General features: G+C 73.3%; 101 protein-coding genes and 1 pseudogene. 63 read left to right on the top strand and 39 right to left on the bottom strand.

Annotated features, from left to right (window positions below):
• Window positions 1-111: 111 nt before the first annotated feature.
• From E6R62_RS03865 to E6R62_RS03855, 3 genes are all read right to left on the bottom strand, one after another.
• Complete coding sequence (locus E6R62_RS03865) at window positions 112-936, bottom strand: MOSC domain-containing protein (protein ID WP_136211347.1); 825 nt, start codon at window positions 934-936, stop codon at window positions 112-114.
• 57 nt (window positions 937-993) lie between these two features.
• Window positions 994-1,527 carry a DUF6643 family protein gene (locus E6R62_RS03860; RefSeq protein WP_136211345.1) on the bottom strand — a complete coding sequence of 178 codons (534 nt, stop codon included), beginning with the start codon at window positions 1,525-1,527 and terminating at the stop codon, window positions 994-996.
• A gap of 266 nt (window positions 1,528-1,793) precedes the next feature.
• Window positions 1,794-2,966 (bottom strand): glycosyltransferase, encoded by a 1,173-nt coding sequence (locus E6R62_RS03855; RefSeq protein ID WP_136211343.1) that lies wholly within the window; start codon window positions 2,964-2,966, stop codon window positions 1,794-1,796.
• Between the two features lie 304 nt (window positions 2,967-3,270).
• Between E6R62_RS03855 and E6R62_RS03850 the strand changes: the two genes are divergently transcribed.
• The 6 genes from E6R62_RS03850 (at window position 3,271) to E6R62_RS03825 (ending at window position 9,467) form a co-directional block, all read left to right on the top strand.
• Window positions 3,271-4,062 (top strand): glutamate racemase, encoded by a 792-nt coding sequence (locus tag E6R62_RS03850; RefSeq protein ID WP_168713953.1) that lies wholly within the window; start codon window positions 3,271-3,273, stop codon window positions 4,060-4,062.
• Between the two features lie 448 nt (window positions 4,063-4,510).
• Window positions 4,511-6,136: an ABC-F family ATP-binding cassette domain-containing protein gene (locus E6R62_RS03845; RefSeq protein WP_240801469.1), complete on the top strand. Its 1,626-nt coding sequence runs from the start codon at window positions 4,511-4,513 to the stop codon at window positions 6,134-6,136.
• 252 nt (window positions 6,137-6,388) lie between these two features.
• Window positions 6,389-6,766 carry an NAD(P)/FAD-dependent oxidoreductase gene (locus E6R62_RS03840; RefSeq protein WP_206308639.1) on the top strand — a complete coding sequence of 126 codons (378 nt, stop codon included), beginning with the start codon at window positions 6,389-6,391 and terminating at the stop codon, window positions 6,764-6,766.
• 13 nt (window positions 6,767-6,779) lie between these two features.
• Window positions 6,780-7,295, top strand: coding sequence for a hypothetical protein (locus E6R62_RS03835; RefSeq protein ID WP_136211339.1), 516 nt, complete (start codon window positions 6,780-6,782; stop codon window positions 7,293-7,295).
• 47 nt (window positions 7,296-7,342) lie between these two features.
• Complete coding sequence (gene lnt / locus E6R62_RS03830; RefSeq protein ID WP_136211337.1) at window positions 7,343-8,944, top strand: apolipoprotein N-acyltransferase; 1,602 nt, start codon at window positions 7,343-7,345, stop codon at window positions 8,942-8,944.
• A 37-nt stretch (window positions 8,945-8,981) separates the two neighbouring features.
• Window positions 8,982-9,467 carry an NUDIX domain-containing protein gene (locus E6R62_RS03825; protein ID WP_136211335.1) on the top strand — a complete coding sequence of 162 codons (486 nt, stop codon included), beginning with the start codon at window positions 8,982-8,984 and terminating at the stop codon, window positions 9,465-9,467.
• Between the two features lie 58 nt (window positions 9,468-9,525).
• On the opposite strand, the gene E6R62_RS03820 is transcribed toward E6R62_RS03825, so the two are convergent.
• Window positions 9,526-10,293, bottom strand: a complete 768-nt coding sequence (locus E6R62_RS03820; RefSeq protein WP_136211333.1) for a serine protease — start codon at window positions 10,291-10,293, stop codon at window positions 9,526-9,528.
• 263 nt (window positions 10,294-10,556) lie between these two features.
• On the opposite strand from E6R62_RS03820, the gene E6R62_RS03815 reads away from it, so the two are divergent.
• Window positions 10,557-11,846 carry an ATP-binding protein gene (locus E6R62_RS03815; protein ID WP_136211331.1) on the top strand — a complete coding sequence of 430 codons (1,290 nt, stop codon included), beginning with the start codon at window positions 10,557-10,559 and terminating at the stop codon, window positions 11,844-11,846.
• 131 nt (window positions 11,847-11,977) lie between these two features.
• Here the strand turns inward: E6R62_RS03815 and E6R62_RS03810 are convergent, their stop codons facing one another.
• The 5 genes from E6R62_RS03810 to E6R62_RS03790 form a co-directional block, all read right to left on the bottom strand.
• On the bottom strand, window positions 11,978-12,700 hold the full coding sequence (locus E6R62_RS03810; RefSeq protein ID WP_136211329.1) for a hypothetical protein: 723 nt from the start codon (window positions 12,698-12,700) through the stop codon (window positions 11,978-11,980).
• Window positions 12,697-14,322, bottom strand: coding sequence for a serine/threonine-protein kinase (locus E6R62_RS03805; protein ID WP_136211327.1), 1,626 nt, complete (start codon window positions 14,320-14,322; stop codon window positions 12,697-12,699). The genes E6R62_RS03810 and E6R62_RS03805 overlap by 4 nt, the downstream gene beginning before the upstream one ends.
• Window positions 14,323-14,467: 145 nt before the next feature.
• The gene (locus tag E6R62_RS03800) at window positions 14,468-15,724 is read right to left on the bottom strand and encodes a Tm-1-like ATP-binding domain-containing protein (protein ID WP_136211326.1); all 1,257 of its coding nucleotides are present in this window, start codon (window positions 15,722-15,724) and stop codon (window positions 14,468-14,470) included.
• 55 nt (window positions 15,725-15,779) lie between these two features.
• A complete protein-coding gene (locus E6R62_RS03795; protein ID WP_136211324.1) occupies window positions 15,780-16,253 on the bottom strand; it encodes an NUDIX domain-containing protein in 474 nt (157 codons plus the stop codon).
• A 30-nt stretch (window positions 16,254-16,283) separates the two neighbouring features.
• Complete coding sequence (locus E6R62_RS03790) at window positions 16,284-17,291, bottom strand: cation diffusion facilitator family transporter (RefSeq protein ID WP_136211323.1); 1,008 nt, start codon at window positions 17,289-17,291, stop codon at window positions 16,284-16,286.
• 152 nt (window positions 17,292-17,443) lie between these two features.
• Here E6R62_RS03790 and E6R62_RS03785 point away from each other — a divergent pair, with 152 nt between their 5' ends.
• The 3 genes from E6R62_RS03785 to E6R62_RS03775 are packed head-to-tail and all read left to right on the top strand — an operon-like array spanning window position 17,444 to window position 21,527.
• Window positions 17,444-19,792, top strand: coding sequence for an FHA domain-containing protein (locus E6R62_RS03785; RefSeq protein ID WP_136211321.1), 2,349 nt, complete (start codon window positions 17,444-17,446; stop codon window positions 19,790-19,792).
• Window positions 19,793-19,797: 5 nt separating this feature from the next.
• Window positions 19,798-20,511: a hypothetical protein gene (locus E6R62_RS03780; RefSeq protein ID WP_136211319.1), complete on the top strand. Its 714-nt coding sequence runs from the start codon at window positions 19,798-19,800 to the stop codon at window positions 20,509-20,511.
• Window positions 20,511-21,527, top strand: coding sequence for a serine/threonine-protein kinase (locus E6R62_RS03775; RefSeq protein ID WP_136211317.1), 1,017 nt, complete (start codon window positions 20,511-20,513; stop codon window positions 21,525-21,527). Before E6R62_RS03780 ends, E6R62_RS03775 begins: the two co-directional genes overlap by 1 nt.
• A gap of 54 nt (window positions 21,528-21,581) precedes the next feature.
• Here E6R62_RS03775 and E6R62_RS03770 read toward each other — a convergent pair whose 3' ends face one another.
• A complete protein-coding gene (locus E6R62_RS03770; protein WP_136211315.1) occupies window positions 21,582-21,950 on the bottom strand; it encodes a hypothetical protein in 369 nt (122 codons plus the stop codon).
• Between the two features lie 105 nt (window positions 21,951-22,055).
• Window positions 22,056-23,342 (bottom strand): streptophobe family protein, encoded by a 1,287-nt coding sequence (locus tag E6R62_RS39345; protein ID WP_168713952.1) that lies wholly within the window; start codon window positions 23,340-23,342, stop codon window positions 22,056-22,058.
• A gap of 157 nt (window positions 23,343-23,499) precedes the next feature.
• Here E6R62_RS39345 and E6R62_RS03760 point away from each other — a divergent pair, with 157 nt between their 5' ends.
• From E6R62_RS03760 to E6R62_RS03750, 3 genes are all read left to right on the top strand, one after another.
• Complete coding sequence (locus E6R62_RS03760) at window positions 23,500-24,963, top strand: DUF6777 domain-containing protein (protein ID WP_206308638.1); 1,464 nt, start codon at window positions 23,500-23,502, stop codon at window positions 24,961-24,963.
• A 19-nt stretch (window positions 24,964-24,982) separates the two neighbouring features.
• Window positions 24,983-27,061, top strand: coding sequence for a SpoIIE family protein phosphatase (locus E6R62_RS03755; RefSeq protein WP_136211313.1), 2,079 nt, complete (start codon window positions 24,983-24,985; stop codon window positions 27,059-27,061).
• Between the two features lie 90 nt (window positions 27,062-27,151).
• Window positions 27,152-29,788, top strand: coding sequence for a phosphodiester glycosidase family protein (locus tag E6R62_RS03750; protein ID WP_136211311.1), 2,637 nt, complete (start codon window positions 27,152-27,154; stop codon window positions 29,786-29,788).
• Window positions 29,789-29,795: 7 nt separating this feature from the next.
• Here the strand turns inward: E6R62_RS03750 and E6R62_RS03745 are convergent, their stop codons facing one another.
• The 3 genes from E6R62_RS03745 to E6R62_RS03735 all read right to left on the bottom strand — a co-directional run bounded on the left by E6R62_RS03745 (window position 29,796) and on the right by E6R62_RS03735 (window position 33,208).
• The gene (locus E6R62_RS03745; protein ID WP_136211309.1) at window positions 29,796-31,721 is read right to left on the bottom strand and encodes an ABC transporter permease; all 1,926 of its coding nucleotides are present in this window, start codon (window positions 31,719-31,721) and stop codon (window positions 29,796-29,798) included.
• Window positions 31,722-31,858: 137 nt separating this feature from the next.
• Complete coding sequence (modA, locus tag E6R62_RS03740; RefSeq protein ID WP_136211307.1) at window positions 31,859-32,674, bottom strand: molybdate ABC transporter substrate-binding protein; 816 nt, start codon at window positions 32,672-32,674, stop codon at window positions 31,859-31,861.
• 138 nt (window positions 32,675-32,812) lie between these two features.
• Entirely contained in the window at window positions 32,813-33,208 is a 396-nt protein-coding gene (locus E6R62_RS03735; protein ID WP_136211305.1) for a molybdopterin-binding protein, read from the bottom strand.
• 133 nt (window positions 33,209-33,341) lie between these two features.
• Between E6R62_RS03735 and E6R62_RS03730 the strand changes: the two genes are divergently transcribed.
• A complete protein-coding gene (locus tag E6R62_RS03730; RefSeq protein ID WP_136211304.1) occupies window positions 33,342-33,719 on the top strand; it encodes an RNA-binding S4 domain-containing protein in 378 nt (125 codons plus the stop codon).
• A gap of 330 nt (window positions 33,720-34,049) precedes the next feature.
• Here the strand turns inward: E6R62_RS03730 and E6R62_RS03725 are convergent, their stop codons facing one another.
• From E6R62_RS03725 to dhaK, 3 genes are all read right to left on the bottom strand, one after another.
• Entirely contained in the window at window positions 34,050-34,460 is a 411-nt protein-coding gene (locus E6R62_RS03725) for a PTS-dependent dihydroxyacetone kinase phosphotransferase subunit DhaM (RefSeq protein ID WP_136211302.1), read from the bottom strand.
• On the bottom strand, window positions 34,457-35,068 hold the full coding sequence (gene dhaL, locus E6R62_RS03720) for a dihydroxyacetone kinase subunit DhaL (protein WP_136211300.1): 612 nt from the start codon (window positions 35,066-35,068) through the stop codon (window positions 34,457-34,459). The genes E6R62_RS03725 and dhaL overlap by 4 nt, the downstream gene beginning before the upstream one ends.
• Window positions 35,069-35,206: 138 nt before the next feature.
• Window positions 35,207-36,205 carry a dihydroxyacetone kinase subunit DhaK gene (dhaK, locus tag E6R62_RS03715; RefSeq protein WP_136211667.1) on the bottom strand — a complete coding sequence of 333 codons (999 nt, stop codon included), beginning with the start codon at window positions 36,203-36,205 and terminating at the stop codon, window positions 35,207-35,209.
• A gap of 349 nt (window positions 36,206-36,554) precedes the next feature.
• Between dhaK and E6R62_RS03710 the strand changes: the two genes are divergently transcribed.
• Window positions 36,555-37,202: a fasciclin domain-containing protein gene (locus tag E6R62_RS03710; RefSeq protein WP_136211298.1), complete on the top strand. Its 648-nt coding sequence runs from the start codon at window positions 36,555-36,557 to the stop codon at window positions 37,200-37,202.
• A 32-nt stretch (window positions 37,203-37,234) separates the two neighbouring features.
• On the opposite strand, the gene E6R62_RS03705 is transcribed toward E6R62_RS03710, so the two are convergent.
• A complete protein-coding gene (locus E6R62_RS03705; RefSeq protein ID WP_136211296.1) occupies window positions 37,235-37,699 on the bottom strand; it encodes a MarR family winged helix-turn-helix transcriptional regulator in 465 nt (154 codons plus the stop codon).
• Between the two features lie 111 nt (window positions 37,700-37,810).
• Between E6R62_RS03705 and E6R62_RS03700 the strand changes: the two genes are divergently transcribed.
• Both E6R62_RS03700 and E6R62_RS03695 read left to right on the top strand, forming a co-directional pair.
• Window positions 37,811-38,386, top strand: a complete 576-nt coding sequence (locus tag E6R62_RS03700) for a DoxX family protein (protein ID WP_136211294.1) — start codon at window positions 37,811-37,813, stop codon at window positions 38,384-38,386.
• 91 nt (window positions 38,387-38,477) lie between these two features.
• A complete protein-coding gene (locus E6R62_RS03695) occupies window positions 38,478-40,271 on the top strand; it encodes a glycoside hydrolase family 15 protein (protein ID WP_136211292.1) in 1,794 nt (597 codons plus the stop codon).
• A 104-nt stretch (window positions 40,272-40,375) separates the two neighbouring features.
• On the opposite strand, the gene E6R62_RS03690 is transcribed toward E6R62_RS03695, so the two are convergent.
• Both E6R62_RS03690 and E6R62_RS03685 read right to left on the bottom strand, forming a co-directional pair.
• The gene (locus E6R62_RS03690) at window positions 40,376-41,800 is read right to left on the bottom strand and encodes an APC family permease (RefSeq protein WP_136211290.1); all 1,425 of its coding nucleotides are present in this window, start codon (window positions 41,798-41,800) and stop codon (window positions 40,376-40,378) included.
• Between the two features lie 234 nt (window positions 41,801-42,034).
• The gene (locus E6R62_RS03685; RefSeq protein WP_240801467.1) at window positions 42,035-44,152 is read right to left on the bottom strand and encodes a SpoIIE family protein phosphatase; all 2,118 of its coding nucleotides are present in this window, start codon (window positions 44,150-44,152) and stop codon (window positions 42,035-42,037) included.
• Window positions 44,153-44,368: 216 nt separating this feature from the next.
• Here E6R62_RS03685 and E6R62_RS03680 point away from each other — a divergent pair, with 216 nt between their 5' ends.
• Entirely contained in the window at window positions 44,369-45,076 is a 708-nt protein-coding gene (locus E6R62_RS03680) for a bifunctional 2-polyprenyl-6-hydroxyphenol methylase/3-demethylubiquinol 3-O-methyltransferase UbiG (protein WP_136211288.1), read from the top strand.
• An 80-nt stretch (window positions 45,077-45,156) separates the two neighbouring features.
• Here the strand turns inward: E6R62_RS03680 and E6R62_RS03675 are convergent, their stop codons facing one another.
• Complete coding sequence (locus E6R62_RS03675) at window positions 45,157-46,065, bottom strand: alpha/beta hydrolase fold domain-containing protein (protein ID WP_136211286.1); 909 nt, start codon at window positions 46,063-46,065, stop codon at window positions 45,157-45,159.
• Between the two features lie 218 nt (window positions 46,066-46,283).
• Between E6R62_RS03675 and tdh the strand changes: the two genes are divergently transcribed.
• The 3 genes from tdh to E6R62_RS03655 all read left to right on the top strand — a co-directional run bounded on the left by tdh (window position 46,284) and on the right by E6R62_RS03655 (window position 49,746).
• Window positions 46,284-47,312, top strand: coding sequence for an L-threonine 3-dehydrogenase (gene tdh, locus E6R62_RS03670; protein WP_136211284.1), 1,029 nt, complete (start codon window positions 46,284-46,286; stop codon window positions 47,310-47,312).
• A 192-nt stretch (window positions 47,313-47,504) separates the two neighbouring features.
• Window positions 47,505-48,707 (top strand): glycine C-acetyltransferase, encoded by a 1,203-nt coding sequence (locus E6R62_RS03660; protein ID WP_136211282.1) that lies wholly within the window; start codon window positions 47,505-47,507, stop codon window positions 48,705-48,707.
• 124 nt (window positions 48,708-48,831) lie between these two features.
• A complete protein-coding gene (locus E6R62_RS03655; RefSeq protein WP_136211280.1) occupies window positions 48,832-49,746 on the top strand; it encodes a LysR family transcriptional regulator in 915 nt (304 codons plus the stop codon).
• 30 nt (window positions 49,747-49,776) lie between these two features.
• Here E6R62_RS03655 and E6R62_RS03650 read toward each other — a convergent pair whose 3' ends face one another.
• Window positions 49,777-50,556 carry a DeoR/GlpR family DNA-binding transcription regulator gene (locus tag E6R62_RS03650; RefSeq protein WP_136211278.1) on the bottom strand — a complete coding sequence of 260 codons (780 nt, stop codon included), beginning with the start codon at window positions 50,554-50,556 and terminating at the stop codon, window positions 49,777-49,779.
• A 153-nt stretch (window positions 50,557-50,709) separates the two neighbouring features.
• Between E6R62_RS03650 and E6R62_RS03645 the strand changes: the two genes are divergently transcribed.
• The 3 genes from E6R62_RS03645 (at window position 50,710) to E6R62_RS03635 (ending at window position 53,795) form a co-directional block, all read left to right on the top strand.
• Window positions 50,710-51,612, top strand: a complete 903-nt coding sequence (locus E6R62_RS03645) for an SIS domain-containing protein (protein WP_136211276.1) — start codon at window positions 50,710-50,712, stop codon at window positions 51,610-51,612.
• Window positions 51,609-52,445 carry a class II fructose-bisphosphate aldolase gene (locus E6R62_RS03640; RefSeq protein WP_136211274.1) on the top strand — a complete coding sequence of 279 codons (837 nt, stop codon included), beginning with the start codon at window positions 51,609-51,611 and terminating at the stop codon, window positions 52,443-52,445. The genes E6R62_RS03645 and E6R62_RS03640 overlap by 4 nt, the downstream gene beginning before the upstream one ends.
• Window positions 52,446-52,604: 159 nt before the next feature.
• On the top strand, window positions 52,605-53,795 hold the full coding sequence (locus E6R62_RS03635) for an acyl-CoA dehydrogenase family protein (protein ID WP_136211272.1): 1,191 nt from the start codon (window positions 52,605-52,607) through the stop codon (window positions 53,793-53,795).
• 56 nt (window positions 53,796-53,851) lie between these two features.
• Here E6R62_RS03635 and E6R62_RS03630 read toward each other — a convergent pair whose 3' ends face one another.
• The gene (locus tag E6R62_RS03630) at window positions 53,852-54,916 is read right to left on the bottom strand and encodes a DUF1152 domain-containing protein (protein ID WP_136211270.1); all 1,065 of its coding nucleotides are present in this window, start codon (window positions 54,914-54,916) and stop codon (window positions 53,852-53,854) included.
• A complete protein-coding gene (locus tag E6R62_RS03625) occupies window positions 54,913-56,352 on the bottom strand; it encodes a coproporphyrinogen-III oxidase family protein (protein WP_136211268.1) in 1,440 nt (479 codons plus the stop codon). Before E6R62_RS03625 ends, E6R62_RS03630 begins: the two co-directional genes overlap by 4 nt.
• A gap of 216 nt (window positions 56,353-56,568) precedes the next feature.
• On the opposite strand from E6R62_RS03625, the gene E6R62_RS03620 reads away from it, so the two are divergent.
• Genes E6R62_RS03620 through E6R62_RS03605 form a run of 4 tightly spaced genes read left to right on the top strand, consistent with a single transcriptional unit; the run spans window position 56,569 to window position 61,331 of the window.
• The gene (locus E6R62_RS03620) at window positions 56,569-57,822 is read left to right on the top strand and encodes an ATP-grasp domain-containing protein (protein ID WP_136211266.1); all 1,254 of its coding nucleotides are present in this window, start codon (window positions 56,569-56,571) and stop codon (window positions 57,820-57,822) included.
• Window positions 57,823-57,835: 13 nt separating this feature from the next.
• Complete coding sequence (locus tag E6R62_RS03615; RefSeq protein ID WP_136211264.1) at window positions 57,836-59,077, top strand: ATP-grasp domain-containing protein; 1,242 nt, start codon at window positions 57,836-57,838, stop codon at window positions 59,075-59,077.
• Complete coding sequence (locus E6R62_RS03610; protein WP_136211262.1) at window positions 59,074-60,327, top strand: MFS transporter; 1,254 nt, start codon at window positions 59,074-59,076, stop codon at window positions 60,325-60,327. Before E6R62_RS03615 ends, E6R62_RS03610 begins: the two co-directional genes overlap by 4 nt.
• Window positions 60,324-61,331, top strand: coding sequence for a peptidogalycan biosysnthesis protein (locus E6R62_RS03605; RefSeq protein WP_136211260.1), 1,008 nt, complete (start codon window positions 60,324-60,326; stop codon window positions 61,329-61,331). Before E6R62_RS03610 ends, E6R62_RS03605 begins: the two co-directional genes overlap by 4 nt.
• A 40-nt stretch (window positions 61,332-61,371) precedes the next feature.
• Here the strand turns inward: E6R62_RS03605 and E6R62_RS03600 are convergent, their stop codons facing one another.
• Complete coding sequence (locus tag E6R62_RS03600; RefSeq protein WP_136211258.1) at window positions 61,372-61,686, bottom strand: helix-turn-helix transcriptional regulator; 315 nt, start codon at window positions 61,684-61,686, stop codon at window positions 61,372-61,374.
• A 106-nt stretch (window positions 61,687-61,792) separates the two neighbouring features.
• Between E6R62_RS03600 and E6R62_RS03595 the strand changes: the two genes are divergently transcribed.
• From E6R62_RS03595 to E6R62_RS03575, 5 genes are all read left to right on the top strand, one after another.
• Window positions 61,793-62,212, top strand: coding sequence for an arsenate reductase ArsC (locus E6R62_RS03595; protein WP_136211256.1), 420 nt, complete (start codon window positions 61,793-61,795; stop codon window positions 62,210-62,212).
• A 168-nt stretch (window positions 62,213-62,380) separates the two neighbouring features.
• The gene (locus E6R62_RS03590) at window positions 62,381-63,214 is read left to right on the top strand and encodes a class II glutamine amidotransferase (protein WP_136211254.1); all 834 of its coding nucleotides are present in this window, start codon (window positions 62,381-62,383) and stop codon (window positions 63,212-63,214) included.
• Between the two features lie 498 nt (window positions 63,215-63,712).
• Window positions 63,713-63,895 (top strand): hypothetical protein, encoded by a 183-nt coding sequence (locus E6R62_RS40615; RefSeq protein WP_240801455.1) that lies wholly within the window; start codon window positions 63,713-63,715, stop codon window positions 63,893-63,895.
• Between the two features lie 347 nt (window positions 63,896-64,242).
• Window positions 64,243-66,306 carry a serine/threonine-protein kinase gene (locus E6R62_RS03580; RefSeq protein WP_136211252.1) on the top strand — a complete coding sequence of 688 codons (2,064 nt, stop codon included), beginning with the start codon at window positions 64,243-64,245 and terminating at the stop codon, window positions 66,304-66,306.
• Entirely contained in the window at window positions 66,303-67,880 is a 1,578-nt protein-coding gene (locus tag E6R62_RS03575) for an NAD(P)/FAD-dependent oxidoreductase (protein ID WP_136211250.1), read from the top strand. Before E6R62_RS03580 ends, E6R62_RS03575 begins: the two co-directional genes overlap by 4 nt.
• Before the next feature lie 4 nt (window positions 67,881-67,884).
• Here E6R62_RS03575 and E6R62_RS03570 read toward each other — a convergent pair whose 3' ends face one another.
• Complete coding sequence (locus tag E6R62_RS03570) at window positions 67,885-68,337, bottom strand: nitroreductase family deazaflavin-dependent oxidoreductase (protein WP_136211248.1); 453 nt, start codon at window positions 68,335-68,337, stop codon at window positions 67,885-67,887.
• Between the two features lie 105 nt (window positions 68,338-68,442).
• On the bottom strand, window positions 68,443-70,323 hold the full coding sequence (locus tag E6R62_RS03565; RefSeq protein ID WP_136211246.1) for a serine hydrolase domain-containing protein: 1,881 nt from the start codon (window positions 70,321-70,323) through the stop codon (window positions 68,443-68,445).
• A 146-nt stretch (window positions 70,324-70,469) separates the two neighbouring features.
• Here E6R62_RS03565 and E6R62_RS03560 point away from each other — a divergent pair, with 146 nt between their 5' ends.
• The 3 genes from E6R62_RS03560 to E6R62_RS03550 are packed head-to-tail and all read left to right on the top strand — an operon-like array spanning window position 70,470 to window position 74,301.
• The gene (locus E6R62_RS03560) at window positions 70,470-71,588 is read left to right on the top strand and encodes a nitronate monooxygenase (protein ID WP_136211244.1); all 1,119 of its coding nucleotides are present in this window, start codon (window positions 70,470-70,472) and stop codon (window positions 71,586-71,588) included.
• 5 nt (window positions 71,589-71,593) lie between these two features.
• Complete coding sequence (locus tag E6R62_RS03555; RefSeq protein WP_136211243.1) at window positions 71,594-73,141, top strand: acyl-CoA synthetase; 1,548 nt, start codon at window positions 71,594-71,596, stop codon at window positions 73,139-73,141.
• Window positions 73,142-73,176: 35 nt separating this feature from the next.
• On the top strand, window positions 73,177-74,301 hold the full coding sequence (locus E6R62_RS03550; protein WP_136211241.1) for a calcium:proton antiporter: 1,125 nt from the start codon (window positions 73,177-73,179) through the stop codon (window positions 74,299-74,301).
• 75 nt (window positions 74,302-74,376) lie between these two features.
• On the opposite strand, the gene E6R62_RS03545 is transcribed toward E6R62_RS03550, so the two are convergent.
• The 3 genes from E6R62_RS03545 to paaK form a co-directional block, all read right to left on the bottom strand.
• Window positions 74,377-75,243, bottom strand: a complete 867-nt coding sequence (locus E6R62_RS03545; protein WP_136211240.1) for an oxidoreductase — start codon at window positions 75,241-75,243, stop codon at window positions 74,377-74,379.
• Between the two features lie 66 nt (window positions 75,244-75,309).
• Window positions 75,310-76,086, bottom strand: a complete 777-nt coding sequence (locus E6R62_RS03540) for a YhjD/YihY/BrkB family envelope integrity protein (protein WP_136211663.1) — start codon at window positions 76,084-76,086, stop codon at window positions 75,310-75,312.
• A gap of 276 nt (window positions 76,087-76,362) precedes the next feature.
• Window positions 76,363-77,715: a phenylacetate--CoA ligase PaaK gene (paaK, locus tag E6R62_RS03535; RefSeq protein ID WP_240801454.1), complete on the bottom strand. Its 1,353-nt coding sequence runs from the start codon at window positions 77,713-77,715 to the stop codon at window positions 76,363-76,365.
• A gap of 171 nt (window positions 77,716-77,886) precedes the next feature.
• On the opposite strand from paaK, the gene E6R62_RS03530 reads away from it, so the two are divergent.
• A complete protein-coding gene (locus tag E6R62_RS03530) occupies window positions 77,887-78,534 on the top strand; it encodes a DUF2278 family protein (protein WP_136211239.1) in 648 nt (215 codons plus the stop codon).
• A 21-nt stretch (window positions 78,535-78,555) separates the two neighbouring features.
• On the opposite strand, the gene E6R62_RS03525 is transcribed toward E6R62_RS03530, so the two are convergent.
• Entirely contained in the window at window positions 78,556-80,187 is a 1,632-nt protein-coding gene (locus tag E6R62_RS03525) for an acyl-CoA synthetase (protein WP_136211238.1), read from the bottom strand.
• A 186-nt stretch (window positions 80,188-80,373) separates the two neighbouring features.
• On the opposite strand from E6R62_RS03525, the gene E6R62_RS03520 reads away from it, so the two are divergent.
• The 7 genes from E6R62_RS03520 (at window position 80,374) to E6R62_RS03490 (ending at window position 86,834) form a co-directional block, all read left to right on the top strand.
• Window positions 80,374-81,174 (top strand): crotonase/enoyl-CoA hydratase family protein, encoded by an 801-nt coding sequence (locus E6R62_RS03520; RefSeq protein ID WP_136211237.1) that lies wholly within the window; start codon window positions 80,374-80,376, stop codon window positions 81,172-81,174.
• Window positions 81,175-81,288: 114 nt separating this feature from the next.
• A complete protein-coding gene (locus E6R62_RS03515) occupies window positions 81,289-82,308 on the top strand; it encodes a Zn-ribbon domain-containing OB-fold protein (RefSeq protein ID WP_136211236.1) in 1,020 nt (339 codons plus the stop codon).
• Window positions 82,308-83,378: a thiolase domain-containing protein gene (locus E6R62_RS03510; RefSeq protein WP_136211235.1), complete on the top strand. Its 1,071-nt coding sequence runs from the start codon at window positions 82,308-82,310 to the stop codon at window positions 83,376-83,378. Before E6R62_RS03515 ends, E6R62_RS03510 begins: the two co-directional genes overlap by 1 nt.
• Entirely contained in the window at window positions 83,375-84,556 is a 1,182-nt protein-coding gene (locus E6R62_RS03505) for a thiolase domain-containing protein (protein ID WP_136211234.1), read from the top strand. Before E6R62_RS03510 ends, E6R62_RS03505 begins: the two co-directional genes overlap by 4 nt.
• 122 nt (window positions 84,557-84,678) lie before the next feature.
• On the top strand, window positions 84,679-84,918 hold the full coding sequence (locus tag E6R62_RS03500) for a DUF397 domain-containing protein (RefSeq protein WP_168713950.1): 240 nt from the start codon (window positions 84,679-84,681) through the stop codon (window positions 84,916-84,918).
• A gap of 199 nt (window positions 84,919-85,117) precedes the next feature.
• Window positions 85,118-85,495, top strand: a complete 378-nt coding sequence (locus tag E6R62_RS03495; RefSeq protein ID WP_136211233.1) for a hypothetical protein — start codon at window positions 85,118-85,120, stop codon at window positions 85,493-85,495.
• An 838-nt stretch (window positions 85,496-86,333) separates the two neighbouring features.
• On the top strand, window positions 86,334-86,834 hold the full coding sequence (locus E6R62_RS03490; protein ID WP_136211232.1) for a hypothetical protein: 501 nt from the start codon (window positions 86,334-86,336) through the stop codon (window positions 86,832-86,834).
• Between the two features lie 27 nt (window positions 86,835-86,861).
• Here the strand turns inward: E6R62_RS03490 and kstD are convergent, their stop codons facing one another.
• Window positions 86,862-88,658, bottom strand: coding sequence for a 3-oxosteroid 1-dehydrogenase (gene kstD / locus E6R62_RS03485; protein WP_136211231.1), 1,797 nt, complete (start codon window positions 88,656-88,658; stop codon window positions 86,862-86,864).
• A gap of 175 nt (window positions 88,659-88,833) precedes the next feature.
• Complete coding sequence (locus E6R62_RS03480) at window positions 88,834-89,958, bottom strand: aminoglycoside phosphotransferase family protein (RefSeq protein ID WP_136211230.1); 1,125 nt, start codon at window positions 89,956-89,958, stop codon at window positions 88,834-88,836.
• A gap of 231 nt (window positions 89,959-90,189) precedes the next feature.
• Here E6R62_RS03480 and E6R62_RS03475 point away from each other — a divergent pair, with 231 nt between their 5' ends.
• Window positions 90,190-91,674: a hypothetical protein gene (locus E6R62_RS03475; RefSeq protein ID WP_136211229.1), complete on the top strand. Its 1,485-nt coding sequence runs from the start codon at window positions 90,190-90,192 to the stop codon at window positions 91,672-91,674.
• A gap of 194 nt (window positions 91,675-91,868) precedes the next feature.
• Here E6R62_RS03475 and E6R62_RS03470 read toward each other — a convergent pair whose 3' ends face one another.
• Both E6R62_RS03470 and E6R62_RS03465 read right to left on the bottom strand, forming a co-directional pair.
• Window positions 91,869-93,296: a PP2C family protein-serine/threonine phosphatase gene (locus E6R62_RS03470; RefSeq protein ID WP_136211227.1), complete on the bottom strand. Its 1,428-nt coding sequence runs from the start codon at window positions 93,294-93,296 to the stop codon at window positions 91,869-91,871.
• 184 nt (window positions 93,297-93,480) lie between these two features.
• Window positions 93,481-93,729, bottom strand: a complete 249-nt coding sequence (locus E6R62_RS03465; protein WP_136211225.1) for an SCO4226 family nickel-binding protein — start codon at window positions 93,727-93,729, stop codon at window positions 93,481-93,483.
• 528 nt (window positions 93,730-94,257) lie between these two features.
• On the opposite strand from E6R62_RS03465, the gene E6R62_RS03460 reads away from it, so the two are divergent.
• Together E6R62_RS03460 and E6R62_RS03455 are read left to right on the top strand one after the other, a co-directional pair.
• Complete coding sequence (locus E6R62_RS03460; protein WP_136211223.1) at window positions 94,258-95,796, top strand: helix-turn-helix domain-containing protein; 1,539 nt, start codon at window positions 94,258-94,260, stop codon at window positions 95,794-95,796.
• Window positions 95,797-97,767, top strand: a complete 1,971-nt coding sequence (locus E6R62_RS03455; protein WP_136211221.1) for an APC family permease — start codon at window positions 95,797-95,799, stop codon at window positions 97,765-97,767.
• A gap of 1 nt (window position 97,768) precedes the next feature.
• On the opposite strand, the gene E6R62_RS03450 is transcribed toward E6R62_RS03455, so the two are convergent.
• Window positions 97,769-98,941: a CdaR family transcriptional regulator gene (locus E6R62_RS03450; protein WP_168713949.1), complete on the bottom strand. Its 1,173-nt coding sequence runs from the start codon at window positions 98,939-98,941 to the stop codon at window positions 97,769-97,771.
• A gap of 255 nt (window positions 98,942-99,196) precedes the next feature.
• Here E6R62_RS03450 and E6R62_RS03445 point away from each other — a divergent pair, with 255 nt between their 5' ends.
• Entirely contained in the window at window positions 99,197-99,370 is a 174-nt protein-coding gene (locus E6R62_RS03445) for a CsbD family protein (protein ID WP_136211217.1), read from the top strand.
• Window positions 99,371-99,473: 103 nt separating this feature from the next.
• Here the strand turns inward: E6R62_RS03445 and E6R62_RS03440 are convergent, their stop codons facing one another.
• Window positions 99,474-100,613 carry an SRPBCC family protein gene (locus E6R62_RS03440; RefSeq protein ID WP_136211215.1) on the bottom strand — a complete coding sequence of 380 codons (1,140 nt, stop codon included), beginning with the start codon at window positions 100,611-100,613 and terminating at the stop codon, window positions 99,474-99,476.
• Between the two features lie 3 nt (window positions 100,614-100,616).
• The gene (locus E6R62_RS39340) at window positions 100,617-101,576 is read right to left on the bottom strand and encodes a histone protein (protein WP_168713948.1); all 960 of its coding nucleotides are present in this window, start codon (window positions 101,574-101,576) and stop codon (window positions 100,617-100,619) included.
• A 211-nt stretch (window positions 101,577-101,787) separates the two neighbouring features.
• Between E6R62_RS39340 and E6R62_RS03430 the strand changes: the two genes are divergently transcribed.
• The 15 genes and pseudogenes from E6R62_RS03430 to E6R62_RS03360 all read left to right on the top strand — a co-directional run bounded on the left by E6R62_RS03430 (window position 101,788) and on the right by E6R62_RS03360 (window position 112,925).
• Complete coding sequence (locus E6R62_RS03430; RefSeq protein WP_136211213.1) at window positions 101,788-102,168, top strand: gas vesicle protein; 381 nt, start codon at window positions 101,788-101,790, stop codon at window positions 102,166-102,168.
• Window positions 102,169-102,196: 28 nt separating this feature from the next.
• Complete coding sequence (gvpJ, locus tag E6R62_RS03425) at window positions 102,197-102,655, top strand: gas vesicle protein GvpJ (RefSeq protein WP_136211211.1); 459 nt, start codon at window positions 102,197-102,199, stop codon at window positions 102,653-102,655.
• Window positions 102,656-102,658: 3 nt separating this feature from the next.
• Window positions 102,659-103,378 (top strand): GvpL/GvpF family gas vesicle protein, encoded by a 720-nt coding sequence (locus tag E6R62_RS03420; protein ID WP_136211209.1) that lies wholly within the window; start codon window positions 102,659-102,661, stop codon window positions 103,376-103,378.
• Window positions 103,379-103,438: 60 nt separating this feature from the next.
• Complete coding sequence (locus tag E6R62_RS03415; RefSeq protein WP_136211207.1) at window positions 103,439-103,684, top strand: gas vesicle protein GvpG; 246 nt, start codon at window positions 103,439-103,441, stop codon at window positions 103,682-103,684.
• Window positions 103,685-103,705: 21 nt separating this feature from the next.
• Entirely contained in the window at window positions 103,706-104,125 is a 420-nt protein-coding gene (locus E6R62_RS03410; protein WP_240801453.1) for a gas vesicle protein, read from the top strand.
• On the top strand, window positions 104,125-105,045 hold the full coding sequence (locus tag E6R62_RS03405; RefSeq protein ID WP_136211205.1) for a GvpL/GvpF family gas vesicle protein: 921 nt from the start codon (window positions 104,125-104,127) through the stop codon (window positions 105,043-105,045). The genes E6R62_RS03410 and E6R62_RS03405 overlap by 1 nt, the downstream gene beginning before the upstream one ends.
• The gene (locus E6R62_RS03400; protein ID WP_136211203.1) at window positions 105,042-105,266 is read left to right on the top strand and encodes a gas vesicle protein; all 225 of its coding nucleotides are present in this window, start codon (window positions 105,042-105,044) and stop codon (window positions 105,264-105,266) included. Before E6R62_RS03405 ends, E6R62_RS03400 begins: the two co-directional genes overlap by 4 nt.
• The gene (locus E6R62_RS03395; RefSeq protein ID WP_136211201.1) at window positions 105,259-105,675 is read left to right on the top strand and encodes a gas vesicle protein K; all 417 of its coding nucleotides are present in this window, start codon (window positions 105,259-105,261) and stop codon (window positions 105,673-105,675) included. Before E6R62_RS03400 ends, E6R62_RS03395 begins: the two co-directional genes overlap by 8 nt.
• 150 nt (window positions 105,676-105,825) lie before the next feature.
• Window positions 105,826-106,020, top strand: a pseudogene (locus E6R62_RS03390) (helix-turn-helix domain-containing protein); the annotation flags it as partial.
• Window positions 106,021-106,356: 336 nt separating this feature from the next.
• Window positions 106,357-106,776, top strand: coding sequence for a hypothetical protein (locus E6R62_RS03385; RefSeq protein WP_136211197.1), 420 nt, complete (start codon window positions 106,357-106,359; stop codon window positions 106,774-106,776).
• Window positions 106,773-107,570: a transcriptional regulator gene (locus E6R62_RS03380; protein ID WP_136211195.1), complete on the top strand. Its 798-nt coding sequence runs from the start codon at window positions 106,773-106,775 to the stop codon at window positions 107,568-107,570. Before E6R62_RS03385 ends, E6R62_RS03380 begins: the two co-directional genes overlap by 4 nt.
• A 71-nt stretch (window positions 107,571-107,641) precedes the next feature.
• A complete protein-coding gene (locus tag E6R62_RS03375; RefSeq protein WP_240801452.1) occupies window positions 107,642-108,091 on the top strand; it encodes a roadblock/LC7 domain-containing protein in 450 nt (149 codons plus the stop codon).
• 88 nt (window positions 108,092-108,179) lie between these two features.
• The gene (locus tag E6R62_RS03370; RefSeq protein ID WP_136211193.1) at window positions 108,180-108,554 is read left to right on the top strand and encodes a hypothetical protein; all 375 of its coding nucleotides are present in this window, start codon (window positions 108,180-108,182) and stop codon (window positions 108,552-108,554) included.
• A 175-nt stretch (window positions 108,555-108,729) separates the two neighbouring features.
• Window positions 108,730-112,290 (top strand): bifunctional glycosyltransferase family 2 protein/CDP-glycerol:glycerophosphate glycerophosphotransferase, encoded by a 3,561-nt coding sequence (locus E6R62_RS03365; protein ID WP_136211191.1) that lies wholly within the window; start codon window positions 108,730-108,732, stop codon window positions 112,288-112,290.
• 137 nt (window positions 112,291-112,427) lie between these two features.
• Window positions 112,428-112,925 carry a VOC family protein gene (locus tag E6R62_RS03360; protein ID WP_136211189.1) on the top strand — a complete coding sequence of 166 codons (498 nt, stop codon included), beginning with the start codon at window positions 112,428-112,430 and terminating at the stop codon, window positions 112,923-112,925.
• 63 nt (window positions 112,926-112,988) lie between these two features.
• Here E6R62_RS03360 and E6R62_RS03355 read toward each other — a convergent pair whose 3' ends face one another.
• A complete protein-coding gene (locus E6R62_RS03355; RefSeq protein ID WP_136211187.1) occupies window positions 112,989-113,714 on the bottom strand; it encodes a Sir2 family NAD-dependent protein deacetylase in 726 nt (241 codons plus the stop codon).
• Between the last annotated feature and the right edge of the window lie 105 nt (window positions 113,715-113,819).

The following is a 113,819-nucleotide window of genomic DNA, read 5'->3' as shown; positions in this document are numbered from 1 at the left end:
AACACGTTTCCCCCGTGCCCCGCCCGCGTCCGCCGCCCACACGTCTCGAATGATCCAACGGTGCTGCCGTGCCCGCTGGTTCCGGCGGGCGGCCGGAGCCCCTCGAAGGTGTTATTCCAGGACGCGGACCTCGTCGCCGACGCGCACCGTCCCCAGCCGCACCGGCACCAGCTGCCGCCCGAAGGCCAGGGATTTCCCGATCCGCCGGTGCTTGGCCAGCGTCTTCAACGGCTCCTTGCCGCGTTCCGCGGTCACCTGGTCGGTGGTCGTGACGATGCACCGCCCGCACTCCCGAACCCCGCGGAAAACGGCGTCGCCCACGGCGATGCGCCGCCAGCCGTCCTCCGCCCACGCCTCGGCGCCGGCCACGACCAGACTGGGGCGGAACCGGTTCATCGGCAGCGGCCCCTCCTCCGGGTGATCGCCCTCGGCGATCAACGCGTTCAGGGCGTCCAGCGAGGCGAGGGTGGTGACCAGCAGCGGATACGCGTCCGCGAGGCTCACCGTTTCGCCGGGCAAGGCGTAGTCGGGGTCCACGGGCCGGCGCACGGCGGGGTCGTCCAGGTGCACGAGGCGGGCGGGGAGGCCGAGGTAGGCCGAAAACCAGTCGGCCGCGGCCTTCGCCGCGACCACCGTCTCGATCTTCTTGCCGAACAGGACGACCGGCTCCAGCGGACCCGGCTCCGGCACCTCGACGACCAGGTCGCCCATGCCCGGTGCCGACAGCGCCACCCCGCCGCCCTCCAACGGGCGGGCGCACGCCAACGTCAGTCGAGCCTGTTGGCGCTGTGTGATGATCGCGCCCTCGACGTCTATCACTGCCCAACGGCGGTCACCCGCGAGCCCCCAGGGCTCCACGGCCACCGCGTCGGGAGCGGTTCCCGTCAGCGACTTGACGGGACGGACGTGGAGCGACTGGACGTACGAATTCGACATGACTGCATTTTGCCAGTCGCCGCCCCCGCGGACCCCGGCGCCTTTGAACCGGCCGGCCTAGTAGCCGCGCCCCTGGTACGCGCGGCCGTACGGGTCCTCGTAGGAGGGGACCTGCGCGGGCGCCTGCATCGGGCGCGGGGCGGCCGGGCGCATGGCCTCGTACCCGGTACCGGCCGCGACGGGGCGCGGCTGCTGGGGCTGCGGCGCGTACCCCGCGCGGGCGCCGACGGGCTGCTGCTGCGGCACGAACGGCGCGGGGGCGTTCTGCAGCGGCACGGGCATCTGGGGCTGCTGCATCTGCATCTGCATCTGCGGTGCGGGCTGCTGCTGGTACGGGAACCCGTACGCCGGGGCGCTCTGCTGCTGCGGCATCGAGGGCCCGGACGGGAGGGCGGGCAGGGCGGACGGGAGGGCCGGCAGGTACCCACCGCTCGAGTAACCGGAACCGGGGGTGTCGTAGGCGGCCGGAACGCGGATCGGGGCGATCTGCGGAGTGCCGCGTTCGGCGACGAGGGAGTCGTAGATGGGGGTGTCCGGGAAGGAGGGCGCGGAGTAGTAACCGCCGCCATAAGTGGAGCGGGGGGAGGTCATGGGACCTAAGTTAAGCCCACGACTTCACGGGGTCCATAGCGAGGTGTCGTCAACACCGCCCTGACCTGCATATTCGCAGGTCAGGGCCACAGGTTTCACTTCACGTCCACCTGCACGATTCGCGACTTCCACCCCACCTTGTTCCTACTCGTACTCACCGGTTGGGTGTTGCACCCACTTGGCCTTGACGTGGCGTCACCATCCGGAACCCACGACGTGACCTCGTATGACGCCCATTCAGCCGCACCGCGGGCCGCCCGCGCGGGTCAGGCGTCGCTCGGTCGCGCGTACGTCCGGCCCTTCCAGGCGGCCCCGCGGCCGCGGTAGTGCAGGACGGCCGAGTCGACGGTCATCAGGAGGTAGAGCAGGGCCGTGAACGGGAGCAGCGGCGCGAAGGCGGCGGGCCGGCGGTAGTAGCGCAGCATCGGCAGGTAGGTCCCGGCCATCAGGAGCCAGGCCGCGCCGCCCGCCCAGGCGACGGCCGGGGCGTCCAGGGTGAGCCCGGCGAGTAGGGCGACCGGCGGCACCAGGTAGACGAGCACCAGCCCGACCACCGTCCCCGTCAGCAGCAGTGGACGGTGGCGCAGTTGGGCGTACGCGCTCCGCGAGACCATCCGCCACAAGTCGCCCAGCGCCGGGTACGGGCGCACACTGTCCACCCGCTCCGCCAGCCCGAGCCAGATCCGGCCGCCGGAGCGCCGCACCGCGCGGGCGAGGGCGACGTCGTCGATCACGGCCTGCCGGATGGAGTCGGGCACTCCCGCGCGGACGGCGGTCTCCGTCCGCAGGAGCACGCAACCGCCGGCGGCCGCCGCGGTCCGCGCGGCGGGGCGGTTGATCCACCGGAAGGGGTACAACTGCGCGAAGAAGTAGACGAAGGCGGGCACGACGAGCCGCTCCCAGGACGTGGCCACCCGCAGCCGCGCCATCTGGGACACCAGGTCGAGGTCGGCGGAGGTCGCGGCGGCGACGAGCTCGCGGAGGCTGTCCGGCTCGTGCGCGATGTCCGCGTCGGTGAGCAGGAGGTACTCGGGTTCGGTCGGGTGGGCGGCGCGCGCGTGCGCGATCCCGTGGCGCAGCGCCCAGAGCTTGCCGGTCCAACCGGCGTCCGGGGCGCCGGGGGAGACGACGCTGAGAGGCAGCCCCGGCAGTTCCCCGGCCAGGCGTCGGGCGAGGGCGGCCGTGCCGTCCGTACTGCCGTCGTCCACCAGGATCACCTCGGCGGCGCCGGGGTAGTCCTGGGCGAGGAGGGACGGCAGGCTGCGCGGCAGGACCTCCGCCTCGTCCCTGGCCGGGACGACGATGGTGACGGACGGCCACCGGGCGGGGGCGGTACGCGGGGGGAGGCGGACGTCGGTGCGCCAGAACATGCCCCGGGCGAAAGTGAGCCAGAGCCAGGCGGCGAGGGATGCGTAGGCGGCGGTGAGGAGGAGGCCCATGGCCGCAGTGTGCCCAACCGGGTGGGGCCTGTCGCGCATCCGGACGCCGTGGCGTCCTCCGGCGTCCCGCGGGTGTGGGTGCGGCCCGGTGAGGATGCGGGCGAAGCAGGCGCGGACGTGGCCGGTCCGGGCCGGCGGGTTGGCGGGCGTGGTCGGTCCGGGCCGGCGGGTTGGCGGGCGTGGTCGGTCCGGGCCGGTCGGGTCGCGGCGGGCGTGGTCGGTGAGGGGGCGGACAGGGGTGGCGCGGGGCCCCTCGGGGGCCGTGGTCGCGGGGTCGGGGCACGGGGTCGATTAAGGTGACCGGGTGAAGATCGCCCTCATGGACTCCGGAATCGGCCTCCTCGCGGCGGCCGCCGCGATGCGACGGCTGCGGCCCGACGCCGATCTGCTGCTGTCCTGCGACCCCGACGGGATGCCCTGGGGGCCGCGTACGCCCGCCGACCTCACCGGGCGGGCCCTCGGCGTCGCCCGGGCCGCCGCCGAGTACGCCCCGGACGCACTGGTCGTCGCCTGCAACACCGCCTCCGTCCACAGCCTGCCCGCCCTGCGTGCCGCGCTGGAACCCGCCGTCCCCGTCATCGGGACCGTCCCCGCGATCAAGCCCGCCGCGGCCAAAGGCGGCCGGGTCGCGATCTGGGCCACGCCGGCCACCACCGGGAGCCCGTACCAGCGCGGGCTGATCGCCCGGTTCGCCGCCGGGGTGCAGGTCACCGAGGTGCCCTGCCCCGGCCTCGCCGACGCGGTCGAGCGCGGGAACGAGGAGGACGTCGTACGGGCCGTCGCCGCGGCGGCCGCGCTGACCCCGGCCGACGTCACCGACGTGGTGCTCGGCTGTACGCACTACGAACTGGTCGAGGCGCCGATCCGGGCCGCCGTCGCCGAACGGACCGGCGGCACGGAGTTCGTCTTCCACGGCTCCGCGGAGGCCGTCGCCGTGCAGGCGCTGCGTCGCATCGGCGCCGGCCCCGAGCCGGACCTGCCGCGCACCGGCGGGCTGACCGTTCTGCTCGGCGGTCGCCCCGGACCCCTCCCGGCCGCCGCGCTCGGCTATGCCGAGGGCCGTCTGCTCGCGGAAGGCGCGCCGCTCGCGCACTGACCCGCACGCCGCGCTCCGGTACGGCCCGCCGTGCCGGGGACGGTTCCCTGCCCCGCAGGAGTCCGCGGGGGACGGGCGAACGCTCGCGGGCCAGGGGTGGCGAGCCGCGTTTTTCAGCCACGTACCGCATCACGGCGACGGGGATACCGCCGGGTGCCCGTCCGGGGGTGGGGGCACGCCGCCGTCCGCGACCCGACGGCAGCCGTGTCACGTATCGAGAGCGGGTGGCGCGGCGCCGGGCCGTTCCGCCGCCCAGCCCTCCCCCCCGGCACATATCCGATGGCTGCCGCGGCGGCCCGGAGGTAGAGTCGTGGCATTGCGCGAGACGAAACGTCTCGTCTCAATAGCCGCCGCTCCTGCCCGGGAGGGACCGCCGGCTCGTCCAGTTCGCCGTACGAAGGAGTCGCCCTTGCGCGCACGTGCCCCACACGCCGCCACTCAGCTCGTCCTGTCCGAGGTCACCAAGGCCTACGGGACCCACGTCGTACTCGACCGGGTCAGCTTCACGGTCCGACCCGGTGAGCGGGTCGGCATCGTCGGTGACAACGGCTCCGGGAAGTCGACCCTGCTCCGGCTGCTCGCGGGCCGCGAGCAGCCGGAGCACGGACAGGTCACCGTCACCGCGCCCGGCGGGGTCGGCCATCTCGCCCAGACCCTCGACTTACCCCCGACCGCCCGCGTCCGGGACGCGATCGACCTCGCGCTCGCCGACCTGCGCTCGCTGGAGCGCCGTATCCGCTCGGCCGAGGCGCGGCTGCCCCAGGCCGGTCCCGACGAGCTCGCCGCCTATGCGGACCTCCTCGCCGCCTACGAGGCCCGGGGCGGCCCGGACGCCGAACGGCGCGTGGCGACCACCTTGCGCCGGCTCGGCGAGCGCGCCGCCCTCGACCCGGAGCGGCGACTGGGCACCCTCTCCGGCGGGCAGCGCTCACGCCTGGCACTCGCCGCGACCCTGGCAGCCGAACCGGAACTGCTGCTGCTCGACGAACCGACCAACGACCTCGACGACGAGGCGATCGGCCGGCTGGAGGAGTACCTGCGCGCCCATCGTGGCACCGTCGTCGCCGTCACCCACGACCGGCTCTTCCTGGACCGCGTCACCACCGCCGTCCTGGAGGTGGACCAGGACCGGCGCACCGTACGCCGGTACGGAAACGGATACGCCGGGTTCCTCGCCGGTCGCGCCGCCGAACGCGCCCGTTGGCAGCAGCGGTACGAGCAGTGGCGCGAGCAGGTGCGGGACGCGGAACGGCTCGCCGACACCAACATCGGCCGGTTCGCCGCCATCCCCCGGAAGCTGCCGCGCGGCTTCAGCGGAGCCGGCGCGTTCCGGGCCCGCTCACGCACCCACGGCGCGGCCGGCCGGATCCGGGCGGCCCGGGAGCGGCTGCACCGGCTGACCGAGAACCCGGTGCCGCCGCCCCCGACCCCCCTCCGATTCACCGGGCGGTTCACGATGGACACGGCGACCCCGGCGGGCACGGCGAACGGGGTGGGCGCGGAGGGTGGGAACGCCCTGGAGGCCGACGAACTCGCCGTGCCGGGACGGCTCGGGCCGACCACCTTCCGGCTCGAACCCGGTGAAAGGCTCCTGGTGACCGGGCCCAACGGGGCAGGGAAGAGCACCCTGTTGCATGTCCTCGCGGGGGAACTCGCGCCGGGGCGGGGCGCCGTACGCACGCCCCCGCGCGTGGGCCTGCTGCGCCAGGACGACCCCTGGGGGCGGGAGCCCCGCTCCGTGACGGAGCTGTCCGGTCCGGAGCACGCGGAGCGGGTCGCGGCCCTCGGCCTGCTCGCCCCGCACGACCTGACCCGCCCCGTCCGGGACCTCTCGGTGGGGCAGCGCCGCAAGCTCGAACTGGCACGGCTGGTGACAGCGCCGCCGGACGTGCTGCTTCTCGACGAGCCGACGAACCACCTGGCCCCGGCCGTGGTGGAGGAACTGGAGGCGGCGCTCGCCGACTTCACCGGGATCGTCGTCCTGGTCACCCACGACCGGAGGTTGCGCGTCGCCTTCCGCGGCCGCCGGCTGGAGCTGACCCCCGAGCCTCGGTCGGCCCCGGCGAGCCGCTGAGCCGACAGCCGCAGACCGTCCGCGTCCAGCACCCGCCCGCAGTACCCGGGCAGCGGCACGTGCGGCGGCCCGGTCCACGCGTCCGGGCTCGCTCCCCGGCCTAAACGGGCCCCGGCCAGGTGCCCCGGTGACCGCCGCCCCCGTGTCGGGGAGCCACCACGGCCGAGGAGGTACGGGAGGCCTGCGCCGGGTGGCGCGACCCCATCCGGCGGGACTCGCCGACACCGACCCCGCCACCCGGGTCGCCACCCGGTGCGGCACCTCCGCCCCGCGCCGCCCACCGTCGTCGCGGCCGATCGGATCGCCCTGGTCGGTGACGCCGCCCATGCCATGACCCCGAACCCGGGGCAGGGGGCCTGCACCGCGCTGCTCGGCGCCGAGGCCCTGGCCCGCGCGGTCGCCGGACACGGAGTCGCCGCCCCGCCCGCCGCCCCGCGGGCGTACGACGGAGAGCGGCGCCGCAGCGCCCAGCGCGTCGCCTTCGCCTCCCGAACCCTGCCTCGGATCGTCGCCGGGCGCCGGCCGCCGGCCGCCGCCCGGCGTTGCACGATGCCGTGGTCGGGCCGCTCCCGGGACAGGCACGCGGGGGGAGGAAAGCGCCGTGTCGAGGGGCGGGCGCGGGCGACGTGAGTACGCTGCACCCATGACGGGTCACCCCCCGGGTCCGCTCTGGACGGGCCGCGCCTCCAACCGCGTGCAGTGGCTGCTCGCCGCGGCCGGCGCCGCCTGCCTCGCGCTCGCCATCGAACTCGCCGTCGACGCCAGCTGGACCGCCGGGACGGTTCCGCTGGTCATGTCCGTGATCGGCTGCCTCGCGGCCGGTCTGCTCATCCTCTTCGGCACCCTCGCCTTCGTCCACGTGGCCGTCACCGTCGATTCCCAGGCCATGGAGATCCGCTGCGGTCACATCGGGCTGCCCCGCCGCACCATCAGGCTCGCCGAGGTGACCTCCGCCGAGTTCGTACCGCTGATCACCCCGCAGCACTGGGGCGGCTGGGGCTACCGCTGGCGCCCGGAGAAGGGCACCGCCGTCGTCGTCCGCCGGGGCGAGGGAGTGGCGCTGCGCCTGGACGACGGCAGGCTGTTCACCGTCACCGTCGACGACGCCGAGAACGCCGTCCGGGTCATCCGCACCCACCTGCGCGCCCTGGCGCACTGAGTCTCCTGGGGGGCCGCCCCGAGCGGGAGGGACGTACACTCCGCCCAATGAGCACCAGTGTCACCCGAGCGGCCGGGAACGAGCCCGCGCAGTCCACCGCACCGGAGAGCGGCGCGACCTTCCTGCACCGCCTGCGGGACGCCTGGCCCACCCGGGCGGCGCTCGCCGCGCTCGCCGGGGTCCTGCTCTACCTCGGTTTCCCGCCGCGCCCCCTGTGGTGGCTGGCCCCCTTCGCCCTCGCCCTGCTGGCCGGCTGCCTGCGCGGCCGTCGGGCCCGGGCCGGCTTCGGCCTCGGTTTCTTGTTCGGGCTGGGCTACCTGCTGCCGCTGCTGGTGTGGACCAGTGAGGGTGTCGGCCCGGTGCCGTGGATCGCCCTCGTCACCCTCGAAGCGCTCCTCTTCGGCCTCACCGGCCTCGGCATCGCCCTCGTCGGCACGCTCCCCGGCCGCGCCGTCTGGGCCTCCGCCGTGTGGATCGCCGGCGAGGCCCTGCGCGCCCGGGCGCCGTTCGGCGGCTTTCCTTGGGGCAAGCTCGCCTTCGGCCAGGCCGACGGCTTCTTCCTGCCGCTCGCCGCCCTGGGCGGTACGCCGCTGCTGTCCTTCGGGATCGCCCTGTGCGGATTCGGCCTCTACGAACTCGCGCGCGTCGCCCGCTCGCGGCCGAGCCGCACCGCCGCCGCGCTCGCCGCCCTCACCGTCGCCCTGCCGGTCGGCGCGGCCCTCGCCTCGCGTCCGCTGGTCTCCGACGCCGCCGAGGACGGCACGGCGGTGGCCGCCGTCGTCCAGGGCAACGTCCCGCGCGCCGGGTTCGACTTCAACTCCCAGCGCCGCGCCGTACTCGACAACCACGCCAACCGCACCCTCCGGCTCGCCGACGACGTGAAGGCGGGCCGCGCCCGGCAGCCCGACTTCGTCGTCTGGCCGGAGAACTCCTCGGACATCGACCCCTTCACCCAGCAGGACGCCCACGCCGTCATCGACCGGGCCGTCAAGCGCATCGGCGTGCCCGTCGCCATCGGCTCCGTCCTGGAGCCGCCGACCGGCCCGCTGCGCAACACGATGATCTTGTGGGATCCGGTCAAGGGCCCGACCGCGACCTACGACAAGCGCAAGATCCAGCCGTTCGGCGAGCGCATGCCGATGCGGTCCTTCGTCCGGATCTTCAGCAAGGACGTGGACCGCGTACGCCGTGACTTCGGCCCCGGCAAGGAGCCCGGCGTCTTCGACATGGCGGGCAGCCGGGTCGGCATGGTCACCTGCTACGAGGCCGCCTTCGACGACGCCGTCCGCTCCACCGTGCAGGCCGGAGCCCAGGTCATCGCCGTGCCGAGCAACAACGCCACCTTCGGCCGGAGCGAGATGACCTACCAGCAGTTGGCCATGGACCGGGTCCGGGCGGTCGAGCACAGCCGGACCGTGCTCGTCCCCGTCACCAGCGGGGTCAGCGCGGTCATCCGGCCCGACGGCACCGTCGTCCAGCAGACGAAGATGTTCACCGCCGACGCGCTGGTCGCCGAAATCCCGCTGCGTTCGACGCCGACCCCGGCCACCCGGCTCGGGCCACTGCCGGAGTACGCGCTGCTCCTGGTCGCCGCCGGGGGGCTCGGCCTGGTCCTGACCCGCCGGGTTCGCGCCCGGCGGGCCGCATGACGCGGGTGGCCGAGAGGCGACCTCGTAGGGTCGGGGCATGACCACACCTGACTACATACGCGCGATCCGCGAAGCCGGCGCGGGGCACCTGCTGCTCCTGCTGCCCGGCGTCACCGCCATCGTCGTCGACGACCGCGACCGGGTCCTGCTCGGCCGCCGGGCCGACACCGGCCTCTGGTCGGTGATCGGGGGCATCGCCGAACCCGGCGAACAGCCCGCCGACACGGCGGCGCGCGAGGTGTACGAGGAGACGGCGGTCCGGTGCGTCCCCGAGCGGGTCGTGCTCGTCGAGATGCTGCAACCGATGACCTACCCCAACGGGGACGTCTGTCAGTTCCAGGACATCACCTTCCGCTGCCGGGCCACGGGCGGCGAGGCCCGCCCGCACGACGGGGAGCTGCTGGAAGTCGCCTGGTTCACGGCGGACGCCCTGCCGCCGCTGGAGCCCTTCGCCGTGGAACGCGTCCGGCGCGCGCTGCTCGACGAACCGACCTGGTTCCGGCCCCCCGCCCAGGTCGTCTAGGCCCCGTCGGGCGCTCCGTCGACGGCCCCCGGGCGGGGGCCGTCGACATCGTCCCGGGTCAGCCCGCGACCGCCGCCTCGCGGTAGAGCTCCACCGCCTGGTCGCCCATCACCGCGCTGTACGACACCTCCGGGACCAGACCGCCTTCCTCGTACCCGCCCAGCACCCCGGCCACGGCGCCGTCCACCAGCCAGGGGCTGCCGCTCGTCCCGCTGCTCAGGTCGGGGCAGTCGATACGGCGCTGGGTCGGCGAGAACAGGCTCGTGGCGTTGGTGCAGCGCAGGGGCGAATCGTCACTGCTCGGGTAGCCGACGACCGTCACCGTCGCGTCCTCGGGCTGCTCCGACACCACCGGAAAGCCGCCCACAGCGTCCTCCACCTGCCGAGACCCCGTCGTCGGGGCGACCGACGCGAAGGCGATGTCCTCGTCCGGGTCCCGCCCCTGCGTCCAGCGCGGGGAGACGTACACGCCGGTCACCCGCCACAGCCCGTACGGGCTCTTCCCGTCCCGGTAGCCCGGCGCGAACACCGTGGTGTCGGGGTTGTCCAGGCAGTGCGCGGCGGTGACGATCACACTCCGGTCGTCGCTGTGCACCACTGCGGCGGTGCAGAAGTGCCCTCCGTCCGTCCCGCCCGCGAACAGCGCGCCCACCCGGTCGGAGGCGACGCCGGGCTCGGCCCGCGCGGTGGTGCCGGGCGCCGAGGTGGCGCCGGCGTCCGGCAGATCGACGCTCAGCAGCGCGGCCATCGCCGCCAGCGCGAGCAGGACCCGGGACGCCCGCCGGGCGCGGGAGGAGCCCGCGGGCGCGGCCTGTCTGGGGAGCATGCTGCGGATCATGCACCTGAGCCTGCCCAGCGAGCCTGTGGACAGCGCCCCCGGTTCCATAAGAATCCGCTGTGAATCCCCGGCCGGTCATGTGGGAAGTGCCGAAACGGCGCGCATTTCCGGCATGTCCCCCGAACGGGAGGCGTGAGTCTATGGACGGCGCGGACGGTTTGCCGAGCCGGTGTTGTGCACCGCGGAGGGTGATCATCCGGTCAGGGCGCCCCTAGCCTCACCGCAGGAGCACGAACGAGGGGCGGTACCCGGTGAACTGGCTGATCCACGATTACCGCGAGAGCGATCTCGCCGCGGTCGTCCATCTGATCGACACCACGGCGGAACTCGGTCAGGAGTCCGTCTTCTCGCTCGCCGAGTGCATCAGCGCGCTCACCGACCGACAGCCCTGTGTCGTCGCCGTCCACCAGGGCGTCCCGATCGGCGCCGCCCTCGCCTGCGTCACCGGCGAACGCGCCTGGGTGATGCGCATCGCGATCGCCGCGGGCTGGCGCGGCCGCGGCCTGGCCAGCGCGCTGCTCGTCGAACTGGAACGGCGGCTCATCGCCGCCCGCGTCGGGCGGATCGCCTACGTCCTGCCCGAGGAGGACCTGCTCGGGGAGGGCCTGCTCAACGCCGGCTACACCCGCCAGCCCGCCGTCGCCTACTTCGAGAAGACCGAGCCGCTGCACGGACCGGCGGCCGGCCTCCTCGACGACCTCGGCGGCCGCTTCCTCCCCAACGACCTTTGGGCGAAGGTCGCCGGGATGGAGAAGGAGAAGGACCTCATCGAGCGCCGAGTGGTCCTCCCGCTGGCCGAGCCCGAACGGGCCGCCGCGCACGGCGTACGGCCGCCGCGCGCCGTCACCCTCTTCGGACCCCCCGGCACCGGCAAGACCACCTTCGCCCGCGCCATCGCCTCCCGCCTGGGCTGGCCCTTCGTGGAACTGCTGCCCTCCCGGCTCGCCGACGAGGGGAACCTGGCGGCCGCGCTGCGCGACGCCTTCGCCCGGATCGCCGAGCTGGAGCGGGTCCTCGTCTTCATCGACGAGGTCGAGGAAATAGCACCCGTAAGGACCGAACCGGCGCAGCCCGGCGGCATCCACGGCGTGACGAACGAACTGCTCAAGCTGATCCCCGGCTTCCGGGAGGGCGACGAACGGCTGCTGGTCTGCGCCACCAACTCCATCCGTTCGCTGGACCCGGCCTTCCTGCGGCCGGGGCGCTTCGACTACCTGATCCCGATCGGTACCCCGGACGCCGGGGCGCGCGCCGCGATCTGGTCCCGCTACACGGCCGGGCGCCCGGACGTCGACGTGGCGGCGCTGGTGGAGGCGACCGAACTGTTCACCCCCGCAGACATCGAGCACGCGGCGCGCATCGCGGCCCAGGTGTCCTTCGAGCGGGATCTGGAGGCGGTCGGCGCGCGCGGCGCGTCCGCCCCGCAGTTGGGGGCGAGCACGAGCGACTACCTGGCGGCGGTCGCCCAGTGCAGGCCTACGGTGACCCCCGCGATGACCGGGGAGTTCGCCGCGGACATCACGGCGCACGCCCGCTTCTGACCCGCCGGGCCGTCCGCCGCCGGCGTGCCCGCCCCAGACGTGCCTGCCACGGACAGGCCGGCCAGGTCGGCCCGCGGTCGCTCCCCCGAGCGGCCGCGGGCCTTCCCGCGCACGGGGCTGCCGGCAGGGGCCTACGCCCGGCAGTCGTAGGTGAACGCGACGGCTTCGGCGCGCGCCGCCGGCGAGTCGAGCCGCAGCTCGGCGCGCGCGACGTAGGTGCCGACTCCCTGGAAGGTCCACAGCAGGTGCAGCCGGGCCTCCTTGCGTCCCCTCGGCACCCGTTCGGTGAGCTGCTCGGAGCGCGTGCCGTCGCTGCGCTCCCAGTGGTACGTCAGCGTTCCGGGGCGCCCGTTGGTGGTCACGACGGCCACCACGTCGGCCGCGCCGTCGCAGCCCGGCCCCTTGGGGTCGGTGGTCACCGCCACGTCCCGGACCGCGAGGGCGGGACCGAACCGCTGCCAGCCCAGGTAGGCGAGGACGGCCGCCAGCACCACGGCGGCCAGGGTGTAGCGCCGCCACTGGCCCCGGCCACGGACTGCGGCCGCGGGCGGGACGGTCACCGGGAACGGCGCGGGCATCGCCGCGGTGACGCCGGGGCCGAACCGCAGCACCGGTCCGTCGACCCGGTCGGGCGCGGCGCCCGGGACGGTCGGCGGGGTGTCGAACCGCAGGGTGCCCGATGGCCCGGAGCCCGATGGCCCGGTGCCGCCGGGAACCGCGTCCGTGGGGCCGGCTCCCGCGGGCCCGGCGTCCGGTCGACGGGTGTCGGCCGACGGCGGCGGGCCGCTGAACCAGTGGCTGCCGAGGACCGTGGCACTGTAGTCGTCGCCCTCGGGGGCGTGGGGACCGCTCATCGCGGCGGCTCCGTCGTGGTGCACCTCGGGATGTACTTCGAGGCGATGACCGGCTTCCCGGACGAGGGCGTGGTGGTGACGCGGACGCTCAGGTAGCAGCCCGCCCGGCGCGCGAAGGCGTGGGTACGGGTCACCGGCTCCGTGCCCGCCCGGACGGGCACGGAGTCCGTACCGTCCGCGACGCGCAGGTCCGCGAGGTCGTTCCCGAGGAACCACTCCAGGAGCACCGTCGCCGGTCCGCCGCGCACGTCGAGGGAGACGCTCACCTGCCCGGTGCTCGGGCTGGTCAGCAAGGTGGCCTCCACCCCGGAGACGGTGACCGACGGACTCGGCTTCACGGTGGGGGTCGGCTTCGTCGGAGTGGGGGTCGGCGTCGGCGTAGGGCTGTGGCTCGAACCCGGTGTCGGGGACGGCGAAGTCGAGGCCGAGGGGGAGACGGACGCGGAGGGCGACGCGGACGGCGACGGCGACATCGACGGCGAGGGCGTCGCGGACGCGGAGGCGCTCGGACCCGGCCCCGGGCCCCCGCCGCCCGGCGGCCCGGCACTCGATGTCGCGAACGCGCTCAGCGCCGACGCCCCGCCGGCCTCCCCGGCGACCGCCTCGTACGTGAACACCAGCAGCGCCCCGATCACCAGTACGGCGGCGGCCGCGAGCGCGCCGCGCCGCCCCGGCGGCAGACCCGCGGGCCGGGGCGGGAGCACGGTCGTCGCGAGCGCCGTGGTGCCGCTCGCCGTGGCCGCCGCCGAGGGGAACAGGAGCGGCAGCAGCGCCGCCAGGGCCGCCAGTTTGCGCTGTCCGCGCTCCTCCCAGTCGGGCCCGTACCCGGCCAGCGCCACCTCCTCCAACTCCGCGACGAACGCCTCGGCGTTCTCCGGCCGCTCCTCCGGAGCCTTGGCCAGACCTCGGCGGATCAGTGGGCGTACCGGCTCCGGGGCCTCGGTCTCCGGCACCGGGGCCTCAACGTGCTGGACGGCCAACTCCGCGAAGTTCGTCCCGGGGAACGGCTTGTGTCCCGTCACGCACTCGAAGAACGTGGCCGTCGCCGCGTACACGTCGGCCGCGGGCGAGGCCGGCCGGCCCTGCCACTGTTCGGGCGCCATGTACGCGGGGGTGCCCGCCACCCCGGGTGTGGTGCCGCGTCCGGCCGCGATCCCGAAGTCCACCAGCTTCGAGGAGCCGTCCGCCGCCACCAGCACGTTCTCCGGCTTGTAGTCGCGGTGTACCACCCCGGCCCGGTGCGCGGACGCGAGCCCGAGCAGGGAGCCCTTGAGCAGCACCAGGGCGGCCTCCGGGTCCGTGCTCCCGGACCGTTTGAGCAGGGCGCGCAGGGAGATCCCGTCGACGAGTTCCATCACGATGGCGGCGCCGCCGGGCGCCTCGGTGTACTCGCAGTACTCGTAGAGAGCCACCACGTGAGGGGAGCGCAGCCCGCCCAGGAGCCGGGCCTCGGCCCGGAACTCCCGGACGAAGGCGGGGTCCTCGCGCAGCCGGTCGCCGAGGTACTTGACGGCGACCGGCGTGCCCGTGGCGTCGTGGACGGAGAGCACCACCCGGCCGCTGCCGCCCGCACCCAGCTCCCGGACCGACGTGTACCCGGGAACCGTCCATGCGTCTTTCATCGTTCCCCCTCCGTGGCCCCACCCTGTCCCGGCACCGGTCCGTGCGGCCGACACCCCCTGGGACACGGATTCCGCCATGGCCGGTTCCCGGCGGGACGGGGTGTCTCGGGACGGGGTGTCTCGGGGCAGGGTCGGACGCCAGGGGTCAGGCCACCGCGCGTTCCGCGCCGATCATGGCGTGCAGCCGGTCGGCGGCGGCCCGCCCGAAGGACGGGTCGTTGATGTGCGTGTCGTAGTCGTGCAGCCGGGCGGCGCTGCCCCGCAGTCCGTCGCGCAGCGCGGTGAACAGGGCCCGGTCCGCGCCGGGGTCATGGTAGGGGCCGCCGGGCGCGCCCAGCGTCGACAGTCCGCGCAGTGGGACGCACACCTCCGTGGGCCCGGTCGCCACCCGCAGCTTCGCGGCGATCCGGCGGCCGAGCTCCGCGCACTCGGCCGCGGTCGTACGGATGACGGTGATCGAGGGGTTGTGGACGCGGACCCGCCGGTAGCGGACCCGCTCGGGCAGGCTCTCCAACGGGCCGAACTTCACCAGGTCCAACGCGCCCAGGCTCACCACCTGCGGAACGCCGGCCCGCCCGGCCGCGCTGAGCCGGTCGGGGCCGGCGCTCAGGATGCCCCCGCACAGGTCGTCGGCGAGCTCGCTGAGGGTGAGGTCTAGGACGCCCGCGAAGACGCCCTGCCCGGCCAGTTTCTCCAGGGTGCGGCCGCCGCTGCCGCTGACGTGGAAGACCAACACCTCGTAGCCGAGCGCGGTCAGCCGCTCCCGGGCCGCGTCCACGCCGGTGGTGGTGACGCCCGCCATGCTCGCGGCGATCAGCGGCCGTGACCCCGTCCCCGGCCCGGCCGGGCGGCGCCGCTCCAGCGCGGCACGGGCGTAGCCCCTGGCCATGGCCGCGACGGCCTCCACCGCGTTGGCCAGTACCGGGGCGGAGACGCTGTTGATCCCGGCGATGTCCACGACGCTGTACATCATCGTGATGTCCGCGGAGCCGATGTACGGGGTCACGTCGCCCGAGGCCATGGAGGAGACCATCAGCTTCGGCACGCCCAGCGGCAGCGCGCGCATCGCCCGGGTGGCGATGGAGGTCCCGCCGCTGCCCCCGATCGCGAGGACCCCTTGGAGCCGGCCTTCGGCGTGCAGGCGTAACAGCGTCGCCTCGGCGCCCCGGGCCATGGTGGTGACGGCGGTCCCCCGGTCGCCCGCCGCCCGCAGATCCCTCAGTTCCGTCCCCGCCGCCCGGGCGACCGCTTCGCGCGGCACCTGCGCGGGTATTCGGGGCTCGCCCATGATTCCTGTGTCGACCGTGATCACTTCGACGCCGGCGCGCAGCAGCCTCTCGCGCAGCCAGCCGTACTCGACACCCTTGGTGTCCAGGGTTCCCACCAGCACGACGCTCGTCATATGTGCAATGTCCAGGCACGTGGGGTTTGTTGGCAAGTCAAGGTCGGGTCAACCCCTACAGCAGGTGCAACAGCCTTTCCAGGAAGGGGACTTGGCCTGCGATGAGCTTATTTCGGGCCATCGGGGGAGGGAACCAGGCCACGCGGTCCAGTTCCGGGAACTCCGCTCGCCGGCCCGAGTGCGGCGGCCACTCCATGGTGAAGGTGCCGGGCACCATCAGCGCCGGGTCCAGGTCGGCCCGGACCGCCCAGATCGTGACCAGCTTCCCGCCCGCCATCCGGATCTCGCCGAGCGGCAGGTACGGGCCCTCGGGCGGGGGCAGGCCGATCTCCTCGGTGAACTCGCGGCGGGCCGCGTCCAGCGGTTCCTCGTCCGGGCCGTACTCGCCCTTGGGGATGGCCCAGCCCCCGGCGTCGCGCCGCTCCCACAGCGGGCCGCCCATATGGCCCAGCAACACCTCGACTCCGGCGCCGGTCCCGGCGGCGACCTCGCGGAACAGCAGTAGTCCGGCGCTGCGCTTTTGCGTCATGGGGCCATGTATGCCCCGCCGCGAGGTCCGTCAGTGGTCGTGCGGGCCCTCGCGGTGGACCGGTCCGTGCGCGTCCGCGCAGTGCGGGTCGCGGGGCCACGGGTCCTCGCCGGGGCGGCCGACCGAGAGCAGGGCCTCCTGCGCGTGGTCCACCTGGAGCGTCGTGTGGGTGACCCCGTACTCCTTCTCCAGCAAGCGCTCCAGGTCCCTGCGTACGGCGTGGCAGTCGCCGGCCGGTTCCACGAGCACGTGCGCGGAGAGCGCCGCCTGCCCGGAGGTGATCGTCCAGATGTGCAGGTCGTGCACCTCGGTCACCGGCGGGTGCCCGACGAGCCGGTCGCCGACCGCGTCCGGGTCCATGTTCGCCGGGGCGGCCTCCAGGAAGATCCGGCCCGACTCGCGGACCAGGCCGTAGCCCGCCTTGACCATCAGCACCACCACGACCAGCGAGGCGATCGAGTCGGCCTGGCGGAAACCGGTGGTCCACACGACCAAACCGGCCACCGCGGTCCCGATGAACGCGAACAGGTCGTTCAGGATGTGCTGGTAGGCACCCTCGACGGCCAGGGAGCTCCGGTTCGCCTTCGAGATGCACCAGGCCGCCGTCACATTGACGACGATGCCCGCCAGCGCCGTCACCAGGACCAGGCCGCCCGCCACCGGCGGCGGGTCGAGCAGCCGCCGCACCGCCTCGTACGCCAGCCACACCGCAAGCAGCAGCAGGGTCAGCCCGTTCGCCTGGGCGGAGAGTATCTCCGCCCGCTTGAGGCCGTAGGTGAACCCGCCGCGCGCCGGGCGGGCGGCGAGCCGCATCGCGACCAGGGCCAGCACGATCGAGACCGCGTCGGTGAGCATGTGCGCGGCGTCGGAGATCAGCGCGAGGGAGTGGGCCAGGACACCGATGACCACCTCGACCGCCATGAAGCCGCCGATCAGGCCGAGGGCGATGGCCAGCCAGCGCCGGTCGGCGTCCGCGGCCACCCCGTGGCCGTGCCCGCCGTGCCCGGCGTGATCGTGGTCGTGGTCGTGCCCGGTCATGGCATCCCCCGTTTGTTCGGTTCCGACGCCTGAAGTGAAGCGCACCTTTCGCGCATCGGCAAAGGCTGCAACGGGGACCGTTGTCATTACCCATAACAGGCCCTTGACCTGCCGTTATGCCGCGCCGCTCGGATCGTGGGAAAATTCTGTCCATGGTCCAGCGACCCGGTGCGCCGGCCGCACCCGAACTCGTGCTGGAGACCGCCCGGGGCTCCACCCCCATCAGCCCGGGCCGGACGTACCACGTCGGGCGCGATCCCCACTGCGAGATCTGTCTCGACGACGCCCGCGTCTCCTGGCACCACGCGGTCCTGCGCCCCGAAGGCGATCACTGGACGGTCGAGGACGAGGGCAGCACCAACGGCACCTGGGCGGACGGCCACCGCGTCCGCGAATGGAGCGTCGGCCCCGGCAGCGAACTGCGTTTCGGCAGCGCCGAGGACGGCCCCCGCGTCGTGCTCCTCGGCGCCGCCCCCGACCGCGCCCCCGCCCGCCCGTCCTCCGTCGCGAACCCCGCCCTGTCCGCCACCTTCCACCGGCCGGCCTCCGTACGACCGCTCCCCGCACGGACCGTCCGCATCGGCCGCGCCCCCGACAACGACCTGGTCGTCGACGACCTCGTCGTCTCCCGCCGCCACGCCGAGCTGCGCGCCCTGCCCGACGGGACGTACGAGATCGTCGATGTCGGCAGCCACAACGGCACCTACCTCAACGGCTCCCGGGTCCAGCGGGCGGCCGTCGCCGAGGGTGACATCGTCGGCATCGGACACACCGCCTACTGCCTCGTCGGCGACCAACTGCAGGAGTACGTCGACACCGGCGAGGTCTCCCTCGACGTCCAGGACCTCGCCGTCAGCGTCGACCACGGCCGCAAGGTCCTGCTTGACCACGTCTCCTTCCCCGTCGGCGCCAAGTGCCTGCTCGCGGTCGTCGGCCCCAGCGGCGCCGGCAAATCCACCCTCCTCGGCGCGCTCACCGGGCTGCGCCCCGCCGAGCAGGGCGCCGTCCTCTACGACGGACGCGACCTCTACCGCGACTACGCCGAACTGCGCAGCCGTATCGGGCTCGTCCCGCAGGACGACATCCTGCACGCCCAGCTCACCGTGCGGCGCGCCCTGACCTACGCCGCCGAACTGCGCTTCCCGCAGGACACGGCCAAGGCGGAGCGGCAGGCCCGGGTGGACGAGGTCATCCGGGAGCTCGGTCTCGTCCAGCGCGCCGACCAGAGCATCCACAGTCTCTCGGGGGGCCAGCGCAAGCGGGTCTCCGTCGCGCTGGAACTGCTGACGAAGCCCTCCCTGCTCTTCCTCGACGAGCCGACCTCAGGGCTCGATCCCGGCATGGACCGCTCGGTGATGCACATGCTGCGCGACCTCGCGGACGACGGTCGGACCGTCATCGTGGTCACCCACAGCGTGCTCAGCCTCGACGTCTGCGACCGGCTGCTGGTCCTCGCCCCCGGCGGGCGCGTCGCCTACTTCGGACCGCCCGGCGAGGCGCTCGGCTTCTTCGGCTTCGACGAGTGGCCGGAGGCCTTCGAAGCCTTCGAGAACCAACAGGACCGGGACTGGTCGGGCCAGTACCGCGCCTCGACCCTGTACCGGACCTACGTGCGGGTACCGGGGCAGCCCATGGCGGCCGGCGCCCACGCCGGCGCGGCCCGTTTCGCCGCCGCGCCGCCGAAGGCGCAGAGCTGGACGGCGCAGTTGTCGACCCTCGTCCGGCGCTACGCGGCCGCGCTCGGCGCCGACCGCACCTTCCTCGCCATCATGATCGCGCTGCCGTTCGTGATGGGCGCCATGGCCCGCGCCCTGGCCGGCCACTCCCTCACCCGGGAGACGGCGATCAACGCCCTGCTCATCCTGTGTGTGGGCGGTGTGCTCACCGGCGCGGCCAACGCGGTACGCGAACTCGTCAAGGAGCGCACCATCTACCGGCGCGAGCGCGCCGTGGGGCTCTCGCGCTCCGCCTACCTGATGTCGAAAGTGGTCGTCCTGGGCGCGATCACCGTCGCTCAGGCCGTGGTGTTGACGCTGGTGGCGCTCCTCGGGGTGAACCTCAACGCCCCCGGCGGCAAGGGCGTCCTCCTGCCCCCGCTCGTGGAGATCACGATCGCCGTCGCCCTGTTGTCGTTCACCGCGATGATGCTCGGCCTGCTGGTGTCCGCACTGGTAAGGAAGGAAGAGGTCACGATGCCGCTGCTGGTCCTCCTCGCCATCGTGCAGGTGGTCTTCTGCGGCGCCCTGCTCCAGTTGGACGGCGTGCCGGTGATCGAGCAACTGGCCTGGCTCGTTCCCTCGCGCTGGGCGCTCGGCGCCATGGCGGGGACCATCGACCTCGCCGCGATCGTGCCGGGCAAGATCACCGAGGACCCGTTGTTCGCGCACTCCGCCGGGGTGTGGCTGCTCGACATCGGGATGCTGCCGGCGCTGTCCGTGCTGTTCGGTGTGGTGGTCTCCCGACTGTTGCGTCGACACGAGCCCGCCATCATGCGGAAGTAGCCCCGATGACCTCGATGACGAGCCCTGCCGACGCCGCGGACTTCCGGCCCACGCACGTCGTACCGCAGGACGGGCTGCCCGCCTGGGAAGCACCGGACGTGTCACGGCCGACCGTCGCCCTGGACCCGTTCCTGCCCGTGCAACTGCTGTCCCGACAGGGGGAGTGGGGCGAGGTCCTCTGTTCCAACGGATGGTCCGCGTGGGTGGACGGCCGCCTGTTGGTGGCCGTGCCGCGGCCGCCGCCGACGGGCGGGCGCCCCCTCGCGCGCAGTGAGGACCCCGCACCGCTGCTGGCACGCAGCGCGGACGTGTTGGAGCGCTACCGGAGGGCCGCGGACCAGCTCGCCGCCGGGCGCGTGGACACCGAGGGCTTCCGCAGGGGCACGCGGGGACTGCGGGCGGGCGTGGTGATCGACGGGGAGTCGGTGTGGCTCTACGACGAGGCGGCCGGGCGGTGGCTGTACGCCGAGGGCGGCCGGGCGGCGACCTACGCCGTCGTCGCCGGGCCGGGCTCCGAGGCCGGACCGCGTCCGCCCGACGAGTCGGAGTCCGGTGCGCCGGCCGAGGTGGGAGCGCCCGCGTCGGACGGGTCCGCGCCGGACGGGGCCGGATCGGATGAGGCCCGGCCGCACGAGACCGGGCCGGGCGGGGCCGAACCCGACGACGTCGGCCACGAGTCGACCCTGGTCGTGGAGATCCCCGAGAACGGCGACCGGTGATGTCCGTCGAACCGCTCGGCGGTCGGGCCTCCGACCTGCGCGGCAGGCGGATCGCCGGGTACCAGGTGGAGAGCGAGATCGGGCGCGGCGGGATGGCGGTCGTCTACCGGGCCCTGGACCTGCGGCTGGACCGGACGGTGGCGTTGAAGCTGCTCGCGCCCGAACTGGCCCGCAACGACACCTTCCGACAGCGGTTCACCCACGAGTCGAAGGTGGCCGCCGCGATCGACCACCCACACATCGTGCCTGTCTTCGAGGCGGGCGAGACGGACGGCCTGCTGTACATCGCGATGCGCTACGTCGCCGGGCAGGACCTACGGGCCCTGCTGGACCGGACGGGTCCCCTGCCCGTCCGTACGGCGGTGCGCATCGCGGCGCAGGTGGCCTCCGCGCTGGACGCGGCCCACGCCCACGACCTGGTCCACCGGGACGTCAAGCCGGGCAACATCCTGGTGGCGGAGGGCACCGACAGCGAGCACCCCGAGCACGTGTACCTGACGGATTTCGGGTTGACGAAGAAGTCGTTGTCGCTGACCGGGTTCACCAGCGTCGGACAGTTCGTGGGGACCCTGGACTACGTCGCGCCGGAGCAGATTTCCGGCAAGCCGGTCGACGGGCGCTGCGACGTGTACGCCCTGGGGTGCGTCGTACAGGAGATGCTGACCGGTGCCCCGCCGTTCCGGCGTGACGACGACATGGCCCTGCTCTGGGCCCACCAGTTCGATCAGCCGCCTCCGGTGACCTCGCTCCGCCCCGACCTTCCGGTGGCCGTCGACGAGGTGGTGGGCAAGGCGTTGGCCAAGTCGCCGGAGCAACGGTGGCGCGACTGCCTGGAGTTCACGGGGGCGCTGCGACGGGCCGGGGAGACGGCCGGGGCGGCGGGGGACAGGGCGCGTTCCGAAGGGTCGTCGGGGCGGCTCGCGGGCGCTCTCGGATCGGCCGCGGACCGGGGTCCCGCACCGCCACCGCCCCGTTGGGCGATGCCGGTGTTCCGGTCGCGCCCCGGGGGTGCGTGAGGAGGGCCGTCGAAGCGACGCGCGTCGAGGAGGCGCGTCGGGCAGGCCGCGCGCTCAGGAGTCGGAGGCGAGGGCGGTGCGGCAGAGCACGTACGCCCGGACGTCGGCGTGCGAGGCGGAGGCGTACCAGCCCTTGCGGCCGTCCGGCCCGACGACGGGGTGACTGGCCAGCACGGGGCCGGTGTTGGCGTTCTCCAGCGAGTAGCCGCCGGACTGGACGAGCATGCCGTCGGGGCAGTAGACCGCGCTGGCCGAGACCTCCCGGGGGGTCGTGTCGCGCGCCCCGACGGGGCCGGCGAGGTAGCGGGCGCCGGTGGGTGTCGCTCCCGTGGGGAGGGCGGTGGACAGGGTCAGGGCGACTGCGGATACGGCAAGCAGACCGCCGGCATGGAGCGGCCGGAACAGGCCTTTAAACGTGTTCACGGAGGTGAGGTTGGCACGCGGAATCGATTCGCCGCCGAATCGATCCGAGCCGGTTCACCCGTACGGACCATCGGTTGGTCGCCGCCGGGCGGCCGTCCTCCCGGGTCAGGACTTCGCGGGGCCCTCCGCCCCGTCCGCCGGCCCCCGGTGGCGCAGCGGACGGGCCAAGAGGGCGCCGAGGTACCCGGCCACCGCGCCCCACAGCAGGGCCGGGCCGAGGGTGCGCCACAGGACCGGCGTGAGTTCGACCCTGCCGCCGAGGCCGCCCACGTCGCCGATCCCCAGCAGCGACAGCCCGAAACCCGCCCGGACGCCCGCCAGTAGACAGACCGTCAGGACCGCCAGGGTCAGCGCCAGGCCCAGGTGCAGCGCGTGCCGCCAGGGCCGGACCTCGGACGGGGAGCGTACGGCCGCCAGCACGCCCGTGCCCAACAACAGGACGGCGGCGACCACGACCAGCAACCACCAGCGGGAGTCCCGTTCCGCGAGGGCGGACACGTCGACCGTCGAACGCCCTGGGCCGCGCAGTACCTCGTCCAGCGCGTGCGGCAGCGGCAGCCCGAACGGCCCTTCGACCCGGCCCTCCCAGGCCCCGCCCAACCCCACCGTCAGCGCGATCCACGCCAGGTTCGGCAGGCCGAGCAACAGGACCGCCAAGGTGCGTTCCGCGTGTCCCTGGGTGACCGCCACCACGAGGCCGACGACGCCTGCGAGCGCCACGTACGCGAGGAGCAGCGCCAGGGTGGCGAAGGCGGCCGGACGCACCGCCGTGTGGAAGCGGACCAGCGCGGCGGGCAGGGGGGCGCGCCGCGACACCAGCAGGGCCACGACCAACAGGCCGACGATCCAGAGCAGTCCGCCGAGCAGGGTCACCGGCAGGTCGGCCCGGAATCCCACCGTCGGGGCGGAGCCGACCAGTTCGCCGATGTCGGTGACCAGGGAGTCGCCGGGGGAGAGGGCGAAGGTCTGCCGGGCCACGACGCCGGTACCCAGCAGGGCGAGCAGCCAGAACACGACCAAGGGGACGGCCCGCCCCAGGAGTTCCCGGGCGGTGGCCACCGCTCGTCCTTTCAGGGGCCGCAGGAAGGCGCAGCCCGCCGTCAGCGCACCGGCCAGGCTCACCGACAGCGGCAGCACGGAAAGGTCCAGCGCGGCCCCCGCCAACGACCCGGCCCCGCCCGAGGCGTCGACCGAGCCGCCCGCGGCCAGCACGACGACCGCGGCGACCACGCGCGGGTAGGCGCCGCCCGGCAGATCACCGGCGCCCGCGCAGGCCGACCCGGCCGCGGCGAGCGCGAACATGACCGCGAAAGCCGCCGCCACGGCGACGAAGCCGTCACGCCAGGCCTTGGCGACCCGGGGGGTCGGCGTCGTGGTCGAAGGACTGCTCACTCCGCAAAGGTGGCACCGCCGGCTTGCGGCCACCACCCGAAGGGCGCACACAATGGTCCGCAGGAGTGCGACAAGCGCGGATATTGATGGACATGTCCGTACGGAAGCTGCGGAACGTCCACCGTCCCGGACCGCCTCCGCAGGGGAAGAAGAGCCCGTGACCACGCAACCCTCGGGTGAGGAACCGCCGCGGCCACCCCGGTCCCGGCAGCCGTGGGGCACCCCACGACCGCCGTCCGACCAACCCCCCTCCGGCCCTCCCTCCGGCCCGCTCTCGGGTGGGGGAGGCGGCAGCGGCCCGCCGCCCGCGCCTCCCTCCGGCCCCCCTTCGGGGCCGGGCGCGCCGCCGCCCAAGGGGCCGTGGTGGCGCTCCGTCCCCCGGCTGGTCACGGCCGTCGTCGCGGTGGCGGCCGTCGCCGCCCTCGTGGTGGTCCTCACCCGCGGCAGTCCGTCGGGCAAGGCCGGTGGTGAGGTCTTCCTCCAGCCCGTCTCCGCGACCGGACCCGCCCCCTTCACCGAGTCCACCGCCACCGACCAGGGCACCCCGTCCCCGCAGACCCCGTCCCCCCAGGCGCCGAGCACCGCGCCGAGCGGCACGGCGGCGAACGGGACGACGGTCACCCGCAGCGTCAGCGGGGCGGCGCCCGGGCTCTACGGCGGCACCAAGGACGTGGCCAGTTGTGACGTGGAGAAGCAGATCAGGTTGTTGACCGCCGAGCCGGCGAAGAACGCGGCCTTCGCCTCGGCGCTCGCCGTCAAGCCCGCCGCCGTCCCCGACTACCTGCGCTCGCTGACCCCGCTCCAACTGCGCGCCGACACCCGGGTCACCAACCACGGCTACCGTGACGGAAAGCCCACCGCCTACCAGGCCGTGCTCCAGGCCGGGACGGCGGTCCTGGTCGACGACAGGGGCGTACCGCGGGTGCGCTGCGCCTGCGGGAACCCGCTGGGGCCCCCCGTGGCGCTGCGCGGCGGCGAGCCGAAGCGGACCGGGCAGGCCTGGCCCTCGTACCGGCCCTCCCAGGTGGTGGTCATCGCGCCGTCGGTGACCGTCGTGCACACGTTCGTGATCTACGACCACCACGACGGGCGCTGGGTCGAGCGCGACCGGAACGACCACCAGGGCAAGCACGACAAGACCGTGCCGCCGCCGGTGGTCGAGAAGCCGCCGCCCTCGTCGCGGCCGCCCACCGTCTCCCCGCCGCAATCCCCGCCGGCGTCGCCGCCCGAGTCCCCGGCCCTTCCCCCCGAATCGCCGCTCTCGCCTCCCGAATCGCCGCCCTCGCCTCCGCAATCACCGCCCTCCTCCCCGCCGGAATCCCCCGACACCTCTCCCGCGTCCCCGCCCGAACCGGATCACCCGGGATCGCACACCTCCCACCCGGCCCTCGTCGGGCCCCAGACCTCGCCCCCCACGCCGAGCACCGAGGCCCCCGACACGGCCACGCCGACCACCGCGTCCCCCGATACGGTTACGCCGAGCACGGCCTCCCCCGGTCACCAGGCACCGGCGGAGCCCGCGAACCCGGGCCCGTCCGTCTCGTCCGCCGCGTACCACCGGACCGGTCCCGCCGCACTCCCGTCCGCCGCCCACGACCCGTCCACCGGCGACGTCCGGTAACCCGTGAGACGCTGGCTGTATGGACCAGCGGGGAGAGACGGCCCCCGAAGTCGGCTGGCCCGCGCGGCCGGACACCAGCCTCGCGCTGAACCGCATGGGCACGTTCGACTGGGACCTCGACAGCGGACAGATGCACCTCGACCCCACCGCCCTCGAGGTGCTCGACCTGCGCCCCGACGAGTTCAGCGGCACCCCCGACGGACTGCGCGCCCGTCTGGTGTCCGGCGAGGAAGCCCGTATCGACGCACGCGTCGCACAGGCCCTCAAGGAAGGCCGCAGCCACTACGGCGCGTACTTCCGCAGCCGACGACGCGACGGCAGCGCGGGCTGGACCCACATCCAAGGACACATCCTGCGCGACCCGCAGGGCCGCCCGTACCGGATCATCGGCATCCTGCGCGACGCCGCCCACGACCCCGGCGAGCCGGGGGCGGACGGAGCGCACGACGAAGGCCGGCGCCGGATGACCGGGGTGGTCGAACGGACCACCGCGATCCTCGCGCACGCCCGCACCGTCAACGACGTCACGGACGTCCTCAAGGACCCGGAGGCGCTCGGGCACCTCGGGGCGGTCAGCGTGATGCTCGGCGTCGTCGACGGCGGCCGCATCCACCTGGTCGCGGAGGGCCGGTTGGGCTCGTACGTCCCCGAGATCGAGTACACCCGCATCGACGCGAGGTTCCCGATGAGCGAGGCCGTACGGAGCCTGAGCCCGGTCTTCATCGCCTCGCGGGGCGACTTCCGGGAGCGCTACCCGCTGCTGTGGCCCTACATCGAGCCGCTCGACGTGTCCAGCGGCGTCTACCTGCCCCTCATCGCCCAGGGCCGTGCCATCGGCGCGCTCGGACTGCTCTACACCCGCGCCGGGGACTTCACCGCCGAGGAACGCAACGTACTGATGGCGCTGGGCAGCGGCATCGCGCAGAGCCTGCAACGGGCCATGCTCTTCGAGCAGGAACACGACCTCGCCGAAGGCCTCCAGCGGGCCATGCTGCCGCGCCGCATACCGGAGGTCGCCGGCGTCCGGATCGCCGTCCGCTACCGGTCCGCCAGGGTCGGCCGGGACATCGGCGGCGACTGGTACGACGTCATCCCGCTCGGGGAGGGCCGGGTCGGGGTGATGATCGGCGACGTGGAGGGGCACGACACCGGCGCGGCGGCCGTCATGGGTCAACTGCGCATCGCCCTGCGGGCCTACGTCGCCGAGGGACACACCCCGGGCACCGCGATGGCGCGGGCCTCGGCGTTCCTGCGGGAACTGGAGACGGAACGTTTCGCCACCTGCACCTACGCCGAGGTGGACCTGAACACCGGGACGTTGCGCATGGTCCGCGCCGGTCACCTCGACCCGGTCATGCGGCGCGGCGACGGCAGCGCCCACCGCGTCCAGGCGGCGGGCGGCCTCCCGCTCGGGCTGCGCCCGCCCGGCGGCGCCGACGCGCCACCCGGGTCCGGCAACGGCTACCCCGTCACCGCCTTGGACCTGCACCCCGGCGACACCCTGGTGCTGTGCACGGACGGCCTGATCGAGCGTCCCGGGGGCGATTCCGAGACGGGCATGCGCGAGCTGATGGACGCGGTCCGCGACGGCCCCACCGATGTCGAGGAACTCGCCGACGTGCTGTGCGACCTCGTCGGCGACGCGGGCGGCGGCGACGACATGGCGCTGCTCCTGCTGCGCCGCCGAGGCACGCCCGTCCCGCGCGGCGGCGGCCCGTTGCACTACCGGCTCGACCCCGGCGACCCGGGGTCCCCGGCGCACGCGCGGCACCTGATCCGTGCGGCGGCGCAGGCGTGGGGGGCCCGGGACCGCTCGGACGAGATCGTGCTCGCCGCCGACGAGCTGATGACCAACGCCCTGGTCCACACCGACGGCGGCGGCCGGGTCAACCTGCGCCAGACCGCGCAAGGGCGGGTCAGGATCGAGGTGGAGGACTCCAGCAGCGCCCTGCCGCACCGCCGTGAGGCGGGGGAGTGGGCGATGTCGGGACGCGGCCTGCTGCTGGTGGACGAGCTGGCGGACGCCTGGGGAGTGGAACCCAGGGGCGGCGGGAAATGCGTGTGGTGCGAGTTCGACGTGTCCCCGCCCCCGGGCTGAACCTCCCCCGACGGCGCGAATGGCTGAACCCGCGGGCGAGGCGCGCCGAACACGCTCTCGTCGCACGGCCTCCCGTTCGATGCTGCCCGAGTGTCGAACCGAACCGTCCCCCTGCTCGCCTCGCTGGTCTGCGCCGCCCTCGTCGTGGCGCCCCCGGCGCGGGCCGCCGACGACGAGGGCATCGAGACCGCCCGCACCTCCCGACAGATCGCCCCCGGAGTGCGCCTGGAGTCCTACGACCGCCTCCAGGCCGACCGGTGGCTGCGCATCGACGAACTCGTCGCCGACCTCGGCGGACCCGACGGCGTACGGGCCGAGTACCTCGGCGGACCCGGACCGGACCCGGGGCGCCCCGCCACCCTCGCCGAGGCCGCCGCCCGGCACCCGGCCGGTCCCGGGCGACGCGTCGTCGGCGCCGTCAACGGGGACTTCTTCGACATCCGGGCCACCCGGGCCCCCCTCGGCCCCGGGCTGAGCACGGGGCGGCTCCTGCACTCCGCCTCGCCCGGCCCCGGTGGAGGCCTGGCCGTCGGCTTCGGGCCCGAGGGCCCCGGTCGCCTCCTGCGTCTGGGCCTGTCGGGGACCGTGACGCTGCCGGGCGGCGCCGTCCGCGCACTGGCCGGCTACAACGCCGCCCGGCCGCCGGACGGCTTCACCCTCTACACCGCCGACTGGCCCGGCATCCGCATGCCCGCCACCGCGACGCGGGCCGTGGAGCTGCGCGACGGCCGGGTGACCGGTCCCGCCCGGCAGCCGGTCGGCCGCCCCGCCGCCGGCGCCACCCTGCTCACCGCCACGGGGGCCGCGGCGACCGAACTCGCCGCCCTGCGTCCCGGAGACCCGGTCGCGGTGACGGCCCGCCCGGTCGTCGTCTCCGGCGGACCGGCCCCCGAGACGGCTCTCGGCGGACGCGAGCCGCTGGTCCTGGCCGGAGCCGCGCGGAACCACGACGGCGAACCCAACAACGCCGCCGCCCCGCGCACCGCGGTCGGCCTCTCGAAGGACGGGCGGCGGCTGCGTCTGATCACCGTCGACGGCCGCCAACGCGACAGCGGTGGCCTCACCCTGACCGGACTCGGCCGGATGATGCGCCGGCTCGGTGCCTTCGACGCCCTCAACCTGGACGGCGGCGGCTCCTCGACCCTGCTCGCCGGCCGCAGCGGGTCCACCACCCTGACCGTGGAGAACTCCCCGTCGGACGGCGCGCTCCGTCCGGTCCCCAACGGACTCGTCCTCACCGTCCCCGCCGGCACCGGCCGGCTCACCGGGTACCGCGTAGAGCCCGTGGCCGGTCCGGCCCGCGCCTTCCCCGGCCTGACCCGCACGCTGGACGCCACCGGCCACGACTCCGCGGACGGCCCCGCCCCGGGCGCCCCGCGGTGGTCCGCCGCCGGCGGCGGCCGGATCGACCCGGACGGGGTCTTCCACGCGCTGCGGCCGGGCCCCGCCACGGTCATGGCCCGGCGCGGCCCTGCCACCGGCTCGCTGCGCCTGGACGTCCTCGGCCCGCTGGTCCGGCTCCAACCCACCGATGACCGCATCGGCCTCGCCGGGCCCGCCGCGCACGCCCGGTTCGCGCTGACCGGTTACGACGCCCAAGGCGCCGCCGCGCCGATCGAACCCCGGGACGTGACGCTCCGGTTCGACAGCTCCCGCTGGCGCGTCACCGACGACGGCAGGGGCGCCTTCACCGTGACCGCCCGGGTCCCGCACGCCACCGGACGGCTCGACGTCACCGTCCGGGCCACCGGCGCCACCGCCGCGCTCGCGCTCGGCGTGGGCCTGGAGGAGCTGCCGCTCGCCGGCCCCGAGGACCCCGCCCGTTGGACCGGTCCGGGCGCCTCCCCGGCCGCCGGCGCGCTGGCCCTGGCCCCGGCCCGTAGCGGGACGGCGTCCGCCACACCGCCGGGCCCCGTCCCGGTACCGGAGCTCGCCCGTTCGGTGTCCCTGTGGGTGGCGGGGGACGGGTCCGGAGCCCGCCCCACCGTGCACCTGACCGACGCCGACGGGGCCACCCTCGGCCTGCGCGGACCCGCCGTGACCTGGTCCGGGCGACGCCGGATCACCCTGGCACTGCCGAGCGGGGCGCAGCCGCCGCTGACGGTCACCGGGCTCTCGGCGGCCCCCGGCCCCCGGCCCGGCCGGCTGCTGCTGGACACCTTGACCGCCGCCACCCCGCCGACCGGGCCGGCTCCCGCCGTGCGCGCGGCGGTCGATCCCGTGGTGGGCACCGCGGCCCGGGTGGCGGCGCGGCCCTGGCGGTTCGCGGTGCTCCCGCCCGGGCAGGCGCCGCCGCCGGGCGTCGACCTCGTCCTCGGCGGAGGAGGGACCCGCCCCGGGGCCGTACACCGGGGCGTACGGTTCGTGACGCTCGACAGCGGCCGGCGGACGCTGGACCGGGGCGCCGGGCTGGACCGGATGCGGGCGGTGCGCGAGGCGTTGGCGGTAGCCGGCCGGGAACCGGACACGGGCGCGGTGGCCGTCGTGGAACGCCACGCTCCGCAGAGCGTGGACCGCAAGGAGGCCGCCCTGCTGCAAGGACTGCTCGCCGACTTCCGCCGCACCACCGGGAAGCGCGCCGCGCTGCTCACGCTCGACGCGCCCCGCTTCGCGGCCGGCCGCTCCGAGGGCGTCCTGTCCGTCTCGGCGGCCCGCGGGGAACGCACCCTGATCGGTGTCGACGCCTTCGCCGCCGGGGACTGGCTCTCCGTGCGGCCCGACGCCTGAGCCCCGGTCAGAGCCGTACGAGCGTCACCTCGGTGGCCTTGACGCTGGTCCACACCTCGACGCCGTCGACGATCCCCAGCTCGGCCGCGGCCTCGGGGGTGATCTCCGCGACGAGGTCCGGGGCCTCGGTGGACCCGACCAGCACGCGCAGCCGGCTCCCCACGGCGGTCACCTCCCGTACGGTGCCGGGCCACACGTTGCGGGGGCTGCCGACGGGCCGCACCCGGTGCACGGACACCGCCTCCGGGGCGATGATCGCGAGCGCCGGGCACCCGTCGGGCAGTGCCTCGGGCACCACCAGCCGGCCTCCTCCGGCCAGCTTGAGCCCCTCCGCGGTGGCGGTGCCCGGCCAGGCGTTGCGGCCGAGCATCCGGGCCACCCAGGGGGAGCGCGGGTGCCGGGTGACCTCGGCGGGCGGGGCGTCCTGGAGGGTGCGCCCGTCGGCGAGTACGAGGACCCGGTCGGCCAGGGACACCGCCTCGACGGGATCGTGCGTGACGATCAGGCAGACGCCGCCGAAGCCGGCCAGGTGGGTGCGCAGGGTGTGCCGCACGCGCGCCCGCGTCGTCTGGTCGAGGGCGGCGAGCGGCTCGTCGAGGAGCAGCAGTCGGGGGCGCGCCGCGAGCGCGCGGGCCAACGCGACGCGCTGGGCCTGGCCGCCGGACAGTTGCGCGGGCCTGCGCCCCGCCAGGTGGCCGACGCCGAGCCGGTCCAGCCACGCCCGCGCCTCCGCGCGGGCCGTCGCGCGCGGCACCCCGCGGGCGCGCAACCCGTAGGCGGTGTTGGTGAGCGCGCTGAGGTGCGGGAACAGTGCGCCGTCCTGGGGTACCCAGGCCACCTGGCGCCGGTGCGGGGGGAGGGCGCTGACGTCGGTGTCGCCGAGCCGCAGGGTGGCGTGGGCACGCGGGGTCAGGCCGAGCAGGGCCCGCAACAGGGTGGTCTTGCCCGCGCCGTTCTCGCCGACGACGGCGATCGTGGTGCCGGGCCCGGCGTCCAGGGTCAGCTCGTTGAAGCCGGTGACCTCGGCGTGCAGCGGCCACGCGCCCTCGTCGCGGCGTGCGACGGCCGGCTCGACCGGGGCGGAGGGCTCGGGGGCGTCCCCGACGACGGCGACCGCCTCGGCGGAGGTGCTCGCGCCCGGGGCGGCGGTCCAACGACCGCGCAGTGCGATCAGCACGCCCATCGCGATCGCGAGCAGCAGCAGCGATACGGAGGTGGCCGCCTCCGGACTGTCCTGGAGCAGCAGGTACACCTGGAGCGGCAACGTCTGGGTGGTGCCGGGCAGGTTCCCGGCGAAGGTGATGGTGGCCCCGAACTCGCCGAGCGCGCGGGCCCAGGTGAGCGCCGCGCCCGCGATCAGGCCGGGCGCCACCATGGGCAGGGTCACGGTGAGGAACACCCGCACCGGCGAGGCCCCGAGGGAGGCGGCGGTCTCCTCGTAACTGCGCTTCAGACCGCCGAGCGCGCCCTCCAGGCTGATGACGAGGAACGGCATCGCGACGAAGGTGGCGGCGACGACCGCGCCCGAGGTGTGGAACGGCAGGGTGATGCCGAAGGTCCCCTCCAACCACGGCCCGAGCAGCCCCCGACGGCCGAAGCCGAGCAGCAGGGCCACACCGCCGACGGTGGGCGGCAGCACCATCGGGAGCAGCACCAGGGACCGTACGAACGCCTTGCCCTTGAAGTCGACGCGGGCCAGCAGCCAGGCGAGCGGCACCCCGAGGAGGAGCGAGAGGCCGAGCGCCCAGAGGGAGACCAGCAGCGACAGTCTGAGCGCCTGTTCCACGCCGGGGCTGCCCAGGTGGGTGCCCAGCTCGCTCCACCGGGTGCGGGTCAGGATGCCCACGAGCGGCAGCAGCAGGAACGCCACGGCGAGGAGCGCGGGCAGCGCCAGGGCCGCGGGGGGCCGGACGCGGGTACGGAGTCTGCTCATGAGGCGGTTCCTGGCTGGGGGTTCCCGGCGGGGCCGGGGCGCGGGTTTCGGCCGGCGGCGGCGGGTCGACGGGTGGCAGGGACTGCCTGTCCCCCCGGATCAGGCAGTCCCTCCCCGTCTTCGGGCCGCGGACGCCGTTACGGCTTCTGGAAGCCCGCGTCCTGAAGGATCTTCTGCGCCTCGGGCGTGCTCAGCCAAGCCACGAAGGCGGCGGCGGCCTCGCTGTTCTTGGACTGCTTGAGCGTGGCGGCGGGGTAGGAGGCGACCGCGTTCTGGTCGTCCGGGATGTCCACGGTGACGACCTTGTCACCCGACTTGGCGGAGTCCGTCTTGTAGACCAGGCCCGCGTCGGCCTCGCCCAGTTCGACCTTGCTCAGCACGGCGCGGACGTTGGCCTCCTGGGAGACCGGCTTGACCTCGATCTTCTGCGCGTCGAGGATCTGCTTGCTGTAGCGGCCGACGGGCACCTCGGGCGCGGCGAGCACGACCTTGATCTTGGAGTCCGCGAGGTCCTTCAGCTCGTGGATCTTGAACGGGTTGTCCTTGCCGGCGGCGATGACCAGGCGGTTCTTCGCGACGACCGTCGCGTCGTTCGTCTCCGCCCCGAGGCCGTCCATCGTCTTGGTGTCGGCGGTCACCAGCGCGTCGGCCGGGGCCCCCTGCTTGACCTGGGCTGCGAGCTCCTGCGAACCGGCGAAGGAGAAGGTCACCTTCGTGCCCGGGTGGGCCTTCTCGTACGCGGCGCCCGCCGTCTTGAAGACGTCGGTGAGGGACGACGCGGCGAGGACGGTGAGGTTCGCCGCCTTGGGCGCGGCGGAGCCGGAGGAGGAGGCGCTCGGCGAGGCCGCCGCGTCGCTCTTCCCGTCGGCGCCGCAAGCGGCGAGGGCGGGCACGAGGAGGGCGGCGGTCAGGGCGGCGGCCGCGGCGCGGCGACGGGTCTGGGTCGGGGGCATGGGCGGTGCTCCTCGGTCGGGTCGGCGGCCGGCCCGGGTGCCGGGACCGCGCGGTGGTGACCCGCGCCGGGGACGGGCGGAGCGGGTGGGGACGTTCGGTGGGACGAGCGGTGGTGTCGGGCGGTGGCCGCGACCGGGTCAGGCGCGGTCGACGTGCACGCTGGTGGACTTCACGCGGGCGGTGGCCTGCATGCCGACCGCCAGACCGAGCTCCTCGACGGCCTCACGGGTGAGCAGCGACACCAGGCGGTGGGGCCCGGCCTGGATCTCGACCTGGGCTGCCACGTCGCCGAGCGTGACGGCCGTGACGATGCCCGGGAAGGCGTTGCGCGCAGAGGTGTACGGCTCCTCCTCGTCGTTGTGGGCGCCTTGGCCCACCTCGACGGAGAAGGCGGCCAGGGCGCGGCCGTCGATCAGCCGGCGCCCGCCCTCGTCGCGATGGGTGGCGACCCGGCCGGCGTCGGCCCAGCGGCGCGCCGTGTCCGGGCTGACGCCCAGCAGACGCGCGGCCTGTCCGATGGTGTAGGACTGCATGTGCGACAAGGTAGGTGCAGTCTTGGCGCATTTGCAATTCCCTCGGGTGGTTGTACATGGCAGTTGCCGACGGTGTTGTGGTATCCGCCGAAAGTGTTCCGCTTCAGGCCGCCGGTCTCGGTAAGGTCGGGACATGGCTGATGAGGTATCGGGAACGGTCCGGGTGGACGCGTGGATCTGGTCGGTGCGCCTGACCAAGACCCGCTCGACCGCGGCGACGGCCTGCCGCGCGGGTCACGTGAGGGTCAACGGCGAACGCGCCAAACCCGCCCAGGCCGTGCGCGAGGGCGACGAGATCAGGCTCTTCCACGCGGGCCGCGAGCGGATCGTGGTGGTCCGCAGGACCGTGGCCAAGCGGGTCGGCGCGCCGGTGGCCGCCGAGTGCTACATCGACAAGAGCCCGCCGCCGCCCACCCCCGTCGAGGCGGCCGTGGTCGGCATCCGCGACCGCGGCGCGGGCCGTCCGACGAAGCGCGAACGCCGCGAGATCGAAACCCTGCGGGGCCGCTAGGTCCTGTCGTCGACGTAGCGCCGTGGGGCCCGGGGCGTCCGGTGCCGTGCATCGCAAGGCGGAGGGCGCCCGGGTACCGGACGTCTCGGGCGCTCCGATCAACGCGGCGAGGTGCGGTACCGGACGCCCCGGGCCTGGGGGACTCCCAGCGGTAGGCGGGGGAGGGGCTTCGACGACAGGGCGGCCCAGTGCTCGGCCGGCGCCGGCCGAGAGCGGGGCGCCCCGCCGGTCGGCCGTCGCGGATCGCGTCGTGCCCGCCGGTCGGCGCCGGGGATACGCGTAACGTGCCCGCCCGGTCGGCTGTGGGGATTCGCGTACATGCCCGCCCGGTCAGGCCTTGCGGTACGCGTACGCCTCGCCGGCCGCGACCTCCACCGCTTCCAGCGGGGCGCCGGCGGAGGCCGCGACCACCGCGGCCACCGCTCCCTCCAGGAACGGCGCGTCGACCAGTCGGCAGCCGTCCGGAAGCTCACCGTCCACCAGCAGCGACTTGACCGTGAGCACCGAACTACCCAGGTCCGCCAGGATCGCGACGCCCGCTCCCTGGTCCACCTCCCGCACGCCGGCCAGGATCAGCTCCGCGCTGGTGCCGAGCCCGCCGTCCCCGGTGCCACCCGCGACGGCGACGCGGACGGTCGGCGCGCCCCCGGCCAGGCCCCGGGCGAGGTCGGCCACCGAGCGCGCGACCTCGGCGCTGTGCGAGACCAATACGATGCCGACACCGGCCCGCGGCGCGCTCACGCCCGGTCCTCCGCGACCTCGGCGAGGGCGTTCAGGAGCAGGGCCGAGGAGGTCGCGCCCGGGTCCTGGTGTCCGATGCTCCGCTCGCCCAGGTAACTCGCCCGACCCTTGCGCGCCTGGAGCGGCACCGTCGCCCGGGCGCCCTCTTCCGCCGCGTCGGCCGCCGCCCGGTACGAGGTGCCGAGCGCGGCCACCCCCGGCACCAGCGCGTCCAGCATCGTCTTGTCGCCCGGCGCGGCCCCGCCGAGCTGCGCGACCGCGCCCACCCCGGCGTACAGGGCCTGGCGCAGTGCGTCGTCGGAGACCTCGGCGGCGTCGCCGAGCTCCTTGCCCGTGCGCCGCAACAGCGTCCCGTACAGCGGTCCCGACGCCCCTCCCACGGTGGAGATCAGGGTCCGGCCGGCGAGCTGGAGCACCTCACCCGGGGAGGCCACGGCCGGTTCGCCGGAGGCGAGGGCCGCCCGTACGGCCACGAAGCCGCGCAGGAGGTTGCTGCCGTGGTCGGCGTCCCCGATGGGGGAGTCGAGTTCCGTCAGCCGGTCCGCCTCGCGTTCGACCGCCGCCGTGGCGGCGTCCATCCAGCGCCGGAAGAAGTCTGTGTCACGCACCGGATCTCCTCGCCTCACGTCCGCCCGACCGGTCCAGCACCGCCACCATACGATCCGCGGACGCGCGGACGGGGCTTTGACGAGGAGTCCCTCGCGTGCCCTTCGACGGGGAGCGGGGACCGGCCGACCGACCGCCGCTCACCGCCCCCACCGCAGGGCGGCGGTCTGGACCGGGGCGTCCCACAGCCGCAGCAGTTCCTCGTCGGCCCGGCACAGGGACACCGAGCACCCCGCCATGTCCAGGGAGGTGACGTAGTTGCCGACCAGGCTCCTGGCGACCGGCACCCCGCGCTCGGACAGCACCCGGGCCACCTCCGCGTGGAACCCGTACAGCTCCAGCAGCGGGGTCCCGCCCATCCCGTTGACCAGCGCGATCACCGGCCCGTCGGCGGGGCCCACCTGCGCCAGGTCGTCCAGTACGGCGCCCACCGCCACGTCCGCGATCTCCCGCGCCGTCATCATCGCCCGCCGCTCCCGGCCGGGCTCCCCGTGGATCCCGATGCCCAGTTCGAGCTCGCCGACGGGAAGGTCGAAGGTGGGACTGCCCTTCGCGGGCGTGGTGACGGCGCTCAGCGCGACACCGAAGCTCCGCGAGGACTCGTTGACCCGGCGGGCGAGCGCCGCGACCTGATCCAGGGGCGCGCCCTCCTCGGCGGCCGCCCCGGCGATCTTCTCCACGAACAGCGTCGCACCGGTACCGCGCCGCCCGGCGGTGTACAGGCTGTCGGTGACGGCGACGTCATCGTTGACCAGCACCTGCTCGACCCGCACACCGTCCTCGCCCGCGAGGTCGGCGGCCATCTCGAAGTTCAGCACGTCGCCCGTGTAGTTCTTGACGACGAACAGCACGCCCTGCCCGGAGTCGACCGCCGCGGCGGCCCGCACCATCTGGTCGGGCACCGGCGACGTGAAGACCTCGCCGGGGCACGCGGCCGACAGCATGCCCGGGCCCACGAACCCGGCGTGCAGCGGCTCGTGGCCCGAACCGCCCCCGGAGACCAGTCCGACCCGTCCGCCCGTCTTCGCGTCCCGCCTTACGACGACCCGGCGCTCGACGTCGACGTCCAGGTCGGGGTGCGCGGCGGCCAGCCCGCGCAGCGCGTCGGCGACGACGGTCTCGGCACTGTTGATCAGCATCTTCACGAGAATCTCCCGGTGCGGCTGGTGTGGTGCGCGTGTCTGTCCATGCTGACGGTAGGCGGCCCCAGGCCGGGGACGACACCCCACAGGGCGGCGCCGAACCGGACGGCGGGCCTGGCTCCCGGGGCGGGGACAGCCACTTCCAGCGTCCCACCTCGGAGTGCCGGACGCCCTGCGGGCGGGCGCGGTACTGGCCCCCCGTCGCCCTCGGGGGTGAAGGGGCAATCCGAACGCCCGACGGCGCCGAAGACCCGGCGTGGGGATCGACCGAGCCACCGTCGACCACCTCCCACCCCTCGTCCGGACGGCCACCACGCGGGCCGTCACAGCAAGGAGAGCGACCCTCGTGAACAGCCTTCGTCTCCGCCGCACGGCCCTCGTCCTCGCCGCCGCGGCCACCCTCCCCTTCGCCCTCGCCGCCTGTTCCTCCGGTTCGGACCAGGCGTCGGGCGCGGGGAGTGCCGCCTCCGCGCCGGCCGATCCCGCGGCCGACGCCTCCGCACCGGCCGCGGCGGTGGACGCGCCGTTCGGTCCGGCCTGCGCCGGCGTGCCCAAGGAAGGCGCGGGTTCCTTCGACGGGATGGCCAAGGACCCGGTCGCGACCGCGGCCTCGAACAACCCGGCGCTGTCCACGCTCGTCACGGCCGTCAAGAAGGCCGGGCTGGTGGACACGCTCAACAACGCCAAGGACATCACCGTGTTCGCGCCGACGAACGACGCCTTCGCGAAGATTCCGAAGGCCGACCTGGACAAGGTCCTCGCCGACAAGGCCACCCTGACGAAGATCCTCACCTACCACGTCGTCGGGCAGGCGCTCGCGCCCGAGCAGTTGGAGAACGGCTCCTTCGAAACCCTCCAGAAGGGCATGATCACGACCAGTGGTTCCGGTACCGCATACAAGGTCGACGACAGCGCGAACGTGGTCTGCGGCAACGTCAAGACCGCCAACGCCAACGTGTACATCGTCGACACCGTCCTGATGCCCAAGCAGTGACGGCGGCCGCCGGTGCCCCGGCCGGCGGCGTCTCAGGCGCCCTGTTCCCTGAGCCGGCGGCCGACCTCTCCGAGGCCGGCCGCCAGCGCGTCGAGCTGTTCGGGGGTCAGGACGTCGACGAGGATCTCGCGGACGGTCGCCACGTGGCCCGGCGCCGCCTCCTCCAGCCGGGCCAGCCCGGCCTCCGTGAGGACGGCGAAGACGCCGCGCACGTCCGAGGGGCAACTGCGGCGGCGGACCAGACCCGCCTTCTCCATCTGGGTGATCTGGTAGGTCAGCCCGCTCTTGGAGTTGATCAGCCCGTTGGCCAACTCGGTCATCCGCAGTTCGCGGTCGGGCGCGGCGGCGAGCCGGACGAGGATCTCGTACTGGGGGTGCGAGAGCCCGGCGTCCTCCTTGAGTTGCTGGTCGAGGCGGCGGTTCACCAGGGCGGAGGCGGCGAGGAAGCCGCTCCAGGCACGCATTTCGCGTTCGTCCAACCATCTCGTCCCAGCCATGACACCAGCCTACACGTGTTGTTCCAATTTGAATCAATGGCTTAGGGTCGTGGAACCGACGGTTCGAATTTGAACAAAAACGTGAACCGCCGCCGACCGGAAGGATTCCCCATGACCAGCGCCTCCGCCACCAAGACGACGGCTCCGGCCACCGCCCCGGCCACCCCCGCCTCCATCCCTGCCCCCGCGACCGCCTCCGCCGTCCACGACGTCGGCCTGCTGCTCCTGCGCCTGGTCCTCGGCCTCACCATGGCCGCCCACGGCAGCCAGAAGCTGTTCGGCTGGTTCGACGGCGGCGGCATCAGCGGCACCGGCCGCTTCTTCACCGCGAGCGGCTACCCGGCCGGTGACGCCATGGCCGCGCTCGCCGGTCTCACCGAGACCCTCGGCGGTCTCGGCCTCGCCGCCGGGCTGCTCACCCCGCTCGCCGGTGCCGCCGTCGTCGGGACCATGATCAACGCGATCGCCGTGCACGGCGCCGGATCGTTCTTCGCGCCCAAGGGCATCGAGTACGAACTGCTGCTGACCGTCGGCGCCGCCGCCCTCGCCCTCACCGGCCCCGGCCGTTACGCCGCCGACCGCCTGCTGCCCGTCACGGCGCTGCGGACGCCCCGCCCGGCCCACCGCGTCCTCGCCGCCGCCCTCGGCGTGGCCATCGGGGCGGCACTGCTCCTCGTACGGAACTGACGACGCGGTCCCGCCTCCCCCACGAGCCCCACGGGACCCGAGCGGCGCACGGACCTGATTGGCCCCCCGCGTTCAGGGGAAGGTCGCACAAATGACACAACCCATCGAAGACTACGCACTCATCGGCGACCTGATGACCAGTGCGCTGGTCGGCCGGGACGGGTCCATCGACTGGCTGTGCCTGCCCCGCTTCGATTCGGCCGCCTGCTTCGCCTCCCTCCTGGGCGACGAGGAGAACGGCCACTGGCGCATCGCCCCGGCGGGCGCCGCGGAGGGCGAAGGGTGCACCCGACGCGCCTACGTCGACGACTCGCTCATCCTGGAGACCTTCTGGGAGACCGAGGACGGCACGGTCAAGGTCACCGACTTCATGCCGCAACGCGATGTCATGCCCGATGTCATGCGGATCGTCGAAGGGGTGTCCGGCGAGGTCACCGTGCGCAGCACCCTGCGTCTGCGGTTCGACTACGGCAGCATCGTCCCCTGGGTCCGGCGACGCGACGGAGACCGGGTCGCCATCGCCGGACCCGACTCCGCCTGGTTCCGCAGCGTGCCGCCCGTACGCACCTGGGGGCAGGGCAACAGCACCCGCTCCGAGTTCACCGTCGCCGCCGGCGAACAGGTCGCCTTCGTCCTGACCTGGCACCCCTCGCACGAGCCGCGACCCACGCCCCTCGACCCGTACGAGGCGCTCGAACAGAGCCTGGCCGACTGGCGCGACTGGGCCTCCCGATGCGCCTACGTGGGCCCGTACCGGGAAGCCGTCGTCCGCTCCCTGATCACCCTCAAGGCACTGACCTACGCGCCGACCGGCGGCATCGCCGCCGCCGCGACGACTTCCCTCCCCGAGGAAATCGGGGGCGTGCGCAACTGGGACTACCGCTACTGCTGGCTCCGCGACGCCACGCTCACCCTGGGCTCCCTGCTGGCCACCGGCTTCCACGACGAGGCCCGCGACTGGCGGGCCTGGCTGCTGCGCGCCGTGGCCGGCGACCCCGCCGACCTCCAGATCATGTACGGGATCGCGGGTGAGCGCAGGATTCCCGAGACCGACCTCCCCTGGCTGCGCGGCTACGCCGGGTCCGCCCCGGTCCGCCTGGGCAACGCGGCCGTGGACCAACTCCAACTGGACGTGTACGGGGAGGTCCTGGACGCCCTCTACCTGGCGCGGGTCGCCGGGCTCCCCACCGAACGGCACGCCTGGAGCATCCAGCTCGCGCTCCTCGACTTCCTGGAGCGCCACTGGCGCATGCCCGACGAAGGGCTATGGGAGGTCCGCGGACCCCGCCGGCACTTCACCCACTCCAAGGTGATGGCCTGGGTCGCCGCCGACCGCGCCGTCAGGACGCTGGAACACGACCCCTCGCTGCCGGGTGACGTGGAACGCTGGCGGGCCATGCGGGACGAGGTCCACGCCGACGTGTGCGCGAACGCGTACGACAGCGAGCGCAACACCTTCACCCAGTACTACGGCTCGCGCGAACTGGACGCCGCGACCCTGCTCATCCCCAGGGTCGGGTTCCTGCCCCCCGACGACCCGCGTGTGATCGGGACCGTCGACGCGGTGCGCGACGAACTCGGCGCGAGCGGGTTCGTCCGCCGCTACAGCACGGAGGGTCCCTCCGTCGACGGACTGCCCGGCGACGAAGGCGTCTTCCTCGCCTGCTCCTTCTGGCTGGCGGACGCCCTGCACCTGACGGACCGGAGCAAGGAGGCGCGCGAGCTGTTCGAGCGGCTGCTGGACGTCTGCAACGACGTGGGCCTGCTGGCCGAGGAGTACGACCCCGTCGCCGGTCGCCAGCTCGGCAACTTCCCGCAGGCGTTCAGCCACATCGGGCTGGTCAGCACCGCGCTCCTGCTCGGCTGGGGGCCGCCCCGGGACTGATACGACGGTGCCGGTGCCGGGAACCCCCGGCACCGGCACCGTCGATCGGACGCTCCGCCACGGCCCGCACCCCGCGGGCCGGGCGACCCCGCCGCGAGCGGACGCTACGCGGCGGTTACCGCGGCCTCCGCCTCGTCCTCGGCGTCCTCCGGAATGCTCACCAGCCAGCGGCTGTCCTGGCGCGGACGCAGGTACAGGGCCCAGTACAGGGTCGCCACCGCGGTGATCCCGCCCGTCCACAGCAGGTAGCGCGTCTCCTGCTGCGTGAGGATGTAGGCGAACACCGCGATCAGCAGCACCGGCACGGCCGGCCACAGCGGCATGCGCCAGGCGGCCTTCTCGCGGTGCGCCCCGCGACGGCAGAACAGCGCGGCCACGGCGACCAGCAGGTACATGCCGGTCACCGAGACGCCGGTCACCCCGTACAGCGTGTCCAGGTTGACGAAGCACATCGCGGCGCCCGGGAGCCCGACCAGCAGCGTCGCCACCCACGGCGAGCCGAAGCGACCGAGCTTGGCCAGGGCGTTGTTGACCGGCTCCGGCCACGCCTTGTCACGGGCCGAGGCGAACAGCACGCGGGAGTTCTGGATGACCATGACGATGCCCGCGTTGATGATGGCGAGGGCGACGCACAGGCTCACGAAGGTGCCGACGGCCGAGTTCGACCAGGCGGTGACCATCCCGCCGAGGTCCCCGGCGCTCAGCGCGTCCAGGTCCGGGGCGCCCACGGTGATGGCGATGACCGGGACCAGGATCACGGCGGTGGAGATGGCGAGGGTGGCGAGCACCGTCCGGGGGACGTTGCGGCGCGGCTTCTCCAGCTCCTCCGACAGGTAGACGGCCGTCGAGAACCCCTGGGTGACGAACAGGGCGATCGCGAGACCGGAGACGACCATCATCGCCGTCACCGTCGACGTGCCGCCGCCCTCGGCGGCCACCGAGCCGTGCACCAGCGCGTCGGCGCCCCGCTCGCTGTGGGCGAAGCCGAGCACGGCGACCAGCGCCGCGGCCACGACCTCCAGCACCAGGAAGATGCCGGTGATCCAGGCGTTGGCCCTCAGGTCCAGCAGGCCGGCGAGGGTGGCGAGCAGCATCACGGCGCCACCGGCGACCGGGGCGGGTATGTGGACCACCGGGGCCAGGTAGTCGGCCGTGCCCATGGCGATCACGGGCGGCACGATCATCACGACCAGCAACGAGAGCACGAAGACCAGCCAGCCCGCGAGCTTGCCCGCCATGGTCGACACCATCGCGTACTCGCCGCCGGCGCTGGGGATGAGTGTGCCCAGCTCCGAGTAACAGAACGCCACGCCGATACAGAGCAGCGAGCCGATGGCGATGGTGAGGGCGGTCCAGGTGCCGAGGCCGGCGAACAGGTCGGGAACGACCACGAAGAGCGTCGAGGCGGGTGTCACGCACGAGAGCGTGAGCAGCGTTCCGCCGACCACGCCGATGGAACGCTTCAGTTTTTGGGGGACGGGCGCGGTCGCCGGGGCGAGGGCTTGCGGGGCGCTGATCGTGTCAGTCATCGGTGCGGTGTTCCGATCGGCAGATGCGGGGGAGTGAGCGCGGGAGCGGTATCGCCTCCGGGGCGGTGGTGAGCAGGGTGTTCCAGTGGCTCCCGGGCCGTCATGCAATCTCCGCGAGATCCGCAGGTCAAGAGCTGTTCATGTGCGGATTCCCTTGTCCGCGGACCGTCGGTAACCCCTTTCCGGCGTCAAGGCGGCGTAAATACTGCCCCGGCGGGGGTACGGGAACCGCACCTAGATCAGCGTGAATTTTCCTCCGCTTTGCCGAGCGGGCGCCCGTTCGTGACCACCGCGGGCCCTCTCGGTCGGTCCGGTGCGCCACGCCAGCAGCAGGGCGATGTCGTCGGGCCGGTCACCGGTGGCGCCGGCCCCGCCCGCCAGCCGGTCGGCCGTCTCGGTCAGCGGGACGGGGCGGGCGGCCGCCAGCGCGACCCGCAGCCGTTCCACCCCGGCGTCGATGTCGGTGCCCGGCACCTCCACCAGGCCGTCCGTGTACAGGGCGAGCAGCGCTCCCGGCTCCAACGCGAACTCCGTCACGGGGTACGAGGCGGCCGCGTCGACACCGAGCACCACCCCGCCCCGCAGGTTCAGCACCTCCGTCCGGCCGCCGGGATGGCGCAGCAGCGGTTGGGGGTGGCCGGCGCGGACGGCCCGGGCCCGTCCCGTGGTGCGGTCGAGTTCGACGTAGCAGCAGCTCGCGATCTGGCCGGGGTCCAAGTCGATCAACAGTCGATTGGTGCCGCGCACCACCTGCTCCGGCGCGTTGCCGCCCAGTGCGAAGGCCCGTACCGCGCTGCGCAGCTGCCCCATCGTGGCCGCGGCGGCCACCCCGTGGCCCTGGACGTCGCCGATGACCAGGGCCAGGGTGTCCGGGCCGGTCTCAGCGACGTCGTACCAGTCGCCGCCGACGTCCATGCCGACCGTCCCGGGCAGGTACCGGCCCACGGTGACCACGTGGTCGCGCACCGGCAGCCGGTGCGGCAGCAGCGCCGACTGGAGCCCGCGGGCCAGCGCCGCCTCGCTGTCGTAGCGCCGGGCCCGCTCCAGGGCCTGCGCGATCAACCCCGCCAGCGCGGTGAGCACCGTGCGCTCCTCCGCGCCGAAGCCGCGCGGTGTGTCGAAGCCGAGGATGCAGGAGCCCACCGGGCGGCCCGAGGCGATCAACGGCAGGAACGCGCGGGCCCCCACATGGGTGTCGAGGGGAATCCCCGGGTAGGCCGCGGCCAGGTGCTCCATCGACTCGAAGAACAGCGGACGGCCCGTCGTCAGGGTCTCCACGCCGGGCAGTCGCACGTCCAGGCCCACTCCGTCGAAGCGGTCCAGGAACCCGCGCGGGAAGCCGGTCTCCCACGCCAGGTGCAGATGGCGTTCGTCCAGCAGGTAGATCGCCAGCTGGCGACCGCCGAAGGCCGGCAGCAGTTCCTCGGTCACCACCGCCGACACCTGGCGGGCGGTCACCGCCTCGGTCAGCGCGATCGCCAGCGCCACCGGCCGGTACAGGGCGGAGGAGGACCCTTCGGCAGGGGAGCCGGACCCCTCCGTCCCCGGGGCGTACCGGTCCGACCCGGCGGAGCCCACCGTCACCGTGACCCCGTCGGGCCCCGGGTACAGTCCCACCGACAGCCACGTCCCGGCCGGGGGGTGTCCCTGCCGCGCCACGAAGTGGACCGGTTCGCGGGCCATGAAGACCGCGCGGAAGTGGTCCTCGTACGCCGGATGACCGAGCCAGGGCAGGGCCTCCCACAGCACCTCCCCGAGCAGCGGCCGCCCCTCGGTGGCGGAGAGGGCCGCGGCGGCGGCGTTCGCGTAGCGGATCCTGCCCTGGCGGTCCATCGACAGCACGGCCTGTGCGAGGCGGTCCACGGCCGTCTCCGCACCGCCCCGGGGGACGGGCGGCGGCGGGGAGAAGGGATCGCCGTCCCAGAGCACCGGCTCGCCGCCCGCGGTGAGCGCCGCCAGCTCGGCCGCCAGCCGCGCCGCGACGTTCCGCATCCGTTCCCGATGCTCCGGCTCGACCGCGACGCCGGGCGTCGCCGGCCGCAGCACCATCAGCACCCCGAACCGCTCGTCCCCGGCGGTGACGGGCTCGTACAGCGAGCCGAACGTGAACGGCAGCCCGGCCGTCAGCTGGGGGAAGCGCCGCATCGCCGACTCGGCGTCGGGCAGGTGCACCGCCTGCCCCGAACGGAACGCCTCCGCGACGGGATACGGACGGTTCACGTGCATCCGCCACCACGGCCGGAACAGCCGGCCCGGGAGCCCCTCCAGCGCGGCCAACCGCAACAGCCCGTCCGTGCGCGTGCGCAGGTACACCCCGCCCGCGTAGCCGCCCACGGCCTCCACGGCGGACATGGCGGCCCGTGCGAGCACCCGGACCAAGGCGTCGGTGGTCGGGCTGCCGCTGTCGGGTCTCGCCGTCACACAGCCAGGATGCGCCCGGCGCGACGGGCCCGCACCCGCCGCACGGCCCCGTACGCCGCACCGACTGACCCGAACGCCTCCCCCGTGCGGGGGACGGTCCGCCCCCGACGGCTGTCCGCCGCGCCGTCGCCGGGGAGGCTCTGGGACATGCGACAGCAGTACGACACGTCGAAGCCCCGGGCCGCCTTCTCGGAAGCCGACGCCCTCACCCTGCGCACCGCGCTGGACGCGCTCGGCGGGGTCCGCGGGCTCGACGCCCTCGACCTCCCCTGCGGGCACGGAGGCACCGCGCGGCTGCTCGCGAGCGGCGGTGCCCGGCGGACCGTGGGCGTGGACGACTGCCCCGACCGCATCCGCCGGGCCCGCGAGGCCCAGCGGGACGAGCGGATCGAGTACGTGGTCGCCGACGCCGCCGGAATGCCGCAGCTGGGCCCGTTCGACCTGGCCACCGCCGTCTATCTCTTCAACCAGGCCCCCGACCGGCAGGCGCTGCACGCCCTGTTCCGGTCCGTACGGGCCAACCTGCGGCCCGGGGGCCGGCTGCTGGCCATCGTGCCGAACCCGGGGGCGTTCCCGTGCCCGGACTGGTCCCCGTACGGTGTCCGCGTCCTGCATCGCGAACCGCACGACGAGGCCCCGCTCGTGCGGGCGCAGTTCGTCGCCCATCCCGACGCCCACTTCGAGTTCCGCGCCTGGACGCACGCCGACTTCTGCGAAGCGGCGGTCGAAGCCGGGTTCGCCACGGCCGGCTGGCAGCCCGTACGCACCCCGCCGCCGGACGCGGAACGCGACGAGGCCTTCTGGGCGGCCTACCGGGCCCGGCCCGTCAGCTCCCTGATGACCTGCCTGGCCTGACCGTGGGACCGGTGACGCGGCGCCGCCCGTACGGGCCGCCGCGCCGTCGAAGGGTCACACCCGGGCCGTGCCGTCGCCGCTCACAACTCCGCGGCGGCCCTGACCAGCTCCACGATCCGGTCGCGGGCCGCCCGCCCCTCCGGGACGGGCAACAACGGGTAGCCGTGCGGCAGGCCCGCCGCCTCGTGGAACTCCACGTCCACCCCGCCCTCCCGCGCCCGTCGCACCAGCTCCCGGCTGTCCGTCGTCAGCACGTCCCGGGTCCCCGTGAACACCGTCAGCGGCGCCAGTCCCGTGAACGACCCGTGCAGCGGGCTCACCCGGGGGTCGTCCGCGGCGAGGGTGCCCGCGTACAACCGCCCCGCCTCGACCAGCCCCGACCGGGCCAGCAACGGGTCGGCCCGCTCGATGTCCTCCTGCGCGGGATGGCTCATCGTCACGTCCAGCCACGGCGAGATCAGCACGATGCGGGACGGCTGCGCCCCCGTGCGGTCCCGCAGCCGCTGGGCGGCGGCCAACGCCAGACCGGCTCCCGCCGAGTCCCCGATCAGGACCGTCCCGCCCGCGCCACCGCCCTCGATGAGACCGCTCAGCAGGTCCGCGGCGACCGGGACATTGCGGTCGGCGGTCCCGCGCGGCGCCAGGATGTAGGCCGGTACGACGACGCGGGCCCGGGCCCGCTCGACCAGGGTGCGGATCATCGACCAGTGCGGCCGGACCAGTTCGTTGATGTACGCGCCACCGTGCACGTACAGAACCTGCGCCACCGCCTCGACGCCGCCCGGCGAGATGTCGTACACCGGCCACGCCCCGACGAAGGCCCTGGAGACCTCGGCGATCCGGCCCAGCGAGCGGGGCGGCAGATGCGACGCCGGCCGTCGGGCGGTCCGCGCCACCCTCGCGCGTACCGCCTCGGCGCTCGCGAACCGTCTTCGCCGCCCCGTCGCGATCAGCGCGACCGACAACGCCCTGCTGCGCAGACTCGGCACGCCCCCCCACCTCCCCGTTCCCCTGCTCCCGGCCCGGTCCCGGCCGGCCCTGCCCCGTCACCTGAGGAGCATAGGCGTGAAGCTGCGCTGTCGACCCGCTTAAGAAAGTCTCGATGGACCGATCACCGGGCCGATCGGCAGATTGGTCCCGTCACACACCGACACCGCGCGGGCCCGCACGCCCGCGACGGCACCCCTCGCATGCCTGGAGCCACCCCATGAAGGCACTCGTCAAGCACAAGGCCGAACCCGGGCTGTGGCTCATGGACGTCCCCGAGCCCGAGTACGGTCCCGGCGACGTGCTGATCAAGGTGCTGCGGACCGGGATCTGCGGGACCGACCTGCACATCCGGGCCTGGGACGGCTGGGCGCAGGGCGCCGTCAAGACGCCCTTGGTGCTGGGTCACGAGTTCGTGGGTGAGGTCGCCGCACTCGGCGCGGACGTCCGGGACATCGAGATCGGCGCGCTCGTCAGCGGCGAGGGCCACCTGGTCTGCGGCAAGTGCCGCAACTGCCTGGCCGGGCGCAGGCACCTGTGCCGCAGCACGGTCGGCCTCGGCGTCGGCCGGGACGGCGCGTTCGCCGAGTACGTGGTGCTCCCCGCGCAGAACGTCTGGGTGCACCGGACCGCCGTGGACCTGGACGTGGCGGCCATCTTCGACCCGTTCGGCAACGCCGTGCACACCGCACTGTCCTTCCCGCTGGTGGGCGAGGACGTCCTGATCACCGGCGCCGGCCCGATCGGCATCATGGCGGCCGCCGTCGCCCGGCACGCCGGCGCGCGCAACGTCGTCATCACCGACGTCAGCCCCGAACGCCTCGACATCGCCCGCAAGGCGGGCGCGACGCTCGCCCTGGACGTGCGGGAGGCGTCGATCGCCGACGCGCAGGCCCGGCTGGGGCTGCGCGAGGGATTCGACGTCGGCCTGGAGATGTCCGGCCGCCCCGAGGCCATGCGCGACATGATCGACAACATGACGCACGGCGGCCGTATCGCCATGCTGGGCCTGCCCGCCCAGGAGTTCCCCGTCGACTGGGCCAAGGTCGTCACCTCGATGATCACCATCAAGGGCATCTACGGCCGCGAGATGTTCGAGACCTGGTACGCGATGACCGTGCTGCTGGAGGGAGGCCTGGACCTCAGCCCGGTCATCACCGGCCGCTACTCCCACACCGAATTCCAGGCCGCCTTCGACGAGGCGTCGACCGCGCGCAGCGGCAAGATCATCCTGGACTGGACGGCCTGACCGCCGCCGGGGGACTCGGGGCGGCCCATCGCCGCCCGATCCCCCGGGAACCCGGCCCGGACCGTGCCCGTACCCGGACCACGTCCGTCCCCGGCCCCGGCCACCACCCCTTCCGCCGGGCCCCGCACCCGCCCCTCCCGGCGGGGCCCGGCCCCCTCCCTCCGCCGACCAGGAGAAAGAGAGCACCGCCCCATGTTCGAGACCGTCCGCGCCGACCTGCGCACCACCCTCGACGAGATCCGGTCCGCCGGCCTGCACAAGCCCGAGCGCGTCATCGGCACCCCGCAGAGCGCGTCCGTCGCGGTCACCTCCGGCGGTTCCGCCGGCGAGGTCCTGAACTTCTGCGCCAACAACTACCTCGGGCTCGCCGACCACCCCGAGGTGGTCGCCGCCGCCAAGGACGCGCTGGACCGCTGGGGCTACGGCATGGCCTCCGTCCGCTTCATCTGCGGCACCCAGGAGGTCCACAAGGAGCTGGAGGCCCGCCTGTCGGCGTTCCTCGGCCAGGAGGACACGATCCTCTACTCCTCCTGCTTCGACGCCAACGGCGGCGTGTTCGAGACCCTGCTCGGCGCCGAGGACGCGGTGATCTCCGACGCCCTCAACCACGCGTCGATCATCGACGGCATCCGCCTCTCCAAGGCCCGTCGCCACCGCTACGCGAACCGCGACATGGCGGAACTGGAGACCCGGCTCAAGGACACCCAGGACGCCCGCCGCCGCCTGATCGTCACCGACGGCGTGTTCTCGATGGACGGCTACGTCGCCCCCCTCGCGGAGATCTGCGACCTCGCCGAGCGCTACGACGCCATGGTCATGGTGGACGACTCGCACGCCGTCGGCTTCGTCGGCCCCGGCGGTCGCGGCACCCCCGAGCTGCACGGGGTCATGGACCGCGTCGACATCATCACCGGCACCCTCGGCAAGGCCCTCGGCGGCGCCTCCGGCGGCTACGTCGCGGCCCGCGCCGAGATCGTCGAGTTGCTGCGCCAGCGCTCGCGCCCGTACCTCTTCTCCAACTCCCTCGCCCCGGTCATCGCGGCCGCCTCCCTCAAGGTCCTGGACCTGCTGGAGTCCGCGGGCGACCTGCGCGAACAGCTCGCCGCCAACACCGAGCTGTTCCGTACGAAGATGGCCGCGGCCGGGTTCGAGATCCTGCCCGGGGACCACGCCATCGCCCCGGTGATGATCGGCGACGCGGCGGAGGCGGCCCGGATGGCGGAACTCCTCCTGGAGCGCGGCGTGTACGTGATCGGCTTCTCCTACCCGGTGGTGCCGATGGGCGCGGCCCGTATCCGCGTCCAGCTGTCGGCCGCCCACTCCACGGCCGACGTCGAGCGCGCGGTGGCCGCCTTCGTCGACGCCCGCGCGGCCCTCGCGACGGCCGGGGTCTGAGCCGACCGGGTCCCGGGCGCCCGTCCTGGCGCCCGGGGACCCGGGACCGCCCGGACCGCCCGGACTGCCGGGACTGCCGGGACTGCCGGGACCCCGTACCGCCCGGACCTGCGACAATGGCGGGGTGATCGACCCCCGCCGGCTGCGTGTCCTGCGGGCCGTGGCGGACCACCGTACGGTGACCGCCGCGGCCGCGGCCCTGTACCTGACCCCGTCCGCCGTCTCGCAGCAGCTCGCGGCGCTGGAGCAGGAGACCGGGCACGCCCTGCTGACCCGCAGCGGCCGGGGCGTGCGCCTCACCGCCGCCGGGGAGATCCTGCTCGGCCACGCCCACGAGGTGCTGGCCCAGCTGGAGCGCGCGGAAGCCGAACTCGCCGCCTACGCGGGCGGTTCGGCGGGCGAGGTCACCGTGGCCGCCTTCGCCACCGGGATCGCCGAGGTCCTCGCGCCGGCGATCGTCCGGCTGGCCGCCGCCCACCCGGGCATCCGGCTGCGGGTGCGCGACGCGGAGGGCGACCAGAGCCTGCCGCTGTTGCTGGACGGCGAGGCGGACCTGGCCCTGGCCGTGGAATACCGGGGCGCCCCCGGCGCGGACGACGGCCGGCTGTCCGTCCTCCCGCTGTACGCGGAACCCTTCGACGCGGTCCTGCCCGTGGGGCACCCCCTCGCCGGCCTGCCCTCGGTATCGCTCGCGGAACTGTCCGACTCGGACTGGGTGGGCCAGTACCCGAACAACCCCTGCCACGACGTGACGCTGCTCGCCTGCGAACTGGCCGGGTTCCAGCCCCGCTTCGCCCACTGCTCCGACGACTTCCGCGCGGTGACGGCCCTGGTGGGCGCCGGCGTAGGCGTCGCCCTGGTCCCGCGCTCCGCGCTGCGCGGCATGGACCTCAAGGAGGTCCAGGTCCGCCCGGTCTCCGGGCCGGCCGCCACCCGCCGCGTCTTCGCGGCGACCCGCCGGGGCGCGGAGACCCACCCACTGATCGCCCCGGTCCTGGCCGCCCTGGCCCGCGAGGCGGAACGTGTCCCGGCGCACTGAGCGTCCGTAGCGCGAACCCGCGCCGGCGTCTCACACCCTGCGCACCTCGACACCCGCCGCCGCGAAGGACCGCGCGACCGCCTCCGGCAGACCCGTGTCGGTCACCAGGACGTCCACGGCCTCCGTCGCGCAGATGCGGGCGAAGGCGCGCACGCCCAACTTGCTGGAGTCGGCCGCGATCACCACCCGGCGGGCGCGCTCGCACAGCAGACGGTTCATCGCGGCCTCGTCCTCGTGCCGGGTCGCCGCGCCGTCCGCCGGGTCGAAGGCGTCGACCCCCACGACGGCGGTGTCCATGCTGAGCTGACCCAGGACCTGCTGCGCCAAGGGGCCGGTCAGTTCGTACGACTGGGGCCGGGCCACCCCGCCGGTGAGCACGATCTTGAACTGGGGACGGATCACCAGCTCGCCCGCGATGTTGAGGGCATTGGTGACCACGGTCAGGGCGGGCGTGCCGGTCGCGAGGTCCGGGCGGGCGGCCAAGGCCCGGGCGACCTCGGTGGTCGTCGTCCCGCCGGTCAGGCCGATCACCTCGCCGGGGGCGATCAGGGCTGCCACCGCCTCGCTGATCCGGCCCTTCTCCGCGGCCCGGCGCGAGGTGCGGTAGCGCAACGGGAGTTCGTAGGAGACGCCGTGCGGGACGGCGCCACCGCGCGTACGGACCAGCATCTGTTGCTCGGCCAGCTGGTCGAGGTCGCGCCGGATGGTCGCGGCGGACACGCCGAGGAGTTCGGCGGCCGGCTCCACCTCCAGCCCGCCCCGCTCGACCAGCAGATCCAGCAGTCTCTGCCAGCGTTCCTTGCGGGTCATGAGCCCACTCCCACTTTCCCGGCCCGCCCGTCGGCCCTCCGCTTGAGATTAACCCAGGCGATCGAGTGATGGATGCTTGAAGTTGCGCGAAACTGCCCGATACCGTGCAGGAAAACGCAGGCACCAGTCGACCCACTGCTCCAGGGAGCCCGTATGAGTCACGTCGCGCACGAGCTGGCCACGCAACCCGCCTGCTGGGAGCGGGCCGCCGAACTGGCCCCGGCGCGAAGGGCGGTGCTGCCGCGGCCGGGGGAGCGGACCGCGATCGTCGGATGCGGGACCTCGTACTACATGGCCCAGGCGGCCGCCGCCTTGCGCGAGGGAGCCGGACAGGGCGAGACCGACGCCTTCCCCGCCTCGGAGTTCCCCCGCCACCGGCGCTACGACCGGGTCGTGGCGCTGACCCGGTCCGGGACGACCACCGAGGTGCTCGACCTGCTGGCCGGACTGCGGGACGCCGGGGTGGCGACGACCGCCGTCATCGGCGACCCGGCCACCCCGGTGACGGCTCTCGCGGACGAACTCGTCGTACTGGACTTCGCCGACGAGCGGTCGGTCGTGCAGACCCGCTTCGCCACCACGGCCCTGACGCTGCTGCGCGCGCACCTCGGCGCGCACGGCCCGGCCGTCGTGGAGGACGCCCGCACCGCCCTCGCCGCGCCGCTGCCCCAAGGGCTGGAGACGTCGGGGCAGTTCACCTTCCTCGGGCGCGGTTGGACCGTCGGCCTGGCGAACGAGGCCGCGCTCAAGATGCGCGAGGCCTCGCTCTCCTGGGCCGAGTCCTACCCGGCGATGGAATACCGGCACGGACCGATCAGCGTCACCGGAGCCGGAACCGTCACGTGGTCCCTGGGCGAGACGCCCGAGGGGCTCGCCGAACAGGTCCTGGCGACCGGCGCCGCATGGGTGGCCGGACGGCTCGACCCGCTCGCCGAACTGGTACGGGTCCACCGGCTGGCCCTCGCCGTCGCCGCCCATCGCGATCTCGACCCGGACGCGCCACGGCACTTGACCCGTTCCGTGATCCTGACGGCGGGCGAGGAGGCGGTCCGATGAGCCTCGTACCGGCGGGCGCGCTCGTGACGGAGGCGGCGGCCGCCGGACGAGCCGTCGCCGCCTTCAACATCATCACGCTGGAGCACGCCGAGGCGGTCATCGAGGGCGCCGAGCGGGTCGGCCTGCCGGTCATCCTGCAACTGAGCGAGAACGCCGTGAAGTTCAGGTCCGGCCGGCTGCTGCCCATCGCCCGGGCGGCTTCCGCGTGCGCCGAGGCCGCGGGGGTGCCCGTGGGACTCCACCTCGACCACGTGAAGAGCTCCGAGCTGTTGCGTCAGGCCGTCGACGCGGGCTTCGGGTCGGTGATGTACGACGCCGCGCACCTGCCGTACGCCGAGAACCTGGAGGCCACCCGCTCCGCCGCCGACTGGGCCCACGCCAACGGGCTGTGGATCGAGGCGGAGCTCGGGGAGGTCGGCGGCAAGGACGGCGCGGCGCCGCCGGACCCGCACGCGCCGGGAGCCCGTACCGACCCCGACGAGGCGCGGCGGTTCGTCGCCGACTCGGGGGTGGACGCGCTTGCCGTCGCCATCGGCAGCAGCCACGCCATGACCAGCCGGACGGCCTCCCTGGACCACGGGCTCCTGGCCCGCCTGGCCAAGGCGGTGGAGGTCCCGCTCGTCCTCCACGGTTCCTCCGGGCTCCCCGACGCCGAACTCGCGGCGGCCGTCGCGGGAGGCATCCGCAAGGTCAACATCGGCACCGCGTTGAACGTGGCCATGACCGGGGCGATCCGCGCCCACCTCACCCCGGCCGACCCCCGCCCGTACCTCACGGCGGCCCGCGCCGCGATGGCGACGACGGCCGCGGCCATGATCGCCGCCCTCGACTGAAGGCCCCGGGCGACCGCCCGCCGGCCCGCGGTCACCGCCCCGCGACGGTGACCGCGGCCGCTCCCCGGCGAAAGCCCGGTCGGCCGCCCTTCCGGATTCTTGTAACAGGTTCTACTCTGCCCCCGCCGACGGACGGACCGCGAGACACCCGGAGGGGCCGTGCACCTCGAATACACGCCTGAGCAGGAGCGGTTGCGCAGCGAACTGCGCGCCTACTTCGCCGAGTTGGTTCCGCAGGACGTCTACGCCCGCTACGCGGACCCCGCCGCCCAGAAGCGCTTCTACCGCCAGACCATCCGACGCCTCGGGGCCGACGGCTGGCTGGGGGTCGGGTGGCCCGAGGAGTACGGCGGGCGCGGGATGTCGCCCATGGACCAGTTCATCTTCTTCGACGAGGCCGCGCAGGCCGTCGTGCCGCTGCCGCTGATGGCGCTGAACACGGTCGGGCCGACCCTCATGCGGTTCGGCACGGACGAACAGAAGGCGTACTTCCTGCCCCGCATCCTCTCCGGCGAGATCGACTTCGCCATCGGCTACAGCGAACCCGACGCGGGCACCGACCTCGCCGCGCTCAAATGCAAGGCGGTGCGCGAAGGCGACGAGGAGACCGGCACCTACGTCGTCAACGGCCAGAAGATCTGGACCACCAACGGCGACACGGCCGACTGGGTCTGGCTCGCGGTCCGCACCGACCCCGACGCCCCCGCCCACAAGGGCATCAGCATGCTCCTGGTCCCGACCTCCGACCCCGGCTACTCCTGCACCCTCATCAACACCCTCGCCTCGCACGACACCACGGCCGGCTATTACGAGGACGTCCGGGTGCCCGCGAGGCGACGCGTCGGCAGGGAGAACAGGGGCTGGGGCCTGATCACCAACCAGCTCAACCACGAGCGCGTCACCCTCGCCGCCCACGGCACCATGGCCATCCGGGCCCTGCACGACGTCCGGCGCTGGGCGGCGGAGACCGAACTCGCCGACGGCCGCAGGGTCATCGACCTCTCCTGGGTGCGCGCCCGCCTCGCCCGCACCCACGCGCGGCTGGACGCGATGAAGCTCCTCAACTGGCAGATGGTGGGCGCCGTCCAGTCCGGCACCCTCACCCCCCAGGACGCCTCCGCTGTCAAGGTCTACGGCTCGGAGGCCCGCCGGGACGCCTACGCCTGGCTGATGGAGGTGGTGGGCGCGGCCGGCTCACTCAAGGAGGGTTCCGCGGGCGCCGTTCTGCACGGCGAGCTCGAACGGGGCTACCGCAGCGCGGTGATCTTCACCTTCGGCGGCGGCAACAACGAGATCCAGCGCGAGATCATCTCCTGGATCGGCCTCGGCATGCCCCGCGTCCGCCGCTAGCCGCGCCCGGTCGGCGGGGCCCGGCACACGGGGTGTGTCGGGCCCCGCCGGGTCGTTCAGGTGAGCGGGAGCAGCGGGGTGTGCGTGTCCAGGACGTCCCGGAGGGCCGGGATGTCCCGCCAGGTCAGGCCCAGGACGCCGGCGGCGTGGCGGAAGGTGACGTGGTCGGCCCCGGCGGCCGCTTCGCGCACGAGCTTCATGGCCTCGTCGCGGTGGGGCATGGCGGTCCGGCCGGTGGACGGTTCCCGCCGCGGGGCCCGGGTGGTCCGGCCGCGTTCGGGTGCCAGGCCGGGGATGCCGGTGATCCGGTGGGAGAGGGCGGCTGCCGCGTCCAGGGTTGCCGGACGTTCGTCGAGGAGGGCGCGTGCGACCGGGTTGTGGCCGATGGCCCGTTCGAGCGGCAGGTGGTAGAGCCGGGGGGAGACATCGGTGACGTCGACGGTGTGGCCGACCGTGCGGACGGCGCCGCGGGCGCCCTGCACGGCGGCGGCCCACAACGCGGAGGCCTCCGAGGGGTGCCAGGCCAGCGCGGGGGCGGCAGCCGAGGCCGCGTCGCGGCCGGGGGTGAGGGGGTGGCCTCCGGCGAGGCGTTCCAGGAGGGCCTCTTGCTCGATCTCCCCGTCGAGGCCCGGGCCCGCGACGTAGACGGTGGTGGGGATGCCCGTCAGGTGGCAGGCGGCGAGGGTGAGGGAGTCCCCGAACGGGCTGCGCAGGGTGGGCTCGTCGCCATGGGTGAGGACGTCACCGCCGATGTCGACCACGCGGACGCGACCGCCCGCGGCCTCGGCCATGGAGGCGATCTGTCGGGCCAGGCCGGCGAGTCCTTGGGCGGGGTCGAGCAGCAGCAGCCGGGCGGGCAGATCCCCCGCGAGGCCGGGCATCGTGGATCCGGCCGGACGGCGGGCGCGCGTGGCGGGCGTGAACGCCACGCCGCCGGCTTCGTGCGCGAGCCCGGTGAAGTCCCGCTCCCCGAGGGGGCGGTGGGTCGGGTCGACCTCGGGGCGTTCCCACGCGTAGGTGGCGATCAGCGGCGGGTCGGGGTCGACGGTGATGGCGCGGGCGGCGATGAGCGTGCCGATGGGGTCGCCTCCGCCGCCCGCCGCCACGTACAGGTCGGTCATGCGGCTCCGCCGCGCAGGTCGACGCCGGTGATGCGCACGGGCGTCGCCCCCATGTTCCGTCGGGCGCGCTCGTTCGCCGCGTGCAGGTTCTCGTAGTACTCCCGGTCGAGGCGCTTGACGGACTCGGAGTAGAACATCCAGGACAGGACGTCGCGGTACTTGAAGCCCTTCGGGGTGAGCTGGACGCGGCGGCCGATGCGGTGGAGGAGCCCGTTGGACTCGGCCGCGTCGAGGACGGCCTCGAACTCGGCGGCGTGCTTCTGGTATCCGAAGCGGTCGAGTTCCGTGAGGTCGAGGTCGTAGGAGTCGAGGACGAGGCGCTTGCGGACGATCTCCTCGCCGGTCAGTTCGATGCCGGTGACGGGCACGATCTCGTGGTTCCTGGCCTTCTTGATGTAGTCGGCGACCTCGGCCGTCGAGGGCTTGACGCTGCCGGTCATGTAGTCCAGCACGCTGGTGTACGAGCGGGCGCCGACGCCGAGGCCGAGCAGGGGTACGCCGTGGAAGGTGAGCACCTTCTGCGCGTAGCCGCCGCGGCCGGGCTTCTTGTAGCGGACGGAGCCCTCCTGGACGTAGCCGTGGTCGAGGAAGACGCCGCGGGCGTAGTCGTAGCGGTCGTACAGCTCGGGCTGCCACATGTACTGGTAGGCACCGGTCTTGGAGAACCAGGCGTCCGGCCGCACGGTGAGGAAGTAGGTGCTGATGGTGGTGGGTCGGAGCTCGGCCAGCTCGTTCACGCTGTGGCGCCACGTTTCGGGGGTCTGTCCGGCGAAGCCCATGATCAGGTCGGTGGACAGGTCGGGCAGGCCGAGTTCGTGCGCGGTCTGGATGGCGCGGCGGATGACGCCCTCGTCCTCGCCGCCGCGGCCGGCCTCGCGGATCTCGCGGGGGACGAGGGACTGGATGCCGACGTTGGCTCGGGTGAGGCCCATGTCGATGAGGGCCTTGAACTCGTCGGGCGCGTCGGCGATGGAGGACGGGGTGGCCTCGACCGCGACCTCCTCGACGGTGGAGCGCCAGTTGGGGTAGACGCCCCCGATGGCGGCGAAGATCTGCTCGAAGTGGCGGGGCTTGAGCAGGGCCGGGGTGCCGCCGCCGATGTAGATGGTGCGCAGCCGGCGGGCCTGGATGATCTCGGCGTGATCCCGGATCTGGGTACACAAGGCGTCGGTGTAGGCGTCGAAGACGTCCTCGTCGGTGCTGATGATGGTGTAGAGGTTGCAGAAGCCGCATTTACGGTCGCAGAACGGGACGTGCAGGTAGAGGTTGAGCTCGGCGACCTGGTAGTTGGCGCGGTCCATGGCCCACACGTCGGGGATGGTCCACTTGCCCTTCGGGAGGGGGCGGTAGGTGGAGCGGGGCGGATAGGAGTACTGGTAGGGCGGGATGACGCCCTGGTCGATGTGGTCGGCGAGCCGGCGGCTGAGGCTGGTCACGGTGCTCGGTCCCCGTTCGGTCGCGGGTGAGGTGTACCTGGCGTGACGATCCGACCACGGGACGCTTGTGCGATTCCATGGGGTGTGCGCACCAAATGCAGGGTGCCTACTGACCAGTTGACTGGCGTTTGCTCCAAATCGGCACGCTCTGAGGCGAGTTGTTTTCGTCTGTCAGGCCGATAGCCGCTACCCTCGCCCCCCGGCTTTGCTGGGCCAATGACAATCGGTGTGGGCCCGCGCGGGCCCGGAGTGCTGGTGATCGAGCCGATGGGGAACGCGGGACGGTTCCTCGTCGAGGCCGCCGACCGACTGGGCTTGCGCTTGTACGCGGCCACGCACAAGGACATCCACGACGGCTATCCGGACCGGCTGCGCTCCGCCCTCGCCGGGGTGTGCGCGACGGATCTCGCGGACGTCCCCAGGGCCTTGGCGGACATGGACGCCTTCTGCCGGCGGCACGCCGTCGTGGGTGTCGCCGCCTGCTTCGAGCTGTTCACCCCGCTCGCGGCGCTGCTCGCCCGACGGGTGGGCCTGCCAGGCAACGATCCCGTGCTCGCGCGGGCGGCCAGGAACAAGATCCTCATGGGTGAGGCGTTCGCCGCGGCCGGGATTCCGGCCCCGCGCTGGAGGGTCGTGAACGAGGTGGCCGAGGCGCGGCGGGTGGCGCGGTCGGGCGAGTTGGGGTGGCCGCTGGTGGTCAAGCCCGCGGAGCAGGGCGGCTCGTGGGGCGTGTCCGTGGTGGACGGCCCGGCCGGGCTCGACTCCGCGGTGGGCGCGGCCCGGAAGTACACGCACGCCTACCCGCACGGCCTCGGACTCGACTCGCGGGCCTTGGTCCAGGAGTACATCCCCGGGGCGGAGTACTCCTGCGAAACGGTGGTCGCGGACGGTGTGGCCTACCCCCTGCCGGTCGTCGGGAAGGACACCACCGAGGGCCGGTACCGGATCGAGACCGGACACACCTGCCCCTCCGGTCTGTCGGCGCCGCTCGCCAGGAAGGTGCAGCACGTCGCGGCGCGGGCGGCCCTGGCCGTCGGTGTGCGCAACGGGATCGCGCACACCGAGGTGAAGATCCCCCCGGGCACGGACACGCCCTACGTGATCGAGACCGGTGCCCGGCTGCCGGGCGACAACCTGTGCGAGATCGTCGAGGCGGCGACGGGCGTGAGCGAAGCCGTGGCCTACCTCCAGGCCGTGCTGGGCCGGGTCCCCGACACCGTCCCCTCGGCCACCGACGCGGCGACGATCCGCTTCCTGTTGCCCGAGCACGGCGGCGTGCTCCGACAGGTGCTCATCCCGGACCTGCCCGGAACGCACAGCGAGTCGCACCTGCGGCCCGGCGACACCGTGCCCGAGCCGGCCGACTCGGCCTGCCGGATCGGGCATGTGGTGGCCCGCGCGCAAACGGTGGAGCGGGCACGTGAACTGGCAGATCGGGTGATAGCCCGGTCCCGAGTGGAAGTGGGCTGAGACAGTGCGGAAGATGGCGTTCTTGCGGTCCGTCGGCATCCGGCGCGCCGACCCGTACGTCCAGCGGGCGGTGCGCGCCCTCACGGCCGACGGGATCGAGGCCGGACTGTTCCACACCGGCGGCGCCGCCGGAGACGACGACTTCCCCGGGTACCGGCAACGGCTCGACCGGGGGGTGACGCCACGGGAGCTCGCGGACGCGGTCGCCGCCTGGGGGGCGGACGCGGCGGTGTCGATCTCACTGCCGTGCGAGAACGCGTTGCGCGACGCCGCGGCCAAGGCGTTCCTGGACGCCGCGGGCATCCCGACGGTCATGACACCGCTCGCGGCGACGACGCTGCTGGTGGACAAGTGGGAGACCAAGCAGCTCTGTCGGCAGGCCGGCCTGAGGGTGCCGGACGGATTCCGTGCCGACTCGGACCTGCTGGCGGGCCGGGGTCTGTCGGTGCCCGGTTACCCGGACGCGCTGCGCGTGCGGGCCGCGGAGATCGGCTATCCGCTGATGGCGAAGCCGGTATGGGACTCGACCAGCATGGGCATCCGCCCCTTGCGCTCACCCGCCGACCTGGACGCCTACATCGCGACGCCGCCGGAGGTGTCGACGGTGGTCGAAGAGGTCGTCGAAGGCGAGCTGTGCAGCGTGGACATCGTGGGGCGGCCCGGCTCCTACCGGGTCCTGCCCTTGTGCTGGACCGGGCGGGCCGGGGCGGAGCCGGTGTTCACCTTCGCCGACCTGCGCTGGTGCGGGCCCCGTGCGGAAGCGGACGCCGCGTTCGCCGACGTCGCCCGCACCCTGGTCAGCCTGTGCGGGCGCCTGGGGGTCCACGGGTCGGTCAACGTCGACATGGTCCACACCGGCGGCCGGTTCGTGATCCTGGAGATCAACCCGCGCATCGGCGGCGCCACCACCCTCTCCTGTGCCGCGTCGGGCACGAACACCTTCACGACCCTCGCCGACATGGCCCGGGGCCTGCCCGTCGCCGGCGGCGTCGTGCCGCGCGCCGGGTGGGCGATCGAATTCCTCGCCGAGGGCCGCATCCCCCCGCTGGTGTCGGCCGCGCTCCGCGAACGCGTCACGGTGGTCACGGCGCACGAGCTGCTCATCGACGGTACCTCCCACGGCGACATCGTCGTACTCACCCTCGCGCAGGGCGAGGAGGACAAGACCGTGAAGGCCCTGACGGAACTGCACGAGGCGACCGGTTTCCCCACGGCCGATGTCATGCGCAAGATCAGCTCCCTGCTCACCCCGTGAGCGCCACCACGGATGCGCGCCGTCGCCCCGGCACCGCATACCGCCTCGGCGTGCCCCGGTTGCGGGGGCGCGGCCTGTTCATCACCGGCAACCTGATCGACTCCGTCGGCAACGGCATGCTCCTGCCGCTGGGCCTGCTGTACTTCACCGACGTGCGGGGTCTGGCGCCGGCCCAGGTGGGCGTCGCGATGACCGCGGGACAGGCCGTCGCGCTGCCGGTGACCTTCCTCGCCGGACGCCTCTTGGACCGCCTGGGCCCGAAACCGGTCGTGGTGTGGGCGAACGTCCTCTCCGCCGCCGGGTACGTCCTGTTCCTGGTCGTGGGGGGTCTCTGGCAGGTCGCCGGCGCGTACGTGCTGGTGCAGGCCGGGATCAACATGTACTTCACCGCACAGCGCACCTTGATCACGCACCTCACCGGACCCGAGGAGCGCCGGTCGTGGTTCGCGTTCACCGGCTCGTTGCGCAACGTCGGCCTCGCCGTGGGGGCCGCCGCCGCGGCGGGCGCCCTGACGCTGTTCGGGAAGGACTCGCTGAGCCGGCTGATCGTGGTGGACGCCGTGACCTATCTGTTGGCCGCCGCCTGTTTCGCCGTCCTCACCACCACCCCTCCGCTCACGCAGGACGCTCCGCCGAGCGCGCTCGCGACCCGGGCGGACAACGCACGCCGTTATCTGCTGCTCGTGGCCGTGAACATCCCCTACGTCCTCGCCCAGGCCCTCCTGGCCGTGCTCGTCGCCCTCTACACCACCCACGCCCTGCGACTTCCCGCGTCGGCGGCGAGCGCGCTGTTCCTCGTCAACACCGCCATCGTCTCCGGGTGTTCGACGATCGTCACCGCTCACCTCGCGCCCAAGGCGGCCCGCCGCGCCGTGACGGCCGGGTACCTGATCATGGCCGTCGGGATGGGGGCGTTCGCGCTGCCCGCGCTGCCCTCCCTCGCCTTCACCGCCTGGCCGGCCCTCGTGGTCGCGATCGCGCTGTTCAGCGTGGCGGAGATCCTCCTCGGCCCGGCGTTGAGCGAACTGTCCGTGAGCCTCACCCCCGAGGCGGCCGGAGGCTTCACACAGGGCCTGTACCAGTTCTCCTGGGCCCTCGGCATGGTCGTCGCTCCAGCCCTGTTCACCCTGCTGCTCCAAGCCGGGCCGCTCCTGCCGTGGGGTGTCGAGGCCGTCGCCTGTCTGATCGCCATGTGCGCCGCGCCCGCCCTCAAGGCCCCCAACCGCCACCGCCGGAGGAAACCCCGTTGATCACGAGCGTCGTCGAATCCATCCACGCCGTCCCCGCCGCCGAGTGGGAACACCTCGCCCGACCGGCCGGCTTGTACCTCTCCCACCAGTGGCTCGCGGGCCAGGAGGAAGACCCGACCGCCGGCTGCGCCTACGCGCTCGTACGGGACCGTGAGGGCGGACTGCTCGCGGCGGCGCCGCTCTACCTGGTGCGCGACGAACCGAACGACTCCTACCGGCCCGACGCCGTGCTGCCCCCGCGCCTGCGGCCGAGGGTGATCGCCGGCGCGCGCCGCGGCTACCACAACACCCCGCTCACCGCCCCCGCCCTCGACGCCGCGGACCGGGACGCCTGCCTCGTCCTCCTCCGGGACGCCGCCCGCGACTTCGCCACCAAGCACCACACCACCCACTGGTGGCCCTACCTCACCAGCGCCGCCGCGACCGGGCTCGCCCGCCTCTACCCCGACCGCCCCCTCCATCTGGAGGACGACGCCCTCATCCCGCTCCCCGGCTCGGGCATCGAGGACTACATCGCCTCCCTGCCCCCGCAACGCCGCGTCGGCATCCGTCGCGAACGCCGTGCCTTCGCCGCCGCCGGGCTCGACGTGCGCCACCAGGCGCTCGCGGACTGCTCCGAGGAGGCCGGGGTCCTGCTCGCCGGACACCAGCAGGACCACGGACACGACCGGGACGGCGTCGACGCGATGACCGGGCTGTTGCAGAGGCAGGCGGCGGCGATGGGCACCGAAGCGCGGGTGGTGGCCGCCTACGACGGGCGGCGGATGGTCGGGTTCTGCCTGTACTACCACTACGGGGCCACCACTTGGATTCGAGCGGTCGCCGTCGACCGCCGACACCCCACCCCCCACCTGTACTTCAACCTCATGTACTACCTGCCCGCCGAGGACGCCTACGCGCACGGCACGACCGGCCTGCACGCGGGCATGACGGCGATCGAGGCCAAGCGACGGCGCGGCGCCGTGGTGTGCGGCCTGTACGCACTGGTCGACCGGGAGCCGTGACACCGCCCCGGGGGTGCCGGACCACGGGCCACGGGCGACGTCAGGGGCAGGACCGTTTGACGTCCGCTTCGGCGGTGAGGCGCGCGGTGGACGCGAGGGCGGCGAAGCGACCGGCGAGCGCCTCGATCACGTCGGGGCGCAGACGGTAGTAGGTGAACCGTCCGCACGGCTCCGTCTCCACGACCCCGGCCTCGCGCAACACCTTCAGGTGGTTGGAGAGGTTCGTCTGACGGGCGCCGGTCTCCTCGACCAAGTGCGTGGTGCAGAGCGTTTCCCCGGCGAGCAGGGTGACGATCCGAAGTCTGAGCGGGTCGGCCAGGACCCGGAGCAGATCAGTGTCGGCTGACGTCATCATGGGCTGATACTGTCACATCATCCGTGGCTGATGTCCGTCCGGGGGCGCCCCGTCGCCGCCCGAGCGCGGCGGACGGCCCGTGACCCTGTTCACGAAGGAAGAGCCGATGCCCCCCACCCCGCTCGCGTCCGTGCTGTTCGTCTGCGTCCACAACGCCGGCCGCTCCCAGATGGCCGCCGGCTTCCTGCGCCACCTCGCGGGCGACCGGATCGAGGTCCGCTCCGCCGGCTCCGCGCCCGGGCAGCACGTCAACCCTTCCGCCGTCGCCGCCATGGCCGAGCTGGGCATCGACATCTCCGACCAGGAGCCGAAGGTCCTCACCCCCGAGGCCGCCCAGGCGTCCGACTACATCATCACCATGGGCTGCGGCGACGCCTGTCCGTACTTCCCCGGCAAGACCTATCTCGACTGGCGGTCGGCGGACCCGGCCGGCCTGGGCGTGGAGGCCGTCCGGCCGATCCGCGACGAGATCAGGGGTCTCGTCGAGGGCCTGATCGCCGAGATCGACGCCACGAAGCGGGGCTGAGTCCGCGACGCGGGCGATCGCCGGGCCCCGCCGGCCGCCTGCGTGGCGATAACGGAGGGCGGACGGGAGAATGGGTCTGCCGGGAGGCGCGCGCCCGGCCGACCCACTGACTCCCGTCTTCCCGCCGCCGTCACCCGGCGCCGCGGGGAGGGACACAGGTGATCGCCCATGTGCAGATGGCTCGCGTACTCGGGAACGCCGGTGTTGCTCGACACCGTGCTCTACAAGCCGGCCCACTCGCTGATCGACCAGAGCCTGCACTCGCGCCTGGGCGTGGAGACGACGAACGGTGACGGGTTCGGCGTCGGTTGGTACACGGGTGAGGACGCCACCCCGGCAGTGCTCCGGGACATCGGTCCCGCCTGGAACAACCGCACCCTGAGGGAGATCGCGGACCACGTCCGATCCCCGCTGTTCTTCGCCCACATCCGCGCGTCGACCGGTACCGCCGTGCAACAGTCCAACTGCCACCCGTTCCGGCACGGTCGCTGGATGTGGATGCACAACGGCTCCATCGCCGATTTCCACCTGCTGCGCCGGGACCTGTGCCTCCTGGTGGACCCGGCACTGTTCACCGACATCGAGGGCACCACCGACTCCGAGGTCATGTTCTACCTCGCGGTCACCCTCGGCCTGGACCAGGACCCGCCCGGCGCCGTGGCCCGGATGGTGGCGGTCGTGGAACGCAGCGGTCACCAACACGGCGTGGAGTTCCCGATGCAGATGACGGTCGCCGTGACCGACGGGGAAAGCGTATGGGCCTTCCGGTACTCCAGCCAGGGAGCCTCCCGGTCGCTCTTCTACAGCAGTCGGGTGGACACCCTGCGCAAACTGCACCCGGACGCGACCTTCTTGCGGGACGTGTCCGACGAGACCCGCCTCATCGTCTCCGAACCCCTGTCCGACCTGCCCGGCGCCTGGCAGGAGGTCCCGGAGGGCAGTTACGGCGTCGTGCGGCCGGGGGCGGACGAGCTGTGCCGCTTCACCCCGGAACCGGCGTAGGGCCGGACGCGGTTCGTGTTCGTCGGGGGAGCCAACACCCGAATCCGGGGAGCCGGCCACATGACGCGCCCGTACCCGCCGCTCGCCGAGCCCGGCCTGATCGGCGACTTTGCGAACCCTGTGCGCGACGGTCGCGCCGTCGGCGGCCGAGCGAGCCGCGGTCGTCCTGACGGTGTGTGACGCCGGTGGGGCGGCCCCACCGGCGCCGGACGCCGAGGACTCGGCGCGGGAGTTCACCGACCTGAGCCGCTTCCGGCACCGCCGGATCGTTCGTTGCCGCCGCCGGGGCCGCCGGCAGCAGATCGTCAACCGCTCCGCGATCACCCTCACGCTGCTGACGTACGCGCCCACGCGCGCGCCGATCGCCGCCGCGGCCACGGGCCTGCCCGAGCCGGCCGGCGGTCCTGTCACCCCTCCTAGGCCTGGGCGTCGTACCGGCGATGGCGGCGGGCATGGCCGCCATCCACGGTCGCCGCCCTGCGGCTGCCGGTCAGCAGCGTGGTGCTCGTGGTCCTGCTGCTGGGAAGTTCCGTCATGATCCCGGTCGCGAACCTCGCGGCCGCGGTCTCGTTCGTCACCACGGGCCTGCTGCCCGCGTTGCCCGCCCTGCCACCGCCCGGGCCCGAGCCGCCGGCCCGGCCGGACGCGACCGGGGGCGCGAAATCGGCCGGGGCGCCGTGACGGCGGGCGCCCCGCCCGCCGCGGCCGTTCCCGTCCCTGGCCGAAATCCGCCGTGGCGCCCGCTCGCCGACCTCGCGTACGGTTCCCCTCCCCGACAGGGCGCACCGGCCGCCCGGCCGGCCCGCACCGACCCAACGACGGTCACCCGCCGCCCGCGCCCCACCGGACGCACGCTGCGCACCATCCCCGCAGGTCTGCGCCGGCGGCCGGTGCCAGGTCACATCTTGAAAGCGATGCGCCGCACGGGCCCCGGGAGTCGCACCTCGGCGTACACACCGCGTACACCAGCGGCCATACTGGACCGTCCGGGGAGGGCGTAGCACAAGACACGGGGGCGGCTTCAAGACATGGCGGAGTCCAGACTGATCCAGGGCCGGTACCGGTCGCTCGATCTGATCGGGCGCGGCGGCATGGGCGAGGTATGGCGGGCCCGGGACGAGTCGCTGGGCCGCCAGGTCGCCGTCAAGTGCCTCAAGCCCCTCGGGCCCGAGCAGGACAACCACTTCACCCAGGTGCTGCGCGAACGCTTCCGCCGCGAGGCGCGCGTGGCCGCCGCGCTCCAGCACCGCGGCGTCACCGTGGTCCACGACTTCGGCGACGACAGCGCGGCCGGCGGCCCCCTCTACCTCGTCATGGAACTCCTGGACGGCCGCAATCTCAGCCAGCTCCTGGAGGACAACGAGTCGCGTCCGCTCCCGGTGGACGTCGTCGTCGACATCGCAGAGCAGATGGCCGCGGCGCTCGGCTACACCCACGACCAGGGTGTCGTGCACCGCGACCTCAAGCCCGCCAACATCATGCGGCTCACCGACGGCACCGTGAAGATCTGTGACTTCGGCATCGCCCGTCTCGCCCACGACATCGGCTTCACCGCCAAGCTCACCGGCGGCGGCATGGCCATGGGCACCCCGCACTACATGTCACCGGAACAGATCGCGGGCGGCGAGGTCGACCACCGCAGCGATCTCTACTCCCTCGGCTGCGTCCTGTACGAGATCGCCACCGGCGCCCCGCCCTTCGACCTCGGCGACTCCTGGTCCGTCCTGGTCGGCCACCGAGACACCGCGCCCGTACCGCCCCGCGAGCACCGCCCAGAGCTGCCGGAGTACTTCGACGGGCTGGTCCTCGAACTGCTCGCCAAGCGGCCCGAGGACCGCCCCGGCGACGCACGCCACCTGCACCGGCGGCTCGTCGAGTACCGCCTCGGCGCCGGCGGGCCGCCCGGCGCGCAGGCCCCGCTGCCCGAGTGGGCCCGGGGGATGAGCGCCGGACGCAAGGCCGGGATCGACGCCCGCCCCGCCAGTGGGGAATGGGCCGTGCTCACCGGTTCCTGGACGACCGCCCGGCCCGGCGTGACCCGGCCGATCGAACGGCCCGACGCCGCCGCCGACCCCCGGCTCACCCTCGCCGTCGGGGTCGCCCGACCCGCGGCCCCGGGCGACCCGCGGCACCCCGACGCGCTCGGTGCCGCGCACGCCCGCGCGTACGCCCTCAGCCGCGCCGGTCGGCCCGAGGAGGCGCTGGCCGCCTACGCGGCCGTGGCCCGCGGCCGGGCCGGGGTGTTGGGGCCCGACCATCCCGACACCCTCGCGACCCGTCAGGAGGAGGCGTACGAGCTGGGGCGTCTCGGACGGCACCGCGAGGCCTGCGAGATCTACGGCGCGGTGGTCGCCGCCCGTACCCGCACGGTGGGCCCGCGCCACCCCGACACCCTGAGCTGCCGCCACAACCTCGCCTGCGCGCTGGGCGCCCTCGGCCGCCACGAGGAGGCCCACCGGGCCGCCGCCGAGGTCGCGGCGGACCGCGCCGCCGTGCTCGGCGCCGAGCACGCCGACACCCTGCTGACCCGGTACGAGGTCGCGTACGCGCTCGGCCGCCTCGGCCGCTGGGACGAGGCGCTGGCCGGTTTCCGGCAGGTCGCCGCCGTCCGCGAACGGGTCCTGGGCCGCGACCACCCGGACGCCCTCGCCGCCCGCTACGAGACCGGGATCGCGCTGGCTCGCACCGGGCGCGCCGCCGAAGCCCTCGACCTGTTCCGCGCCCTGGTGGGCGACCGTACCCGCGCCTACGGGGCTGGCCACCCGGAGACGCTGCGCGCCCGGCACGTCCTGGGTGTGAACCTGGGGCGCCTGGACCGCTGGGAGGAGGCGGTCGCCGAGGCCCGCGAGGTGGAGCGGGCGCGCGCCGAGGTGCTGGGCGCGGAGCACCCGGACACGCTGGTCAGCCGCCGTGAACTCGCCGTCGGGCTGGGACGGTTGGGCCGCTGGCACGAAGCGCTGCCGCTGTACCGGGATCTCTCCGGCATCCGCGAACGATCCCTCGGCGAAGGGCATCCCGACACGGTGCTGGCCCACGCCGACGAGGCCTACTGTCTGGAGCGGCTCGGCCAGGTGTGCTACCAAGAGCCATGACGACGACCTCGGCGCCCTTCCGGCGGGCGGCCTACGACGCGGTGATCGTGGGCGGCGGGCACAACGGCCTGGTGGCCGCCGCCTACCTGGCCCGGGCGGGCAAGTCCGTACTGGTCCTGGAACGGCTCGGCCACACCGGCGGCGCCGCCGTCTCCACCCGGCCCTTCGCGGGGGTGGACGCCAGACTCTCGCGCTACTCCTACCTCGTCTCCCTCCTCCCCGCGAAGATCGTGCGCGACCTGGGCCTGCAGTTCGCGGTACGCGGGCGCACGGTCTCCTCGTACACCCCCGTCGAGCGCGACGGCCGCGCCGGCGGGCTGCTCATCGGCGGCTCGGAGGCCCGCACGCGGGAGTCCTTCGCCCGGCTGACCGGCTCCGGCCGCGAGTACGAGAGGTGGCGGGCCTTCTACGCGACGACGGGCAGGCTCGCCCGCAAGGTCTTCCCGACCCTCACCGAGCCGCTGCCGAGCCGCTCCGAACTGCGGGCCCGGGTCGACGACGAGGCTGCCTGGCGGATGCTGTTCGAGGAGCCCCTCGGCCTGGCGGTGGAACGGCACTTCGCCGACGACCTGGTGCGGGGCGTGGTGCTGACGGACGGCCTGATCGGTACCTTCGCCGACGCCCACGACCCGTCCCTCGCGCAGAACCGCTGTTTCCTCTACCACGTCATCGGCGGCGGCACGGGCGACTGGAACGTTCCCGTCGGAGGCATGGGGGCGCTGACCGACGCCCTCGCGCGGGCCGCGCGGGCGGCCGGGGCCGAGATCCTCACCGGGCACGAGGCCCTGCGCATCGACACGGACGGTACGGGCGCGCCCGCGGAGGTGACATTCCGGACGGCGACCGGGGAGGGCGCCGTCGCGGGCCGCGCGGTGCTGGTGAACGCCTCGCCGCGGGCGCTCGCGGAACTGCTGGGCGAAGCTCCCGCCGCCCCGGCGGAGGGCGCCCAGCTCAAGGTCAACATGCTGCTGCGGCGGCTGCCCCGGCTGCGGGACACCTCGGTGGACCCGCGCGAGGCGTTCGGCGGTACCTTCCACATCGCCGAGGGGTACGAGCAACTGGCGCGGGCCCACGCCGAGGCGGCGACCGGGGAACTGCCTTCCGTGCCGCCGTCGGAGATCTACTGCCACTCGCTGACCGACCCGTCGATCCTCGGGCCCGAACTCGTCGCGCGCGGCTACCAGACCCTGACCCTCTTCGGTCTGCACACCCCGGCCCGGTTGTTCGAGAAGGACAACCGCGGAGCGCGGGAAGTGCTGTTGGCGGGCACCCTCGCCCAGCTCGACGCGCACCTGGCCGAACCGCTCACCGAATGCCTGGCCCTCGACGCGGACGGCCGGCCCTGCATCGAGGCCAAGACCCCGCTCGACCTCGACCGCGAACTGCGCCTGCCCGGGGGCCACATCTTCCACCGCGACCTGTCGTGGCCGTACGCGGACGGCCCGGAGACGGGCAGGTGGGGCGTCGAGACCCGGCATCCGAACGTGCTGCTGTGCGGGGCGGGAGCGGTGCGCGGCGGCGGTGTGAGCGGGGTTCCCGGTCACAACGCCGCCATGGCGGTCCTGGGGCGCTGAGCCCCTACGCGACCCGGTCGGTCGGCTCGATGACCACGATCGGGATCTCGCGGTCCGTCTTGGCCTGGTACTCGTCGTAGGCGGGCCAGTGTCCGACCATCAGGGGCCAGTACGCCGCGCGCTCCTCGGGAGTCGCGGTGCGCGCGGTGCCCTGGAGGATCTTCGGGCCGACCTGTACGCGCACTTCGGGGTGCTCGGTCAGGTTCCTGTACCAGAGCGGGTCCTCGGGGTGGCCGCCCTTGGACGCGACGACGAAGTACCGGCCGTCGGCCTCCCCGTAGATGAGGGGGGTGCGCACGGGCTTGCCGGAGACCCGGCCGAGGGTGGTCAGGAGCAGGGTCTGGGTCCCGTTCCAGAACTGGCCCTCGGCTCCGTTCGAGCCGACGTACAGCTTGACGTGGTCCAGCGTCCAGCCGGGCTTGGGGTCGATGGGGTGGTCCCAGTCGATGTCGGTCATGTTCCGCCTGCCTTCGCGTGTCGATCGCGTGTTGAAAGGTCAACGAACCTCGGCATTGAACCGCAACGCGGGCGGGGACACGGGCATTCCGAGCGCCGGCGCCGCTCAGTCGGCCGAGCGGGTCCAGCCCGTGGCCTCCAGGCGGGCGGCGTCGGCCGGGCGGTCCTCGGCGAAGAGGAGCCGGGCCGGTTCGGCGACGCGGATGACGTCGACGTACACACCGCGCCCCACATAGCGGCCGGTCGCGGTGTGGCGCAGGCGCAGCCGGACCTCGCGGCCCGCCCAGGGCGCGAGGGGGGCTTCGAGCCGGTGCCAGATGCGGCCCGACCAGCCGTCGGCGCGGCCGTGGGGCCACGCCTCGGGCGCGCCGCCGGTGGAGCGCACGGTGGTGAAGGGCAGCGGCTCCCAGGTCCGCCCGTCGCCGGAGGCCTCCAGGTGGAAGGCGCCTTCGCCCGGCACGGTGTCCCACCACAGGGCGCAGCGCAGCCGGGCGGCGGCGGTGGCGGGGGTCAGCGCGGGGAGGGTGAGGGTGCCCGAGCCGCCCGGGGTGATGCCGGAGAACCAGGCGGGGCCGCCGTGCCTGGTGCGGACGGGGACGGCACGGGCGAAGCGGTTGCCGGTGGCGACCCGGGGCGCGCTGCCCGCCCGCCAGGTCCGCACGGGGTGGACGGAGTTGCCGAGCAGGATCAGGAAGGAGTCGGTGGAGGGGTCCAGGACCAGGGAGGTCCCGGTGAAACCGGTGTGGCCCGCGGAGTGCGGGGTGGCCATGGCGCCCATGTACCAGTGCTGGTAGAGCTCGAAGCCCAGGCCGTGGTCGTCGCCGGGGAAGGCGGTGTTGAAGTCGGTGAAGAGCAGCTCGACGGAGGCGGGGCGCAGGATGCGCCTGCCGGCATAGACCCCGCCGTCGAGCAGGGCGCGGGCCAGGACGGCCAGGTCCCAGGCGGTGCCGAAGACGCCCGCGTGGCCGGCGACGCCGCCGAGGGCGTACGCGTTCTCGTCGTGGACCTCGCCCCACACCAGACCGCGGTCCAGGCCGGACCAGGGCGGACGCTGTACCTCGGTGGCGGCGATGCCCCGGCGCCAGGAGAGCGGTGGTCGGTATCGAGTGCGGTGCATGCCGAGCGGAGCGGTGATCTCTTCGCGGAGCAGGGTGTCCAGAGTGCGAGCGGTGATCCGTTCCAGGAGCAGTTGGAGCGCGATGAGGTTCAGGTCGGAGTAGCGGTACACGGTCCCGGGAGTGTCCTGCGGTCGCACCGACCAGAGCAGTTCCATTTGCTTCTCGCGGGTGGACTGCTGGTAGAAGGGCGCCCACGAGCGCAACCCCGAGGTGTGGGTGAGCAACTGCCGCACCGTGACCAGTTCCTTGCCGCCGCCCGTGAACTCGGGCAGGTACCGGTCCACCGGAGCCTCCAGTTCCAGATGCCCCCGTTCCATCTGCTGCACGGCCAGCAGCGAGGTGAACAGCTTCGAGAGCGAGGCCAGGTCGAAGACGGTGTCCTCGGTCATCGCGATGCGTTCCGCCGCGGGGAGCTCCCGGGCCCGGTCGGTGCGCCCGTCGTAGTCCGCGTACCGCACCGCGTCGCCCATGGCCCGGTGCAGGGCCACCGTGCGGCCGCGCCCGGCGAGGACGACCGCCCCTGCGTAGTACGGGTGTTCGGGGGAGGGGTCGAGGAAGCGCCGGGCCTCTTCCGCCACTCCTTCGAGGTGTCTCTCCAGCAGCCCGGCCTGCCGCGCGGACCCGTAGCGCAGCTTCAGCCCCTGGAGGGCGCGCCGCTCGGCGGGGTTCCCGCGGGCGCCCGCCGCCCCGGGGAGGGCGGCCTGGAGGACGAGCACCCCGCCGAGGGCGAGCAACCGCGCGCCCAGCCGTCTGCGACTCAGGCCACCGGGTGCGGCGCCGGGCACGGCGCCGGTCGCGCCCCGCTGCCGACCGTCCACGCCGGCCGTTCTCCCGTCGTCGCCCCCGACCGCCCCCGTGAACTCGTCCATGACCGGTCCTCCCGTCCGCCGCCGCACCCTCTCGCAGTATCTGCCCGCGCGGCACCCGGCTCCCGCACCGACCGACCGGCAAAGAATCTGACGCTGCATCAGGAAAGCTCTTCCCTCGATCGGCGCCCTGCGGCATCCTCACGCCCATGGAGACGGAGCTGAGCAAGAAACTGGGAGTCGAGCACGCCATCTTCGGCTTCACGCCCTTCCCGGCGGTCGCCGCTGCCATCACCCGCGCGGGCGGATTCGGCGTGCTGGGAGCCGTCCGCTACACCGCGCCCGACGACCTCAGACGCGATCTCGACTGGATGCAGGGGCACACCGACGGCAAGCCCTACGGCCTCGATGTCGTCATGCCCGCCAAGAAGGCAGTCGACGGCGTCAGCGAGGCCGACATCGAGGCGATGATCCCCGCGGGACACCGCGCCTTCGTCCGCGACACCCTCGCCAAGCACCACGTACCCGAACTCGCGGAGGGCGAGGCATCCGGTTGGCGGATCACCGGCTGGATGGAACAGGTCGCCCGCGACCAGCTCGACGTCGCCTTCGACTATCCCGTCAAACTCCTCGCCAACGCCCTCGGTTCCCCGCCCGCCGACGTCATCCGTCGCGCCCATGACCACGGCGTCCTGGTCGCCGCCCTCGCGGGCAGCGCCAAACACGCCCGCCGACACGCCGAGGCCGGTATCGACGTCGTCGTCGCCCAGGGCTACGAGGCCGGCGGCCACACCGGAGACATCGCCACGATGGTGCTGGTCCCCGAGATCACCGAGGCCGTCGCCCCCCTCCCCGTCCTCGCCGCCGGCGGCATCGGCAGCGGCGAACAGATCGCCGCTGGCCTCGCCCTCGGGGCCCAGGGCGTCTGGCTCGGCTCCCTCTGGCTCACCACCACCGAAGCCGACCTGCACTCCCGCGCCCTCACCGCCAAGCTCCTCGCGGCCGGCTCCGGAGACACCGTCCGCTCCCGCGCCCTCACCGGGAAGCCCGCACGCCAACTGCGCACCGAGTGGACCGACGCCTGGGACGACCCGGACGGCCCCGGCGCCCTCCCCATGCCGCTCCAGGGGCTGCTCGTGGCCGAGGCCGTGTCACGCATCCAGAAGTACGAGGTGCAGGCGCTGCTCGGGACCCCCGTAGGCCAGATCGTCGGCCGGATGAACAGCGAACGCAGCGTCCAAACCGTCTTCGACGAGCTGACCGACGGCTTCGAGAAGGCCATCGACCGCGTGAACCGGATCGCCGGCCGCCGGACCCGAGAGGTGTGAGCAGCGTGACCGACACCAACGGCTTCTGGGCCCAGGCCATCGCCGAGCCCGACCGCACCGTACTGACCACCCCCGAAGGCGAACAGTGGAGCGCGGGCCGGTTGCACGCCGACGTCAACCGGCTGGTCCACGGGCTGCGCCTCGCCGGGATGCGCGAGGGCGACTCCTTCGCCGTCGTCCTGCCCAACGGCGTCGCGTTCCTCACCGCCTACCTCGCCGCCTCCCAGGCCGGTTTCTACCTGGTCCCGGTCAACCACCACCTCGTCGGCCCCGAGATCGCGTGGATCGTCGCCGACTCCGGGGCGAAGGTGCTCATCGCGCACGAGCGCTTCGCCGAGGCCGCCACCGCGGCGGCCGACGAGGCCGACCTGCCCGCGAGCCACCGCTACGCCGTCGGAACGGTGGCCGGCTTCCGCCCGTACGAGGACCTCCTCGCCGGACACCCCGCGACGCCCCCCGCCGACCGCACCCTAGGCTGGGTGATGAACTACACCTCCGGCACCACCGGCCGGCCGCGCGGCATCCGCCGCCCGCTGCCCGGCAAGCCGCCGGAGGAGGCGTACCTCGGCGGCTTCCTCGGGATCTTCGGCATCAGGCCCTTCGACGGCAACGTCCACCTCGTCTGCTCGCCGCTCTACCACACCGCCGTCCTCCAGTTCGCGGGCGCGTCACTGCACATCGGGCACCCGCTGGTCCTCATGGACAGGTGGACCCCGACCGAGATGCTGCGCCTGATCGACCGGTACGCCTGCACCCACACCCACATGGTGCCGACCCAGTTCCACCGCCTTCTCGCGCTCCCGCAGGAGACCAAGGACGCCTACGACGTCGGCTCCATGCGACACGCCATCCACGGCGCCGCGCCCTGCCCCGACCACGTCAAGCGGGCGATGATCGACTGGTGGGGCGGCTGCGTGGAGGAGTACTACGCCGCCAGCGAGGGCGGGGGTGCCTTCGCCACCGCCGAGGACTGGCTGAAGAAGCCGGGAACCGTGGGCAAGGCCTGGCCGATCAGCGAACTGGCCATCTTCGACGACGACGGCAACCGGCTGCCGCCGGGCGAACTCGGCACCGTCTACATCAAGATGAACACCGGCGGTTTCAGCTACCACAAGGACGAGGGCAAGACCCGCAAGAGCCGCATCGGCGACTTCTTCACCGTCGGCGACCTGGGCCTGATGGACGAGGAGGGCTACCTCTTCCTCCGCGACCGCAAGATCGACATGATCATCTCCGGCGGGGTCAACATCTACCCGGCGGAGATAGAGTCCGCCCTCCTCACCCATCCGGCGGTCGCGGACGCCGCCGCCTTCGGCATTCCGCACGACGACTGGGGCGAGGAGGTCAAGGCCGTCATCGAGCCCGCCGAGGGCTTCGAGGCGGGCGCCGCTCTCGCCGCCGAGATCCTGCACCACTGCGAGCGGCGGCTGGCCGCCTACAAGCGGCCCAAGACGGTCGACTTCATCGAGACGATGCCGCGCGACCCCAACGGCAAGCTGTACAAGCGGCGGCTGCGCGACCCGTACTGGGAGGGGCGCGAGCGCGCCGTGTGACGCAGGGCGGCGACGGTTCTGGCAAGTTGGCCCACATGAGTACGGCAACGCACAGAACGTCCCTGTTCGACTGGACCGTCGTGGTCCCGGTGGTGGCCGTCGTCGCGCTCGTTCTCAGCTGGGGACGCGACCTGCCGGCCTTCGCGGTGGGGCTGGTCTCCCTCTGCCTGGCCGGCGCGGTCCTGGCGGCAGTCCACCACGCGGAGGTGGTGGCCCTCCGGGTCGGCGAACCCTTCGGCTCCCTCGTCCTGGCCGTCGCCGTCACCATCATCGAGGTGGCCCTGATCGTCACCCTGATGGCCGGTGGCGGCGACAAGACGGCCTCGCTGGCCCGGGACACCGTCTTCGCCGCCGTCATGATCACCTGCAACGGCATCGTCGGCGTATCCCTCCTGGTCGGCGCCCTGCGCAACCGGGTCACCGTCTTCAACGCCGAGGGCTCGGGGGCGGCACTGGCCACCGTCGCGACGCTCGCCGTACTGAGCCTGGTGCTGCCGACGTTCACCACGAGCAAGCCCGGTCCCGAGTTCTCCAGCGCCCAGCTGACCTTCGCCGCGTGTGCCTCCCTCGCGCTCTACGGCCTGTTCGTTGCCGTACAGACGGTCCGTCACCGCGACTACTTCCTCCCGGTTGACACCCGGGGGAGCGGGGTGCGGGAGTTCGGGGACGCGTCGGGGGAGGAGGCCCACGCCGTGGCGCCGAGCCTACGTGCCACCCTGATCAGTCTCGGTCTGCTGCTGGTCGCGCTCGTCGCCGTGGTCGGTGACGCCAAGGCCGTCTCACCGACCATCGAGCGGGGCGTAGCCGACGCCGGACTGCCGCACGCCGTCGTCGGTGTGATCATCGCCCTGCTGGTGCTGGCCCCCGAGACCCTGGCCGCCGTCCGCGCCGCCCGGCGCGACCGGATGCAGACCAGCCTCAACCTGGCCTACGGCTCCGCCATCGCCAGCATCGGCCTGACCATCCCGTCGATCGCGCTGGCCACGGTGTGGCTCTCCGGACCACTGCTGCTCGGTCTCGGCCCGGTCCACATGGTGCTGCTCGCGTTGACGGTGGTGGTCAGCGCCCTGACGATCGTGCCGGGGCGGGCGACGTTGCTTCAGGGCGGCGTGCACATCGTGCTCTTGGCCGCGTACCTGTTCCTTGCCGTGAGCCCGTGAGCCCGTGAGCCCGTGAGGCGCCTCGTACGCCCCCGGTGGCACGGGCGGGGGCGTACGTCCCGGCGCCGGGCCGGGTCAGACGTCGTCGAAGTCCGTGCCCCGGCTGACGGACTCCCAGGCCTCGGCCTCGGCGCGGACGGCGTCCTCGCGGGTGCGGATGAAGTCGACGGCGTCATTGCCCAGCACGAGCCGCAACGGGGTCCGCGGGGCGTCCAGGGCGGAGAGGATCGCGGCGACCGCCTTCACCGGATCCCCGGGCTGGTGGCCGTCGCTCGCCGGGAGGCCGGACCGGACGGGTCCGACGATGTCCTCGTAGGCCGGCAACGGGGTCGTGGACCGCAGCGCGCCACCGCCCGCGAAGCTCGTGCGGAACGAGCCCGGTTCCACGATCAGCACCTTGATCCCGAAGGGGGCCACCTCGGCCGCGAGCGCCTCGGTCAGACCCTCCAGGGCGAACTTCGTGGCGCAGTAGGCCCCGACGCCCGGGAAGGCCAGCCGTCCGCCCATGCTGCTCATCTGCACGATGGCGCCGGACTTCCGAGACCGCATGTGGGGGAGCGCGGCGCGCTGGAGCGCCGCCGGGCCGAAGAAGTGCAGGTCCATCAGTTCGCGGAGTTCGGCGTCGCTCGTCTCCTCCACGGCGCCGACCAGGCCCCGGCCGGCGTTGTTGACCAGGACGTCGATACGGTCGAAGCGCTCCACGACCCCGGCCACGGCCTCCTCCGCGCGGGCCGTGTCCGTCACGTCCAAGGCCAGCGGGACGAGCCGGCCCGGGTGCTCTGTGGCCAGGGTGTCGAGGGTGCCGGTACGGCGGGCCGCCGCCACGACCGTGTCGCCGGCGGTGAGCGCCGCCTCGGCCAGGAGCAGGCCGAACCCGGAGGACGCCCCGGTGATCAGCCAGACCCGGCCCTCGGGTGTGTCCGTCGGATGCTGCGTAGTCATGAGTCCCCCTGTGAGCGACCGGTATCGGTGATCACCACCGATCCTCGCACCGGCGGGGCGCCGACGTCAGTCGGTTTCCGAACCATGGTCGTCGAGCCCCTCGTCGGGAACCGCGCCCGACTTGCGCAGCCGGCGCAGGGTGAGGCGTTCGTGGACCAGGCGGCCGACGAGGGAGCCGCCGTAGACGACGAAGCCGACACCGACCAGCCAGGACTGGACGACGAGGAGCGTGCCGAACGGGCCGTAGGTGACGGCGCTGGACGCGATCAGCGGCGAGAACACCAGTTGGGAGAAGACGCGCAGGCCGAGCAGGCCGAGGCTGGTGGCGATCGCCCCCGGGAGCAGGGCCCGCCAGCGGACGCGGCCGCCCAGGAGGAGGCGTTGGGAGGTCCAGAAGAAGAGGACCGTGCCGGCGAGGTCGCTCACGGTGCCGATCGCGCTGCCGATCGCGTTCTGTGACGGAGCGGGGATCTCGACGAGGAGGGCGAGGTAGCAGACGAGCAGGGCGAGCCACACGACGTGCCGCCACATGGTGTGCCAGCGGGCGGTCGGGAGGTCCCAGACCTTCTCGTAGCCGGTCTGGACCGCCGAGCCGAACGTCAGGCCGAAGACCGCGAGGGCGGCCAGACCGAAGGCGGTGGTGCGTTCCAGCGCCAGGTCGGCGGCGCTGAACAGCATCTCGACCCGGGCCCGCGAGGACTGCGTCACCCCGAGGGCCTGCCCCAGCCAGCGGCCGAAGCCGGAGCCGCTGCCGGGTGCGGCGGCCGCGACGACCACGAGCAGCGGCACGAGGGTCAGGAACCCGAGGGCCGCGAAACCCATCGCCCGGTGCATCAGCTCCATCTGGCGCCCCCGGCTCCAGGCCAGCCCGACGAGGGAGGCCCGGAGCCGGTCGTGCGGCGGCCGGGGCTTCGAGGTCACACCCTTCACCTACCCGGCGGCACCTCGATTGCCTCGGAGGCGCCGGTGAAAACGGCCCGAAGGGGTGGTTTTCCGACCTCCGCGCAGCCGACTCCCCGACGACGCGGCGGCGACCCCGCCGGAACAGGTGCGGCGTCGGCCCTCAGGGCGTCGGGTCTTGCGGACGTCGGGTGCCTCAGGGCATCGGATACGGGTATCTCAGGGGCGTCTGGGCGCCTCCTCCCGCAGGTCCCGGATCCGCTTGATCTTGCCCACCGACCGTTCCAGCGTCTCGGGGTCCACCACCTCGACCCGCACGGACACCCCGACCCCCTCCTTCACGGCCCTGACCACCGCGGCGGCCGCCGCCTCCCGCTGCGTCGGGTCCGCCTCCCGCCGGGCCTCGACCCGGACGGTCAGCGCGTCCATCCGGCCTTCCCGGGTCAGCCGGAGCTGGAAGTGGGGGGCCAGGGCCGGGACGCGGAGCAGGATCTCCTCGATCTGCGTGGGGTAGAGGTTCACCCCCCGCAGGATGATCATGTCGTCACTGCGGCCCGTGATCTTCTCCATCCGGCGGAAGGCCGGCCGGGCGGTCCCCGGCAACAGCCGCGTCAGGTCCCTGGTGCGGTACCGGACGACGGGCATGGCCTCCTTGGTGAGCGAGGTGAACACCAGTTCCCCGGGCTCGCCGTCCGGCAACACCGCCCCCGTGATCGGGTCGACCACCTCGGGATAGAAGTGGTCCTCCCAGATGTGGAGGCCGTCCTTCGTCGAGGCGCATTCCTGCGCCACGCCCGGCCCCATCACCTCGGACAGCCCGTAGATGTCCACGGCGTCGATGCCGAGCCGGTCCTCGATCTCCCGGCGCATCCCCTCCGTCCAGGGCTCCGCGCCGAATATCCCCGTACGCAGCGAGGTCGAGCGGGGGTCGATCCCCTGGCGCTCCATCTCGTCCAGCAGGGTCAGCATGTAGGAGGGGGTCACCATGATGACCTCCGGCCGGAAGTCCTGGATCAGTCGGACCTGGCGGTCCGTCATGCCGCCGGAGGCGGGCACGACGGTACACCCGAGCCGTTCGGCGCCGTAGTGCGCGCCGAGGCCGCCGGTGAACAGGCCGTACCCGTAGGCGATGTGCACGATCTGCCCCGGCCGGCCGCCCGCCGCGCGGATGGAGCGGGCGACGACGTCCGCCCAGGTGGACAGATCCCCGTCGGTGTACCCCACCACCGTCGGCCGGCCGGTGGTGCCACTGGAGGCGTGGATGCGGCGGACGTCCGAACGGGGGACGGCGAACATCCCGAAGGGGTACTGGTCGCGCAGGTCGGCCTTGGTGGTGAAGGGGAAGAGGGAGAGATCGGCGAGGGAACGGCAGTCGTCGGGGTGCACACCGGCCTTCCCGAAGGCCTGGCGGTAGAAGGGAACCCGTTCGTAGACCCGGTGCAAGGTGGCGCGCAACCGGCTCAGCTGGAGGGCCGCCAGCTCGTCACCGCTCAGCGACTCGCCCGCATCCGGGCCGGGGTCACGGCCCGGCAGCCCGCCCTGCTCCCGCTCCTCACCCGCGAAGTCCGTCATGTCCTCACCCCATCGTGAACGCACCGACCGATCATTCGGTAGCCTGCCGGAGACCGCAGGCTAAAGCAATGACTCGAACGAGTGATCGGTGATCTCGCCGTCGCCCGGGCCGCCGGGCGCGGGCCTGCCGCCCTAGTCGCCCGTGTGGTCCGGCGGTGGTTGACTTGCCGCATGCCGCTCGCCGACTACGGGGCGCTGTGCGGGACGCTGCACCGCCACTTCCGCGACGAACCCGATGCCCGGGGCCGCTGGTTCCGCGTCAACCTGGAGGTCGACGCACCCGAAGGCCGCTACCGGTGCGCCGTAGACGTCGACGGCGAGCACTCCACCGTCGGCGTCCGATGGAAGGTCCTCACCCTCGCCGCGTCGGTGCTCGAACCCGCGTCCACCCTCGCGCCGGGCTTCCACGACCTCGCCCGCACCTCGGGATCGGGCGCCCTCGACTTCCAGCGCCACCCCGCGCTGGCCGACCGGTCCGGCCGCGCGGTCGCCCGGCTGCGCGCGCTCCTCGGCCGACCCGGCCCAGCGCACCCCTGGCTCTCGGGCTCCCACCTCGAAGCCTCCCGGGCGCTGGAGTCCATCCTCGTACCGGGTCGCCCCGTCATGGTCTTCGGAGAGCCCTTCGACCACGGCGGTCCGGGCGTGCGCGACATCCACCAGAACCAGGGCGACCCGCACGGGAGCCCGTGGTGGGCGGACAACGGGACCTGGCAGGACGGTGCGACGGCGACGAGGAGGGACGACGGCTGGTACGACGTGTTCCTCTCCAAGTTCTCCACCCAGGCCGTCCGGACCGGTCCGGACGGCCACCCCCTGTGAGCCCGCGCCCGCGCGGCCCCCTCAGCGGGCGGCGTCCGCCTCCGTCGCGACCGCCTTCGCCCAGCGGTAGTCCGCCTTCCCGCTCGGGGAGCGCTGGATCGCCGGTGCGACCACGAGCTGGCGCGGGACCTTGTACCCCGCGAGCCTCGTCCGGCAATGGGCCTGGATCTCCTCCAGCGTCGGCTCCGGCGCCCCCGCGCGCACCTGGACCACCGCGGCGACATGGCTGCCCCACCGGGGGTCCGCCACCCCCGCGACCAGGGCGTCGTACACGTCCGGGTGCGACTTCAACGCCTGCTCGACCTCCTCCGGGTAGACCTTCTCGCCGCCCGTGTTGATGCACTGCGAGCCGCGCCCCAACACGGTGACGATCCCGCTCTCGTCCACCGTCGCCATGTCACCGAGCAACACCCACCGCTCCTCGCCCTTGCGGAAGAAGGTCTCGGCCGTCTTCGCGGGGTCGTTGTAGTAGCCCAGCGGCACGTGGCCGCGCTGGGCGAGGCGCCCGGGCCGGCCCACCGGCACCGGTTCATGGGTCACCGGGTCCACCACCTGGGTACGGTCGTTGACCTCCAGCCGGAAACCCTTCTCGGGCCCCGAGTCGTTCGCCGCCTTGCCGTTGGAACCGGACTCCGAGGAACCGAAGTTGTTCAGCAGCGTCACGTGCGGCACCAGTCGCTGGAACTCGGCGCGGACCGTCTCCGACATGATCGCCCCGGACGAGGAGACGCTGAACAGCGAGGACAGGTCCGTCCCCTTGAGCGGGCCGTTCAGCGCGTCGATGAGCGGCCTCAACATCGCGTCGCCCACCAGGGATACGCTGGAGACCTTCTCCTTCTCGATCGTGCGCAGCACTTCCTCGGGCGCGTACTTGCGGTGGATGACCACCCGCTGGCCGTAGTTGAAGGCGATGAAAGAGGTCAGGGTCGACGTGCCGTGCATGAGCGGCGGCGTCGGGAAGAACGTGAGTCCGGCGCCGCGCGCGGCCACCCGTTCGGCCAGTTCCTCGGGTCGCTTCACCGGCTCGCCCGACGGTTCGCCGCCGAACAGGCCCGCGAAGAAGAGGTCTTCGGCCCGCCACATGACGCCCTTGGGCATCCCCGTGGTGCCGCCGGTGTAGATGATGAACAGGTCGTCGGGGGAGCGGGGCGGGAATCCACGCTCCGGGGAGCCCGCCGCCTCCGCGTCCGCGTACGCGACCGGAGCGACCGCGGGCTCCGGGGCGCCCTCGGGGGCGTCGCCGACCCGGATCAGGTGTCGCAGCTTGGTCGTCTGCGGGAGCGCGGCGGCCACCCGCTCCGTGAACTCGCCCTCGAAGACGAGGGCGGCGAGGTCGGCGTCGTTGTAGAGGTAGACGAGTTCCTCCTCCACGTAGCGGTAGTTGACGTTCACCGGTACCAGTCGGGCCTTGAGGCAGGCCAACACCGTCTGGAGGTACTCGACCCCGTTGTAGAGGTGCAGCCCCAGGTGTTCGCCCGCCCTCAGCCCGCTGTCGAGGAGGTGGTGCGCGAGGCGGTTCGACGCCGCGTCGAGTTCCGCGTATGTCAGGCGGCGTTCGGCGCCGGTGCCCGGGTGGTCCACGTAGACGAGGGCCTCCCGGTCGGGAACCACGTCGACGACCGACTCGAACAGGTCGGCAAGGTTGTACTCCACCGTTCCTCCTGACCCGAAAGTGTCCATGGCTGACCCCATGGCCGGCCCGGTTCGGCGGTCATTAGAGCGCCGGGACGGTCAACTGGGAAGGCGGCCGACAAGAAAACTGACTGAGCGTCAGAAAACTATTGAACTGCCTCCTCCCCTCCTGCAACCTGTTCTAGGTCTTGAGACGGGAGGACGGCAATGGGTGGGACGGAACACCTGACCGTGGAACGCCACGGCGCCACGCTGGTGCTCACCATGAACAGGCCGGAGGCGAAGAACGCGCTCTCGCTGCCACTGCTGGTGGGGCTGTACGACGGCTGGCTGGAAGCCGACGCCGACGACGCCGTCCGCTCGGTGATCCTGACGGGCGCCGGCGGGGACTTCTGCGCGGGAATGGACCTCAAGGCGCTCGCCGGGCGGGGCATGGCGGGCGACCAGTACCGCGACCGGCTCACCGCCGACCCCGACCTGCACTGGAAGGCGATGCTCCGCCACCACCGGCCCCGCAAGCCCGTGATCGCGGCGGTGGAGGGGTACTGCGTGGCGGGCGGCACCGAGATCCTCCAGGGGACCGACATCCGGGTCGCGGGCGAAGGGGCCACCTTCGGGCTGTTCGAGGTCAAGCGGGGCCTGTTCCCGATCGGCGGCTCGACGGTACGACTGCCACGGCAGATCCCGCGCACCCACGCACTGGAGATGCTGCTGACCGGTCGGCCGTACACGGCGGCGGAAGCGGCGGGGATCGGCCTGATCGGGCGGGTGGTGCCGGACGGCACCGCGTTGGAGCGGGCCCTGGAGATCGCCGAGCAGATCAACGCGTGCGGGCCGCTGGCGGTGGAGGCGGTGAAGGCCTCGGTGTATGAGGGCGCGGAGTTGACCGAGACGCAGGGGCTGGCCGCCGAACTGAGTCGGGGGTGGCCGATCTTCGAGACGGCGGACGCGAAGGAGGGGGCCCGCGCGTTCGCTGAGAAGCGCCCGCCGCGTTACCGCCGGGCCTGAGCGCAGGCCGCGCGGTGCGCGTGCGGGCGGACGTCCGCCCGGATCGCCGACCCTCCTCCGCCTCCGCCCCCGCCGAGGCGTAACCCGTCGTGCCTTCAGACAGGAGCCCAGCCCATGACCGCAGCCCCAGAAGCCGCCGCGCCGCCGCCCGAGGCGCTGCGCGCGCCCCTCGTCGTCGAGTTCCCGTTCACCCGGTCCCTCGGGCCCGTGCAGAGCGCCTTCCTCACCGGCTTGCGCGAGCGCGTCGTACTCGGCGTCCGCACCACCGCCGGACAGGTGATGGTCCCGCCCGTCGAGTACGACCCCGTCACCGCCGAAGAGATCCGCGAGCTCGTCCAGGTCGCCACCACCGGCACCGTCACCACGTGGGCCTGGAACGGGCAGCCGCGCCCGAACCAGCCCCTGGACCGGCCCTTCGCCTGGGTCCTGGTCAGGCTGGACGGCGCCGACACCGCCCTTCTCCACGCCCTCGACGCACCCGGCCCCGAGGCCGTCCACACCGGCATGCGGGTGCGCGTCCGCTGGGCCGAAGAGCGAACCGGCGCGATCACCGACATCGCCTGCTTCGAGCCTTACGAGACCAGTGAGATCAGTGAGATCAACGAGGTCGACGAAGACGACGAGGGCACGGGAGCGCTCCAAGCCGTGCCGCACGACGGCGCGTTCACCGACCCCGTCACCGGGATAGTCGCCGAGGCGCGCCTCGACTACACCTACAGCCCCGGCCGCGCGCAGACCGCGTACATCAACGCCCTCTCCGGGCGGCGGACCGTCGGCGAGCGCTGCCCCTCCTGCCACAAGGTGTACGTGCCCCCGCGCGGCGCCTGCCCGACCTGCGGCGTCGCCACCACCGACCGGGTCGAGGTCGGCCCGGCCGGCACCGTCACCACGTACTGCGTCGTGAACATCAAGGCCCGCAACCTCGACATCGAAGTCCCCTACGTCTACGCCCACATCGCCCTCGACGGCGCCGACCTCGCCCTCCACGGCCGGATCGGCGGCATCCCCTACGACCAGGTCCGCATGGGCCTGCGCGTCGAACCCGTGTGGACCGAAGGCGGTCGGTACCCCGACCACTACCGCCCCACCGGCGAGCCGGACGCGGACTACGACGCGTACAAGGAGCTCATCTGATGGCCACGACGAACAGGTACGCCCGACAGGTCGCGGTCGTCGCCTTCGCGCAGAGCGACCACCGGCGCCGCACCGACGAACTCAGCGAAGTCGAGATGGTCATGCCGGTCCTCCACCAGGTACTGGCCCGCACCGGTCTCAAGACCGGCGAGATCGGCTTCACCTGCTCCGGCTCCAGCGACTACCTGGCGGGCAGGGCCTTCTCCTTCACGATGACCCTCGACGGCGTCGGCGCCTGGCCGCCCATCTCCGAGTCCCACGTCGAGATGGACGGCGCCTGGGCCCTCTACGAGGCCTGGGTCAAGATCCAGACCGGGGAGGCCGACACCGCGCTCGTCTACGCGTACGGCAAGTCCTCCCCCGGACCGGTACGCGACGTCCTCACCCGCCAGCTCGATCCCTACTACCTCGCCCCCCTCTGGCCCGACTCCGTCGCCCTGGCCGCCCTCCAGGCCCAGGCGCTGATCGACGCGGGCGAGACCGACGAGCCCGCCCTCGCGGCCATCGGCGCCCGCAGCCGGGCCTCCGCCGAGGCCGGCAACCCGCACGCCCAGCTCACCGGCGCCGTCCCCCAGGGCGACTACCAGGTCCGGCCACTGCGCACCGGCGACTGCCCGCCCATCGGGGACGGCGCGGCAGCAGTCATCCTGGCCGCGGGCGACACCGCCCGCCGGCTGTGCGAGCGGCCCGCCTGGATCACCGGCATCGACCACCGGATCGAGGCGCACGGCCTGGGACTGCGCGACCTCACCGACTCGGCCTCCACCCGCCTCGCCGCCGAACGCGCGGGTCTCTTCGAAGCCCCGGTGGACACGGCGGAACTGCACGCGCCGTTCTCCTCCCAGGAGGTCGTGCTCCGCAAGGCACTCCGGCTCGACGAGGGCGTGAGCGTCAACCCGTCCGGCGGGGCCCTCGCCGCCAACCCGATCATGGCCGCGGGTCTGATCCGCATCGGCGAGGCCGCCGCCCGCATCCACCGCGGTGCGTCCGACCGCGCCGTCGCGCACGCCACCTCCGGCCCCTGCCTCCAGCAGAACCTGGTCGCCGTCCTGGAAGGGGACCGAGCATGACCAAGGCCGCCACATCGAAGGAGCCCGTGGCCGTCGTCGGTATCGGCCAGACCAGGCACGTCGCCGCCCGGCACGACGTCTCCATCGCCGGACTGGTGCGCGAAGCCGCGGTGCGCGCCCTCGCCGACGCCGAGTTGACCTGGGCGGACATCGACGCCGTGGTGATCGGCAAGGCCCCCGACTTCTTCGAGGGGGTGATGATGCCGGAGCTGTACCTGGCGGACGCGCTGGGCGCGGTCGGCAAGCCGATGCTCCGGGTCCACACCGCCGGTTCCGTCGGGGGCTCCACCGCGCTCGTGGCCGCCAACCTGGTGGCGGCCCGCGTCCACCGCACCGTCTTGACCCTCGCCTTCGAGAAGCAGTCCGAATCCAACGCCATGTGGGGCCTCTCGCTGCCCGTGCCCTTCCAGCAGCCCCTGCTGGCGGGGGCGGGCGGGTTCTTCGCGCCGCACGTGCGCGCGTACATGCGGCGCACCGGCGCGCCCGACACCGTCGGCTCGCTCGTCGCGTACAAGGACCGGCGCAACGCGCTGAAGAACCCGTACGCGCACCTGCACGAGCACGACATCACCCTGGAGAAGGTCCAGGCCTCACCGATGCTGTGGGACCCGATCCGGTACTCGGAGACCTGCCCGTCCTCCGACGGGGCGTGCGCGATGGTCCTCACCGACCGGGCGGGTGCCGCCCGTACGCCCCGGCCCCCGGCCTGGGTGCACGGCGGGGCGATGCGCAGTGAGCCGACGCTCTTCGCCGGCAAGGACTTCGTGTCCCCGCAGGCGGGCAAGGACTGCGCGGCCGACGTGTACCGGCAGGCCGGGATCACCGACCCGCGCCGCGAGATCGACGCGGTGGAGATGTACGTACCGTTCTCCTGGTACGAGCCGATGTGGCTGGAGAACCTGGGCTTCGCCGAGGAGGGCGAGGGCTGGAAACTCACCGAGGCCGGCGTCACCGAGCTCGACGGCGACCTGCCCGTCAACCCGTCGGGCGGGGTCCTGTCGACCAACCCCATCGGCGCCTCCGGCATGATCCGCTTCGCCGAGGCGGCCCTGCAAGTGCGCGGCCTGGCAGGAGAACACCAGATCGCGGACGCCCGCCGGGCCCTGGGGCACGCGTACGGCGGCGGGGCGCAGTTCTTCGCGATGTGGCTGGTGGGGAACGAACCCCCCACGTCTTGACGGCCGTTGGAGCAGGGCGCCCGGACGGCATCCGAACGGGCCGGCGGGTCGGCGTGGCCTGTGCGGCGCCCGCTCGCGTGGTTAACCTGGCCCTCGGACGACGTACCGGGAGGAGCACGCACGTGGCCGAGAGCATGACTTCGCAGGCCCCCGCCGGCTGGGGCAAGCCGGATCTGGATCTCAGCGGGGCCGACTGGAGGTCGAGCAGCCGGGGGTCGGGGGACGTCCAGATCGCCTTCGTGGAAGGGTTCATCGCGATGCGCAACAGCGAGCGGCCCGACAGCCCCTCGCTGATCTTCGCGCCCGACGAGTGGCGCAGGTTCGTCCTGGACGCGCGGGGCGGGGAGTTCGACCTGACCTGACGAGGCGCGGTACACCGCCGGCGCCGGGCGTGGAGCCGCTGCCCGGTGCCCGGCGGGGCCGATCGTCGTGCCATCATGGCCGCCATGACGACCGACCGCCGAAAGGGCGATGCCGCGTAACCGTCCCGGCGCGATGCGCGCCCGACGAGGGCCGTTCGACGGCCGCCGCCCGCCCGCGTGGACGCGTGGACTACCGCCCGTGGACCGGATGTCACCCGCCGCGAGCGCGCTGATACACCACGCGCTGCGCGGTCGCGCCCCCGACCTCGCCGTCCGGCTCGCGCTGTACCGCGCCTTCCTGGACCGTCCCGGCGACCGACTGCTCCTGGCGCCCTCGACCTGCCCCGCCTGCCCCGGCTGCGCGCTCGACGACATCGCCGTGGTCCGCGACGAACTGGCCGACCTGTACCGCGGGCTGCCACCCGAGGCGCGCTCCGCCCTGGGACGCGTACTGCGCACCCTCGACGCCGGCTTCCGCCGCCGCACCCTCCCCGATCCCGCACCCGTGGCCGTCGGACGCGACCGGTCCGGACGCCCGCTCCCGTGGTGGCACCGGCGGCTCTACGAGGGCACCTGAAGGCGCCCGTCGGGAGCGCCGAAGGGGCGGGCCGCGGCGCTTCGCCCGACGCCGCGGCCGTCCGCCCGCAGCCGAAGGCTTTCGCCCGGAGCCCGAAGGCGGCGCACCGAGGCCCCGGACCCCACCGACCTCTCCCGCCACGGCCGCCGGGACCCGGAGGCGCGGGCAGCGTGGCCCGGGCGCGGATCGGACGCCAACCCCGACCCGGCACCCGACACCCGCCGCGCTGATCGACTGGTTCGCCGAGGGCGCCGGAGGATTCGGTGCGCCCTCGCGCCGGACGTGCCGGTGTGTGACCTGGCCGTCGACGAGGACCAGCGGCTCCGGGCAGCGGATGCGACTGATCGAGCTCGCCCCGCACCGCCGGTTCGCGGAGGCCGAGCAGAGGCCCCCGACGCCCGTGGACCCCCGGATCGCGGCGGACGCCGTCCGCCACGCCTTCCGGGTGCCGGCCCCGGCCCGGAGCGGCCGGCAGACCGCGCCGCCGGGTGCCGGGGAGCGGTACCGCTCCCCGCCGACCGACGCCGCCGGGTCCCGGACGGTCACCCTGGCCGGTGACGAGGTGTTCCAGGAGCCGCGGCACCGGCCCGGTGGACATCGAAGCAGCCGGGCCGGCCGAGGAGCCGATGCCGTCCCTCCGGCAGCGGCTCCCCGCCTCCGCGCTGACGGTCACCGGCGACGCCGGCCACCCCGACCACTGCTTCACGCTGGTCCCGCCCGTACAAGGGGACGACAGCCGGCCGGCGCCCCGCCGAGCCCCCGCCCCGCCCCCGGCGCGACCCCGGGCGGAAGCGGGCCCCCGGACCGAAAAACCCGCCCGGCCACGTACCATGGCGGCATGTCCTTCCTCCGCCGCCACCGCGCCGCCACCCCCGCCGGCCCGGACTTCGACGTCCTCGCCATGGACCCGGGGGACTGGCCGGGCAACCTCGGGGCCGGGCTGCTCCCCGCCCCCGACGGCAGCTGCCAGGGTGTCTTCCTCCGCTACGACCTCTTCGGCGGCCGCGGCCCCGCGATGATCATCGGCAACCTCCCCGAGGGCTCGCCGGCCCGGGAGCTCGCCGACAAGCAGGTCCCCTTCGAGGTGGCACAGCTCCTCGACGCCCTGGAGAACGACGAGGAGGTCGAGGTCACCGCGGTCGAGGACTGCCCCGTCATGCAGGGCGACAACCTCCTCATCGTGCGCAAGGTCAAGCTCTCGGAGTCCCGCATCTCCTGCGTCCAGTTCGACCGCAGCGACAACGTGCTGGTCACCATCGCCAGCTGGGACCGTCCGATCACCGACGACCTCTACGCCCTCCTCAAGCCCCTCCCCGCCGAACTCTTCCAGCAGGGATAGGGCCTCGCGGAACCACGCCGTGCGACGCTACGCGTCCGCGATGTCGTTCGCGGCCACGTAGCCGAAGGTCATCGCGGGGCCGATCGTCGATCCGGCCCCCGCGTAGCTGTGCCCCATCACCGCCGCACTGGCGTTGCCGGCCGCCCACAGGCCCCGGATCACCGAGCCGTCCGCGCGCAGCGCCCGCGCCCGCGCGTCCGTCACGATGCCGCCCTTGGTCCCCAGGTCTCCCGGCACGATCTTGAAGGCGTGGAACGGCGGTGCCCAGATCGGCGCCAGGCACGAGTTCGGCTGGACGTTCGGGTCCGTGTAGTAGTGGTCGTACGCCGTGTCACCGCGGTGGAAGTCCGGGTCCGACCCGTTCCACGCCTGGGCGTTGAAGCGGTTCAGGGTCGCCCGCAGCGCCGCGGCCGGTACCCCGATCTGTCCGGCCAGCGCGTCCCACGTCCACGCCTTCCGCGCGGCCCCCGCCTCGTACCAGGCGTCCGGGAAGGGCAGCGTCGGCAGGATGTCCTTGAAGAGGTACCTGTTCCGGTAGTTCTGGTCCACGATCAGCCAGGCCGGGATGTGGGAGCCGGTCGCGCCCCGGTCCTTCTCGTACATCACGTGCACCACGTCGCTGTACGGGGCCGCCTCGTTGACGAACCGGGTGCCGTTCGCGTTCACCATCAGCCCGCCCGGAAGGGTCCGCTCCGCCAGGCAGAAGTACGGTTCGCCGGGCAGCGGGATCGACGGCCCCCACCAGGCGTCCTCCATCAACGCCAGCGCGGCTCCCGCCCGCTGACCCGCGCGGATGCCGTCGCCCGTGTTCTCCTTCGCCCCGACGGACCACTGGGTGCCGATCGGCTGCTGCTGGTACTGCGCCCGCATCGCCGCGTCGTGCTCGAAGCCGCCGGAGCCCATGATCACGCCCTTGCGGGCCCGCACGACCCCCCGGACGCCCTCCTTCTCCACCACCACCCCGGTGACCGCCCCACCCTCCTGGACCAGGTCGACCAGCGGACTGCTCAGCCACACCGGCACCCCCGCCCGCAGCAGACCCGCGCGCAACCCCGCGGCCAGCGCCTGGCCCATGGTCAGCGGCTTCTCGCCGCGCAGCGCCGACTTCGTGCCCCGCGCCAGGCACTCGGTGGAGACCGCCAGCCCCTTCGCGGTGACCGCCGCGAGATTGAGCCACTTGTAATCCTGGCTGAACACCACCATCCCGGCGGGGACCGGCATGTACGCCGGGTTGAGCCGGGCCAGCTCGGCCCCGAGCACGTTCCCGTCGATCTGGTCGGGCTCGACGGAGCGCCCGTTCGACAGACCGCCGGGCAGGTTCGGGTAGTAGTCGCTGTAGCCGTCCATGAAGCGGAACCGCAACGGACTGTGCGCCATGACGAAGTCCAGCATGCGGGGGCCGTTGGCGAGGAACGCCCGCTGCCGGTCGGCCGGTACGTCGGGCCCCACCACGGCCGCGAGGTACGCCGCGGCCTTCTCCGGGGTGTCCGGCACGCCGGCCCCGAGGATCACCGAGTTGTTGGGCAGCCAGATCCCGGCGCCGGAGCGGGCCGCCGAGCCGCCGAAGGTGGGGGCCTTCTCGACCACCAACACGCTCAGCCCGCGCCCGGCGGCGGTGAGCGCGGCGGTCATCCCGGACGCCCCCGACCCGACCACGACGACGTCGTACTCACCGAGCGGAACCCCGTCGAGGGCGGAGTCGGCCGCGGCCCGCGCGGCGGCGGCCGGTAACACGGTGGCGGCGAGGACCCCGGCGCCCGTCCCGGCGAGGACCGTCCGGCGGGCGGGGAACGGAGCGCGTGCGTGATCGGACCGTGCGGACATGGGCGGGCTCCGGGGGAGTGGGAAGGGGGCGGCTCCAGCATGTCTGATGCTGAGTCAGAAACCTGTTCGGAGGATCATGTGATGTCAAGGCATCCGACACCGCCACCCCGGCACGCACGCGAGCGAGGCCCCGCGGCGGTGGGAGCCGCGGGACCTCGCGTACGGGGGCGGCGCGTCAGCGGGTGCCGACCACCGCGCGGACCGCCCTGCGGGCCATCCCGCAGTCGTCGTGCAACCGGCGCAACAGCAGCCGCTGTTCCTCGCCCGAGGACAAGGCGCCCGCGGGGGGCGACTGCACCGGGGTGGTCGCCTGCATCGAGCGCTGCACCGCCGTCTCGGCCATCCGGATCTCCCGGGTCAGGATCAACATCAGGTTCACCAGGAACGCGTCCCGGACCGCCGATCCCTGCTGCTGCGCGAGCCGGCTGATCTGGCCGCGCGCCGCCGGCGCGTCGCCCAGAACCGTCCACAGTGTCGCCAGGTCGTAGCCGGGCAGGTACCAGCCCGCGTGCTCCCAGTCGAGCATGACGGGTCCGGCCGGGGAGAGCAGCAGGTTCGACAGCAGGGCGTCACCGTGGTTGAACTGCCACGGGGTACCGGACAGCTTGAGGCCGTGCAGCAGCTTCTGGAGGTCACCGAAGTCGCGGTCGGTCAGCAGACCGAGCTGGTGGTCACGCGCGATCCGGCGCGTGTAGTCCAGCGGGTGCCCGAAGAGTTCGGCCGGCGGGCGCCACTGGTTCACCCGGCACACCGCCCCCAGCGCGGCCCGTACGTCGGCCCGCGGCGGAGCCTCCACCGGGTGCCGTTGCAGGGCCGCGACCCGGCCCGCCATCCGCTCGACGACCAGGACGCAGTTCTCCGGATCGGCGGCGATCAGCCGCGGCACCCGGACCGGCGGACGGTGCCGGACGAACGCCCGGTACGCAGCTATTTCGTGCCGGTACCGCTCGCGCCACTCGGGCGAGTGGTCCAGTAAAACCTTCGCGACGGCGGTCATCCGCCCGGTCGTCCCCACCAGGAGGACCGACCGGCCGCTGCGCCGCAGCACCTGGACGGGCGCGAACTCGGGACAGATCCGCTGCACCGAGGCGAGCGCCGCGCGCAGTTGGGCGCCCTGCGGCCCCGAGAGGTCGATTCTTCCGCTGAGCGGCTGGGCCCCGGTTCCCGGGATCCGCCGGGCCCGTACGGCGGCCTGCGCCGGGGCGGCCGGTCGGCCGGGTTCGAGGTAGGGGCCGCCGCCCGCCTGGAGCGTGCGGTGCGGCCGGACCGGGGCGGACACGGAGGACGTTGCTGCGTACATGGCGTTTACGGTTCCCTTCGTGCGCCGACGAGTTGCGTACGCCGCCCCGCCGGAACCCGTGCTTCACCCTGGGGAGTTCCGCCGGGGGCCGGGTCGGGGAGGCGCATTCCTACATGACACCCCGCCGTGGGTGGCACACCATCTGGCGGACCCTGGCGAACCCTGGCGAATAGTCGCTGGGCACCTGACGGCGGGCTACTGTCAACTCAGCCGAGAACCTGGGGGCTTGACGTGAGCAAAGGTCCAAACACCCGTCTGAACGACCTGTTCGGCCTGGCCGGCTGGTCCAAGGGCGAACTGGCGAGGATGGTCAACCGGCAGGCGGCCGCCATGGGCCACCACCAGCTGGCCACCGACACCTCGCGGGTGCGGCGCTGGATCGACATGGGGGAGACCCCGCGCGAACCGGTGCCCACGGTACTGGCAGCACTGTTCACCGAGCGGCTCGGTCGTGTCGTGACCATCGAGGACCTCGGGTTCGTACGGCAGCGGCGCACCGCGAAGCGGCAGCCGGACGGGGCGCAGGAGAACCCCGACGGAGTGCCCTGGGCGCCCGAACGCACAGCCGCGGTCCTCACCGAATTCACGGGAATGGACCTCATGCTCAACCGTCGCGGTCTGATGGGCGCCGGAGTCGCGCTCACCGCCGGCTCAGCCCTCAGCAACGCCATGTACGACTGGCTGCACACCGACCCCGCCACCGCCAAGGAGGCCGACCGCTTCGGCGGGGGCGCCCACCAGGGCGACCCCGCCGGCTACGACCGCTACGAGGCGGCCCCGATCGGCTCCCAGGAGATCGATGCCCTGGAGCGCTCCGTCGAGGTCTTCCGCGCCTGGGACGCTTCCAGGGGCGGCGGACTCCAGCGCAAGGCCGTCGTGGGCCAGCTCAACGAGGTGGGGGGGATGCTGGCCTACCACCACCCCGACCACCTCCAGCGCCGGCTGTGGGGGGTGGCCGCAAACCTGGCGGTCCTCGCCGGCTGGATGTCCCACGACGTCGGCCTGGAACCCACCGCGCAGAAGTACTTCGTGATCGCCGCACACGCCGCCCGCGAGGGCGGGGACCGACCCAGGGCCGGCGAGGCCCTGTCCCGGGCGGCCCGCCAGATGGTGCACCTGGGCAAGCCCAACGAGGCCCTGGACCTGATGAAGCTGGCGAAGTCCGGCTCCGGCGAGGAGACCCTGCCGCGCACCCGCGCCATGCTCCAGACCATCGAGGCCTGGGCGCAGGCCGCCATGGGCAAGGGCCAGGCCATGCGCCGCACCCTGGGAGAGGCGGAGGACCTGTTCGTCTCCGACAAGGGCGACGTACCGCCGCCCTCCTGGATGCAGCACTTCGACGAGGCGGACCTGCACGGGATGCAGGCCCTGGCCTTCCGGACGCTGGCCGACCACGACCCCACGGCCGCGCCGATCGCCCAGCGCCATGCCAAGGAAGCGCTGCGGCTGCGGGCCCAAGGGCACCAGCGCTCGCAGATCTTCGACTACATCTCCATGGCCTCGGCCTGCTTCATCGCCGACGACCCGGAGCAGGCCGACCGGTACGCCCGCCTCGCCCTGGTGTCGATGAACGAGACCTCCTCCCACCGGACGTGGGACCGGCTGCGCGAGATGTACCGCCTCACCGGCCAGTACTCCGGCTACGGGCGTATCGAGGACCTGCGCGAGGAGATCAAGCTGGCCCTGCCGGACACCCCGGCGGCGAGTACGGTCTGAGCGCCCACGGCCCCCGCGCCTCCCCACGGCACCCGCACGCGACCTCGTACGACGACACAGAGACACAGGGGGCACGACACGGCATACGCACTACGACACGGGAAAGGCCGCGCCCGGCGGCGCGGCCCCGAAGTCCGGTTCTCGTTCCTCGGCGGTGTCGCCGTTCCTCGGTGTTCCTCGGTTGTCCTCGGTGGTCAGAAGCCGATCCGGGCGACGAGCACGCAGGCGTCGTCCTCGCGCTCGTTGTCGCCGAACTCCTCCAGCACGATCCGTACGCAGTCCTGCGCCGAGCGCGCCGCCGAGAACCGCGGCGCGAGCGCGAGCAGCCGCTCGGTCCCGTCCGACCGGCTGAACTCGATGCTGCGCGGGGTCAGTCCGTCCGTGTGCAGGACCACCACGTCACCCGCCTCCAGCCGTTCCTCGGCCTGGCCGTACACCGCCCCGGAGGTAGCCCCCAGCAGTACGCCCTCCGGCGGCTGGAGCGAACGGCCCTGACCGCCGCGGAACAGCAACGGCGCGGGGTGGCCGGCCTGCGCCCAGGACAGCACGCGCAGGTCGGGGTCGTAACGACAGCACACCGCCGAGCCGAGCGCCGGCTGGACGGAGGTCTCCAGCAGTTGGTTGAGCCAGCCCATCAACGGGCCGGGTTCGATGCCGGCCATGGCCATCCCGCGCAGTGCGCCGAGCATCATCGCCATCCCGGAGGTGGCGGTCACCCCGTGGCCGGTCAGGTCACCGACCGTCAACAGCGATCGGCCGTCGGTGAGTTCGAGCGCGTCGTACCAGTCCCCGCCGATCAGGGCGCTGCTGGCGGAGGGCATGTAGTGCGCGGCCACGTCCAAGGCGCCGGTGCTGTCGTGCGGGAACCGCAGGGAGCCGCGCCACGGGGGGAGCACGGCTTCCTGCAGCTCGACCGCCAGCCGGTGCTCGGTCTGCGCGATCTCCCGGCGGCGCTGCAACGAGTCACGGGACTCGCGCACCGCGCGCTGGCTGCGGCGCAGCTCGCTCACGTCGCGCAGCACGGCCCACATGGACGCCGTGCAGCCGTCGGAGTCGAGTACCGGCTCGCCCCTCATGTGCAGTGTCCGGACCCGCCCGTCGGTCCGGACGATGCGGAACTCGCCGTCTATGGGCTTGCCGTCGACCAGGCAGTCGGTGACCATCGCCGTGAGCAGCGGCTGGTCCTCGGAGAACAGGGTCGACCCCAGCTCGTCCAGGGGCAGCGCGCCCGCCTCGGGGGACCGGCCGAAGATCTGGAAGAGCTCCTCGGACCAGGTCACCTCGTCCGTCAACAGGTTCCACTCGGCGCTGCCGACCCGGGTCTGCCGGTCCTCGACCGTGGTCTCGGGTTCTGCCCGCGACGGCAGGGCGGACTGCTCGGGCGCGGGCGGCAGGCCCTCCTTGAGCTGGCCGAGGTGCTGCCCCAAGTCGTCGAGGTGGTGGACGGCCAGGTCGCACAAGGCGCGCTGCCAGCGGCCCTGGGCGTCGTCGTCGTCCACGACGGTGTCTCGGCGCACGGCGTCCACTTCGCCCCGCAGGCGTCGGGTCTGCGAGATCAGGGCGTCCACCGACCCGGGCTCGGGCGGCTGCGCGTGACGGTCCGCGAAGAGATGGGACGGCATGAGAACTCCGATACAGGCGCGGCACGGCCATGAAGGAAGGACCGGTAACGACTGTTGCACAGGCCGGGACGGCCTGTAAGGCGTTTGGCAACATCCGCTACGTGGTTGCTCAAGGCATATGCCGTAGGCCTTCGGGGCCTCCTGCGTGTGTACGAATGTTTCAGGTCACGCCCCCGCGCGGGGCCTACACCTCCAGCGGCACCGGGTGGATCTCGTGCGCCGGGTGCCCGCTCCGCTCGTGGATGCGCTTGACCGCCTCGGCGTCGGGCGCCTCGGACAGGCAATACACCGTGCCCGATTCGGGGTCGGCCCAGGCCTGCTTGAAGTGCACGCCTTCCTGCGCCTCGATCGCCAGGTCCGCCCGGTGGGCCTCCGCCAGCTGCTCGGCGGTGATGCCCTTCATGCCGGTGTGGACGTCCATGAACATGGCCATCGCTCCACACCTCCTCGCTGTCGCGGTCGGGTCGGGGTACTGCATCTCCCATCGTCCACCCACGGCCGGAAAACCGCTGTCCGGCCGGGCGGAATCGAGCGCGCGGGCGAGGGCCGCGAGCCCTCCGGGCGCTCCGAGTGCTCCGGAGCGCCGGTCGTCACCCCGCTGCGGGACCCCTCGAACGGAGGACCCCGCTCCGCGGGGTCTCCTTCACTCCGTCCGGTGACCGCGACGCCACGCACCGGTAACAGGTCGGAGCGGCGCGGAGGCCCGGGGCCGCGATCGACGGAGCGGCAGGACCCGTCCCGGCGGCTGCCCCGGGAAGACGCGAGCGGACCGGCCCCGGCACCTCCCCCGTGTTACCCCGTCGGCGCCGGAGCCCGTCCGCTCCGGAACAACGTAGGCGCCGCGCGGCGGGACCGCAGGATGCGCCCCGCACAGTGAGCGGGCGAGACGGGTATCACAGCGCACAGTGTGCGGTGCCTGGTTGAATGCGGCGGCGCGACGACCGCGCCGAAGGGAACCCCCATGTCGTCAGATCCCGCCACGCCGGACCCCCTCGGCCCGTCCCGGTCCGCCGACATCCGCGCGCTGCACCGGCTCGCCCATGTCGGCGGCTCGGCCGCGCTGTTGCGATGGCTGACCACCCGACTGGGCGGCTGGGCCGGGGTGGTGGACGTCGCGGGAGGAGACGGCCCGCGGGAATCCGGGACGCCGCACGTCGCCGTCCGGGCCGCCGCCGAGATGGCCGCCCGGAGCGCCGGTTCCGCCGTGCTGCACGACGACGGCTCGGCCGCCCTGCTGTTCGCGCTGGACGAGCGGCGCGCGTTGGCCGCCGTGCTGGACCTGCCCCATCACCCCGGCGCACCCGCACTGCTCGCGGACGCCGCCGTCCCGCTGGCCCTGGTCCTGGCAGCCGAGGAGGCCCGGGTGCGCGAAGAGCGGGCACGGCTCGCCGAGTCGCGGGCCCGTGAGGCCGTGCTGCACCTCCTGATGAACGGCCGGATCTCCACCGCCCGCCAGGTCGCGGCCACCTTGAGTCCCGTCCTGCCCGAGCCGGTGCGGATCTACGTCGTCGAGTGTCGGTCCGGCGAGCGGCCCGCCGCGGCCGCCGTGTGCGAGCGGCTCACCGGCGGCCGGGCCTGGACCGTCCACTGTCCCGTGTACGTACGGCACCTCATCGTGCTGGTCCCCGCGGACCTCGCCGCCGATCAGGGCGGGAGCGACCACTTGGCCGGGGCGCTGGTGGAACTGGCGCGGGACTGTGTGGTCGGGGTGAGCGCGCAGGCCCACCTGCGGCAGCTGCCCACCGCCTACGGGCAGGCCTTCCACGCCTTGGCCGTCGCCCGCGGCCGTGCCGCCCGGCACGCCCGCTTCGGCCCCGGCCCCGAGCTGGAACTGGCCGCCCACGACGCGGCCGCCGGCTGGGCCGAGGCCCTGCTCGCGCCCCTGCACGGCTACGCGCCCCGGCGCCCCCAGGACCCCGGCCCGCAGGAACTGCGGGCCACCGCCCACGCCTGGCTCGACTTCGCCTCGTACGCCACCCGGCTACTGAAGATCCACCGGAACACCCTGGCCACCCGGATCAGGCTCGTGGAGTCCGTGCTCGGTCTGGACCTCGCCCGCCTGGCCGATCAGTCGGCCCTCTCGCTGGCCCTGCGCCTGATCCCGGCCGGCGGCCGCCGGCCGGGCCTCCCCGCCGCCGAGGGCCCCACCGATCTGGACGGCGTCCTGCGCCACCCGGACCTGGTGACCTGGTCCCGCGCCCATCTGGGGCCGCTGACCGGGCCCGGCGCCCCGGCTGGCGCGTGGGAGACCGTCCGTACCTGGCTGCGGCACGACGCGCGGCTGGCCCCGGCGGCCGAGGCCCTCGGCCTCTCGCTGCCCGGCGCCCGCAAACGCCTGACCCGGGTCGAGGAGCTGATGGAACGCTCGCTGCTGCGGTCGCCGAGCGCCCGCTACGACCTGTGGCTGGCCCACCGGGCGGAGGAACTGGACCGCGGGTCCGATCGGGGACACAGCGCCGATGGGAGAAGGAATGCGCGGAATATGGATGATCATGCGTGAATGAGGCGTATCAATGCGAAACGCGTGCTGGTCGGTGAACCCCTCGACACCGCGCGGCTGGGCGAGACTCTGCTCCCGAAGCGGCTCGCCCTGCCGATCTTCTGCAGCGACCCGCTCTCCTCGGTGGCCTACGCCACCGAGGAGATCCTGCTGACCCTCGCCCTCGGCGGTGTCGCCCTCCTCCACCTCGCGTGGTACGCGGCCGCCGCCATCGTCTTCCTGCTGGTCGTGGTCGTCGCCTCCTACCGCCAGACCTGCCACGCCTACCCCGGCGGCGGAGGCGCGTACGTCGTCAGCTCGGAGAACCTCGGCCAGACCGCGGCGCTGACCGCGGCCAGTGCGCTGCTGGTCGACTACGTGCTGACCGTGGCCGTCTCCGTCGTCTCCGGCGTCGCAGCCATCACCTCGGCCATCCCCTCGCTCGCCGACCACCAAGTCGCCCTCTCCGTCGCCTTCGTGGTGCTGCTCACCGTGATGAACCTGCGCGGCGTACGGGAGTCCGGACGGGTCTTCGCCGTCCCGACGTACGGCTTCGTCCTCGTCATCTACCTCATGTTCGCGGTGGCCGCGTTCCGGTTGGGGACCGGCGACACCATCCGGGCCGAGTCCGCCCACCTCCCGATCACGGCCGACGGTACCTACACCGGGCTCGCCCTGGTGTTCCTCGCGATGCGTGCCTTCGCCTCCGGCTGTACGGCACTGACCGGCGTCGAGGCCATCAGCAACGGCGTGCCCGCCTTCCGCGAACCCAAGAGCCGCAACGCCGCCAACACGCTGGCCGCGATGGGAGCCCTGGCGGTGACCATGTTCATGGGCATCACCGTCCTCGCCATGCTCTACGAGGTGCACGTCGCCGCCGATCCCACCGAGCTCGGCCTGCCCCCGGGAACACCGATGTCCACCGCCCTCGCCCAGATCGGCCGGGCCACCTTCGGGGGCTGGCACGCGCTCTTCTACCTGCTCCAAGCGGTCACCGCCGGCGTACTCGTCCTCGCCGCCAACACGGCGTTCAACGGGTTCCCGATGCTCGCCTCCATCCTCGCCCGGGACCGGTACGCGCCGCGCCAGCTGTCCAACCGGGGTGACCGGCTCGTCTACTCCAACGGCATCATGCTGCTCGCCGTCGCCGCGATCGCCCTGATCGTCGCCTTCGACGCACAACTGACCCGGCTCATCCAGCTCTACATCATCGGCGTCTTCGTCTCCTTCACCCTCTCCCAGGCCGGCATGGTCCGGCACTGGAGGCGCGAGCTGGCCTCGTCGGCCACCGCGCGCGGGGAACGCGTCCACATCCACCGCCGGCTCGCCATCAACGCGATCGGCGCCACCCTGACCGCACTGGTCCTGGTCATCGTCCTCGTCACCAAGTTCACCCACGGCGCCTGGCTCGTCTGCATCGCCATGCCCGTGTTGTTCCTCGGCATGAAGGGGGTCCGCCGGCACTACGACGCCATCACGGCACAAGTCGCCGTCCCGGCCGGGGCCCACCCCCGCATGCCCGCCCGGCATCACGTCCTGGTGCTGGTCTCCTCCGTGCACGCCCCGACCCTGAAGGCGCTCGGCTACGCCCAGGCCCTGCGTCCCGACACCCTGACGGCGGTCTCCGTGGCCGCGGACGAGGACGACATGAGACGGCTGCGGGAGGCCTGGGCGGACCACGCCCCCGGGATCGGCCTGAAGGTGCTGCACTCGCCCTACCGTGAGGTGGTGGGCCCCGTGATGTCCCACATCCAGGAGTTGGCGGCCTCCGAGGGCGCGGACGTGCTGTCGGTCGTCATCCCGGAGTACGTGGTGGGCCACTGGTGGGAGCAGCCCCTGCACAACCAGAACGCGCTGCGGCTCAAGGCGAGGCTGCTGTTCACCCCGGGCGTCGCGGTGATCGACGTGCCCTACCTGCTGGAGTCGGCCACCCCGGAACGGACCGACGGGGCGGGCCCGGGGCAGACCGACGGGGCCCGGCCGGGGCGGTAGCTCAGCCGGCGGCGTGTTGGAGCACCGCCGCGTGCGCGAGCGCCAGTTCCACCACCTGCGCCGGATCGGAGAGCGACCGACCGGTGAGCCGCTCCAGCCGGCGCAGCCGGTTCGAGACGGTGTTGCGGTGGCAGTACAGGCGCTGCGCGGCGTACGTGGTGGACCCCCGGCAGGCCAGCCAGGTCCCCAGGGTCGCCAGCAGTACCCGGCGGTCCTCCGGCGGCAGCGCCAGCACGGGGCCCAGCACCACATGGCGCAGGCGCCCCGCGAGTTCGGTGTCCCCGGCGACCAACGCCGCCGGAAGCCGCTCGTCCAGCAGGGCGGCGCCGGGAGCCGCGCCGGCGGGCGGGACGGTACTCAGGGCCAGCTCCGCCAGCCTGCGGGCGCCGGCCAGTTCGCCGGGGGACCCCACCACCGGGCTGACCCCGGCCCGCGCTCCGGGCGGCGCGAGCAGGTCCCGTACGGACTCCAGCGGATGGTGGCCCAGCTCCAGCAGGCCGCGCTCGCCGTCGGCCCGCACCCGCCACCACACGCGCGGGCCGTCGGCCGGGACCGGCGCCGGGCCGGCCGGAGCTCCACCGGGCCCGAACGCGATCACGGCGAACCGGCCCCGCTCCGGGAGCCCCAGGCGGGCGGCGGCGTCCGCGGCCCCGGAGGCGGTCCCCGTACCGTCGAGCAAAGCGTCGAGCAGGGCGGCCCCGCGCTCCCGGTCGCGGTCGCCGCGCGCGGCGTCCACCCGCCGGTACGCCTCGGAGGCGGCGTCCGACATCCGGTCCACCGCCTCCCACAGCGCGGTCGCCCCCGACAGGAGTCGCGGCAGCGAAGCCCGGTCGTGCGCGGTCACCGCTTCGGTCAGCACCTGCCACAGCAACCGCCCGGCCTGCCGGTACCCGCGCAACAGGGAGTCCAGCGGAAGGCCCCGCTCCGCCGCGAGCGCCCCCTCGGCCCCGGCCGCGCGGACCTCGTCCGGGTCCGGCGGCAGCCCCCGGGACACCCGTACCAAGGACGTGACGGTCCGCTCCAGCACACGGTGGTGCCGCTCGCGCAGCTCCGCCCGCGCGAGCGGCGCGGCGTACGCGGGATCGTCGGCCGGCGTGCGATCGGTGAGCCGCTCGGCCGCCACGGCGATCCGGCGGCCCAGGTCCTCGCGTATCTCCTCGATGATCCGCTCCATGACGGGCAGCGTGACACGGGCGAGGGGGCGCTGGGGAGGCCCGGGAGCCGCCCGCGCTCGTCGAAGTGCCCGGCCGACGGCGTGACAGCGTGCGGGTTCGGGGCGGCCCCACCCCGCGGCCGACGGCATGCGTCCCGATGTAAAGGATGTGCAATTTACCTTTTGGGCGGATAATTCCTCTACGGGCCCGGCCCCGGTCGAGGCCGAAGTGCTCCCTCAAGACCGCGCAGCACAGTGGCATGGAAGGTGACGAGGATGGCGGCAGGCAAGAAGGTCAAGAACGTGGGGAAGAAGAGCAAGGGCAAGATGAAGGAGGCCACCGGTCGGGTCGTCGGGAACGAGAGCCTGGAGGCCAAGGGTGCTCGCGAGCAGATGGCGGGCGACGCGAAGCAGACCGCCCAGAAGGCCAAGGACACCTTGAAGCACTGACGGCCTGGAAGCACCTCGAAGCACTGACGCGGGCATCGCCCGGGCCCGCCCCGGGCCACCCGGAAGGGCCGGCCTCGGCCGGCCCTTCCGTCATGCCGCCGGGCTACCGACGCGCACGCCGGCGCGGAGGGCGCACCGGCTCGTCCTCGTCCTCGGGTTCCTCGTCCTCGGCTTCCTCGTCGTCCGGCTCGGCCTGCTCGTCCTCCCCTTCCTCGGGTTCCTCGTCCTCGTACTCGTAGTCCTCTTGGTCCTCTTGTCCGTCCTCGTACTCGTCGGCGGCCTCGCCGTCGTCCTCCTCCTCTTCGCCTTCCTCGTCCTCCTCCTCCGGTTCGTCGTCCTCCCCGCTCTCCTCGTATCCGTCCTCCTCGTCGCCTTCCTCGCCTTCTTCGCCCTCCTCCTCGCCTTCCTGTTCCTCTTCTTCCAGAGCCTCTTCGTGGGTGCGGACCACCTCGCCGTCGCGGATCTCGCCGCGCCAACCCTCCGGCTCGTCCGTGGTGAGCGAGACGTGACGCAGGAAGTGCTTGAGGTCCAACCGCAGGCGGCGGCCTTGGGCGCGCCAGATGTTGCCGGTCTTCTCGAAGAGTCCGGAGGGGTAGTACTCGACCACCGCGACGATCCGGGTCAGTGACGGCGCGAGTTCGTGGAAGCTGACACAGCCGCGGGTGGTTCCCTTGGCGCCTTCGGAGGTCCACACGATCCGCTCGTCGGGCACCTGTTCCTGGACGGTCGCCTTGTAGGAACGGGTGGAGGGGCCGACCTTCACCTTCCAGTCGCTGGTGGTGTCGTCGTTGCGGGAGACGTCGCGCACTCCCTTGGCGAAGCTGCTGAAGTTCTCGTACTGCGTCCAGTGGTCGTACACGGTGCGCAGGGGCAGGCCGACGTCGAGGAACTCGACGATGTTGATGACCTTGCCGCCGCCCTTGCGGCCCTTCTTGCCCTTGCCGCCGAAGAGCTGGGAGGCGGCCCCGGTCACCTTGTCCTTGAGGTTGCCCAGACCCTGCCCCGCCATGGCCTTCAGGGGCGAGTCACCCTGAAGCATGCGTCCCCCGATGCCGGCGACGTCGGACAGCTTTCCGCTGCCGTCGGCCACGTCCTGGAGCTGGTCGGTCACGTCCCCCAGCTTGTCGGACGCCTTGTCCGCCAGCTGCTGGGCCTGCGCGCCCAGGAACGAGGGCAGCGCCTCCAGAAGCTGATCGAGCCCTGATTTCGATTCCTGCGCGCCGGCGCGGTCTGACTGTGCCATGACCTACCTCCGCGTGGACGGCTTGCGCCCTGCCGACTTCTTGGCCGCGGTCTTCTTCGCGGCCGTCTTGCGGGCCGGTGTGCGCGCTGCCGTCTTCTTCGCGGCAGTCTTGCGGGCCGGTGCGGGCGCCGCGGCCTTCTTGGCCGTGGCCTTGCGGGCGGGCGTACGGGCCGCGCTCTTCTTGGCCGGTGCCGACTTGGCCGGCGCGCTCTTGGCCGTCTTCTTGGCCGTCTTCTTGGCGGCGGTCTTGGACGGAGCGCTCTTCTTGGCGGCCGGGGGACGTCCCGGGCTCTTCTTTGCGCCGGTCTTCCTCGCCGGGGCCGCCGACTGCGAGCCACGTCCGGATGCCTTCCGCGCAGGGGCCTCAGAGGCGGCGGCGCGGGACCCTGTCGGAGGGCGGCCACGCCTGCGGGGCGGGGGTGCCGGCTCGGGCTCTTCTTCCTCCTCCTCCTCCTCCTCCTCGGGCTCGTAGTCCTCCTCGTCCTCGGCCTCGTCCTCGGCCTCCTCGGGCTCCTCCGCGTCCTGTTCCTCCTCCTCGCCTTCCTCTTCCCCTTCTTCCTCCTCGTCCTCCGCTTCCGGTTCCGTGTAGCCCTCCTCCTCGTCCTCGTACTCGTCCTCGTAAGGCTCCTCTTCCTCCTCGCCCTCCTCCGCGTTGCCGAGTTCGAGGGTGCGCTGTTGCAGCGATTCGGCAAGGTCGGCGAGCTTGCGGTTGGCCGCGGCTCCCAGGGCCTTCTTGCCCGCTTCCAGGGCCTCCCCCCGCAGCTGGTCGCCGAGCTCGGCGAACTGCGGCATCTCCTTGAGCTTCGTCAGGCCCTGGGTCATGAGCTGGCCCGGTTCGAGGCCGAAGCGCCGGCCGGCGAGATAGGTCGCCGCCGTGAAGGCGAGGCGGCCCTTTTTTGTGCGTCCCAGTACGTAGCCCCCGGCCACGGCGGCCGCGAGGGCGATTTTGGTCGTGTCCTCCATGAGCTGCTGTCCCTTCACCGGGGCGCTCGGCGGTTGTCACGCCGCTCGGGAAGCGGTCCGGACCGCGGAGGCGCGGCTCCGCGCGCAATGCCGGCCGGTGGACCACTCGCGCGGACGGCCTCCGTGCCACCTCTACCCCAAATAGGGTGATCTGTGCCTATATGATGACATTGTAGTTTCGGCAAGCACGGTTCCCCCACCGGAGTGACCCATGGCCGCCGCAGAACCGGCACGTCCGCGTCGAGTCCGGCCCCGCCCCGTCGAGGACGGCGAGGAGGAGCGGGAACGACCGCCTCCGCGCCGCCGCCCTCCCGCGGGACGTCGGCCCGGGGTTCCGGACGCGGCGACGGCGATGCGATCGGCAGCCGGGCAACTGGCCCAACTCATCGGCAGGACACCGGACTCCGTCTCCTCGCTCAAACCGACGGAAGACGGCTGGCAGGCACAGGTCGAGGTGCTGGAACTGGAGCGCGTACCCGACACGACCAGCGTGATGGCCAGCTACGCGGTCGCCCTCGACAGCGAAGGCCGACTGGTCTCCTACGAACGGACCCGCCGTTACACCCGAGGCATGATCGACCGGCCGACCTGAAGGCAGGCCGCCCGGGAAAGGAGGCGCCATGACCATGGTGCCGCAGAGCGGTGGCAGCATGAGCAGGGGCGGAAGCGGCTCGGGCAACCTCTACGACGTCCTGGAACTCATCCTCGACCGCGGCCTGGTCATCGATGTCTTCATCCGCGTCTCGCTGGTGGGCATCGAGCTCATCAAAATCGACATACGGATCGTGGTGGCCAGCGTCGACACGTACCTGCGCTTCGCCGAGGCCTGCAACCGGCTCGACCTCGAAGCGGGCCGCAAGGCGCCCGCCCAGCTGCCCGAGGTCGTGGGGACCATGATGGAAGGCGGCGCCCGCGGCAAGTCGAAGGGTGCGCTGAGCGGGGCCGTCGAGGCGGTCACCGACTCCCTCGGCGGCCGTTCCGGCAGGGCGGAGGAACCGGACGAGGAAGGCGAGGAAGAAGAGGCCGCGCCCAGGCGGCGGCGTCCCGCCCGGCGGCCTGTGCGCCGGGAGAAGGAGTGACCGATGACGCTCTACGTGTACGCGATCACCGGCGAGGGCCACCCCCACCGCCTCGACGGGCTCACCGGCGTCGGCTCCCGCCCCACACCCGTGCGCACCGTGACCGTCGGGCCCCTGTCCGCCGTGGTGAGCGAGGTCTCCGAGGACATCAGACCCAAACGCAGGGACCTGCAGACCCACCAGGAGGTACAGGAGCGGCTCATGGCCGACGCGGTGATCCTGCCCCTGCAATTCGGTTACCTCGCCCCGGACGACCGGGCCGTCAGACAGGTCCTTGAGGAGAACGCCGCCGCGTACCTGGCCGCTCTCGGGCGACTCGAAGGCCGCGCCGAATACCACGTGAGGGCGACCCGGCAGGACGAGGACGCCCTGCTGCGCCGAATCCTGCACGACTCGCCCGAAGCGAGGGCGCTGAACGAGCGGATGCGCGCGGGCGAAAGCGACCCACAGCTGCCCCTCGCCCTCGGCGAACTGGTCGCAGGGGAGGTGCGGGGACGCGATGAGGCGCTGGCCGCGTCGCTTGCCGGGGAACTGCTTCCCTACGCCCGTGAACACGTCACGCGCCCACCGGCGAGTCCCGACTTCCTCAACCTGTCGGTGCTTGTCGACGGCGAGGACGAGGACGACTTCCTGGCGGCCCACGCCCGCCTCGTCAAAGACCTCGAAGAGGGCGTGGAACTCCGCCTCAACGGGCCCCTGCCGCCCTACAGCTTCGTGGGCTGATCCGGCTTCGCGGGCCCACCGGGCGGCCCCGAGGAAACCTCCGGAGGGAGGCTGCGAGACATGGGACTGCTGACCTACCTGTTCACCCTTCCCACCGCGCCGGTGCGCGCCGTCGTCTGGGCCGCTCAGCGCGTCTTGGACGAGGCGGAGGAGGAGTACTACGACCCGGCCCCGGTGTGGCGGGAGCTCGCCGACCTGGAGCGGCGCCTGCTGAGCGGCGAGATCGACCAGGACGCCTTCGACCGCCGGGAGGACGAACTGCTCGACAGGCTCGACGAGATCGCGGAATTCCGGGCACGACCGTGATGGGGAAGCGAGGCCGCCATCGTGTCTGAGCCACTACCCGGCCGACTCGGCTCCGTTCCGTCGCGGGCCGCCCCCATGCCGTACGGGCAGAGCACGTCCAGCCTCGCCGACATCCTGGAGAGAGTGCTCGACAAGGGCATCGTCATCGCCGGCGACATCCGCATCAACCTGCTGGACATCGAGCTGCTGACCATCAAGCTCAGGATTCTGGTGGCCTCCGTGGACAAGGCCAAGGAGATGGGCATCGACTGGTGGGAACACGATCCCTCCCTCTCCTCCCGGCACACCGGCAGCCCACTGGAGCAGGAGAACCGCCGCCTGCGGGCCGAAATCGAAACCCTGCGCAGTGAACGGCCCGACGGTCGTCGCACCCCACCCCGCACCACCGGCGAGGAACCCGGAAGCGACGAGGGCGGCCCCACCACACGGGGGCGGCGGTGATGGACACGGCCGAGGAGACCCTGACCTACGTCTACGCCGTGGCGCCCGTCACGGAACACCTCGAAGACACGGCGGCCGGCCTGCGGGGCATCTACGGCTCACCCGTCCTCTTCCTCACGGCGCCGCCACCCGCCGGCCCCGGCGACCCACCGGCGCCCCTGGTGTTCGCCGCCGGCCACGTCCCACGAGGCGATTTCGACGAAAGCGCGTTGAAGAACCATTTCGAGGACCTGGAGTGGCTTGAGGGCGTCGCCCGCGCGCACCACGACGTCGTACAGGCACTGTCCGTCCACACCACCGTCCTGCCCCTGCGGATGGCCACCGTCTACGAGGACGACGAGCGCGCCCGCCAAGCCCTGTCCGAGCAGTACCGGACGTTCGCCGAACGGCTGGAGCGGCTCGGCGGCCACACCGAGTTCGGAGTGAAGCTCTACCTCGCCCCCACCCCGGACCCGGCCGGTGGCGAGGCCGACGCCGGCGCGGGGGCCGGTGGCGCCACCAGCCCGGGCAAGGCCTACCTGCGGCGCCGCAGGGCGCAGCACAACGCGGTGGAGGTCATGTACGGGCAGGCCCGGACGGCCGCCGCCCTGGTCGAAGCCGTGGCCTTCGACTACGCGTCGCAGCGCGTTCGTCACCCGACGCAGAGCGGTGAGCTGGCCGGGTCGGCGCAGAACGTCCTGAACGACGCCTACCTCGTACCCGACGCGTGTGCGGGGCAGTTCAAAGCCGCCGTCGAGGACGCCGTGAGCACCTTCGGCGGTGTCCGCGTCGAAGTGACCGGACCCTGGGCGCCCTACTCCTTCGCCATGCCGCCGGTCGAGCGACGGGACCCGCCCCCCGCTGACGACGGCCAGGACGAGGGCCAGGACGAGGGCCAGGACGAGCCCGAGCACGCCGAGGGCGGGGAGCACGGCCCATGAGCCTCGCGCCGCACGACGAAGCCCTGCCCGGGCGGCAGGTGGCGTTGGTCGACCTCCTCGACCGGCTGCTCAGCGGCGGGGTGGTCATCACCGGGGACATCGTCCTGTCCATCGCCGACATCGACCTCGTCCGCATCTCGCTACGCGCCCTGATCGTGTCCGTCGGCTCGGAGACGACGCCTCCTCCCACGCGGGCGCGGGAGGGCTACCGCGATGGGTGAGGAACGTCCCGCCCGGCGCCCGGACCCCTCCCGGTCACCCGACCCCGACCTCCAAGAGGTGGGTGACACGATGTCGCACGCGTTCCGGCTCCTCCAGGCACCCCCCACGCCCCACGACGGTCCCCCGACGGCCGCCCACCGCATGTACACCGACCGGGACAGCGTCGGGGAGGACCTCCTCAAGCTCGTGCTCACCCTGGTGGAACTCCTGCGGCAGCTCATCGAACGCCAGGCGTTGCGGCGTGTGGACGCGGGAGACCTCACGGACGAGCAGGAGGAGGAGCTGGGGGCCACGCTCCTCGCCCTCCACGACCGCCTCTCCGACCTGTGCGCCGAGCACGGCTACGCCCTCGAAGACCTCAACCTCGACCTCGGCCCGCTCGGCCCGCTCCTTCCGCCCCGGACCTGAACCGAGGCCGGGGACGCCGGTGACCTGTTCCGGCCCGGCGCCGGGCGGCGGTTGATCTTATGCTCAGGTTTACGCGGGTCGGCTGGTTTTGCGGCCGGTGAGGCACTTTGATGGGTTTGCCGGCCTCGTAAGCGAGCAGGGGGACCCAGTATGGGCACCGACCACATCCACAAGGACAGCGCACCCACCCTGATCGGTTCCGTGCAGCGGGCGCTGCGCCTCGTGGAGGCGATGCACGCGGAGGGCGGTGCGACGGCCAAGCGGCTCTCGCGGATCACCGGCATCCCGCTGCCGACCGTCTACCACCTGCTGCGCACCCTCAGCCACGAGGGGTATGTCCGGCGCGAGGGCGGGGCGTTCCGGCTCGCGGACCACTTGCCGCTCGCTTCCTGACGCGACCGACTCGGCGTGACCGGCTCGACAAGAGCGTCTCGATCGGGTGGTGTTGACCGAGCCGTGTTCGACGGACCGTGTTCGATCAGCTGCCCGTTCAGGCTGGTGTCCGTTCAGGCTGTGTTTGATCAAAAGCAGGCACGATCCAGCCAAGCCGGCACGTGCGACCGTGCATGTTCCAGCGGAAAATGCCAGAACGCCTTTTCGCTCTGTGGAAGTTGAGTAAGTTCCCTCCTGTCGCGCCGAACGACCGTGCACCCAGCACGTCCAGCCGGGAGGGGAGCCCGCGTGCCCGGGATCGACGAATGTCTGCTCGAAGCCATGGCCCTGCCCGGTGCGCGGGGCGCCGCGCTGGTGGACTGGAGCAGCGGACTGGCCCTCGGCACCGCGGGGGACTCGCCGGTCGGCGACCACGAGACCACCGCCGCCGAGACGGCCGAACTGGCCCGCGCGGCCGCCGAGTACGAGTCCTTCGCCCCGGCGGAACCGGCGGCCGGGGCCCAGGCGGGACCGGGGCCGGGCGCCGCCGGGCCGCCCGTGGAGGATCTGATCGTCACCACCCGCACCGGCTACCACGTCCTGCGCTTCGTCGAGACCAGCTTCGACAGCAGCGTCTTCCTCCACCTCTGGCTCGACCGCGCCGACGGCAATCTGGCCCTCGCCCGACACAGGCTCCGCGCCCTCGCCGAGGGGTTGGTGCTCAGATGACCGCCGCGCCGTCGACAGCCCCGACCGCGGGGACCGCCGTCTCCCCCCTGCTCACCCGCCTAGCGGCCGAGCGCGCCACCGGCGCCCTGCTGCGCGATCGGGGCACCCTGTTCCTGGAGCACGGCCGGGTCGTCCACGCCGAGAGCCCCTCGACGCCCGGTCTCGGCGTCCTCCTCACCACCGGCGGCGGCCTCGCCCCCGAACGCTGGAACGAGGCCGTCAACCAGGCCGGTGCCCGCCGCCAGGTCGCGCGGTTCCTCGTCGACAGCGGTGGTCTGGCGGGCGGGGAACTGGAGATCTGCCACCTCGCCGCCATCTTCGACGCCGCCTTCTTCGCCCTCTCGCCGGGCAGCGGTCCCTCCCGGTTCCGGCGCGGGGCCACCCACTGGATCGGCTCGGTGCGGTCGGTCCCCGCGGCCGCCGTCGAACGCGAGACCTGCCGGCGCCGGGAACTGTTGGACGCGGTGTGGCCCTACCCCCGGCTGGACACCGCCCCCGTCGTGCCCCGCCCGGCCGCCCCCGGCCAGACGATCACCGCCCGCCAGCGCCTCCTGCTCCGGCAGGCCGACGGCGTACGCACCCCCGCCGACCTGGCATGGGCCTTGGGCCGCCCCGCCTTCCACACGTTGCTCGACATCCGCAGGCTGGCGGCCGCCGGCCTGGTCGAGACCCCCCACGAGCCCGCCCCGGCACCGGTCGCCGGGGCATCCCTGCCCGACTGGATGACCCAGACCCAATCCCCGGACGTGGCGCTGCTCCGCCGGTTACGCGACGCACTGGAGGCAAGCCTGTGAGGCTCCCGCTGCGACCGGTCCTGCGCGCCGACCGCTCCGAGCGCAGGCAGCCCGAAAGGAGGCCGGCCGACATGAACACGGTCATGGTGACCGCCGAGACCGAAGCCGAGATACGCGCGGAGCTCCGACGGCTGCGCGCCCGCGTTCCGCAGCTCACCGGCGCGCTCGCCGCGAGCACGGACGGTCTCGTGCTGGCCCACGACAGCGCCGCCGCCGAGGCGGAATCCGTCGCCGCCCTGACCGCGGCGGCCCTCGGCGTGGCCCAGCGGCTCAGCGACTGCACCGGCCAGGGCGGCTTCCGGGAACTGCTGGTCCGCGGCGAGCACGGCTACGTCGCCACCTACGCCGCGGGGGAGACGGCCGTCCTCACCCTGATCGCCGAGCCGCGCGTCAACGTGGGCCGGCTCCATCTGGAGGCCCGCCGCTCGACCCTGCGCATCACCGAACTCGTCGAGTACGCCCTGGGCCGGCGCGGAGGCCCGCTGACCCCGCCCATGCCGACCGAGGCGCCCTCGCCCTGAGTTCCGTACGCGTACGACCACCCCGCATCGACGTCCCGGCACAGCCACCCAGTCACTCCCACAGGGAAAGCAGAAAGAGGAACCATTCATGGCCAATGTGGAGACAGCCCTCAAGGAAGCCACCACCACGATCGACGGAGCGCTCGGCGCCGCGCTGGTCGACTACGGCAGCGGCATGGCGCTCGGCACCGTGGGCGGGGGCAAGGACCTCGACCTGGCGATCGCCGCGGCCGGCAACACCGACGTGGTGCGTGCCAAGGTGCGGACGATGGAGATGCTCGGCCTCAACGACGAGATCGAGGACATCCTGATCACCCTGGGCAGCCAGTACCACCTCATCCGACTGATGAGGGCCCGGGCCGGCGGCGGATTCTTCCTCTACCTCGCACTCGACCGGGGACGGGCCAACCTCGCGATGGCGCGGCACCAGCTCAAGAAGATCGAGAACGAGCTGGAGATCTGAGGAGGGCCCGCGAGGGCCGCGACGGCGCGGTGGCGGGCGGTTGAATTCTTTGCCGTCCGCCCGGCGACCAGGGCTGATATGTCCGAGATGGGCGGAATTTATCATCCCGTTACCGAGTAAGATGCTCTAATCGGTTGATCATCAACAAAGCAAAAAGCTGGAGAACCTGTCACCCATGCCCCCGCGCCTGAGCATCGTCGTACCGGTCTACAACGTCGAGCTCTACCTCGACGAGTGCCTGGAGTCCATCGCCGCCCAGACCTTCGATGACTTCGAGGTCATCCTCGTCGACGACGGGTCCACCGACGCCAGCGCCGCGATAGGCGAGGCCTTCGCCGCGCGGGACGGCAGGTTCCGACTGGTCCGCCAGAAGAACGCCGGACTGGGCGCCGCCCGCAACGCCGGCGCCCGTCACATATCCGAAGGAAGCGAGTACCTCGCCTTCGTCGACAGTGACGACACCATGCCGACGAACGCCTACCAGCTGCTGATCGACGCCCTCGACGAGACGGGCTCCGACTTCGCCGGCGGCAACGTCAAGCGCTTCCGCTCCGTCGGCATGCAGCAGTCCTGGGGACACCGGGCCCCCTTCGCCACGACGCGGCTGAAGACCCACATCTCCAAGTTCGCGCCGCTGGTCACCGACCGCACCGCATGGAACAAGGTCTACCGGCGCACCTTCTGGGACGAGCACGGCTTCCAGTACCCGGAAGGCATCCTCTACGAGGACGCGCCCGTCAGCATCCCGGCCCACTACTTCGCCACCAGCGTCGACGTGATCAGCGACTGCGTCTACCACTGGCGGGTGCGCGAGACCGGCGAGCGCTCCATCACCCAGCGCTCCACCGACCCGGTCTCGGTCATCGACCGTGTCACCTCCATCCGTATGGTCCGCGACGCGCTCAAGGCCAAGCAGGGTGAGAAGTACGCCCGCTACCTGCGCGAGTACGACCACAACGTGCTCAGCGAAGAGCTGCCGCTCATCTACAAGTACGTCGGGGAGGGCGGCGCCGACTTCCGGGCGGCCTTCGTCAAGGAGGTCGGCGGGCTCATCCGGGAGATCGGCCCCGGGCCCTGGTCCGACCTCACCGTCGCCGACCGGCTCAAGGCGTACCTCGCCCGGGAGGGCCGGGTCGAGGAGTTCATCGCCCTCAACAAGCACCAGAGCGACTACTCCTACAGCGTGCCGGTCAAGGGCCTCGCCCGCCCGCAGGCCGACTACCCCTTCCTCACCGCCCCCGTTCCCCCCAAGCTGCTCACGCTCGGCCCGCGCGAGCGCCGTGTGGTCAGCCGGCTGGAACAGGCCGCCTGGAGCGACGGCAAGCTGCTCCTGCGCGGCTACGCGCTGCCCGGTCACCTGGGCGCCGAGAGCCGGCTGGGCTCCCGCAAGATGTTGGTCTTCCGCGAGCAGGGCAAGCGCCGCCGCAGCGTCGTCACGGCCCGTACCGTCGCCTCGCCGATGGCCACCGTCCACGAGCCGCACCTCGCGCTGAGGCACGCGGACTGGGCCGGATTCACCGCCGTCGTCGACCCCACGGTCTTCCAGAGCGGCGGTACGTGGAACGACGGGACGTGGACCACCTCCATCGCCGTCACCGGCGCCGGCGGCCTGCACCGCGCCCGCCTCCGGGGCGGCGACCACGACAGCGGCCACAACCCGCCGTCCTACTGGGCGACCCCCGACGTCCGGATCGTCCCGACCGTCGCCGGCTCCCTGACGATCAAGGTCGAGGTCGTCCGCGCGCGGGCACTGGACGTACTCCCCGCCGCGGACGGCGCCGTCGAGGTGTCCGGCGAGCTGTCCACCGAGATCGGCCGGGGCGCCACCCTGCGGGCGACGCACGTCGGCAGCGACAACACCCTGACCGTCCCGCTGGACACGGCCGAGGCCGCCGCCAACGGCCGCGTTCCCTTTACCGCCGTCCTGCGCCTGGCCGAGCTGGCGGACGTACCACTGCCCGGACCCGGCGAGTGGGGCCCCCAGGCCTGGAACCTGGCCGTCGTCCGCGCCGACGGCACCGAGCACCCCCTGGTCCTCGACGAGCGGGGCGGGTTCACCGGACTCGTCGTCCCGGTGCCCGACGACGCCACCGAGCGCGCCGTGTTCGCCAAGCGCGGGACCTCGGGCCACCTCGTCCTGTCGGTCCAGGCCTCGCCGCCCCTCGTGGACACCGTCACGTCCAAGAACGGCACGCTCACCCTCGCGGGCAGCTTCCACGCCCCCGGCGACGCCGCCGACGAGTCGTACGAGCTGGTCCTGCACAACCACCACGGCACGGAGTTCAGCTACCCCGTCACCCGGGACGGCGACCGCTTCGAGGCCTCCTTCGAACCGGTCCTGCCCGAGGCGTACGCGGGGCGCACCACCCTCCCGCACGGCCGCTGGTGGCCCACCCTGCGCCCGGTGAGCCAGGGCGGCACCACCGCGAGCCTGCTCGGCGTCGACCGCGGCGCGCCGCTCCAGCTCCTGCCGCCGGTCCTGTTCTCCGGACCGCACCACGTCACCACCGACGGCCGCCGCATGCGCGTCGAGGCCCGTCTGTACGACCGGCTGGTGCTCGTCAGCGACCCGCTGATCAGCCCGCACGACCGCTCGCGGTACGCCCAGCGCGTGGCCCGCGACATCACGTACCCGGCCCAGTCGGCCCTGCCCGTCAAGGACATGGTCGTGTACGAGACCTTCCAGGGGAACGGCGCCGGCGACTCGCCGCGCGCCATCCACGAGGAGCTGGTGCGGCGCGGCGAGAAGCTGGACCACGTCTGGCTGGTCCGCGACGGTCGGGCCGAGGTCCCCTCGACCGCCCGCGCCGTCCAGTACGACAGCCTGGAGGCCTGGGACGTCCTGGCCCGGGCCCGGTACTACGTCGTCAACGACAGCGTGCCGAGCCACTTCCGCCGCCGCCCGGGCCAGACCGTCGTCCAGACCTGGCACGGAACGCCGTTGAAGCAGATCGGCCACGACTACCTGCACGACTACTACACGAGCCCCGAGGCGCTCGACGCGCTGCGGCACGACGCCGCCCAGTGGTCGCTGCTCGCCTCCCCGAGCTCGTACGCCACCTCGGTCCTCAAGCGCGCCCTCGGCTACGACGGCGAGATCATCGAGTCCGGCAGCCCGCGCACCGACGCCCTCGTCCGCCCGGACGAGCAGAGAGTCGCCGAGGTCCGCAGGCGGCTCGGCCTGCCCGAGGGCAAGAAGGTCGTCCTCTACCTGCCGACCTGGCGGGAGAACCGCGAAGGCTGGTCGAACGGCTACAAGCTGGACCTGCAGATCGACCTGGACGCCGCCCGCAGCGCGCTCGGCGAGGACCACGTCCTGCTGATCCGCGGCCACCACAAGGTGAACGAGCAGGTCCGCGAGGGCTCCCGGGACGGCTTCGTGGTCGACGTGTCGCGCTGGCCCGACACCACGGACCTGCTGCTCGTCGCCGACGTCCTGATCTCGGACTACTCGTCCGCGATCTTCGACTTCGCCCTGACCGACCGGCCGATCCTGCTCTTCACCTACGACCTGGAGCACTACCGCGACACCCTGCGCGGCTTCACCTTCGACCTGGAGAAGAAGGCCCCCGGGCCGCTCATCGCCGACTCCGCGAGCCTGATCGAGGCCGTGCGGAACGCGGACGCGGTCGCCGCCGAGCACGCCGGGGCGCGAGCGGCGTTCCGCGCCGAGTTCTGCGACCTGGACGACGGCCACGCGGCCGAGCGCGTCGTCGAGCGGATGCTCGCCATGTAGCGCGGACGAGTGAAACGAACAGGGGACACAGACCGGTCCCCGGCCCACCGATGAATTGTGGGCCGGGGACCGGTCTGTATGTGCAGGACGGCATCCGGCCCTCGGGGCCGTCCCGCGCACGCACTCTGGAGGCAGCGATGAGCAGCAGCACCGGCTTCACCACGTGTCTGTGGTTCGACGGCGACGCGGAGGCCGCCGCCGACTACTACCTGTCCGTCTTCAAGGACGGCAAGCGCGGACGCACCGCCTACTACAACGAGGCGGGGCCCGGCCCCGTCGGTGAGGTGCTGATCGCCGAGTTCGAGATCAACGGGCAGAAGTTCGTCGGCCTCAACGGCGGCCCGCAGTTCCCCTTCACCGAGGCCATCTCCTTCCAGATCCACTGCGCCGACGAGCCGGAGGCGGACTACTACTACGACGCCCTGACGAAGGACGGCGGCGAGGAATCGGCCTGTGGCTGGGTCAAGGACAAGTTCGGGGTGTCCTGGCAGGTGGTCCCCCCGGGCGCCATCGACCTGATCGCCGACCCGGACCCGGGACGGGCCGCCCGCGCGACCGCCGCCATGATGACGATGAAGAAGCTGGACGTGGCGCGGATGCGCCGGGCCGCCGACGCCGCCGACGGCACGGACTGACCGGGCCCCCGGGACCGGTCGGGAGCCGCCCGGGCGGGCGGCGGGCGGCGGACCGGTCCCCGCTCAGGCGCCGATCCGGGCCAGCAGCGCGGGCAGGGCCGTCCCGATCGGCTCGCGGATCACCTCGTCCGCCAGCGGATCGTAGGGCGTCTCCTCGGCGTTGACGATGACGAGACGCGCCCCCGCCTCGGCGGCCATCCCGGCCAGCGAGGCGGCGGGCTGCACCTGGAGCGTCGACCCGACGGCGACGAACACCTGACACGCCTTGGCCACCGCCATGGCCTGCCCGAGCACCACGGGGTCCAGCCGCTCGCCGAACATCACCGTCGCCGCTTTGAGGATCCCGCCGCAGGCGAGGCAGGCCGGGTCCGGCTCCCCGGCGGCGACCCGGGCCAGCGCCTCGTCCATCCCCGACCGGGCGTGGCACGCGGTGCACACCACCGACCGCGCCGAGCCGTGCAGCTCGAAGACCTTGCGCGCGGGCACCCCGGCGAGCTGGTGCAGACCGTCCACGTTCTGCGTGATCACCCGCACCGGGGTCCCGCCGCGCTCCAGCTCCGCCACCGCGAGGTGCGCGGCGTTGGGCCGGGCCCCGAGCGCGCCGATCTCGGCCCGCATCAGCCAGGAGCGGCGCCGGATCTCCGGATCGGCCATGTAGAAGGAGTAGGTGACGAGCTTCTCGGCATCGGGCTCGCGCCGCCACAACCCCTGCGGCCCCCGATAATCCGGAATCCCGGAATCGGTGGACATCCCGGCCCCACTGAACACTGCGACGAGCGGTTTCCCCATGGGTCGACCCTACGCAGCCGGCCCCGAGGGCCGCGACCGTGTTTCGCCCGCGCCCGCGCCCGCGCCCGCGCCCGCGCCCGCGCCCGCGCCCCGGCCGGGCGGGGC

Source organism: Streptomyces sp. A1136 (assembly GCF_004795055.1).
GTDB lineage: Bacteria > Actinomycetota > Actinomycetes > Streptomycetales > Streptomycetaceae > Streptomyces.
The sequence above is the reverse complement of the archived record's forward strand: the minus strand, read 5'-3'. Positions and strand labels throughout refer to the sequence as shown.

Bases quoted from the DNA above. Each gene is read 5' to 3' on its own strand.
- E6R62_RS03865 (WP_136211347.1), bottom strand. From the start codon at position 936: ATGTCGAATTCGTACGTCCAGTCGCTCCACGTCCGTCCCGTCAAGTCG.
- E6R62_RS03860 (WP_136211345.1), bottom strand. From the start codon at position 1,527: ATGACCTCCCCCCGCTCCACTTATGGCGGCGGTTACTACTCCGCGCCC.
- E6R62_RS03855 (WP_136211343.1), bottom strand. From the start codon at position 2,966: ATGGGCCTCCTCCTCACCGCCGCCTACGCATCCCTCGCCGCCTGGCTC.
- E6R62_RS03835 (WP_136211339.1), top strand. From the start codon at position 6,780: ATGACGGGTCACCCCCCGGGTCCGCTCTGGACGGGCCGCGCCTCCAAC.
- lnt (WP_136211337.1), top strand. From the start codon at position 7,343: ATGAGCACCAGTGTCACCCGAGCGGCCGGGAACGAGCCCGCGCAGTCC.
- E6R62_RS03825 (WP_136211335.1), top strand. From the start codon at position 8,982: ATGACCACACCTGACTACATACGCGCGATCCGCGAAGCCGGCGCGGGG.
- E6R62_RS03820 (WP_136211333.1), bottom strand. From the start codon at position 10,293: ATGCTCCCCAGACAGGCCGCGCCCGCGGGCTCCTCCCGCGCCCGGCGG.
- E6R62_RS03810 (WP_136211329.1), bottom strand. From the start codon at position 12,700: ATGAGCGGTCCCCACGCCCCCGAGGGCGACGACTACAGTGCCACGGTC.
- E6R62_RS03805 (WP_136211327.1), bottom strand. From the start codon at position 14,322: ATGAAAGACGCATGGACGGTTCCCGGGTACACGTCGGTCCGGGAGCTG.
- E6R62_RS03800 (WP_136211326.1), bottom strand. From the start codon at position 15,724: ATGACGAGCGTCGTGCTGGTGGGAACCCTGGACACCAAGGGTGTCGAG.
- E6R62_RS03795 (WP_136211324.1), bottom strand. From the start codon at position 16,253: ATGACGCAAAAGCGCAGCGCCGGACTACTGCTGTTCCGCGAGGTCGCC.
- E6R62_RS03790 (WP_136211323.1), bottom strand. From the start codon at position 17,291: ATGACCGGGCACGACCACGACCACGATCACGCCGGGCACGGCGGGCAC.
- E6R62_RS03785 (WP_136211321.1), top strand. From the start codon at position 17,444: ATGGTCCAGCGACCCGGTGCGCCGGCCGCACCCGAACTCGTGCTGGAG.
- E6R62_RS03780 (WP_136211319.1), top strand. From the start codon at position 19,798: ATGACCTCGATGACGAGCCCTGCCGACGCCGCGGACTTCCGGCCCACG.
- E6R62_RS03775 (WP_136211317.1), top strand. From the start codon at position 20,511: ATGTCCGTCGAACCGCTCGGCGGTCGGGCCTCCGACCTGCGCGGCAGG.
- E6R62_RS03755 (WP_136211313.1), top strand. From the start codon at position 24,983: ATGGACCAGCGGGGAGAGACGGCCCCCGAAGTCGGCTGGCCCGCGCGG.
- E6R62_RS03745 (WP_136211309.1), bottom strand. From the start codon at position 31,721: ATGAGCAGACTCCGTACCCGCGTCCGGCCCCCCGCGGCCCTGGCGCTG.
- modA (WP_136211307.1), bottom strand. From the start codon at position 32,674: ATGCCCCCGACCCAGACCCGTCGCCGCGCCGCGGCCGCCGCCCTGACC.
- E6R62_RS03735 (WP_136211305.1), bottom strand. From the start codon at position 33,208: ATGCAGTCCTACACCATCGGACAGGCCGCGCGTCTGCTGGGCGTCAGC.
- E6R62_RS03730 (WP_136211304.1), top strand. From the start codon at position 33,342: ATGGCTGATGAGGTATCGGGAACGGTCCGGGTGGACGCGTGGATCTGG.
- dhaK (WP_136211667.1), bottom strand. From the start codon at position 36,205: ATGCTGATCAACAGTGCCGAGACCGTCGTCGCCGACGCGCTGCGCGGG.
- E6R62_RS03705 (WP_136211296.1), bottom strand. From the start codon at position 37,699: ATGGCTGGGACGAGATGGTTGGACGAACGCGAAATGCGTGCCTGGAGC.
- E6R62_RS03700 (WP_136211294.1), top strand. From the start codon at position 37,811: ATGACCAGCGCCTCCGCCACCAAGACGACGGCTCCGGCCACCGCCCCG.
- E6R62_RS03695 (WP_136211292.1), top strand. From the start codon at position 38,478: ATGACACAACCCATCGAAGACTACGCACTCATCGGCGACCTGATGACC.
- E6R62_RS03690 (WP_136211290.1), bottom strand. From the start codon at position 41,800: ATGACTGACACGATCAGCGCCCCGCAAGCCCTCGCCCCGGCGACCGCG.
- E6R62_RS03685 (WP_240801467.1), bottom strand. From the start codon at position 44,152: ATGTCCGCCGTGGAGGCCGTGGGCGGCTACGCGGGCGGGGTGTACCTG.
- E6R62_RS03680 (WP_136211288.1), top strand. From the start codon at position 44,369: ATGCGACAGCAGTACGACACGTCGAAGCCCCGGGCCGCCTTCTCGGAA.
- tdh (WP_136211284.1), top strand. From the start codon at position 46,284: ATGAAGGCACTCGTCAAGCACAAGGCCGAACCCGGGCTGTGGCTCATG.
- E6R62_RS03660 (WP_136211282.1), top strand. From the start codon at position 47,505: ATGTTCGAGACCGTCCGCGCCGACCTGCGCACCACCCTCGACGAGATC.
- E6R62_RS03650 (WP_136211278.1), bottom strand. From the start codon at position 50,556: ATGACCCGCAAGGAACGCTGGCAGAGACTGCTGGATCTGCTGGTCGAG.
- E6R62_RS03645 (WP_136211276.1), top strand. From the start codon at position 50,710: ATGAGTCACGTCGCGCACGAGCTGGCCACGCAACCCGCCTGCTGGGAG.
- E6R62_RS03640 (WP_136211274.1), top strand. From the start codon at position 51,609: ATGAGCCTCGTACCGGCGGGCGCGCTCGTGACGGAGGCGGCGGCCGCC.
- E6R62_RS03630 (WP_136211270.1), bottom strand. From the start codon at position 54,916: ATGACCGACCTGTACGTGGCGGCGGGCGGCGGAGGCGACCCCATCGGC.
- E6R62_RS03620 (WP_136211266.1), top strand. From the start codon at position 56,569: ATGACAATCGGTGTGGGCCCGCGCGGGCCCGGAGTGCTGGTGATCGAG.
- E6R62_RS03615 (WP_136211264.1), top strand. From the start codon at position 57,836: ATGGCGTTCTTGCGGTCCGTCGGCATCCGGCGCGCCGACCCGTACGTC.
- E6R62_RS03600 (WP_136211258.1), bottom strand. From the start codon at position 61,686: ATGATGACGTCAGCCGACACTGATCTGCTCCGGGTCCTGGCCGACCCG.
- E6R62_RS03595 (WP_136211256.1), top strand. From the start codon at position 61,793: ATGCCCCCCACCCCGCTCGCGTCCGTGCTGTTCGTCTGCGTCCACAAC.
- E6R62_RS03590 (WP_136211254.1), top strand. From the start codon at position 62,381: ATGTGCAGATGGCTCGCGTACTCGGGAACGCCGGTGTTGCTCGACACC.
- E6R62_RS03580 (WP_136211252.1), top strand. From the start codon at position 64,243: ATGGCGGAGTCCAGACTGATCCAGGGCCGGTACCGGTCGCTCGATCTG.
- E6R62_RS03575 (WP_136211250.1), top strand. From the start codon at position 66,303: ATGACGACGACCTCGGCGCCCTTCCGGCGGGCGGCCTACGACGCGGTG.
- E6R62_RS03570 (WP_136211248.1), bottom strand. From the start codon at position 68,337: ATGACCGACATCGACTGGGACCACCCCATCGACCCCAAGCCCGGCTGG.
- E6R62_RS03565 (WP_136211246.1), bottom strand. From the start codon at position 70,323: ATGGACGAGTTCACGGGGGCGGTCGGGGGCGACGACGGGAGAACGGCC.
- E6R62_RS03560 (WP_136211244.1), top strand. From the start codon at position 70,470: ATGGAGACGGAGCTGAGCAAGAAACTGGGAGTCGAGCACGCCATCTTC.
- E6R62_RS03550 (WP_136211241.1), top strand. From the start codon at position 73,177: ATGAGTACGGCAACGCACAGAACGTCCCTGTTCGACTGGACCGTCGTG.
- E6R62_RS03545 (WP_136211240.1), bottom strand. From the start codon at position 75,243: ATGACTACGCAGCATCCGACGGACACACCCGAGGGCCGGGTCTGGCTG.
- E6R62_RS03540 (WP_136211663.1), bottom strand. From the start codon at position 76,086: ATGGAGCTGATGCACCGGGCGATGGGTTTCGCGGCCCTCGGGTTCCTG.
- paaK (WP_240801454.1), bottom strand. From the start codon at position 77,715: ATGACGGACTTCGCGGGTGAGGAGCGGGAGCAGGGCGGGCTGCCGGGC.
- E6R62_RS03530 (WP_136211239.1), top strand. From the start codon at position 77,887: ATGCCGCTCGCCGACTACGGGGCGCTGTGCGGGACGCTGCACCGCCAC.
- E6R62_RS03520 (WP_136211237.1), top strand. From the start codon at position 80,374: ATGGGTGGGACGGAACACCTGACCGTGGAACGCCACGGCGCCACGCTG.
- E6R62_RS03515 (WP_136211236.1), top strand. From the start codon at position 81,289: ATGACCGCAGCCCCAGAAGCCGCCGCGCCGCCGCCCGAGGCGCTGCGC.
- E6R62_RS03510 (WP_136211235.1), top strand. From the start codon at position 82,308: ATGGCCACGACGAACAGGTACGCCCGACAGGTCGCGGTCGTCGCCTTC.
- E6R62_RS03505 (WP_136211234.1), top strand. From the start codon at position 83,375: ATGACCAAGGCCGCCACATCGAAGGAGCCCGTGGCCGTCGTCGGTATC.
- E6R62_RS03490 (WP_136211232.1), top strand. From the start codon at position 86,334: ATGTCCTTCCTCCGCCGCCACCGCGCCGCCACCCCCGCCGGCCCGGAC.
- kstD (WP_136211231.1), bottom strand. From the start codon at position 88,658: ATGTCCGCACGGTCCGATCACGCACGCGCTCCGTTCCCCGCCCGCCGG.
- E6R62_RS03480 (WP_136211230.1), bottom strand. From the start codon at position 89,958: ATGTACGCAGCAACGTCCTCCGTGTCCGCCCCGGTCCGGCCGCACCGC.
- E6R62_RS03470 (WP_136211227.1), bottom strand. From the start codon at position 93,296: ATGCCGTCCCATCTCTTCGCGGACCGTCACGCGCAGCCGCCCGAGCCC.
- E6R62_RS03465 (WP_136211225.1), bottom strand. From the start codon at position 93,729: ATGGCCATGTTCATGGACGTCCACACCGGCATGAAGGGCATCACCGCC.
- E6R62_RS03460 (WP_136211223.1), top strand. From the start codon at position 94,258: ATGTCGTCAGATCCCGCCACGCCGGACCCCCTCGGCCCGTCCCGGTCC.
- E6R62_RS03455 (WP_136211221.1), top strand. From the start codon at position 95,797: ATGAGGCGTATCAATGCGAAACGCGTGCTGGTCGGTGAACCCCTCGAC.
- E6R62_RS03450 (WP_168713949.1), bottom strand. From the start codon at position 98,941: ATGGAGCGGATCATCGAGGAGATACGCGAGGACCTGGGCCGCCGGATC.
- E6R62_RS03445 (WP_136211217.1), top strand. From the start codon at position 99,197: ATGGCGGCAGGCAAGAAGGTCAAGAACGTGGGGAAGAAGAGCAAGGGC.
- E6R62_RS03440 (WP_136211215.1), bottom strand. From the start codon at position 100,613: ATGGCACAGTCAGACCGCGCCGGCGCGCAGGAATCGAAATCAGGGCTC.
- E6R62_RS39340 (WP_168713948.1), bottom strand. From the start codon at position 101,576: ATGGAGGACACGACCAAAATCGCCCTCGCGGCCGCCGTGGCCGGGGGC.
- E6R62_RS03430 (WP_136211213.1), top strand. From the start codon at position 101,788: ATGGCCGCCGCAGAACCGGCACGTCCGCGTCGAGTCCGGCCCCGCCCC.
- gvpJ (WP_136211211.1), top strand. From the start codon at position 102,197: ATGACCATGGTGCCGCAGAGCGGTGGCAGCATGAGCAGGGGCGGAAGC.
- E6R62_RS03420 (WP_136211209.1), top strand. From the start codon at position 102,659: ATGACGCTCTACGTGTACGCGATCACCGGCGAGGGCCACCCCCACCGC.
- E6R62_RS03415 (WP_136211207.1), top strand. From the start codon at position 103,439: ATGGGACTGCTGACCTACCTGTTCACCCTTCCCACCGCGCCGGTGCGC.
- E6R62_RS03405 (WP_136211205.1), top strand. From the start codon at position 104,125: ATGGACACGGCCGAGGAGACCCTGACCTACGTCTACGCCGTGGCGCCC.
- E6R62_RS03400 (WP_136211203.1), top strand. From the start codon at position 105,042: ATGAGCCTCGCGCCGCACGACGAAGCCCTGCCCGGGCGGCAGGTGGCG.
- E6R62_RS03395 (WP_136211201.1), top strand. From the start codon at position 105,259: ATGGGTGAGGAACGTCCCGCCCGGCGCCCGGACCCCTCCCGGTCACCC.
- E6R62_RS03380 (WP_136211195.1), top strand. From the start codon at position 106,773: ATGACCGCCGCGCCGTCGACAGCCCCGACCGCGGGGACCGCCGTCTCC.
- E6R62_RS03375 (WP_240801452.1), top strand. From the start codon at position 107,642: ATGAACACGGTCATGGTGACCGCCGAGACCGAAGCCGAGATACGCGCG.
- E6R62_RS03370 (WP_136211193.1), top strand. From the start codon at position 108,180: ATGGCCAATGTGGAGACAGCCCTCAAGGAAGCCACCACCACGATCGAC.
- E6R62_RS03365 (WP_136211191.1), top strand. From the start codon at position 108,730: ATGCCCCCGCGCCTGAGCATCGTCGTACCGGTCTACAACGTCGAGCTC.
- E6R62_RS03360 (WP_136211189.1), top strand. From the start codon at position 112,428: ATGAGCAGCAGCACCGGCTTCACCACGTGTCTGTGGTTCGACGGCGAC.
- E6R62_RS03355 (WP_136211187.1), bottom strand. From the start codon at position 113,714: ATGGGGAAACCGCTCGTCGCAGTGTTCAGTGGGGCCGGGATGTCCACC.